General features: G+C 56.6%; 98 protein-coding genes and 21 pseudogenes (2 of these 119 running past the window's edge). 46 read left to right on the top strand and 73 right to left on the bottom strand.

Annotated features, from left to right (window positions below):
- Positions 1-302, bottom strand: the start of a protein-coding gene (locus tag RBH71_RS02670) for a class I SAM-dependent methyltransferase (protein WP_113556538.1). It extends 562 nt beyond the left edge of the window; the window shows 302 of its 864 coding nt (coding positions 1-302); the start codon lies at positions 300-302; the stop codon falls past the left edge of the window.
- Positions 299-982 (bottom strand): TetR/AcrR family transcriptional regulator, encoded by a 684-nt coding sequence (locus RBH71_RS02665; RefSeq protein ID WP_052224384.1) that lies wholly within the window; start codon positions 980-982, stop codon positions 299-301. The genes RBH71_RS02670 and RBH71_RS02665 overlap by 4 nt, the downstream gene beginning before the upstream one ends.
- Before the next feature lie 221 nt (positions 983-1203).
- On the opposite strand from RBH71_RS02665, the gene RBH71_RS02660 reads away from it, so the two are divergent.
- The 5 genes from RBH71_RS02660 to RBH71_RS02640 all read left to right on the top strand — a co-directional run bounded on the left by RBH71_RS02660 (position 1204) and on the right by RBH71_RS02640 (position 4974).
- Positions 1204-2097: an NAD(P)/FAD-dependent oxidoreductase gene (locus RBH71_RS02660; RefSeq protein ID WP_162763693.1), complete on the top strand. Its 894-nt coding sequence runs from the start codon at positions 1204-1206 to the stop codon at positions 2095-2097.
- A gap of 58 nt (positions 2098-2155) precedes the next feature.
- The gene (locus RBH71_RS02655; RefSeq protein WP_111796784.1) at positions 2156-2533 is read left to right on the top strand and encodes an antibiotic biosynthesis monooxygenase family protein; all 378 of its coding nucleotides are present in this window, start codon (positions 2156-2158) and stop codon (positions 2531-2533) included.
- Between the two features lie 38 nt (positions 2534-2571).
- Positions 2572-3045: a methyltransferase family protein gene (locus RBH71_RS02650; RefSeq protein ID WP_111802383.1), complete on the top strand. Its 474-nt coding sequence runs from the start codon at positions 2572-2574 to the stop codon at positions 3043-3045.
- 233 nt (positions 3046-3278) lie between these two features.
- Entirely contained in the window at positions 3279-4034 is a 756-nt protein-coding gene (locus RBH71_RS02645) for an alpha/beta fold hydrolase (RefSeq protein WP_323687049.1), read from the top strand.
- A gap of 124 nt (positions 4035-4158) precedes the next feature.
- The gene (locus tag RBH71_RS02640) at positions 4159-4974 is read left to right on the top strand and encodes an oxidoreductase (protein ID WP_323687048.1); all 816 of its coding nucleotides are present in this window, start codon (positions 4159-4161) and stop codon (positions 4972-4974) included.
- A gap of 541 nt (positions 4975-5515) precedes the next feature.
- Here RBH71_RS02640 and RBH71_RS02635 read toward each other — a convergent pair.
- The 10 genes from RBH71_RS02635 to RBH71_RS02590 form a co-directional block, all read right to left on the bottom strand.
- On the bottom strand, positions 5516-5941 hold the full coding sequence (locus RBH71_RS02635) for a GlcG/HbpS family heme-binding protein (protein ID WP_113556542.1): 426 nt from the start codon (positions 5939-5941) through the stop codon (positions 5516-5518).
- A gap of 4 nt (positions 5942-5945) precedes the next feature.
- Positions 5946-6941, bottom strand: coding sequence for an ROK family protein (locus tag RBH71_RS02630; RefSeq protein WP_113556543.1), 996 nt, complete (start codon positions 6939-6941; stop codon positions 5946-5948).
- 14 nt (positions 6942-6955) lie between these two features.
- Complete coding sequence (locus tag RBH71_RS02625; protein WP_111802378.1) at positions 6956-7657, bottom strand: ribulose-phosphate 3-epimerase; 702 nt, start codon at positions 7655-7657, stop codon at positions 6956-6958.
- Between the two features lie 3 nt (positions 7658-7660).
- A complete protein-coding gene (locus RBH71_RS02620) occupies positions 7661-8470 on the bottom strand; it encodes an alpha/beta fold hydrolase (protein WP_111802377.1) in 810 nt (269 codons plus the stop codon).
- The gene (locus RBH71_RS02615; RefSeq protein ID WP_111802376.1) at positions 8467-9309 is read right to left on the bottom strand and encodes a sugar phosphate isomerase/epimerase family protein; all 843 of its coding nucleotides are present in this window, start codon (positions 9307-9309) and stop codon (positions 8467-8469) included. The genes RBH71_RS02620 and RBH71_RS02615 overlap by 4 nt, the downstream gene beginning before the upstream one ends.
- Entirely contained in the window at positions 9309-10385 is a 1077-nt protein-coding gene (locus RBH71_RS02610; RefSeq protein ID WP_113556544.1) for a Gfo/Idh/MocA family protein, read from the bottom strand. Before RBH71_RS02610 ends, RBH71_RS02615 begins: the two co-directional genes overlap by 1 nt.
- Positions 10386-10408: 23 nt before the next feature.
- Positions 10409-11494 (bottom strand): ABC transporter ATP-binding protein, encoded by a 1086-nt coding sequence (locus RBH71_RS02605; RefSeq protein WP_111802374.1) that lies wholly within the window; start codon positions 11492-11494, stop codon positions 10409-10411.
- Between the two features lie 5 nt (positions 11495-11499).
- Positions 11500-12357 carry a carbohydrate ABC transporter permease gene (locus RBH71_RS02600; protein ID WP_413373852.1) on the bottom strand — a complete coding sequence of 286 codons (858 nt, stop codon included), beginning with the start codon at positions 12355-12357 and terminating at the stop codon, positions 11500-11502.
- A 37-nt stretch (positions 12358-12394) separates the two neighbouring features.
- Entirely contained in the window at positions 12395-13276 is an 882-nt protein-coding gene (locus tag RBH71_RS02595) for a carbohydrate ABC transporter permease (protein ID WP_111802372.1), read from the bottom strand.
- 105 nt (positions 13277-13381) lie between these two features.
- Positions 13382-14635, bottom strand: a complete 1254-nt coding sequence (locus RBH71_RS02590; protein WP_323687047.1) for an ABC transporter substrate-binding protein — start codon at positions 14633-14635, stop codon at positions 13382-13384.
- Positions 14636-14761: 126 nt separating this feature from the next.
- On the opposite strand from RBH71_RS02590, the gene RBH71_RS02585 reads away from it, so the two are divergent.
- From RBH71_RS02585 to RBH71_RS02575, 3 genes are read left to right on the top strand one after another with little or no spacing between them, the layout of a single operon-like run.
- Complete coding sequence (locus tag RBH71_RS02585; protein WP_111802371.1) at positions 14762-15133, top strand: CidA/LrgA family protein; 372 nt, start codon at positions 14762-14764, stop codon at positions 15131-15133.
- Positions 15126-15824, top strand: a complete 699-nt coding sequence (locus RBH71_RS02580) for an LrgB family protein (RefSeq protein WP_111802370.1) — start codon at positions 15126-15128, stop codon at positions 15822-15824. The genes RBH71_RS02585 and RBH71_RS02580 overlap by 8 nt, the downstream gene beginning before the upstream one ends.
- 23 nt (positions 15825-15847) lie before the next feature.
- Positions 15848-17062 (top strand): ROK family transcriptional regulator, encoded by a 1215-nt coding sequence (locus tag RBH71_RS02575; protein ID WP_111802369.1) that lies wholly within the window; start codon positions 15848-15850, stop codon positions 17060-17062.
- Here RBH71_RS02575 and RBH71_RS02570 read toward each other — a convergent pair whose 3' ends face one another.
- From RBH71_RS02570 to RBH71_RS02540, 7 genes and pseudogenes are all read right to left on the bottom strand, one after another.
- A complete protein-coding gene (locus RBH71_RS02570; protein ID WP_323687046.1) occupies positions 17063-17719 on the bottom strand; it encodes an HAD-IA family hydrolase in 657 nt (218 codons plus the stop codon).
- 39 nt (positions 17720-17758) lie between these two features.
- Positions 17759-18193 carry an RbsD/FucU family protein gene (locus RBH71_RS02565; RefSeq protein WP_113556545.1) on the bottom strand — a complete coding sequence of 145 codons (435 nt, stop codon included), beginning with the start codon at positions 18191-18193 and terminating at the stop codon, positions 17759-17761.
- An 85-nt stretch (positions 18194-18278) separates the two neighbouring features.
- On the bottom strand, positions 18279-19268 hold the full coding sequence (locus RBH71_RS02560; RefSeq protein ID WP_162633780.1) for an ROK family protein: 990 nt from the start codon (positions 19266-19268) through the stop codon (positions 18279-18281).
- A 303-nt stretch (positions 19269-19571) separates the two neighbouring features.
- The gene (locus tag RBH71_RS02555) at positions 19572-20342 is read right to left on the bottom strand and encodes a glucose 1-dehydrogenase (RefSeq protein ID WP_323687045.1); all 771 of its coding nucleotides are present in this window, start codon (positions 20340-20342) and stop codon (positions 19572-19574) included.
- Positions 20343-20371: 29 nt separating this feature from the next.
- Positions 20372-21132, bottom strand: a pseudogene (locus tag RBH71_RS02550) (ATP-binding cassette domain-containing protein).
- Positions 21129-22367: a sugar ABC transporter permease gene (locus RBH71_RS02545; protein WP_323687044.1), complete on the bottom strand. Its 1239-nt coding sequence runs from the start codon at positions 22365-22367 to the stop codon at positions 21129-21131. Before RBH71_RS02545 ends, RBH71_RS02550 begins: the two are co-directional and overlap by 4 nt.
- Positions 22368-22390: 23 nt before the next feature.
- Positions 22391-23428 carry a substrate-binding domain-containing protein gene (locus RBH71_RS02540; RefSeq protein ID WP_323687043.1) on the bottom strand — a complete coding sequence of 346 codons (1038 nt, stop codon included), beginning with the start codon at positions 23426-23428 and terminating at the stop codon, positions 22391-22393.
- A gap of 337 nt (positions 23429-23765) precedes the next feature.
- Between RBH71_RS02540 and RBH71_RS02535 the strand changes: the two genes are divergently transcribed.
- On the top strand, positions 23766-24116 hold the full coding sequence (locus RBH71_RS02535) for a sensor histidine kinase (RefSeq protein ID WP_323687042.1): 351 nt from the start codon (positions 23766-23768) through the stop codon (positions 24114-24116).
- Positions 24117-24351: 235 nt separating this feature from the next.
- Here RBH71_RS02535 and RBH71_RS02530 read toward each other — a convergent pair whose 3' ends face one another.
- Complete coding sequence (locus tag RBH71_RS02530) at positions 24352-25254, bottom strand: LysR family transcriptional regulator (protein WP_323687041.1); 903 nt, start codon at positions 25252-25254, stop codon at positions 24352-24354.
- Positions 25255-25392: 138 nt separating this feature from the next.
- On the opposite strand from RBH71_RS02530, the gene RBH71_RS02525 reads away from it, so the two are divergent.
- Both RBH71_RS02525 and RBH71_RS02520 read left to right on the top strand, forming a co-directional pair.
- A complete protein-coding gene (locus tag RBH71_RS02525) occupies positions 25393-25968 on the top strand; it encodes an isochorismatase family protein (protein ID WP_003526149.1) in 576 nt (191 codons plus the stop codon).
- A 67-nt stretch (positions 25969-26035) separates the two neighbouring features.
- Positions 26036-26800, top strand: coding sequence for a pirin family protein (locus tag RBH71_RS02520; protein ID WP_323687040.1), 765 nt, complete (start codon positions 26036-26038; stop codon positions 26798-26800).
- A gap of 421 nt (positions 26801-27221) precedes the next feature.
- Here RBH71_RS02520 and RBH71_RS02515 read toward each other — a convergent pair whose 3' ends face one another.
- Positions 27222-28088: an AraC family transcriptional regulator gene (locus RBH71_RS02515; RefSeq protein ID WP_323687039.1), complete on the bottom strand. Its 867-nt coding sequence runs from the start codon at positions 28086-28088 to the stop codon at positions 27222-27224.
- A 79-nt stretch (positions 28089-28167) separates the two neighbouring features.
- Between RBH71_RS02515 and RBH71_RS02510 the strand changes: the two genes are divergently transcribed.
- Positions 28168-28914 carry an SDR family oxidoreductase gene (locus RBH71_RS02510; RefSeq protein WP_111796780.1) on the top strand — a complete coding sequence of 249 codons (747 nt, stop codon included), beginning with the start codon at positions 28168-28170 and terminating at the stop codon, positions 28912-28914.
- Between the two features lie 333 nt (positions 28915-29247).
- Here the strand turns inward: RBH71_RS02510 and RBH71_RS02505 are convergent, their stop codons facing one another.
- On the bottom strand, positions 29248-30147 hold the full coding sequence (locus RBH71_RS02505; RefSeq protein ID WP_323687038.1) for an AraC family transcriptional regulator: 900 nt from the start codon (positions 30145-30147) through the stop codon (positions 29248-29250).
- 172 nt (positions 30148-30319) lie between these two features.
- On the opposite strand from RBH71_RS02505, the gene RBH71_RS02500 reads away from it, so the two are divergent.
- The 4 genes and pseudogenes from RBH71_RS02500 (at position 30320) to RBH71_RS02485 (ending at position 33157) form a co-directional block, all read left to right on the top strand.
- On the top strand, positions 30320-31078 hold the full coding sequence (locus RBH71_RS02500) for an SDR family NAD(P)-dependent oxidoreductase (RefSeq protein WP_323687037.1): 759 nt from the start codon (positions 30320-30322) through the stop codon (positions 31076-31078).
- A gap of 29 nt (positions 31079-31107) precedes the next feature.
- A pseudogene (locus RBH71_RS02495) lies at positions 31108-31783 on the top strand (glutathione S-transferase family protein).
- Positions 31784-31809: 26 nt separating this feature from the next.
- Positions 31810-32316: pseudogene (locus RBH71_RS02490) on the top strand (isochorismatase family cysteine hydrolase); the annotation flags it as partial.
- A 352-nt stretch (positions 32317-32668) separates the two neighbouring features.
- Positions 32669-33157 (top strand): hypothetical protein, encoded by a 489-nt coding sequence (locus tag RBH71_RS02485; protein WP_018327609.1) that lies wholly within the window; start codon positions 32669-32671, stop codon positions 33155-33157.
- Positions 33158-34015: 858 nt separating this feature from the next.
- Here RBH71_RS02485 and RBH71_RS02480 read toward each other — a convergent pair.
- Positions 34016-34766: pseudogene (locus RBH71_RS02480) on the bottom strand (IS6 family transposase).
- 80 nt (positions 34767-34846) lie between these two features.
- On the opposite strand from RBH71_RS02480, the pseudogene RBH71_RS02475 reads away from it, so the two are divergent.
- Positions 34847-35002: pseudogene (locus RBH71_RS02475) on the top strand (IS6 family transposase); the annotation flags it as partial.
- A 106-nt stretch (positions 35003-35108) separates the two neighbouring features.
- Here the strand turns inward: RBH71_RS02475 and RBH71_RS02470 are convergent.
- The 7 genes from RBH71_RS02470 to RBH71_RS02440 form a co-directional block, all read right to left on the bottom strand.
- On the bottom strand, positions 35109-36845 hold the full coding sequence (locus tag RBH71_RS02470; protein WP_323687036.1) for a thiamine pyrophosphate-binding protein: 1737 nt from the start codon (positions 36843-36845) through the stop codon (positions 35109-35111).
- Between the two features lie 286 nt (positions 36846-37131).
- On the bottom strand, positions 37132-38562 hold the full coding sequence (locus RBH71_RS02465) for an NAD-dependent succinate-semialdehyde dehydrogenase (protein WP_025591048.1): 1431 nt from the start codon (positions 38560-38562) through the stop codon (positions 37132-37134).
- Between the two features lie 283 nt (positions 38563-38845).
- Entirely contained in the window at positions 38846-39481 is a 636-nt protein-coding gene (locus tag RBH71_RS02460; protein ID WP_323687035.1) for an aspartate/glutamate racemase family protein, read from the bottom strand.
- 198 nt (positions 39482-39679) lie between these two features.
- Positions 39680-40462 (bottom strand): cyclase family protein, encoded by a 783-nt coding sequence (locus tag RBH71_RS02455; protein ID WP_111783348.1) that lies wholly within the window; start codon positions 40460-40462, stop codon positions 39680-39682.
- Positions 40463-40473: 11 nt separating this feature from the next.
- Entirely contained in the window at positions 40474-41718 is a 1245-nt protein-coding gene (locus RBH71_RS02450; RefSeq protein ID WP_025591041.1) for an SDR family NAD(P)-dependent oxidoreductase, read from the bottom strand.
- Positions 41718-42893, bottom strand: a complete 1176-nt coding sequence (locus tag RBH71_RS02445) for a thiolase family protein (RefSeq protein ID WP_112155682.1) — start codon at positions 42891-42893, stop codon at positions 41718-41720. The genes RBH71_RS02450 and RBH71_RS02445 overlap by 1 nt, the downstream gene beginning before the upstream one ends.
- Positions 42894-42910: 17 nt before the next feature.
- Positions 42911-43336 (bottom strand): organic hydroperoxide resistance protein, encoded by a 426-nt coding sequence (locus RBH71_RS02440; RefSeq protein WP_025591037.1) that lies wholly within the window; start codon positions 43334-43336, stop codon positions 42911-42913.
- 16 nt (positions 43337-43352) lie between these two features.
- On the opposite strand from RBH71_RS02440, the gene RBH71_RS02435 reads away from it, so the two are divergent.
- Positions 43353-44507 (top strand): quinone oxidoreductase family protein, encoded by a 1155-nt coding sequence (locus tag RBH71_RS02435; protein WP_162633035.1) that lies wholly within the window; start codon positions 43353-43355, stop codon positions 44505-44507.
- Between the two features lie 165 nt (positions 44508-44672).
- On the opposite strand, the pseudogene RBH71_RS02430 reads toward RBH71_RS02435, so the two are convergent.
- A pseudogene (locus tag RBH71_RS02430) lies at positions 44673-44807 on the bottom strand (transposase); the annotation flags it as partial.
- A gap of 90 nt (positions 44808-44897) precedes the next feature.
- Here RBH71_RS02430 and RBH71_RS02425 point away from each other — a divergent pair.
- The 3 genes and pseudogenes from RBH71_RS02425 to istB (RBH71_RS02415) form a co-directional block, all read left to right on the top strand.
- Positions 44898-45453: pseudogene (locus RBH71_RS02425) on the top strand (transposase); the annotation flags it as partial.
- A 246-nt stretch (positions 45454-45699) separates the two neighbouring features.
- Entirely contained in the window at positions 45700-46959 is a 1260-nt protein-coding gene (gene istA, locus RBH71_RS02420) for an IS21 family transposase (protein ID WP_112155688.1), read from the top strand.
- On the top strand, positions 46956-47837 hold the full coding sequence (gene istB / locus RBH71_RS02415) for an IS21-like element ISRel3 family helper ATPase IstB (protein WP_025591029.1): 882 nt from the start codon (positions 46956-46958) through the stop codon (positions 47835-47837). The genes istA and istB (RBH71_RS02415) overlap by 4 nt, the downstream gene beginning before the upstream one ends.
- 151 nt (positions 47838-47988) lie before the next feature.
- On the opposite strand, the pseudogene RBH71_RS02410 reads toward istB (RBH71_RS02415), so the two are convergent.
- From RBH71_RS02410 to RBH71_RS02395, 4 genes and pseudogenes are all read right to left on the bottom strand, one after another.
- A pseudogene (locus RBH71_RS02410) lies at positions 47989-48812 on the bottom strand (transposase); the annotation flags it as partial.
- Positions 48813-48971: 159 nt separating this feature from the next.
- Positions 48972-49757 (bottom strand): indole-3-glycerol phosphate synthase TrpC, encoded by a 786-nt coding sequence (gene trpC, locus RBH71_RS02405; protein ID WP_029658627.1) that lies wholly within the window; start codon positions 49755-49757, stop codon positions 48972-48974.
- Between the two features lie 223 nt (positions 49758-49980).
- The gene (locus RBH71_RS02400; protein WP_025591023.1) at positions 49981-50805 is read right to left on the bottom strand and encodes an ABC transporter permease; all 825 of its coding nucleotides are present in this window, start codon (positions 50803-50805) and stop codon (positions 49981-49983) included.
- Complete coding sequence (locus RBH71_RS02395; protein ID WP_025591022.1) at positions 50802-51860, bottom strand: ABC transporter ATP-binding protein; 1059 nt, start codon at positions 51858-51860, stop codon at positions 50802-50804. Before RBH71_RS02395 ends, RBH71_RS02400 begins: the two co-directional genes overlap by 4 nt.
- Before the next feature lie 65 nt (positions 51861-51925).
- On the opposite strand from RBH71_RS02395, the pseudogene RBH71_RS02390 reads away from it, so the two are divergent.
- Positions 51926-52183 (top strand): annotated as a pseudogene (locus RBH71_RS02390) (transposase); the annotation flags it as partial.
- 182 nt (positions 52184-52365) lie between these two features.
- Here RBH71_RS02390 and RBH71_RS02385 read toward each other — a convergent pair.
- A pseudogene (locus tag RBH71_RS02385) lies at positions 52366-53289 on the bottom strand (IS110 family transposase); the annotation flags it as partial.
- Between the two features lie 61 nt (positions 53290-53350).
- Between RBH71_RS02385 and RBH71_RS02380 the strand changes: the two are divergent.
- Positions 53351-54112: pseudogene (locus RBH71_RS02380) on the top strand (IS3 family transposase); the annotation flags it as partial.
- 254 nt (positions 54113-54366) lie between these two features.
- Here the strand turns inward: RBH71_RS02380 and RBH71_RS02375 are convergent.
- On the bottom strand, positions 54367-55518 hold the full coding sequence (locus tag RBH71_RS02375; protein WP_323687033.1) for an IS110 family transposase: 1152 nt from the start codon (positions 55516-55518) through the stop codon (positions 54367-54369).
- Between the two features lie 443 nt (positions 55519-55961).
- Here RBH71_RS02375 and RBH71_RS02370 point away from each other — a divergent pair, with 443 nt between their 5' ends.
- The gene (locus RBH71_RS02370; protein WP_025591017.1) at positions 55962-56903 is read left to right on the top strand and encodes an ABC transporter substrate-binding protein; all 942 of its coding nucleotides are present in this window, start codon (positions 55962-55964) and stop codon (positions 56901-56903) included.
- 125 nt (positions 56904-57028) lie between these two features.
- Here RBH71_RS02370 and RBH71_RS02365 read toward each other — a convergent pair whose 3' ends face one another.
- Positions 57029-57934: a LysR family transcriptional regulator gene (locus RBH71_RS02365; RefSeq protein WP_025591015.1), complete on the bottom strand. Its 906-nt coding sequence runs from the start codon at positions 57932-57934 to the stop codon at positions 57029-57031.
- A gap of 143 nt (positions 57935-58077) precedes the next feature.
- Here RBH71_RS02365 and RBH71_RS02360 point away from each other — a divergent pair, with 143 nt between their 5' ends.
- The 3 genes and pseudogenes from RBH71_RS02360 to RBH71_RS02350 all read left to right on the top strand — a co-directional run bounded on the left by RBH71_RS02360 (position 58078) and on the right by RBH71_RS02350 (position 60565).
- Positions 58078-58785 carry an EthD family reductase gene (locus RBH71_RS02360; RefSeq protein ID WP_025591013.1) on the top strand — a complete coding sequence of 236 codons (708 nt, stop codon included), beginning with the start codon at positions 58078-58080 and terminating at the stop codon, positions 58783-58785.
- Positions 58786-58845: 60 nt separating this feature from the next.
- Positions 58846-59150 (top strand): annotated as a pseudogene (locus RBH71_RS02355) (IS3 family transposase); the annotation flags it as partial.
- 435 nt (positions 59151-59585) lie between these two features.
- Positions 59586-60565 (top strand): annotated as a pseudogene (locus tag RBH71_RS02350) (IS110 family transposase).
- A 283-nt stretch (positions 60566-60848) separates the two neighbouring features.
- On the opposite strand, the pseudogene RBH71_RS26580 reads toward RBH71_RS02350, so the two are convergent.
- From RBH71_RS26580 to RBH71_RS02335, 4 genes and pseudogenes are all read right to left on the bottom strand, one after another.
- Positions 60849-61009: pseudogene (locus RBH71_RS26580) on the bottom strand (aminotransferase); the annotation flags it as partial.
- Positions 61010-61159: 150 nt separating this feature from the next.
- Positions 61160-61966 (bottom strand): aspartate dehydrogenase, encoded by an 807-nt coding sequence (locus RBH71_RS02345; protein ID WP_112155512.1) that lies wholly within the window; start codon positions 61964-61966, stop codon positions 61160-61162.
- A 139-nt stretch (positions 61967-62105) separates the two neighbouring features.
- A complete protein-coding gene (locus tag RBH71_RS02340) occupies positions 62106-62654 on the bottom strand; it encodes a 3-hydroxyanthranilate 3,4-dioxygenase (RefSeq protein WP_025591005.1) in 549 nt (182 codons plus the stop codon).
- Positions 62655-62673: 19 nt separating this feature from the next.
- Positions 62674-63630 carry a dihydrodipicolinate synthase family protein gene (locus RBH71_RS02335; protein ID WP_025591003.1) on the bottom strand — a complete coding sequence of 319 codons (957 nt, stop codon included), beginning with the start codon at positions 63628-63630 and terminating at the stop codon, positions 62674-62676.
- Between the two features lie 184 nt (positions 63631-63814).
- Between RBH71_RS02335 and RBH71_RS02330 the strand changes: the two genes are divergently transcribed.
- Complete coding sequence (locus RBH71_RS02330; protein WP_244434302.1) at positions 63815-64726, top strand: LysR family transcriptional regulator; 912 nt, start codon at positions 63815-63817, stop codon at positions 64724-64726.
- Between the two features lie 150 nt (positions 64727-64876).
- Here the strand turns inward: RBH71_RS02330 and RBH71_RS02325 are convergent, their stop codons facing one another.
- Positions 64877-65386: a MarR family winged helix-turn-helix transcriptional regulator gene (locus RBH71_RS02325; protein WP_025590999.1), complete on the bottom strand. Its 510-nt coding sequence runs from the start codon at positions 65384-65386 to the stop codon at positions 64877-64879.
- 196 nt (positions 65387-65582) lie between these two features.
- Here RBH71_RS02325 and RBH71_RS02320 point away from each other — a divergent pair, with 196 nt between their 5' ends.
- The 4 genes and pseudogenes from RBH71_RS02320 (at position 65583) to RBH71_RS02305 (ending at position 69341) form a co-directional block, all read left to right on the top strand.
- The gene (locus tag RBH71_RS02320; RefSeq protein WP_202961866.1) at positions 65583-67196 is read left to right on the top strand and encodes an ATP-dependent acyl-CoA ligase; all 1614 of its coding nucleotides are present in this window, start codon (positions 65583-65585) and stop codon (positions 67194-67196) included.
- A gap of 155 nt (positions 67197-67351) precedes the next feature.
- Positions 67352-68167 (top strand): annotated as a pseudogene (locus RBH71_RS02315) (methyl-accepting chemotaxis protein); the annotation flags it as partial.
- A gap of 501 nt (positions 68168-68668) precedes the next feature.
- A complete protein-coding gene (locus tag RBH71_RS02310; RefSeq protein ID WP_025590994.1) occupies positions 68669-68929 on the top strand; it encodes a type II toxin-antitoxin system prevent-host-death family antitoxin in 261 nt (86 codons plus the stop codon).
- Complete coding sequence (locus RBH71_RS02305; RefSeq protein ID WP_025590992.1) at positions 68919-69341, top strand: hypothetical protein; 423 nt, start codon at positions 68919-68921, stop codon at positions 69339-69341. Before RBH71_RS02310 ends, RBH71_RS02305 begins: the two co-directional genes overlap by 11 nt.
- A gap of 318 nt (positions 69342-69659) precedes the next feature.
- On the opposite strand, the gene RBH71_RS02300 is transcribed toward RBH71_RS02305, so the two are convergent.
- From RBH71_RS02300 to RBH71_RS02290, 3 genes are all read right to left on the bottom strand, one after another.
- Positions 69660-70316: a hypothetical protein gene (locus tag RBH71_RS02300; RefSeq protein WP_323687032.1), complete on the bottom strand. Its 657-nt coding sequence runs from the start codon at positions 70314-70316 to the stop codon at positions 69660-69662.
- Positions 70289-70753, bottom strand: a complete 465-nt coding sequence (locus RBH71_RS02295) for a hypothetical protein (protein ID WP_280113897.1) — start codon at positions 70751-70753, stop codon at positions 70289-70291. The genes RBH71_RS02300 and RBH71_RS02295 overlap by 28 nt, the downstream gene beginning before the upstream one ends.
- A 183-nt stretch (positions 70754-70936) precedes the next feature.
- Positions 70937-72091 (bottom strand): MFS transporter, encoded by a 1155-nt coding sequence (locus RBH71_RS02290; RefSeq protein WP_323687087.1) that lies wholly within the window; start codon positions 72089-72091, stop codon positions 70937-70939.
- Positions 72092-72281: 190 nt separating this feature from the next.
- Here RBH71_RS02290 and RBH71_RS02285 point away from each other — a divergent pair, with 190 nt between their 5' ends.
- Positions 72282-73187 carry a LysR family transcriptional regulator gene (locus RBH71_RS02285; protein WP_025590988.1) on the top strand — a complete coding sequence of 302 codons (906 nt, stop codon included), beginning with the start codon at positions 72282-72284 and terminating at the stop codon, positions 73185-73187.
- Between the two features lie 220 nt (positions 73188-73407).
- Positions 73408-74352 (top strand): aromatic alcohol reductase, encoded by a 945-nt coding sequence (locus RBH71_RS02280; RefSeq protein ID WP_025590986.1) that lies wholly within the window; start codon positions 73408-73410, stop codon positions 74350-74352.
- Positions 74353-74469: 117 nt separating this feature from the next.
- Here RBH71_RS02280 and RBH71_RS02275 read toward each other — a convergent pair whose 3' ends face one another.
- Positions 74470-74895, bottom strand: coding sequence for a winged helix-turn-helix transcriptional regulator (locus tag RBH71_RS02275; protein WP_025590984.1), 426 nt, complete (start codon positions 74893-74895; stop codon positions 74470-74472).
- A 153-nt stretch (positions 74896-75048) separates the two neighbouring features.
- On the opposite strand from RBH71_RS02275, the gene RBH71_RS02270 reads away from it, so the two are divergent.
- Positions 75049-75990: a lipid A biosynthesis lauroyl acyltransferase gene (locus RBH71_RS02270; protein ID WP_029658620.1), complete on the top strand. Its 942-nt coding sequence runs from the start codon at positions 75049-75051 to the stop codon at positions 75988-75990.
- A gap of 307 nt (positions 75991-76297) precedes the next feature.
- Positions 76298-76537, top strand: a pseudogene (locus RBH71_RS02265) (transposase); the annotation flags it as partial.
- Positions 76538-76559: 22 nt separating this feature from the next.
- Here the strand turns inward: RBH71_RS02265 and RBH71_RS02260 are convergent.
- Positions 76560-77779 (bottom strand): IS3 family transposase gene (locus RBH71_RS02260; RefSeq protein WP_112155509.1). Its coding sequence is split into 2 segments (ribosomal slippage): positions 76560-77440 and positions 77440-77779, totalling 1221 coding nucleotides; the frame shifts between segments, so codons are not numbered across the junction.
- A 62-nt stretch (positions 77780-77841) separates the two neighbouring features.
- On the opposite strand from RBH71_RS02260, the pseudogene RBH71_RS02255 reads away from it, so the two are divergent.
- Positions 77842-78833, top strand: a pseudogene (locus tag RBH71_RS02255) (IS3 family transposase); the annotation flags it as partial.
- 74 nt (positions 78834-78907) lie between these two features.
- Here RBH71_RS02255 and RBH71_RS02250 read toward each other — a convergent pair.
- The 6 genes from RBH71_RS02250 to RBH71_RS02225 are packed head-to-tail and all read right to left on the bottom strand — an operon-like array spanning position 78908 to position 85344.
- Positions 78908-79906 (bottom strand): acetamidase/formamidase family protein, encoded by a 999-nt coding sequence (locus RBH71_RS02250; protein ID WP_112155508.1) that lies wholly within the window; start codon positions 79904-79906, stop codon positions 78908-78910.
- Between the two features lie 14 nt (positions 79907-79920).
- Positions 79921-80616, bottom strand: a complete 696-nt coding sequence (gene urtE / locus RBH71_RS02245) for an urea ABC transporter ATP-binding subunit UrtE (protein WP_112155523.1) — start codon at positions 80614-80616, stop codon at positions 79921-79923.
- Between the two features lie 2 nt (positions 80617-80618).
- A complete protein-coding gene (urtD, locus tag RBH71_RS02240; RefSeq protein ID WP_112155507.1) occupies positions 80619-81362 on the bottom strand; it encodes an urea ABC transporter ATP-binding protein UrtD in 744 nt (247 codons plus the stop codon).
- On the bottom strand, positions 81359-82453 hold the full coding sequence (gene urtC, locus RBH71_RS02235) for an urea ABC transporter permease subunit UrtC (protein WP_323687031.1): 1095 nt from the start codon (positions 82451-82453) through the stop codon (positions 81359-81361). Before urtC ends, urtD begins: the two co-directional genes overlap by 4 nt.
- Position 82454: 1 nt before the next feature.
- Positions 82455-84089 carry an urea ABC transporter permease subunit UrtB gene (urtB, locus tag RBH71_RS02230; RefSeq protein ID WP_112155506.1) on the bottom strand — a complete coding sequence of 545 codons (1635 nt, stop codon included), beginning with the start codon at positions 84087-84089 and terminating at the stop codon, positions 82455-82457.
- 22 nt (positions 84090-84111) lie between these two features.
- Positions 84112-85344, bottom strand: coding sequence for an urea ABC transporter substrate-binding protein (locus RBH71_RS02225; RefSeq protein WP_025590972.1), 1233 nt, complete (start codon positions 85342-85344; stop codon positions 84112-84114).
- Between the two features lie 300 nt (positions 85345-85644).
- Between RBH71_RS02225 and RBH71_RS02220 the strand changes: the two genes are divergently transcribed.
- On the top strand, positions 85645-86793 hold the full coding sequence (locus tag RBH71_RS02220; protein ID WP_112155505.1) for an ROK family transcriptional regulator: 1149 nt from the start codon (positions 85645-85647) through the stop codon (positions 86791-86793).
- A gap of 118 nt (positions 86794-86911) precedes the next feature.
- On the opposite strand, the gene RBH71_RS02215 is transcribed toward RBH71_RS02220, so the two are convergent.
- From RBH71_RS02215 to RBH71_RS02195, 5 genes are all read right to left on the bottom strand, one after another.
- Positions 86912-88468 carry a UxaA family hydrolase gene (locus tag RBH71_RS02215; RefSeq protein ID WP_112155504.1) on the bottom strand — a complete coding sequence of 519 codons (1557 nt, stop codon included), beginning with the start codon at positions 88466-88468 and terminating at the stop codon, positions 86912-86914.
- 101 nt (positions 88469-88569) lie between these two features.
- A complete protein-coding gene (locus tag RBH71_RS02210) occupies positions 88570-89403 on the bottom strand; it encodes a shikimate dehydrogenase family protein (RefSeq protein WP_112155503.1) in 834 nt (277 codons plus the stop codon).
- Between the two features lie 11 nt (positions 89404-89414).
- On the bottom strand, positions 89415-90341 hold the full coding sequence (locus tag RBH71_RS02205) for a dihydrodipicolinate synthase family protein (RefSeq protein ID WP_112155502.1): 927 nt from the start codon (positions 90339-90341) through the stop codon (positions 89415-89417).
- Positions 90342-90576: 235 nt separating this feature from the next.
- Positions 90577-91365: a cyclase family protein gene (locus tag RBH71_RS02200; RefSeq protein WP_115064435.1), complete on the bottom strand. Its 789-nt coding sequence runs from the start codon at positions 91363-91365 to the stop codon at positions 90577-90579.
- Between the two features lie 112 nt (positions 91366-91477).
- Positions 91478-92140, bottom strand: coding sequence for a helix-turn-helix domain-containing protein (locus RBH71_RS02195; protein WP_112155500.1), 663 nt, complete (start codon positions 92138-92140; stop codon positions 91478-91480).
- Between the two features lie 525 nt (positions 92141-92665).
- Between RBH71_RS02195 and RBH71_RS02190 the strand changes: the two genes are divergently transcribed.
- The 7 genes and pseudogenes from RBH71_RS02190 (at position 92666) to RBH71_RS02160 (ending at position 100942) form a co-directional block, all read left to right on the top strand.
- On the top strand, positions 92666-94243 hold the full coding sequence (locus RBH71_RS02190; protein ID WP_112155499.1) for a sugar ABC transporter ATP-binding protein: 1578 nt from the start codon (positions 92666-92668) through the stop codon (positions 94241-94243).
- A complete protein-coding gene (locus tag RBH71_RS02185; protein WP_112155498.1) occupies positions 94240-95271 on the top strand; it encodes an ABC transporter permease subunit in 1032 nt (343 codons plus the stop codon). Before RBH71_RS02190 ends, RBH71_RS02185 begins: the two co-directional genes overlap by 4 nt.
- Before the next feature lie 68 nt (positions 95272-95339).
- The gene (locus RBH71_RS02180) at positions 95340-96278 is read left to right on the top strand and encodes an ABC transporter substrate-binding protein (RefSeq protein ID WP_112155497.1); all 939 of its coding nucleotides are present in this window, start codon (positions 95340-95342) and stop codon (positions 96276-96278) included.
- A 200-nt stretch (positions 96279-96478) separates the two neighbouring features.
- Entirely contained in the window at positions 96479-97507 is a 1029-nt protein-coding gene (locus RBH71_RS02175) for an ABC transporter substrate-binding protein (RefSeq protein ID WP_413373831.1), read from the top strand.
- A 58-nt stretch (positions 97508-97565) separates the two neighbouring features.
- Positions 97566-99042: pseudogene (locus RBH71_RS02170) on the top strand (ATP-binding cassette domain-containing protein).
- Complete coding sequence (locus RBH71_RS02165; RefSeq protein WP_112155521.1) at positions 99042-99980, top strand: ABC transporter permease; 939 nt, start codon at positions 99042-99044, stop codon at positions 99978-99980. The pseudogene RBH71_RS02170 and the gene RBH71_RS02165 overlap by 1 nt, the downstream one beginning before the upstream one ends.
- A complete protein-coding gene (locus RBH71_RS02160) occupies positions 99977-100942 on the top strand; it encodes an ABC transporter permease (protein ID WP_112155494.1) in 966 nt (321 codons plus the stop codon). Before RBH71_RS02165 ends, RBH71_RS02160 begins: the two co-directional genes overlap by 4 nt.
- A 287-nt stretch (positions 100943-101229) precedes the next feature.
- Here RBH71_RS02160 and istB (RBH71_RS02155) read toward each other — a convergent pair.
- The 3 genes and pseudogenes from istB (RBH71_RS02155) to RBH71_RS02145 form a co-directional block, all read right to left on the bottom strand.
- A pseudogene (gene istB, locus RBH71_RS02155) lies at positions 101230-102022 on the bottom strand (IS21-like element helper ATPase IstB).
- Positions 102012-102395: pseudogene (locus RBH71_RS02150) on the bottom strand (IS21 family transposase); the annotation flags it as partial. The pseudogenes istB (RBH71_RS02155) and RBH71_RS02150, both read right to left, overlap by 11 nt.
- A gap of 358 nt (positions 102396-102753) precedes the next feature.
- Positions 102754-103698, bottom strand: a complete 945-nt coding sequence (locus RBH71_RS02145) for an aromatic alcohol reductase (RefSeq protein ID WP_112155492.1) — start codon at positions 103696-103698, stop codon at positions 102754-102756.
- A 316-nt stretch (positions 103699-104014) separates the two neighbouring features.
- On the opposite strand from RBH71_RS02145, the gene RBH71_RS02140 reads away from it, so the two are divergent.
- A complete protein-coding gene (locus RBH71_RS02140; protein WP_323687030.1) occupies positions 104015-104908 on the top strand; it encodes a GntR family transcriptional regulator in 894 nt (297 codons plus the stop codon).
- Positions 104909-105182: 274 nt separating this feature from the next.
- On the opposite strand, the gene RBH71_RS02135 is transcribed toward RBH71_RS02140, so the two are convergent.
- The 11 genes and pseudogenes from RBH71_RS02135 to RBH71_RS02085 all read right to left on the bottom strand — a co-directional run.
- Positions 105183-106526: a 2-hydroxycarboxylate transporter family protein gene (locus tag RBH71_RS02135; RefSeq protein WP_323687029.1), complete on the bottom strand. Its 1344-nt coding sequence runs from the start codon at positions 106524-106526 to the stop codon at positions 105183-105185.
- Positions 106527-106555: 29 nt separating this feature from the next.
- Entirely contained in the window at positions 106556-107467 is a 912-nt protein-coding gene (locus RBH71_RS02130) for an amidohydrolase family protein (RefSeq protein WP_112155490.1), read from the bottom strand.
- Positions 107468-107469: 2 nt separating this feature from the next.
- On the bottom strand, positions 107470-107805 hold the full coding sequence (locus RBH71_RS02125; protein WP_323687028.1) for an AbrB family transcriptional regulator: 336 nt from the start codon (positions 107803-107805) through the stop codon (positions 107470-107472).
- Between the two features lie 85 nt (positions 107806-107890).
- Positions 107891-108415: pseudogene (locus tag RBH71_RS02120) on the bottom strand (AbrB family transcriptional regulator); the annotation flags it as partial.
- Positions 108416-108534: 119 nt separating this feature from the next.
- Complete coding sequence (locus RBH71_RS02115) at positions 108535-108837, bottom strand: antibiotic biosynthesis monooxygenase family protein (protein ID WP_323687027.1); 303 nt, start codon at positions 108835-108837, stop codon at positions 108535-108537.
- Positions 108838-108886: 49 nt separating this feature from the next.
- The gene (locus RBH71_RS02110; protein WP_112155487.1) at positions 108887-109294 is read right to left on the bottom strand and encodes a cupin domain-containing protein; all 408 of its coding nucleotides are present in this window, start codon (positions 109292-109294) and stop codon (positions 108887-108889) included.
- 8 nt (positions 109295-109302) lie between these two features.
- Positions 109303-110679: an NAD-dependent succinate-semialdehyde dehydrogenase gene (locus RBH71_RS02105; protein WP_112155486.1), complete on the bottom strand. Its 1377-nt coding sequence runs from the start codon at positions 110677-110679 to the stop codon at positions 109303-109305.
- Positions 110676-111485, bottom strand: coding sequence for a hydroxypyruvate isomerase family protein (locus tag RBH71_RS02100; RefSeq protein WP_112155519.1), 810 nt, complete (start codon positions 111483-111485; stop codon positions 110676-110678). The genes RBH71_RS02105 and RBH71_RS02100 overlap by 4 nt, the downstream gene beginning before the upstream one ends.
- An 83-nt stretch (positions 111486-111568) precedes the next feature.
- Complete coding sequence (locus tag RBH71_RS02095) at positions 111569-112651, bottom strand: isocitrate/isopropylmalate dehydrogenase family protein (RefSeq protein ID WP_112155485.1); 1083 nt, start codon at positions 112649-112651, stop codon at positions 111569-111571.
- Between the two features lie 225 nt (positions 112652-112876).
- Positions 112877-113947: an Ldh family oxidoreductase gene (locus tag RBH71_RS02090; protein WP_112155484.1), complete on the bottom strand. Its 1071-nt coding sequence runs from the start codon at positions 113945-113947 to the stop codon at positions 112877-112879.
- Positions 113948-113966: 19 nt separating this feature from the next.
- On the bottom strand, positions 113967-115343 hold the 3' portion of the coding sequence (locus RBH71_RS02085; protein ID WP_112155483.1) for a tripartite tricarboxylate transporter permease. Its footprint extends 108 nt past the window's final position; 1377 of the gene's 1485 nt are visible here — the last part of the coding sequence; the start codon falls outside the window, past its right edge — the gene reads right to left on this strand; the stop codon is at positions 113967-113969.

Here is a 115343-nt window from a genome sequence, read left to right as displayed (position 1 = left end):
ACCTGGAACATGGCCGGCGTATCCTGCGGTGTTAGCGAACGCGCTCTGCCGATCAGCGGCTCGGATATGTCCACGCCTAACACATGGCCTCCTGCGCCGACGTGCCCGGCTAGATCCAGACTGGATGCGCCCGCGCCGCAACCGACGTCCAGCACGCGTTCGCCCGTGACTGGCGTGGCGGCTTCGATCGCGGCCTGGCCGAACACCGCCATCATGGCATCGAGCCGGGCCTGATAAGCCAACCAACGCTCTCCGCTTTGGCCTTTCCAGTTGGCTACCTGAGAAACATTTCCCCCTCTCATGCCTTATCCTCGTTCTGATCCGACCTAACCAGGTTCTCCGTCCCAGTATTGTGGCCACCGTGCGCGGCGATGAACATGGTGACGGCCGACCGGCAATAGGATTCGATTTCGTTATCGTCCTCTGCTTTTGCCTCATCGAAGCGCGCGATAAGCAGGAGATCGGAGCCTTTGATAAGCGCACCGAACAAGCGGGCGGACTGGTGAGGATCGGGCACGTTTAGTACTGACTTCGCGTGTAGCCGACGCAGAAGGGTCTCGATCTGTGCCGTGACGTGCGCAGGGCCGGCTTCGTAAAAACGCTTCGCTAACGATTTTTGGTTGGTCTTGTCGGCCATGACCATGGCTTCCACACCGCGAACGTCCGGGCTCATCAGCATGCGGAGGAGGGCTGACCCAGCCGCCATGAGCTGCTCTTCGGCCGTACCTTCAACGCCCTCGAAAAGGGCCTCTGCTGTAAGCTGATGGCAGCGCGCGGTGATGGCGGCGCTGAACAGCGCCTCCTTGTTCTCGAAATGCCGATAAATGCTGAGCTTGGAAATCTTCGCACGCTGGGCGACCTTGTCCAATGTCGTCGCCTGAAAACCCAGTTCAACAAACAGTTCGCACGCCGTGTCGATAATGGTTTGGCCAAGCGCTTCGTTCGCGGGTCGGCCGCGCCGGGCCTGTTTATTTTCGGTCATGGTGAAATCCAGTCCTTGACAGTATCGTTATTCTTGAATTACGATACCATCCAGTTTCACAAATATGCAAGCCAAAATACGCCGACCTACAACACGAGGGTGCCATGCAACGACGAACACTGCTGAAGCTGGCCGCGCTTTCCACCATCGGCGTCCCTCGTGCCCAGGCCGCGGCCACGCCCAACTCAACGGACTCGATCCGCAACCCGGAGCCCATCACAATGAATGACGTCATCATCATCGGCGGCAGCTTTGCCGGCCTCGCCGCAGCCCTTCAACTCGGCCGTGCCCGCCGCAAAGTAATCGTTCTCGATACCGGCCTGCCACGCAATCGCTTCGCCGGCCGCTCGCACGGCGTGCTCGGCCACGATCACAAGCCACCGTCCGAAATCCTGGCCCAGGCGCGGCAGCAACTGGAGCGCTATCCCGCAATCAGGCTGGTCAATGCCCGCGCCGAAAACATCTCCGGTAGCATCAACAATTTCTCCGTCCTCACTGGCGATGGCGAAAGCCTTGGCGCGCGCCGCCTGATCATGAGCTATGGCGTTGTTGACCAGATGCCGGCTGTTCCAGGCTTCGCCGAAAGCTGGGGTACATCCGTCATCCCATGCCCCTACTGCGACGGCTTCGAGGTCGCCGGCCAGCATTGGGGCCTCGTCTGGTCCGGTCCACAGTCGATGAATCAGGTCAGGCTGTTTCACGATTGGACCGACACATTGACGGTCTTCGCCGATGGTCACGACATCGCACCCGAGATCAGGGCCGATCTGGCGGGCCGAAAGGTACCTGTCGTTGATGGTCGGATCACCGGGATCGCCCGTCACGGGGACCACAATGCCACTATCAAGCTCGATACCGGCCCCGATGTCGCAGTCGATATCCTGTTCGCGCATCCGCGCAACAAGCCGTCCGCAAGCCTGCATGAAACACTCGGGCTCGACACGGTCAATACGCCAACCGGCATCGCTATCAAGACCGACGAGCGCCGTGAAACCAGCATACCCGGCATCTATGCCGCCGGCGACCTCGCCAACCCCGGAATCCCCTCGGTCACCACGGCAACGTGGCAAGGAGCGATGGCGGGCATCTTCGCGCAGCAGTCGATGCTGGCTTGAGAGCCGACAGCGTCGATCACGTCAGTTTCGTTCTTCACACCAGACGGGAGTATTCCACATGGAAGTCATCAAGAAGTTCAAGCCGCTAGACGAAAGATTCCCGCTTGAGCGCCAACTCGGCATCTCGGCCGCGCCAATCGTGCTCATCAACATTTTCACGGTCGATGCCGCTGACGAAGCGGCCTTCCTGGAAAACTTTAAGGCAGCTGGCACTGTGTTCACCAAGCAACCTGGGTATATTTCTTCCCAACTGCACCGAGCGATCGGAGATAGCCCCACTTATCTAAACTACGTGGTTTGGGAATCCACCGAGACGCTCCGCGAAGCCTTCTCCCGTCCCGAATTCTTCGAGAAGGTTTCGGCCTATCCGGCATCCGTGGTAGCCACCCCGCACCTGTTTCAGAAGATCGCGGCCCCCGGCCATGGCGCGGCCTGACCCCAGCCGATTTTACAGCACAGATCGGAGGGACGAGCATGGCGGTCGAACCAGATAGCGCGGGTGTGCGCTTCCCTCCGCCACTCATTTATCTGGGAGCGCTGCTGCTGGGACTGTTGGCGGAGCGGTTCGTCAGCCTGCGCTCTTTCGGCATCGACTGGCGGTTGCTGGCCACGACGGGCGTGCTGCTTTTCGTTGCCGGCGTGGCGATGATGCTTGCGGCGGCCGGTTTGTTCCGGCGGCTTGGCACCAACGCTCCACCGACGCAGCCGACGACCCTAATCGTAACGACAGGTCCCTATCGCTGGACTCGCAATCCCATGTATCTAGCAATGGCGCTCATCTATGCCGGCCTTGCGATCGGCTTCGACGGGCCGATCGCCCTGACCTTGCTCCCGTTGGTGCTGATCATCATCCAGACGCAGGTGATCGCGCGCGAAGAGCGCTATCTCGAAGCAAAGTTTGGCGACGAATACCGCCGCTACAAGGTGGAGGTTCGCCGCTGGCTCTGACTATTCCGCCGCTCCCTTGGAGGCTTTTGACAAACCAGCGTTGGCTTCCTTGCCGCGAGATATCAATCACGGAAGGTCGCGGGCCGGTGTCAAAGACCAACTGGTCGCCTGCCCGCCCGACTGCTCCTGAAAAGGCTGACACATATGGATTTTGAACACGTCACCTTCGATCTGCCACACGGCACCTTCCACGCGTTGCAGGGGGCGACCCCGATGGCCAGCCGACGATTGTCTTGCACGGCTTCCCGGACCATCCGCCGACCGCGAAGCCCTTCCTTGCCGAGCTCGGCCGCCGGGGGCGTCACGTCGTTGCACCCTGGCTTCGCGGTTATGCGCCGTCCCCGACCGCGGGGCCGTTCGACTTTGCAGCCCTCACCAGCGACGTGCTCGCGCTGATCGACCGCTGGTCTCCGGGGCGACCCGTGGAGCTGATTGGCCACGATTGGGGCGCCCTGATCACATATGATACCTGCGTCACTGCGCCGGAGCGAATTGCTCGCGCGGTCGCGCTCTCGATCCCTCACCCGCTCACTTTCATGAGCAGACTGACGCACCCTGCTCAGTTGCGCCGGAGCTGGTACATGGGGCTTTTTCAACTGCCAGGAAGCGGCTGGATCGCCACGGCCCGCGATCTGGCGCTCATCGATCACCTCTGGCGTCAGTGGTCGCCCGGCCTCTCGCTTGATCCTGTTCTCAAGGCGGAACTACACGAGCACCTGCGGGCGAGTATGCCCGCGCCTCTAAAATACTACCGGGCGATGATGCGACCCGGCATGCTTGGGGCAACGCTCCGCATGTCCCGGCCGATAACGGTGCCCATGTTGCAGCTTCACGGTGCCAACGACGGCTGCATCCTCCCAGCGGAGGTTGATGACGGACATCGGTTCGCCGCGCAGCGCACGAGGGAGGTCGTCCCCGACGTCGGTCACTTCCTGCACATCGAGGCCCCCGAGGCGATTGTGGAACGGATTGCGGCATGGGCCAAATAGGGGCCTTTCAGCCCTGCAAAAACACTCGAACGAAGCTCCTCGACGACGGGAGCTGACCGGACTGGCGCACGGGGCACAAAAGGAACGTCCATGCCTCTGAAGAGAAAAAAAGGAAGTGATCCTCATGAATACGACTAATCCTGGCGTCGCCTTGGTGACCGGCGCGTCCTCTGGCATCGGCCTCGCCACTGCAAAATCCTTACGGATTGCGGGCTTTCGGGTGTTTGGAACCAGCCGCCGCGCCATGGCGGAGAGTTCAGACGGTGTTACTATGCTGACCTGTGACGTTACCGACGATGAGTCCGTGGCGAAATTGGCCGAGCGGGTCCTGGCTGAGGCCGGTCGCATCGATCTCCTTGTCAACAATGCCGGCAGTGGTCTGTTCGGCGCCGTAGAGGAGTCCTCGACGGTCCAGGCGCAGGCGCTGTTCGACGTGAATGTCTTCGGCGTTCTACGCATGACCAGGGCGGTGCTACCGGCCATGCGCCATCAGAGGACAGGTAGAATAATTAATGTAAGTTCAGTGCTGGGCTTGATCCCGGCTCCCTATTCCGCCCTTTATGCGTCGACCAAGCATGCCATTGAAGGCTACTCCGAATCGCTTGACCACGAGCTTCGCACCTTTGGAATTCGCGTTGTGTTGGTCGAGCCCGCGTTTACAAGGACGGCATTTGAAGAAAACCTTGCTAGGCCGGACCAATTGCTTGACGTCTATGACGCCGCGCGCGCCAGCATGAATATAATCAACAAAAAAGCGATAGAAACCGGCGACGCCCCGGACGTCGTCGCCAGGACGATTGTCGAAGCGGCGAGCGCAGTCGTTCCAAAGAGGCGCTACGCGGCGGGAAAAATGGCGCGACGGATCAGTCTCCTGCGCCGTTTCGTCCCCGAGTTCGCATTCGACAAGAGCCTGCGAAAACAGTTCGGGTTGCCGATCTGACGACGATAAACATCCTGCACATCGAGGCCCGCCGAGGCGATCGCCGAATGGATTGCGGCATGGGCCGACTGGCGGATCGCTCGTCCAGGCCAAGGTCCCGACCGTCGACAACGTCGTGCGTTTTTGGGAGTGAGGAGTTCGTGTGTTAACGCGCAAAACCAATCTAAGCGACACGTTCCTGTTGGCGCGCGCCTACGCCGGCAGATCCGCGGTGGTGAGAATAGAGGCCCATGGTAAGAAGATCGTCATCGTAACCGCATCTACTTCATCCACCGTGGGCGTCACGTCGTTGCATCCTTGCTTCGCGGTTACGCGCCTTCCCCGACCGCGGGGCCGTCCGACTTCGCGGCCCGCACCTGCGACATGGTCGCGCCCTTCGACCAACGACAGGCTGGCGTTTCTATACCGGAGCGACTTCGACCCTGTCACAGGCGTTCCAATTGGGGTCATACAGCCGGCGATCTGCTAGTGTAGCAGCGCTCCAATTCCATCAACCCATGCCTCAGCCGTGGGTAATTAACACAAGCCCGAGAGCGCGCGTTCAGGCCAACGGTTTGAGGAAGTGTTCAATCGCTGCGGCGGCGCATTCGCTGTCTTGGGCTGGTGTTCCGGAACTAACGCCGACAGCGCCGACGACCTGGCCGTCGACGAGGACCGGAATCCCGCCCGCGACAATCGACAAATGGCCGCCGATAGCAGTGTTGATACCATAGGTCGGCTTTCCAGGCTGGCTGGCCTCTCCGTAAGACTCGGTCGTGCGCTTTGCACCCGCTGCGGTAAACGCTTTGTCCTGCGCAATCAGGGTGCTCGTGATTTTTCCACCGTCCATGCGCTCGAAAGCGATCAATTGACCCGACTCGTCGGTAACAGCGATGCACATGGGAACACCGATTTCCTCGGCTTTTACCTTCGCACCGGCAATCAGCGCTCTCGCATCGTCCAAGCCCAGTCTCTTAATCGTCAGCATCCCATTATCCTTTATGTCCGCGGCGTGTGAGTTTGGAGGGTGTATCCGAACTGTCTTTATCCTGCGCGAGAAAGGCCAGCGCAGCAGAACCAATAAGACCGGAATTTTGCACCAAATCGGCACGCACGACTTCGATATCTTTGAACCCCGGCATTGCCCATTCATTGATGTACTGTTGAATTCCAGGTTGGAGCCGCTCAAATTCGTTGGACAGACCACCGCCCATGACGACAATATCTGGTGAAAAAATGTGGATGAGACTGGTGAATCCGCGACCGAGGATCTCGGCCTCCTCGTCGATTAGTTTGTTGGAGAGGTCATCACCATTGCGCGCAGCCGCAAACACATCGCGGCTGTGTATTTCACTGCCCTTCGCCCCAAGTGTCGTCTCATCGCACGCCATTGCGCGTGCGCGGGCTCTTCGCGTGAACGCCGTGCCGGAGCCGTAGGCCTCGAAGCATCCTCTATTTCCGCATGGGCATAGTTCACCGTTCGGCATCACGGACATATGTCCGATATGGGCGGCCATTCCTCTTCGGCCGCGAAGGACGCGCCCGTCGGTGATTGCGCCGCCACCGATACCGGTGCTCACTGTTACATAAATGAGATTGTCCACGCCCTTGCCGGCGCCGAACTGCCACTCCCCGATCGCTGCGGCGATACCGTCATTTTCCAGACTGACCGGAAAGGGGAAGCGCTCCTGAAGCGCCGCTCTCAGTGGGAAGTCCGCAAAGCCGGCAAGCGTTGGAATATTTCTCGCAACACCGGCAACGGTGTCGATTGGGCCCGGGGCAGATACACCAATACCAACGACATTCGAAGGATCGGACGTCGCCAGCAACGCGTCCGCGAGCCCGTGGATTTGGGAAAGAATGCGATCCGGACCGCCGTGCGCATCCGTTCGTTCTTCACGTCTTGCGATGACATTACCCCGCTCGTCGACAAGGGCGCCCCTGGCTTGCGTTCCGCCCAAGTCTATCCCGATGGCAATATGCTGCATGTCCGAACCACAATCTAGAGTTCACGAAGCCAAGTCATCCGCTCGTCCAGCGACGGAGCATTGAAGGCGAGCGAGCCGAGCACGACGGTTTCGGCGCGGGACTGAAGCAGCAGCGGAACCGTCTGTTCGCGAATGCCACCGTCGGCGGCCAGGATGATGCGCCGCCCCACTCCGGCCTTTTTGATCAGATGGCTCGCTTCGAGCAGCCGGTCGCCGGCCTTGTCGTTGAGACCCTGACCCTTCACGCCAATCGCCGTACCAAGCAGCGTCACGAAACGTACCCTCGGGATATAGCGTTTGATCCGTTCCACCGGAGTATCGACCTTCAATACCATGCCAGCAGCAATTCCGAGGCGATCGAGAAGATCCAGGCCAGCCTCTGCGACACTCGCGTTCTCGACATGGATGCTGATGAGATCGGCCCCGGCGTCGGCAAATTGGTCGATCTGGGACAAGATGATGCCATCATCCACCATCAGATGAACGTGGATAGGGCGCGAGGAGATCCTCCTCACGGCCGCGACAAGATCAGGAAAGAACAGCATCGCCGGTGCAAAATGGCCGTCCGCTACATCGATGTGAAGAATGTCGACATAGGGATCGACGCGGCCGAGGTCGTCGCCGAGGCGCACTAGGTCTGCAGACCATACCGAGAATTCGGCAATCAGACGATCGCGCGGCAGGTCATCAATCCAGCTGGGTGACGTAACTGACATCGGCTAGAACTCCTTCAGAAAATTGCGCACTGCGGCGTGGAAACCAGCGACATACTGCGTTCGGTCGCTCGTCTTGGGTGTGATTTCTGCAAAGCGCGCATCCCTGATGCGCTCGGTAAGAGATCGAGCATACGACAGTGGATGGATCAGATCTTTTTCGTTCCCGATCACCAGCGTCGGGATCGACAGACCGGCGACCTCGTCGTCGGTAACCCCTGGACCGTCGTTCGAGATCGCAGCGAGAAGCGCAGCGGTGACCTCGATCGGCTGGCGGGAAAAGAACCCGAGCAAGGATGTCAAATTGTCCGGAGCATTCGCTGCAAGACGTTGTCCAATTTCCCCAGCAATGAAGGCCTGCTTGGCAGCATCGGGAGAAAGAATACCGAGCAGACGACCGACCTCTGCATTTGGCGCCATGTTTTCGGGTGCAAAACCTGTCAGCCAGGCCGGGCGCGCGACGATGAGTGCCTGAACGAGATCAGGGCGCTTGATCGCCAGGCGTAAGGATATGGCTGCCCCCATTGATATGCCGCCGACGATCACCGGTGCCTTGAGCTCTTGCTCGATGAAGTCGGCAATATCGCTCGCGAACGTCACGATAGACATTTTGGTCAGATCGCCGGGTTCTGAAGCACCATGGCCCCGCGCCTCGACCGTTACGCGCCGGAATCCGCACTCGGGCGGAAAGGCTTCTCGGGTCTGGCCTGCATCACCGCAGAGCCCATGCAGGAAAACGACGGGCGGCCCATCGCCCTCGATATCGACGTTGAGCCGGTTTCCATCTCTCGTGACGAACGGGCGGGAAAGTCTCATTGGCTCGCCCCGGCGCTGCTCTTCAGTTTTGAAGCAAGGAACGCGGCAACACCATCGGCCTCCGCGGCGGATAGACCATGGGTTATTAAGCTACCGCCGAAGCCGATCGCGGCAAGGCGACGGAGATAATGGTTGTAGTCCAGAACGCCCTTGCCGGCCGTCGCAAAGCGTCCGTCGCTGGACCGGTCCTTGGCATGTGCCATCACGATCCGATCGGCAAGCAGATCGATTGCCGAGGAAACGATCGTCTGCTGTTCCTCCGGCGTTTCCACCTCGAACAGGTTGGCTGGATCCAGAACGATCTTGAGACGAGGGCTCTTGAGTTCGTCGATCAACTGCCGGGCTTTGGTGGCCGAATTGATGACATTGGCAAGTTCGGGTTCAATACCGAGATCGACATCGTAGCGATCGGCAATTTCGATCGCAGTGCCCATTGCTTCGAGCAGGTCACGCCAGGCTTCGGGCGTGTTGTTGTCGGGATGCTCTTTCCACTGGTCGACAGCGTCGCGCGTGCCGGTGCAAAGAGTGATGAGACGCGTCGACATCGTGGCACAACGCTCTGCCAGAATGGCCAGCCTGCGGTGACCGGCGTGCCGCACGGCGGGGTCGGGGTGGATCATGTTATAGGTGCCGGACACGGCGACGATTTCGACACCGGCTGTGGCGGCCGCATCGGCTACCGAGCGCGCCTGTTCCTCGCTGATTTCGTCCGGCATGGGTGCCAGACCCGAACACGCCATATTATACTGTGTGGAAGAAAACCCGGCTTTGGCGACGGCCTTGAGCACAACGCCCGGATCGGTGCCTTCGAAGGTTTTGGCAAAAATTCCGAGCTTCATCACACGCCACCTGTGACGTCGGCAAGCGCCACCGGCTTACCGGTGTCCACTGAGCGGGCGATGGCGACCATGGCTTGAACCGATGCGAGACCGTCATTGATATCGGCGCCTTCAATCGGTGCGTTATCTAGGATCGTGCGGGCAAAGCTTTCAACTTGACGGCGGTAGAAATGACCATCGGCGCCGAGCACGCGGTAGGTCGCGCCATCGGCTTCGCGGAAGATATCCACTTCGCTCGACTTGTAGTACCAGGGATTATAGGTCTTTCCGAGGATGCTGCCATTCTTGCCGTAGATCTGGAACCCTTCGTGCCAGTCCATCCGTACCTGAACGGTGAGATCGAGATGGCCGAGCGTCCCGGCGGCGAACTCGACATCCACGAACCAGCACCAGATACCTGCCCGTTCCGAAAGTCGCGCGTGGACCGAGACGATATCGCCGGCCAGATAGCGGGCAGTGTCAATAAGATGGCAGCCATGGGCCAGCATGTAGTAACGCCGCAGATCGGCCTTGGGATTTTGAGAGGGCTTGCGGGCATTGGCGCTGGTGACGATGAGCGGTTGGACCGCATCCGTCATTGGGTAGCGATGGGTGTTGTCGCAGTACCATGCCTTCAATGCAATCAACTCACCCATTTCATCGGCAATGAAAGACTTTGCAGCCTGCAAGCCTGCGTCAAAGCGCTTCATGTGGCCGACCTGCAATATCTTGCCGGACTTTTCGACCGCATCCTTGAGAACGAGGCACTCCTCCACTGTCACGCCAATCGGCTTCTCGCAAAGGACGTGCTTGCCGGCTTCAAGAGCCTTGATGGATGCGGGGACATGGAAGGCGTCAGCCGTCGCGATGATAACCGCGTCGAGGTCCGGATCAGCGAGCATCGTGTCGTAGTCGTTGTAGGTTTTTTGCGCACCATGGGTGATCGCCATGCGTTCGCGCAGATCGTCGGCGACATCGCAGATCGCATAAAGGTCGGCGTTGACCGCTTTTGTGCAGCTTTCGAAGTGAGCGGCCTGTGCAATCTGTCCCGCACCGAGTACGCCTATGCGAAGGCGTCGTTCTTGTTTTGCTGGCATCGAGAATTTCCTTTGATCGATAGTTAGAGCGCGGCGCCGGTGTCAGCGTCAAAAAGAACGGCTTTCGAGAGGTCGACGGCAAAGCGGGTCTTTTCCCCGACGCGGATCAGGGAGCCTGTCGGTAGTCGGGCCATGATGTCGCGCTCGCCCAATTTTGACGCCACGAAGATGTCGGGACCGGTCGGCTCCACGACCTCGACGTAGACGTCGATTGTCGGAAATGGCGCGGCCTCGTTCCCGACCAGCGTTAGCCATTCGGGCCTCAGTCCCAGAAGGACCTCCTTGCCTTGCGGAGGCTTGTCGAAAGCGGAGGCAGGAACCGGCAATGTTGCATCCGCGCCGTGGATCGAAAGGCTCTGAGAGCCGCTTGCGATCACTGCGGGAAGCAGGTTCATCGGCGGCGATCCCATGAAGGTCGCGACAAATACGTTTGCGGGACGATCGTAGATATCTTCTGGAGTTCCAAACTGCTGCAGGATGCCGTCTTTCATCACCGCAATTCGAGTCGCCATGGTCATGGCCTCGATCTGATCGTGCGTGACATAGACGATCGTGGCCCCGAGCCGCTGATGCAGTTTCTTGATCTCCGTGCGCATCTCGACGCGTAGCTTGGCGTCGAGGTTCGACAACGGTTCATCGAACAGGAAGATTTTCGGTTCACGAACAAGCGCCCGCCCCATGGCAACGCGCTGGCGCTGTCCGCCGGAGAGCTGGCCGGGGCGACGATTGAGCAAATGACGGATCTGCAGCAAATCTGCGACCTTGCCGACGCGTTCCAGCCGTTCGGGCTTCGGCATCTTGCTCATCTCCAGGGAGAACCCGATGTTCTGCTCCACGGTCATTGCCGGGTAGAGCGCATAGGACTGGAACACCATTGCAATGTCTCGTTCCTTCGGTTCGAGCCCCTGGACAGATTTGCCATCGATTGTAATCGAGCCCGACGTATGGTCGTCCAGTCCTGCGATAATCGAAAGCAAAGTCGATTTTCCGCAGCCTGAAGGACCCACAAGGACGAGGAACTCGCCATCTTCAATCGCGATATTGATGTCCTTGAGAACTGTCAGACTGCCGAAGCTTTTGTTGATATGATTGATCGCCAGATTAGCCATCGTCTTTACCCCTTCACTGCGCCGGCCATCAGACCACGAAGGAAATACCGCCCTGCTGCCACGTAGATTACTATGGTGGGGAGCGCGGCGATCATCGCGGCGGCCATGTCTTGATTGTAGGCTTTGGTGCCTGTTGATGTGTTGACCAGGTTGTTCAGCGCGACGGTGACAGGCTGACCGGAACCGGCTGCGAACGAGACCCCGAACAGGAAGTCATTCCACACACCTGTGAACTGCCAGATGATCGATACCATCACGATCGGCCATGAGATCGGCAGTAATATCCGGAGGAACACTGCCCAGAATCCTGCACCGTCGATGCGCGCCGCCTTGAAAATTTCGACTGGGACAGTCACGAAATAGTTTCTGAAGAACATGGTCGTGAAGCAAATCCCGTAGACGACGTGGACGAGAACTAGACCCGGTATCGTACCGGCGAGTTTCAGTTGACCAAGGAGCCCGGCCATCGGGATCAGCACGATTTGCAGCGGTATGAAACAGCCGAACAGAATGAGGCCGAACAGAATATTATCGCCCTTGAAGCGCCAGTTTGCGAAAATGTATCCGTTCAGCGCGCCAAAGCCGACCGAGAGCAATGTTGCTGGTATGACAATGAGGAAGGAATTGCCGAAGTAGCCCTTGAGACCCCCGCAATTGACGCCGATGCATGCTGAACCCCAGACGTGCTCCCAAGCTTCAAAGGTGATGGCTTGCGGAAAGGAGAGGATGTTTCCGGACCGGATCTCATCCATGCTTTTCAAGGATGTGAAGAGCATGGAAACGAGTGGCGCCAGGAAAACAGCGGCGAGAAGGGTCAGGCATCCGTAAATGAAGTAGCGGCCGAGTATGCGGGCCACTTTCACATTGGTTCCCCTTGCCAGAATCGCCGCGCTATCGGCATCAAGTTGCAGGCTCATCGCGCAGCTCCGAGTAAAGGTAAGGAATGATGATGCTTGCCAGGGTGACAAGCATGACGGTTGCACTGGCCGCACCGACCGCGAGCTCATTGCGTGTGAACGTCATCGAGTACATGAAGGTAGACGGAAGTTCGGTCGACACGCCCGGGCCGCCCTTGGTCAGCGCCACGACAAGATCGTAGCTCTTGATGGCAAGATGGGCTTCAATCACGAACACAGTCAGGAAAGCCGGTCGAAGTGCCGGAATGATAATGCGGGTGTACACCTTGTGTATGGGGGCTCCGTCTATCCGGGCGGCGCGCAGGATCTCGGTATCGACGCCACGCAGACCGGCCAGGAAAAGCGCCATAACGAAACCCGTTACCTGCCACACGCCGGCGATGACGATCGTGTAGATCGCGCGGTCCGGCTCGATCAGCCATTGAAATGTGAAAGACGTCCAGCCGAGCCCACGCATCATATGCTCCAGGCCGAGACCCGGATTGAGCAGCCACTGCCAGATCACGCCCGTGACGACAAAGGAGAGCGCCATCGGATAGAGAAAGACAGCACGGAAGACGCCCTCGAAGCGGATGCGCTGATCAATCAGAATGGCGATAAACAGGCCAAGACAAGTTGCCCCGATGATGTACAGACAGCCAAAGATCGCCATGTTTTCAATGGCCGTGATCCACCTAGGGTTCTCGAAAAGTCTTGCGTATTGACGCCAGCCGACGAAGGAGAAATTGGCAAACATCTTGGACCCGGTGAAGGACAAGAGCGCCGTGTAGGCGATGAAACCGTAGACGCAGACCGTGACGACCGCGATAGACGGCGACAAGACGATTGCGGGCATTACCTTGCCGAGGCGTTGTGAAAAGGACATCTGCTGGCTCGGAATCGAAAGGCGGTGTCCATGAAACGGAGGACACGCAGCCTAGCTGCAGGGTACCCCCACCGCCTCGCGACGGCAGGGGCAGGGAGGAACTTGTTACTTTGCCGCGTTGATCGAGCTGATCAGAGTGACCACGGCATCCTTCGACGACATGTCCGAATTAAAGTGCTGCGTCACGACGTCGAAGATCGCACGCTGGATCGATGCGGGCTCTGCGTGACCGTGGGCAAGGGAACCCATGAGAGTACCGCTCTTTTCCGCCGACCTCAGGTCGGCCATGGACTTCTGCGCGCAGGCATCGAACTTGTCGCCTGGGACATCGGAACGAGCCGGAACGGATCCCTTCACAAGATTGAAGGCTTCCTGGAATTCAGGAGACATGACGCTCGATGCAAGCTTGGTCTGAGCGTCGAGCTTGTCGGCGCCAACGGGGAACATTGCCAGGAAGTCCGTATTGAAAAGAAACGAGCCTTCTGTGCCAGGTGCAGTGACACAAAGAATATCGACGCCCGGGGTCAGGCCGGCTTTGACGATTTCGCCCTTGGCCCAGCCACCCATAAGCTGCATCGCAGCGTCGCCGTTGAGCACCATGCCGGTTGCAAGGTTCCAGTCGCGGCCGGAAAAGTTCGGATCGACGTAACCGCGGATCTTGCGCATCTGATCGAAGACCTTGATCATGGTATCGGAGCCAAGTGCGGTCTCGTCAAGATCGATAATAGCCTTCTTGTAGAAGTCCGGCCCTCCAAGCCCGAGAACGACGTCGTCGAAGACAGTCGCGTCCTGCCAAGGTTGTCCGCCATGCGCCAGCGGGGTAATTCCCTTTGCTTTGAGCTTGTCCGCAACGGCGTTGAACTGATCCCAGGTCTTCGGCGGCTCCAGGCCGTTGTCCTTGAAAATCTTGGCGTTGATCCACACCCAGTTCGGGCGGTGGATGTTGACGGGTACTGCCTGCCACTTGCCGTCATGGACAGCGAACTGCTTTATCTGGTCCGGAACGACCTTGTCCCAACCCTCTTTCTGGGCAACTGATGTCAGATCGCCCAGAAGGTCCTGCTCTGACCATTCGTTGACTGCCATGCCGAGCAACTGGGCAGCGGTGGGCGGATTGCCTGCGGCGACCCGTGCTTTAAGAGTCGTCGTCGCGGCTTCACCACCACCACCTGCAACCGGCATATCCTGCCAGCTGACACCTTTCTTCTGCAAATCTTCCTTTAACACGCCAACTGCTGCAGCCTCACCGCCGGCAGTCCACCAGTGCAGCACTTCGACACTTTCAGCCGCGAACGCGTGGCTGCTGACCGAAGCACCGAGGGCAGCCGTCAAGGCCATCATTTTCAAAGCTAGACGCATGTGGTCCTCCCAACCAACCGGCCCCATGCCGATTTTCAAGACAAACGACACTCCCTTCGTTTGTTTCGTTTGCAAACAAACATATTCGGATTTATGAGTCAAGCGAGTTTGTTTTGGAGTCGAACAATGTTAATCGGAATTACTCTGCTGCTTGCATTCCAGCTGATAGGCGAGGCAGCCGCCTACTTCCTGCACGGTTTAGTTCCGGGCCCGGTCATTGGAATGCTTCTGATATTCGTTGCGTTGAGCCTACGGCGCGGGCGGTCGCTGGTGGCGCAGGCGGCCCAGGTTATCTCCACGTCGAACGCACTTCTGGCTAATTTCGGCGTGCTTTTTGTTCCGGCAGGTGTGGGGATCGTGCAGCATTTCGATCTGATCGCTGAGCGAGGACTGGCGTTGTTCACGACGATTATCGCCTCTACCGTAGCGACGTTGATCGTCACGGTCTGGTGCTATCTTGCCACCAAACGCCTGATGGGGAACGCAAACAATGGATGAAGGGCTCTGGATTTATCTATCGGCGTCACCGCTCCTGTGGCTCTCGATAACGCTCCTTGTCTGGATTACCGCACTCAAGATCGTGAAAGTTCTTCCTTCCAACCCCCTCATCAACCCCGTTTTCCTCTCGGTCGTGACCATTGTCGGCCTACTGTGTGTCTTTGACATTCGTTACCAGACGTATTTTGGCGGCGCGCAGTTCATCCATTTTCTGCTGGGACCAGCGACAGTCGCGCTTGGCATACCCCTCTACGAAAAGCTCAACCTGGTCAGAGCCAATCTCATTCCGATGGTTGTGGCACTGGTCGCCGGAAGCCTGACTGCGGTGGCCAGCACGGTTTATCTGGGTCACGTTCTCGGATTCGATCAGACGGTCGTGGCTTCGCTCGCGCCAAAATCTGTCACCGCGGCCGTCTCCATGGCAATTTCGTCAGGTTTGCACGGTGATCCGGCCCTGACCGCAGCCGTTGTCATTTTGACGGGTATAACAGGCGCCGTCATCGTGACCCCGCTGATGAACGCGATGAAGATCGGCGATTACAGTGCTAGAGGTTTTGCTGTAGGGCTTGCATCGCACGGGATTGGTACGGCACGCGCCTATTCAGTGGACCCGGTTGCGGGGCTTTTTTCAGGCCTCGCCATGGGATTGAATGCAGTTGTCACTTCCTTGATTGTACACCTCTTTTTCTGACGCCTTCGACTGGGAGACCGCTAATGTCCATGCCGCGCGCCGTAAGGCACATCAACGAGGTCCGCGCGCTGGATGTCGTTTTTCGCCATGGCAGGATAAGCCGGGCGAATATCGCCAAAGAACTGGGCATGGTGCGCTCCACAGCCAGCAGCATCGTTGCCAGCCTGGCGGATGAGGGTTTGCTCATCGAGGATTCGTCTGAGGATGATAAAAGTGCAGGAACGGGTCGCCCGGGCACGTTCGTTCGCATCAATCCGAACTATGGGATGTTTATAGGCGCGGATATAGGCGTCGGCCGAATGAATGTTGTCGCTCTTGATATGGAGGCAACGGTGATCACGCAGTCCAGGTCGGACTTCAGTCTCCAGGAGGCAAGCCCGAACCTTGTTGTGCAACGGCTGGTGAACGCGGTTGAAGATATCAGGGAACGGCTTGGAAAGGACTATCGCATTCGGGGTCTGTGCCTGACCGCGCCGGGCGTAATCGATCGGAATGGTACGATATTGCGCGCTCCAATCCTTGGATGGCGCGAAGAACCGATCCTGGAGAAATTGCAGCAACAGCTGCCTGACATTCCGTTGCTGGTTGCCGAGAACGATGCCAACGCATTTGCAATTGCCGAGATCTACCAGTCCAAAGATGAGCGCAGCGATACGGAGATCTACATCTATCTCGACGCCGGCGTCGGCGGGGCGATCATGAATTCGGGTCAGCTTCTACGTGGTCAAGATGGCTATGCCGGCGAGCTTGGCCATATTATACTTGGGGACGAGGGCTTCGTTGAACTGGCCACGATTTCCGGATCGTTTGAAAGTTTTATCGGACGGGAAGCCGTCCTTGCTCGCTACCGCTTTCACGGTGGGTCAGCAGGAGATATCCAAGCCTTCATAGAGGCCGCAAAGCGGCAGGAAAAGGCAGCTCTCTCGACACTCAAGGATTGGTCATTTTATCTGGGGCGAGGAATTGCGACACTCACAAGCATCTTCAATCCCGCCCGGCTTGTGCTCGGGGGCCCCGTCGCCGCTCTATTTGATCTCTGCCGGGTAGAGACGCTGGAGAACGTGACCAGAAACCTCCTCGACGGGCATCCAATACCCGCGATCAAGCTCTCGTCGCTCGGCCTCGAGGGTCCCGCTATCGGCGGCGCATCAATGCTGCACAAACAGATGTTCTCCGTCGATGAAAACCTCGTATTTGGCCGCCCAAGAACGGAGACTATACGAGAGAAGGCTCAGTGATCAGGTACGGATCAGCCGCAAGGCCCCGTTGACGATTTTCGGCCGTATGCGCTCGTAGTTCTCGAATTGCTCGTGATCAGCCTTCATAGGTCGCTTGTGCGTCTCGCTAATGATGCAGACCTGGCACCCGGCCGCGGTCGCGGAGCTAATGCCAACCTCGGCGTCCTCGAAAACCAGACAACGCGCGGGATCGACTGAAAGACGCTCGGCGGCAAGAATGAAGCAATCGGGAGCGGGTTTTCCTTGCCGCACGTCCTCGGACGTTACGATTGTCAAGGGCATTGGCAAACCCGCAGCTTCGATCCGTCTTGTCGCGAGGGCAGCCGGCGCGGAGGTTACGATGGCCCAACGGTTGGACGGGAGGCAACGTAAGAAATGCTGTGCACCGCCAATCGCGAACACGCCTTTGATCTCGTCGATTTCCGCTTGCGTTATGGCGGCGGCCTCGGCCTCCGGATCGACACCTGGAAGGCCAAGGGAGGAAATCGTTTCGAACGCTCTTCGTCCATGAATTGTCGGCAGGAAAACCTCCGGATTTAACCCGAACTTCCACGCCCACGCTCCCCAAACACGTTCGGCTGCTGCAATCGAGTTGAGGATGGTCCCGTCCATATCGAAAAGGAAGGCGTCGAATGTGGATGCGAAGAGATTGGGCAAGGCCTGTCACCTGACTTTGGAATATCGCTCTAATACAGCTTACTCGGGTACAATGACGCCCTTGCGCAAAATGACACTTCCATAGAAGCGCCGCTCTCCCGTGACAACGACTGTATGAGCCGCACGAACTCGGTCTTTGAATTCATCCGGCTCGACTGCTGTCAGCTCAACTGGCTTGCCCTGCGTCTTCTCAAGCCCAGCGCTGTAGTCTTCGAAAACGGGCAGGATCTTGGCAGCATCGCCTTCTGCAATCATGCGCCATGCGACGTGCGGGTCCTGCTCTTCGATTGGAAAGATCTTGAGAATAGCTTCCAGCGCTCGGGGCCCAGAGACACCATCGAGACGGATGAGACGTTCGTCGCCAGCATCGCACGGGAAATTTGCGTCAACGATGGCGATATCGTGCCGATGTCCCATCGATCGAAGAGCGTAGAGAAGTTCCGGAGAGAGAATGGGATCGATTAGTTTCAGCATCTGTTTCCTCCACTAGATGTCTATTTGCGTTTGTATTATACAAATACAAATTAACTGTCAAACGTGTTTGGCGTCCCTCCTCGTATTAAACGGCAGGTAGTCCTGGAAGATCGAAAAGGCTTTCGCGCAGAAGGGCGGCAGCCCCAATGGCAGCTCCGTCACCACCGAAGCGGGCAACCGAGATCGGAGGAACATTGAACCCGTGAACGAGATTTTCAGAAAGCAGGCTCTCGACCCGCTCCGCCACCCTTGGATATAGGACGGCAAGCGGTCCACCCAAGACGATTGTTTTAGGATCGAGGATGTGAATAAGGTTCAGGAAGCCGGTCGCCAAGCCCAATGCCCATTCGTCGAGAGCCTGATTGAGAGCCAGGGATTTTTCAAGCGTCACGAGCTTGCTCAACCCCTCGGGAATGGGGACACCCTGTTCGATAAAGGGGAGAAACCGCTGATAACCGGCGAGGATTTCGAAAGTGTGCGTCGCCGCCATTCCAGGCTGCGCACCCATGACCATATGCCCGACTTCACCGCCAAGACCGTGGGCACCTTCCACCACGCGCCCCTGACGCAAATGGGCGCTGCCGATACCCTGCGCAAGCAATAGCAGCAGCACGTCGCTCAGATCGCTCTCCGGTGCATCGGCGGCTACCGCGCTCGCAAGAGCCACGGCATCATTACAAATCTGAACCTGCAATGATGATCGCATAGCATCCGACATCGCAGACACCACGTCAACATCCCGCCAACTCAACCAGGGTGCGGAGATGATCCTGCCACCGCGCACGATGCCCGGCGCAGAAATGCAGACACCGCGCACACGCGACGCCCGCACCTTCGACATGTCTATGAGTTCGTTAGGCAAGCTGGCGAGCAGCTCGATCACCCGTTTTGGGTTGTCGTATCGGTCGCCGATGGACACAATTCGCTTCGCGATCACACGCATCGAGAAGTCGATCAGAACGGCATTGATTTCGGCCGATGAAATATCGAGACCGATAAAGTAAGCGCCGGCCGGGTTCAGCGATACGAGAGCACCAGGACGCCCGGCACCATTGGCCTCAGCGCTTTCATTCAAGTCAATAACCAGGTTTTCCGCAAGTAGTTGTTTAATCGAATTGCCGACTGTCGCCCGCGTCACGTTCAATTCGCGCGCTATATCGGCGCGCGACAAAGGGACGTCTCGGCGTAGGACGCGAAGACAACGCACAGCATTCATGTGTCTCAGGACACTATTCGTCGTCACGGTTCCTCCCAGAGACAACATTGGTTGGTCAGGAGCTGTTATCAGGTATTGGCAACGCACTCGAATCGTTGCCGAAAGTACACTTTGACGCAGTAGCAGATGCCCGCGTGCAAGCAAAGGTTCGGATGAACGGCGTCATGCGACCGACCATCCCCCGTCGACCAAAAGATTGGCGCCGGTGACAAGAGATGCAGCCGGGGATGCAAGGTAGACGACAGCACCGACGACGTCATCCGTATCACCGATACGCCCGAGCGGTATATGGCCTACCGTGCGAGCGTAGAAATCCGGATCGGCGAGGACCGGACGGGTCGAATCGCTCCAAATGAAGGTGGGAGAGACCGTATTGACCGTGATACCGTATTGCGCCCATTCGGCGGCCAGGCAACGAGTCAAATGATTGATCGCTGCCTTGCTCATGCAATAAAGGGATTCGCCGCGAAGCGTCACCGTGCCGGCCTGCGAACTGATGTTGATGATACGGCCACTTTTCTGTTCTATCATGTGGCGGGCGACGGTTTGTGTGACAAGGAACGTGCCCTTGATGTTGACATCGAGGATCTGGTGGAGATCCTTTTCCTCAACGAGTTCCGCAAGATTGCCTGGTGCGACGCCGACATTGTTCACCAGCACATCGATTTTTCCGAATGCTGCAACCGCTTCGGCAACTGCTTCGGCGATCTGGCTACTGTCTGCGATGTCCATCGTAACCGCGAGAACACGTCCACCCGTCGTTCTCAATTCGGCCACAAGGTCTGCAACCGCCTCCACGTTGCGGACGCCGATGACGACATCGGCCCCGGCCGCCGCGCAGGCGAGAGCACAGGCGCGACCGATACCGCGGGCTGCGCCAGTGACCAGCGCCACTTTCCCATCGAGACTGAAGTTCGGTGCTTTTACTGTCATGTTTCTGTCCATTCCAGGGTTGGCTTGCATTATGCCGTCGCACCGGCCAGACGGGCGGGCTTGCGGCCGAGGATAATCATTTCGAGGGCATCGTCCTGTGTCAGATCGCATGTCGGGTACGAGCCGACAACGCGGCCGGACTTCATTACGGTGATCCTGTCCGACAACTCAAAGACATCGTGCATATCGTGGCTGATCAAAAAGATGCCCAGCCCCTGCCTCTTGAGTTCCTCGATCAAGAGGCCGACATTTTTCGTCTCCTCCGGTCCCAGAGCGGCTGTCGGCTCGTCCATAATGAGGATCGAGCATTGAAATGAAGGGCGCGCGCGATGGCAACTGCTTGACGCTGCCCGCCGGACATAGACCTGACCGACAACGTCAGGGAGGGGATCCTCAACCGCATCCGGTCGATCGTCTGTCGGGCGCCATGCTCCATTGCTTCCGTATCCAGAAAGCCGAAACGATCCGTCTGTTCACGCCCGAGGAAAAGGTTGGAAATTGCGTCGAGGTTATCGGCGAGAGCAAGTGTCTGATGAATCGTCTCGATTCCCAGTTCCTGGGCGTCGTGGGGCGACCGGATGTCGACCGATTTGCCATCGATCAGGATCTCGCCGCTGTCTGCAGGGAAAACCCCTGATAGCATTTTGATGAAGGTCGATTTGCCAGCGCCATTGTGGCCAAGCAGGGCGACGACTTCACCAGGCATGAGCGACACACTGACATTTTCCACCGCGTGAACGCCGCCAAAGGCCTTGTTGACGTTGCGGGCTTCGAGCAACGGGGTTGTCATGATGGCCTCCTTTCGCGCCACATCGTATCAATCCACACAGCAAGCACGAGGACTCCGGCGAGCACCATGCTCTGCAGGGGGCTTGCGATGCCCATCAGAACCATTGCGCTCTGAAGACTTTGCATGATCAGGGCGCCGATGCAGCCTCCGAGGATTGTGCCGGCACCACCGGCAAGCGACGTCCCACCGATTACGGCAGCAGCGATAACGTAAAGTTCCATCATCGTTCCGGCTCCGCTTGCAGCTGCATTCAGCCGGGCCGTCAGCACGATAGAGGCCAGGCCGGACAGGAACCCCATCAACACGAAGACTTTCAGGACAACGCGCTGGGTGTTGATACCCGTCAGACGGGCGCTGAGCGGATCGCCACCGACAGCAAACACATGGCGTCCAAACCTGTGTTTTTTGGCGATGATCGTCATCAGCGTCGTAACGGCAATCAAAATGAGAACAGGCACGGCCAATCCCATCGACTCTGTCGTTCCCGGCCGTTTGTAGCTGTTCATGACTGCGACGAGACCGAATGCGCAGACGCACCAGACAGCCGCCGAGACAATGTCGAATGCCGTCAACGGATTCTGAACGCCGAGAGCTTTCTTGCGCTGATATCTGCGCACAAGATTGAAGACGATATAGAGGGTGACGACGACGGCTGCGGCCCAGCTCAAAGCGGCTCCGAGAACGCCGTTCTGTCCACCGCCGAGATTCTGGAATGTCGCGCTCAGTGGGGCGATCGTGGTGCCGTCGTTCAACTCATAAGCTGCATTGCGCAGGAAAAGCAGTCCACCGAGCGTCACCACAAATGACGGTATCCGCGCATAGGCGACAAGTGCGCCTTGGAGCAAACCGATGACCATGCCCCCCGCCAGCATGACAAGGCATGAGATCCACCAGGCGTTCATGCTGTCGGGAAGCCAGTTGCTTTGTACGAGACCACCGAGAACCCCGAGAAAGCCGACCTGAGATCCGACCGAGAGGTCGATATGACGCGTAACGATCACGAGGATCATGCCCGATGCCATGATCGCCACGACGGAAACCTGGAGCGAGAGATTGAACATGTTTCGAGGCGACAGGAATACGCCATTGGTAAGGGCGTTTGCGCAAAGCCAGATCAGGGCGAGGACGATCACCATCGCCACGAGGCGAGTGTCGCGGCCACCGCCCCCGACCGCTTGTAGCAGTCGGGGGAGAAGCTTCGTTGAACTGGACACAGGTTGGAGAATAGAGGTCATGACAAAACTCCAGCTGGAACTGCCTATTCGCAGGCTTTTGGCGGGTTTTTCGTCGCGCCTTTGCAAAGCACGTCTTTCGAGATCCAACCGGCCTTCACGACGAGGTCGAGATTGTCACGCGTGATGGCGATGGGATCGAGGATGATCGCGGGCTGCGATGCGCCGGTGGACGTCTTGCCAGGCTTTGCCCCTGTCACAGCATCGATTTTTGTGCCCTTGATGATTTCGACGGCCGCGCTTGCGGCGGCCAGTCCAAGCGCGTTCGCATCCTTCCAGACGGTCATCGTCTGCTCGCCCTTAGCGATGCGATTGAGGACGTTTTTGTCGCCATCCTGCCCGGAAATGGCAACCTTGCCCAGGAGATCCTGGCTGGCGAGGGCGGCTGCAACGCCGTTCGCGATGCTGTCGTTCATGGCGAGCACCGCATCGACCTTATTGTCGCTTGCAGTCAACACCTGTTCCATGAGCGACTGCGCGACGTCGGGCTTCCACTGCTCGACATTTTGCTGGGCAACGATCTTGATGTCGCCTCTGTCGATCGCCGGCTGGATCGCCTGCATCTGGCCGCTCTTGAAAACCTGCTGGATCGTCTGAGCAGGATCCCCGTCCATCGAGACATAATTGCCCTTAGGCACCGCCTTTAGCAGGCCCTCGCCCATGACGCGACCGACGGCGACGTTGTCGAAGCTTGTGTAGAGGACATCGCCGGTGTCGATCGGCGCGTCGTAGGCGATCACGGCAATGTTGCTGCGCTTGGCCTCATCGATAACAGGAATGATTGCCTTGGCATCCTGGGCGACGACGACGAGCACTTTCACGCCGCGAGCAATCAAGCTCTCGATGTCGGCGGCTTGCTTCTGTGGGTCGCCCTGAGCGTCTATCCCGACATACGAAACACCAGCCTTGTCGAGGACGGACTTCATTGCGGCTTCATCGATTTTCCAACGTTCGTCCTGGAAATAGCGCCAACTCACACCCACAGTGTCCTCAGCGGCGGCCACATCCGTCAGCAGCGCCACAGCGGTGACGGCGCCGGCGAGCATATGCGAAAACTTCGGCATTCTGTTCCTCCCTTTGAAAAAAGCCGCGGTCTCCCGCCGCGAGCTGTAACGCGACCTCCCGCCGCGCTATTTGTATTTGTTTAAAGCAGATACATATTAGAGTCAATCATGCCTTATCTTGGCATTATCTGCAGCCTCATCGTCGCCGCTCAATCGAATTGCTCGCGACGCAAAGCGAGCGTCGGACATCGTTGGGCGAGCGAGCGCGCTTGCATCAAAGGACACCACCGACCGCGCTTATGTGTAGCCTGCGGTCCTGATCGAGGAAGCGGCCACACCTGTTTCGCGGCAGGTTGCTTCGCTCGGCGCAAACTTAGGTATTCACGTTGCCCAAAACTTGCCCTCTCTCAGGGCAGATCGCGTTCAGATTCAACAGGTGCTGGTAAATCTGATGATCAATGCCGCCCAAGGCACGGAGGGCCAAGATTGGCCAGCCGAAATCAGGGTGTCGGCAACGGCTACGCCTGAGGGCTTCACTTTTGCGGTGGAGGACACCGGCGGAGGAATTCCACTTGATAGGTTTGGCCAGTTGTTTGATGCATTTTACACAACAAAGGCAACCGGCATGGGCATCGGCTTGCCGGTTTCAAAGACAATTGCCGATGCACACGGCGGAACAATCAGCGCAGGATCTGGCTTTGATGGGGGCGCGAAATTCGTCATTATCATTCCATCGCCAAACGACTGACTCGCAGGTGACGCGCGTGCAAATCGCGTAGTCTTCTATCGAGACTTCCGACACTATCGGCGTCATCGGTGAGATCGCTTTCGTCAACAACCTTTCGGCGCTGAACGCGGACGTAGAAGCGGCTCCTGCGGGTGGAGATGGCTGCTTTTCGGATTTCAAAGCAGCAGAGGCGCCTCGGGCGCAGACTTCTGTTTCGCCCCTAGCTCGGTTGTCCGATGGGGAAAGTACTCGACGATCACGATGGTGCGAGATTCGTGGCCGCCGGTTTTTCCGCCGCGAAACGCTGCACGAAGAAGTCGATCAGCACCCTGACCTTCCGGGACACGTGCGATCCTGGCGGACGCACGATGTAAACGCCGATCTCCGGCAGGCCGTAGTCCAACATAATCGGCACAAGGGTCCCTGCGGCAACATAGCTTTCCGCGATCACAACCGGCAGTGCAGCGATGCCCAGTCCGGCTGCCGCCCCTTCAGCAATGCCAAGGGCACTATCCGCCTTGAACCTTCCCTGCGCATTGATGACGATGGTTCGGCTGCCATCGGACACCTTCCAGCTCTCGGTGCCCTGCAGGATCGCCTGATGTTCAAGCAGATCGGAAGGCTTTCGTGGGACGCCATGGTTCCGGAGGTATTCGGGGTTGGCAAACAATCCAGCCGCGAATGCACCGATCTTCCTCGCCGTCAGGTTCGAGTCCTGCAGATAACCGACACGTATCCCGCAATCAAAGCCTTCCGCCACCAGATCGACGTAACGGTCGCTGTAGTGCGCATGGAGCTGCAAGAGCGGATGCTGGCGGGCCAGTTCGGCGAGCGCTGGCGCAAAATGCCGCGGACCGAAGGATGACGGAACGGCGACGCGCAGCCGTCCCCGAAGCTCCCCGGTTGGCGCCATCTCCTCGCGCGCAACCTCCATTTCCAGGCACATGCGCGCGGCATGCTCGCGAAACGACGCTCCAGCCTCCGTCAGCGACGCACCTCGTGTGGTCCGGGCGAGGAGCTGGACGCCCAGCTCGCTCTCGAGACGAACGAGGCGACGGCTGACGATGGATTTCGGCAATCCGAGACGTCGCGCCGCAACCGTGATCCCGCCGCCATCGGCAACCTCAACGAAAGTCTGCATATCTTCGAAGCTGACCATTATTGCGTTCCATTTTCCGTTCCACAGAGTGGCTCATCCTAGAGCTACCGTGCCGTCTATCGCAACGCTAAATTCCACTCATCGAGCGGACCTAAATCCAACCCGACAGCCGCCGACAACGCAAAAAGGAATACGACAATGCATAAGGACGTCTTTACTCCCGAGAATTCCGCCATGCTGCTGATCGACCATCAGATCGGCACGATGGCCTGGACCCACTCACACGACATCAACCTGGTCAAGCAGAACGCACTCAAGCTTGCCCGGATCGCCAAAGCCGCCAACATCCCGACCATCCTGACGTCCAGCATGGAAGAACAAATCCAGGGGCCGCTGATTCCGGAACTCAAGGAAATCCTGCCCGAGGCGTTCGAAGCCCGCATCAAGCGCCCGGGTATCGTCAACGCCATGCACCACGACGGCTTCAACCAGGCCGTCAAGGCGATCGGCCGCAAGAAGCTGTTCGTCGCAGGCGTGACCACGGAAATCTGCGTCACCTTTCCGGTCCTCCAGATGCTTGACGAAGGTTACGAGGTGCAGGTCTCGGCGGACGCATCCGCTTCTTACACCAAATACGGCGACGATATCGCCCTGAGGCGCATGGAAAAGGCAGGCGCAATTATCACCACTGTCGACCAGATCATCTCGGAACTCGCCGTCGACTGGACGAGCCCGCTCGGCCAGAAGCTCGTCGGCATCCTGAACTACCACTGACAACGCAAGTCGCTGCGTTCGGCGCGGGCGATTGTCGCCCGCGCCCGAGATCGAAGGAAACAGTCCAATGACCATCACCAAAATCCCTGCAGGACTCATGCGCGGCAATATCGGCCAGGGCTTCGGCGTCGAGATCATGTATCCGGGGCTGTCACTGACAACCGACGACAGCGGGATCGGTCCCATCGGCAGGATTGACCGCGCCCAGGTTCAGCCGGGTCATCTCATAGGCATGCATCCGCACAAGGACGACGAAATACTGACCTACATGCGCGGCGGCGAGATGCTGCACCGAGACACCGTCGGAAACGAGGAAAAGCTCGACAAGACACGTTTCATGATGATGAACGCCGGCCATCACTTCCAGCATGAAGAGCTTATGCTTGGGGAAACACCCGTCCGGGCCCTACAGATTTTCCTGCGGCCTAACGCTCCAGATCTTGAGCCAATGGTGCAGTTTCATGATTTCGTCGATGAAAACAGCGAAAACGACTGGAGACTGATTGCCGGAGCGCGGAGGGCACCGCTGACGGTGCGATCCGATGTCTCGGTTTTTGATGCACGTCTCACCGCGAAAACCGAGCTACGACTGCCAACCGCGGCAGATTCCGAGATGGCTTACCTTGTTTACGTTTTCGACGGCGAAATCGACTTGGGCAATGTCACGCTATCGACGGGCGAGAGCGCGTTCACGCGCTCATTCGACCACCATCCCAGAGCAGTAGCCGATTCTGATGTCGTCCTTTTCGCCTTCGCGCCTGACGGTAAGGTTTTTCGCGGCGGTATGTTCAGCGGAAATCAGAAGCGTAAAGCCCAGGATCTCGTCTCTTAGTTACAGACCGAGAATATTCAAACGCAAACCTCCGGTGGCGCACCAAACAGTCTCGAGCATTCCCGGCTGAACTGAGGGGCGCTTTCATATCCAACTCTAATTGCGGCAGTATTGACGCAATGCGTTCCGTCAGCATCACGTAGAGCCGCAAGGTTCTCTGATAATGCAGCGGGCTCGTGCGCCGTTCATTCGCCGAAAACGGTGATGAAATGTCGAGCTCGCATCGCCGTTTGAGCTTACAGCTTTTCTTTTTTCAGGGGCAGGCCAAAACAAGCGGGACAAGGTCCAGTTGCCGTTCCAACCGCGAGCGTAAAGCAAATCGGCCGCCTATAGGGGATGTGAACCAACGCCCCCCTATTCCGATCTTCGATTGGCAACAAGTTCTCTTCCGAACCTGCCCGGGGAGCAGCCAAGCCTTTTACTAAACGCTGTGCTGAAGGCGCTGGCGGATCTCGTAACCGATTTCGTCTGCGATCCTGTCGAGCGACTTACCGCCGCTCAATAGAGCATCCTTGGCAATGGCGATGCGCCAACGCGCTAGATATTCAATCGGAGCGCAACCAACAAGCTCGTTGAACCGCGCGGCGAAACCCGATCTCGACATGCCAGCTATTCCCGCAAGATCGGCTACTGTCCACCGCGCCCGAGCATCTTCGTGGATGGCACGCAGAACACGGGCCATGGCGGGATCACGCAGCCCATTCAACATACCCGCCGAAGCTGCGTTGTTTCCGATAATGTCCCACCTCAATGCCTCTATCAGCAGCGTCTCCAGCAAGCGCTGGATAATCAGTTCTTTGCCGGGATAGTCGGCAGCGCACTCCTCAGATAGCAGTTCGATCACGCAACCAAATCGCGTCCCGTGCCCCGCCGAAGCGGGAATATGAATTGCATCGGGCAGCAACGCGAGAAGCAGCGGTGCGTTTACACTCTCAATTGAGAAACTCCCGCCCAGCGCCACAAAATCAGGCTCCCCCCCTTGCTCGCCGTGGCGGACAGCGTGAGCCAAAGGTTCAGCCGAAATGCATGGGACACCCGGTTCGCTGCATAACGAGAACGCCGGCGTCGTCGGCAAAAGAAGAAAGTCGCCTTCGGCAATCCGAAGCGGGTTCCGGTCGCCTACCGTGACCCATGCTTCTCCGGCGAGGACGACCGTAAACCCGGGCGCGTCATACGGCTTATAGCGAACGCCCCATTGGCCGCGCCCGGAGATGGGCTTCGCTATCGCGGCGGTCGGCCGCAAGAGAGCGACGATGTCACTTAGAGGATCCATTTTTAGACGATCCATAATTATTCTTGGACGACAAACCATAGATCGTCCTCGCACGACTGTCTATTCCTATCTGACCGCAACCAAGGAGACTAACATGACAGAGACCATTCTTATCACCGGCACATCATCGGGCTATGGCAAGGCCACCGCTGTACACTTCCTGTCTCGTGGGTGGAAAGTCGTTGCGACCATGAGACGCCCTGACCCATCGCTGTTTACCGAAAGCGACCGTCTGCAAGTGCTACCGCTCGATGTCACGAGCCCCGACAGCATCGCCAGCCTTCTCGAATCAGCCGGTCCAATCGACGTGTTGGTGAACAATGCCGGGCTTGGCGGTGTCGGTGCATTCGAGGCAATGCCAATGTCCCTCATCCGACAGCTTTTCGAAACCAACACGATTGGCGTCATGGCGATGTGCCAGGCTGTCATCCCGCAGATGCGCGAGCGCCGGTCCGGAACCATCGTCAATGTCACGTCGAGCGTTACTTTGGGAGAATTCCCGCTCGCGGCAGCCTATACCGCCACCAAACAGGCCATCGAAGGCTTCTCGGCTTCGCTCGCGCATGAGCTTGACTATTTCAGGGTGCGCGTGAAGCTCGTCGAGCCAGGTTATGCGCCGACTACCCGGTTCGGGGCGAATGCCATCGTTCCTGTCTCGGAACTCCTTCCCGGCGGATATGCAGACTTCGCTCGGCCGATCCTTGAGGCATTCGGGAATCCTTCTCTGACTACCACGGAAAGCGATGTTGCAGAAGCAATCTGGCAAGCCGTTCACGATACCGGCAATCGGCTTCGCTTCCCTGCCGGAGCGGACGCTGTCGCGCTTGCTCAAGCGAGCTGACGGACATGGCGGCAAGGGCGGCAGTGTGGATTCGCGAAGTTTCTGCTGCGACACTTTCCTCTCGACCAGTTGTTGGTGAGGCTGCCTATTGCAGCAATTCAATTTGCAGGCGTTCTCGCGGACTCGATACTGTCCAGGTTTCGGGAGGCAGGCGAATGGGGACCAAATGACTAAGCCGCAAAGCTGCTCCCTACCGCATTGAAGGGAAATGAACCACGGACGTGTGCGCCAATAGCACAAGCATCTGAAAAGACTACCTATTACGCGGTTGAAAGGATCGCGCCCGCTCAGGTGGCAGCTTCGTCCAACGGCATTCAGTCAGCGAGAGCTATTTCAACTGATCATTTGATTGTCAATTGAGTGTCTGAGCTTGCGTACGTCGCGGACAGGCGGCGCCCCGAACTGCCGCAGATATTCGCGGCTGAATTGCGAGGCGCTTTCATAGCCCACCGCATAGGCGACGTCGGAGGCACTCCGGTCACCGGCGAGGAGCAACTGGCGTGCCTCCTGAAGGCGTAGCTGCTTCTGATACTGGATCGGGCTCAATCCGGTCAGTGCTACGAAGTGGCGATGCAGGCTTGCGCGGCTCATGCCAGCAGCTTCACACAGAGCCTCGATCCGCAGGCGCCTGTTGCCATGGTCGCGGATCCATTCGACTGCGCGGCGTATGCCGCCGATTGCGCCTTCCGGGCGGGCGATGTGGCGCAACAGTCGCCCGCGCGGGCCCTGCAGGAGACGATAAAGCAATTCGCGTTCCGCCAACGGCGCGAGCGCCGGGATGTCCGCAGGCGTGTCGAGCAACGCCAGCAGTCGCAGCAGCGTGTCGCGCAGCGGAGGCGTCATCGGATTGATCGCGAGACCGCTGTCAGGCGTGCCCGCATCGCGCACCGCCGGCATCGTCGATGCGACCTCGGCGAGAAGTGCCGCATCTAGGACCAACGAAATCGACACATAAGGACTGCCGTCGTCAGCATCATGGATCTGCCCGCTCAAAGGCAGATCGAGTGCGCTCACCAGATATTGAGACGCGTCGTAGCGCAGCAGGTCGTCATGGATGACCACCTCTTTCGATCCCTGCAGAATAAAGCAGATCATCGAGCGGTAGAGACACGGCGAGGTTCCTGAGGTTGCTTGTCCTACGCCGATTTCCAGGCGCGGGATTGGCGTGAGGGTCATTCCGATCCGCCCGTGGCGGAGCGCGATGTCGCGAAGGGGATGTAGGTTGTCGATCATGGCAAAGACTATGGCACCATTTCTCCCATCTGCAAAGACCTTGAGACAATCAGGCAAGCAATTGAGAGCATTAGGCGGGGCGTCGGGCCCTTCAATCGCCTATTTGACTGACAGCGAATGTGGCGCCCAAGCGGCGTGTCATCCGATAATCAAAACCTCAAGGAATGTAGCCATGTCTCAGAAGATCGCACTCATTACCGGCGCCAGCCGCGGCCTCGGTCGCAGCATGGCGCTGCACCTCGCCCGTCGCGGCGTCGGCATCGTCGGCACCTATCGCCAGGGCGCCGGGGAAGCCCAGACGCTGGTCGAAGAGATCGAAGCCATGGGCGGAAAGGCGGCGATGCTCGAGCTCGACGTCACCAAGGTAACAAGCTTCCCGGCCTTCGTCGCATCCTTCTCCGAGACGCTCGCGAGCCGCTTCGGCAGCGACCGGTTCAACTATCTGGTCAACAACGCCGGTGCGGTCGTCCACGTGCAGGTCGCTGACGCAAGCGAGGAACAGTTCGATATGATGATCGACATGCACCTTCGCGGACCGGTGTTCCTGACGCAGGCATTGCTACCGATCATCGCTGATGGCGGACGCATCCTTAATGTCTCTACGGGCTTCACGCGCACGTCGATGGCCACCTTCGGCCTTTATGCGGCAGCCAAGGCGGGGCTCGAGACGCTGACCCGGTTCATGGCGCTGGAACTCGGCGCGCGGCAGATCCGCGTCAACGCCATCGCGCCCGGTGCCATCGCCACCGATTTCGGCGGTGGTAGGGTTCGCGATAACGAACAGGCTCATGCCTTCGTCGCGAGCAAGATCGCGCTCGGCCGCGTCGGTCAGCCCGACGACATCGGCGGCGCGGTCGCAACGATCCTGTCAGACGATTTCGGCTGGGCTAACGGCACGACGTTCGACGTATCTGGCGGCCAGTCGCTCTGATCTCCATTCCTGAACATCGAGACACCATCATGACCGAGCAAAACCTCACTCTCATCAGCCACCCACTGTGCCCATTCGTCCAGCGCGCCGCTATAGTCCTCCTCGAAAAGGGGGTGGCGTTCGACCGGGTCAACGTCGACCTGTCGGCAAAGCCCGACTGGTTTCTGGCCCTGTCGCCGACGGGCAAGGTGCCGGTGCTGAAGGTGCGCCAGCCGAACGGTGAGCAGGCAATCCTCTTCGAAAGCGTGGCGATCTGCGAATATCTGAACGAGACGCAAGGCGGCGCTGCGATGTATCCCGACGATGCATTGCTGCGTGCCCGGCATCGCGCCTGGATCGAATTCGCCACCCAGACCTTTGCCGAGGGCTGGCAGTTCCTCCACGCCAGAGACATGGCGACCGCCGACGCCCGGCGGGCCGCCTTCCGTGATCAGCTGAGCAAGATCGAGGCCGAACTGGGGCGAAGGACCGTATTTTGCCGGGGCGGACTTTGGTCTGGTCGATGCGGTCTACGCACCGCTGTTCCGCTATTTCGGGATAATCGATCGGCAAGTGGCGGACCCGATCTTTGCTGGCCTGCCACGTGTGACGGCGTGGCACGCGGCACTTGCCGAGCGATCCAGCGTCAAGGACGCCGTGATCGACACCTATCCCGACCTGTTTCGCGACCACCTGCGCCAGCAAGGCGCGATGATCGCAGCTTAACAACCAGAATTCCAAGGAGTGATATCATGACCGACGCATCCAAGAGCGCGCTGATCCTGATCGAATATGTCAACGACTGGCTCTCCCCGACCGGCGGCATTTATCCGGTGTTTCAGGACCGGGAGCAGGTCGACACCGCTATCGCCAATTCGAAGATCATCCTCGAAGAGGCCCGCCGTCGCGGCATGCACGTGATCCACGCAGCGCTGAAGTTCGAGCCAACCTTCAAGGTGCTGGGCGAGGCCAAGTACGGCCTGCGCAAGATCACGCGCGACCATGGCGCGTTCCTGGGCGAGCAGGCCGATTTCTTCCCCGGCTTCGAGCCGGCAGAAGGCGAGCATGTCGTTCGCGAGCGCGCTGGCGGCAGCAGCGTCTTCGTCGGAACCACGCTCGATGGCTACCTGCGCAACAATGGCATCTTCGATATCTACCTCGCCGGCTTCTCGCTGCGCCAGTGCGTCGAGTCTTCGATGCGCAATGCCCATGACCTCGGCTACCACACCAACGTCATCTACGACGCGTCAGCCGGGTATCGGAGTGGTCTGATCGGATCCTTACTTGCCAGCCGTCTGGGCGGGGTTCGGACCGATACGCTTGCCGTGGCTGACGCGCTCGGCAGCCTTGTGCACGTGGGTATGAGTGCACTTCGTTCTCAGGCACCAGAGTTACATGACAATCTTGCCACGGTGATTGCTAGCCGGAGGCGCCATTTAGAGTTTGCCGGCCCCACTGCGGTTTCGGCCAGTGGCATCCTGAACGACGAGATTATGAACCTGAAGGGAGCAATCAAGGGTGCGGCGCCAAACCTATCGCCCGAGAACGTCGATCAGCTCGTGTTTGGAACCGTCTCAGAATGGATAATGCAATGCCCATTGGATTTCCCAGATGTCCCGTGAAAGCCCTTTCTTAGACATCCTTAATACATCCAAGTTCACGTTCACCGTCCGCCCAGAGCCTGTCGCCGGCGACTTGCGGATGGCCTGGGGGATGGCGATACTACTCCTAAGTGTATTTTACAGTCGAGGGAAAAAGGCGAGTTTTCAGAAACTCCAATTTCTCGCTCATAATGTGCGACTCGAGGAGGGTCGAGAGGAGGCACTAGGATTGATCGCGGGACGGTATCGACCACTCGACGTATCCGTAAGGGTCGAGCCTTGGCTGAACCGCGCGGTAGCGCTGAGCCATTCGATGGGCCTCGTTAGCGTTAACAAAGGTTCGGTGGTTGTTCTGACGGACGAAGGTCGCAAAGCAGCTGAGGCAGTCGCCAAAGATAGCGGCGTGCTTGACGCCGAGAAAGCCTTCCTTTCCGAGGTGGCGCCCAAACTAACTGATGGATTTATGAAAACGGTCTGGCGTCCGGAGAACCTTGTATGACTTTTAAACTGAGACGCCTCAGGCTTCGTGCGCTCACAGAGCGGGGCTGGTACGGAGTTGAACTCGGTTTCACCGACGGGCTAAATGTTCTTTGGGCCGACAACACCATGGGTAAATCAACCTGCCTTCAAGGGATGATTTACGTTCTTGGTTTGGAACGAATGCTGAGCCCTCGCCGAGAGATCCCTCTTCCACACGCGATGACAAGCCATCTTGTGACAGATACCGCATCGAACTTTCCGGTGAGAGCCTGCGCAAACATCGAAGCCTGTCAACCGAGGATGCAACTCAGGCTTGACCAGCCCGATATTCGCCGACAATGATCAACTCAGACCCAGAGACGCTCTAAATCGTCCGGCTTCGCCTCGGAATCGCGTCCGGTAAAACGCTGGAATAAGCGTCCGGTTAAAGATCGGAATTCCTGTCCGGTTTCATTGGAATACACAAGGTACCGCTAGAACCCGTGCGCGATTACGCCTGAAGAGGCCGTCTAGGCGCATCGAAAATCGCGCTTACGTTTGTCTCCATTCGCTGCCGTAATTCCATCGGTGTCCACCCTTTCAGTCGGTGGACACCCTTTGCACCAATCCCTTCAGCCAGTGAAGGTGCGTGGAAATGAGCGCTTACTGTAAAAGCGTTGGCAAATCGAAATTTCCTTTCAGGAATTGCGAACCCCGCGTCCGCTTAGGGCCGGAAGCCGACCAACTGAGTTCAATGAAAGCTGTTGAAGGGATCAGAACCAGGGCCCCCTCGGGAAAGGCCGCCGCCGGGCGAACCCGGCGGCGGAAAAGAAGCTTACCAACGGGCTTGTCGCAAAATTGGGTTCGGCCCACAGTTTGCCCTTGAATGGAGTGCCGTTCACGCTTTGTTAACCTTTTGAAGTCCAAAGAGGCGCGCGAGCAGGTCGTTCTGATCGTTGACGGTCCAGTCGCCGGAAAAGCCGAAGCCCTTCTTCAGCCAAAGCATGGCTTCGAACCCCGAGATCGTTCGACGCGCCGTCCTGAAAGATCGGAAGCCGCCGATCTTCGGCATGTTCTTCTTCACGCGAAAATGGTCGCTCTCAATGCCCTGCTGGAGATGCTTGGTTACATAGTGAACCGGATTCGGACGAAGGTGCCCGTCATCGACGGCCGCCTTGATCGTTGAAGGGAAAGTATTGGCGCCGTCGGTGCCGATCTTTTCCGGCGAGAGAAGCGGCTCGTCCTTGAGCATCTTGCGGAAGAAGCGCTTGGCGGCATCAAGGTCGCGCTTCGCGGTGAGCAGGAAGTCGATGGGATTTCCGTGCTTGTCGATAGCGCGGTATAGATAGCGCCACTTGCCACGGATTTTGACGTAGGTCTCGTCGATACGGGCCGAACCACAATGCGGGCGCCGAAACTGCCGCAGCCGCTTCTCGATGACAGGCGCATAGGCAAGGACCCAACGGTTGATCGTGCTGTGGTCCACTTCGACCGCGCTCCCGAAACATCTCCTCAAGGTCACGGTAGCTCAGCGGATAGCGAAGATACCAGGCGACCGCCTGCACGATCAACCACGCCTCGAAATGTCGCCCTTTGAAATCATCCTTCGACTGGCGCTTCAGCTTCTCGGCAATGGCATTCAGAATCATCGGCAGCTCCTTCACATGGGAGCGGCAATTTCCCCGCCGATGGTCAACAGCTCGTTAACTGAGAAAATTTGCGACAGGCCCGTTTCAAGTCAAAGCAACATCTGCAACGTTTCGTTTCCATCCATGAGCCGATTGCCAACCTCTTCCACATCCCGCGCCACGATATCCCCTCCAAGCATCATCGCGAACTGCGCGCGGTGGCGATGAACCTGTGGGCGAAGATCGCTCGGGCATGAACGGTGTATGCGGCGGGCGTCACGCTCTTGATTCTCGGCAGTTAACTTTACGATGCCTCCCAGAGGCATTCATCAGCCTCTGGGAGCATAGATATTCGACTGATAATCAGTGTTCCTTCATGGCCTCCTCGAGCCACCATGAACTTTTGCCAATCACCTTGGCGTCGACGACAAGCGGCCGTACCAGACCTTGCGAGACAGCGTCGGCTACCAGTTCAAGATCCGCAGGTGTCCGAACGGTAATACCATCCGCACCATAGCCTTTTGCAATCGAGGCTATATCGACATCGGGGAACGTAACCGTATCCACAGGATAACCGTGCGGTCCGAAATGGTAGACCTCTGCGCCATAGGCATTGTCATTATAGACGACAATCAGCATGCCCAGTTTCAGACGCACGGCCGTTTCGAGCTCTGAAATCCCCATCAGGAACCCACCATCACCGCATCCCGCAATGGGAAAGTGATCGGGCTTGGCAAGTGCCGCGCCGATAGCAGTTGCCAACCCAAGTCCCACGCACTGGAATGCCTGAGTGAATGAGAAGCAGTTTTCATCGGGGACGCTCAAGTACATGCTTGGATAGCCGAGGAAGTTGCCTGAATCAACGCCAACCACGCGTTTTTTCGGCGCTATGTCATCCAGTCGGATAGACAAGGTACGCGGATCAACCTTGGTCGATGTGCTTTCATCCGAATAGGATACATCGCGCCAAAGAATAGAACTCTTGATGCGCTCACCAATCTCCGTCGAGCGGTATCCCTCTGACCTATAAGCATCTTTCTTCAGCAGATCTATCGAAGCATAGGCGGTGACAGCAACGTCTCCGACCACACCCAGCGAGACTGGCCGGTTTTTTGCGAGCTCACGAGCTTCAAGATCAACCTGAACAAGTGCTGCCTCTCTATTGATGATGCTGCCGTGTCTGGTTGTCCACTTATTGAGCGTTGTTCCCCAGCCCACAACGAGGTCCGCGTTCTGTATGAGTTCCACGGTCAATGGTGACGAGAACCCGCCGGATACGCCAATCGACCAGGGATAATCGCGGAAAAGTCCCTTCGCGACGGCCCCTTCGGCAACCAATGCTCCGACAAGATCAGCGAGTTGCTGAAGCGCATCACGCGCTGCAGCCCCGCGAGAGCCGCGGCCGGCAATGAAGACAGGACGACGCGCTTTTTTCAGCATTTCTACCAATTCAGCCACAGCTTCGGGAGCCGCGCCGGCATTTGCCAGACTTGGTACCGGCTTTACAGCCTGAAGCGCCCCCGCCGGGCAGATCTCGTCCTGTACGTCCAATGGGACATTGAAGAGAACCGTCCGACGATCTCGAAGCGCGAGAGCATAGGCATTTCGCAGATCCGTCAGCGCAGTCAGTCCAGAGCGTGCGCGCAGTGAAACCGCACCAACGGAACGAGCGAGGCTGTCCTGATCAATGTAGAAATTGGACGCGGGATCCAGCACTTCTCCGCTCAAAATCAGAAGCGGAGTGCGGCTTTTCGCCGCTTCACCAATACCGGTGATCGCGTTCGTGAGGCCGCAGCCCTGATGAACCGATACGATGCCAACTTCACCGCTCATCCTCGCGTAGGAATCGGCCATCGTTGCTGCACCGCCCTCATGCCGGGCCGCAACAAATTCGGCACCGCCGCCCACCAGTCCGTTCGTCAGGTGGAAATTGCCACTTCCAACGACCCCAAAGACCCGACGCACGCCAAGTTGTGTAAGTGCAATTCCAATTGCTTCACCAATTTTCATTGTGAGCGTCCTCTCGTTCGCTTCTGCTTTCAAGTCCGAGTTCTGATCATCGACAATCGTTGCAGTCGGGTTTGCGTCACTGATGCCCAAGCCCAACGCTGCACGGGAGCAATGACGGACACAACCAGGAAACGATCTCTAAAATCCTGTTCGCTTATAGTCTTTCGACCTTACCGGATTTTGATTTATATGAATAATCATATTACTGAATAAGTCCAGTTCACCTGACTATGAATGTTGACCCACATGCCAACATCGCCAAGATTAGAAGAAATAGTAGCTTCCCGACAGCGGAAGTGTTGGGAGCTTCAGGGTTGGGGTCCTGGTCGCGACTACCCAGCACCCCAACAATCAGATCAGGCGACTGCAGGAGCAGCTACTCAACAAGATGAGACACGTTCTTCACAGTCATGTAGTGCAGAATCCCCTCAGCGCCGCCTTCACGACCCAGACCGCTGTCTTTTACACCGCCGAACGGCGTTTCTGCACGAGAAGCCTCTAGGGTATTGATGGAGACGTTGCCGGCTTCAATTCCGCTCATCAAACGCTCGACGTTCGCGGCAGAGCGAGTAAAGCCATATGCAGCAAGCCCAATCGGCAACGAGTTTGCCTTCGCGATTGCCTCATCGATCGATCGCACCGGATTGATAATGGCGAGCGGTCCGAAAGGTTCTTCATGCATTGCGTCTGCATCGTCCGGCACTTCTGCCAGCGCCGTAGGCGGGAAGAAATAGCCTTGGTTTTGAAGGCGAGAGCCCCCGCACAACAATCTGGCCCCCTTTGACGTCGCATTGCCAACGAGGTTCTGCAGTGCCTCAAGACGGCGATCATTCGCGACCGGCCCCATCTGTGTGGACTCATTCAGTCCATCACCGACGATGATCGATCTCGCCTTGTCGCAAAACGCTTCAACGAAGCGATGATAGAGATCCTCGTGAACAAAGAAGCGGGTCGGAGACGTGCAAACCTGTCCAGAATTGCGATATTTGCGGCTTGCGCACTTGACGCCAGCCGCGAAGGGATCCGCATCCTCGCAAACCACAACAGGAGCATGGCCACCCAGCTCCATCAGGGCAGGCTTCATATGACGCCCGGCGAGAGAGGTCAGGTGCTTTCCGACGCTGGTAGAGCCTGTGAAGGCCACCATTCGTACCTGTTCCGCAGGAATAAGGAAATCGGAGATGTGGGAGGGGTTACCGAATACGAGATTGAGCACGCCCGGTGGCAGCCCGGCCTCTTCGAATGCCTTTGCAATGTGGACGACGCCCGTAGGCGTTTCTTCCGATGCCTTCATGATAATTGAACAGCCCGCAGCAATGGCACCGGCAATCTTGCGCGCCGGCTGACTCATCGGAAAATTCCAGGGAGAGAATGCCGCCACGGTACCAATCGGCTCATGGAGAACGATGTAGCGGATTCCGGGCGCGCTCGGAATAACACGACCGTAGCATCGAACTGCTTCGCCAGCATCCCACTCAAAAAATTCCGCGCCCCGCCCAACCTCAAGCCGGGCCTCCTTGATTGGCTTCCCGTTCTCCAGCGCGATCGAACGCGCAATCTCTTCAGTCCGCGCACGAAGCAGCGCCGCTGCTTTCATGATGATCTCGCTGCGACGCCACGGAGAGGTCTTGCTCCAAACCCGAAAGCCTTCGGCGGCGGCCGCAACAGCCTCTTCAAGATCGTTTGTGCTGGCGACCGCCACGGAACCAATGACGGTTTCGTTCGCCGGATTCACGATAGGGAAGGTCGCTCCGGTTGCCTTCCACGCACCGCCAATAAACAGTTTAACATCGGAATTTGTTGTCATTGTCGCTGATTTCTCCGATTAGGGTTTAAAAGGTCTCCTAACCTCTTATGCATTGGATGCCCTTCTTCGTGAGCGATAACAATCTAGATTAATGCGATAAATATATAACCATATCTAATATATAGCCTTATACTAGGCGCGTAATACTTCCTAAGTTGACTGGGCGGAACAGTCCGCCCAACCGGTCTCTTTTCGCATGAGAACAGAACATGCCGACCCGTTAAGAGACCAGTCTTTCCGTTGCCGTGACCATGGTTTGCAAACGTCGGGAGGTATCTTGCGGCTATCTCTGAGCAAGTTTTGGACGATGTTTGCGTCCATTTGCCATGAGGTCGCGGAAATCCTCGACGGCCTGCGTTTCAGCCTTCGCGAAAGAGGCTCCACGACTTGGCTCAAGGCCGTTTAACCTTTTTAATCTGACATGCATTTCTGCACTCTTCAGCGCTACAGCTGCACAGTTCACGACTGGAGCCTTGCCGACATGAAGGCCGTATTCGCCTCCCAATAGCAGCCCCGGCAGAACGCCTGCAGGCACAACGACGTCAGCACCTGACTGGACCATCGGCTCTGCGATTGTACAAAAAGCATCAATCATTCGAGCCTTCGCTTCCAGATCGCCTGCGAAGGCCGAAGAAAAGTCTGACGGAACTGCGTTCAGCCCGCCAATATGAGTGACACGCTGGCGCAAGCCGTAAAGATCGCTTTGCTCCTGGAACCAGACCCGGTAGACTTCATCGATGGAGATGAGAGCAATATTTCGCCCAAGTTGGGCGGCGAAGTGCATTGTCACCTCGCCAGTGCCGATGACCGGCACAGAAACCGCGGACCGAAGTTCATAGAGGCCTGGATCTTGAAAATGACCCATAACGATAGCGTCATAGCCAGCCTCTTCCGCCGAGATACCGTTGTCAATCGCCAAGGCAGCGCAACGAAACTCGGATAGCCGACCAAACGCCCTGTCGGGGGGCTCATACCGAACACCTCTACAGTCGTACCGGAATCGGCGATTCCGTTGAGATAGGAGTTCAGCCTCTCAAGATATTCTTTGCTCGAGGTCTCATCGATGAAGCTTTGCCAGAAGATGCGCATGGATTTGTTCCGGTTTGTTGTCGTTTGATCAATTGGCAGGAACGAGAGCAAGCACTCTCAGCGGACTGCCCGAACCGTTCTGGATTTTGAGGGGAGCCGAGATTATGACAGCTCCGGTCGGTGGAAGAAGATCGAGGTTGCAAAGGCACTGAAGGCCGTATCTCCCACCTCCATGCAAGAAATGGTGGGCCGGATAAGGTGGATCAAAATGCCCTGCCTGCCCCGCATCTGTCCCAATCGTCTCGGTACCGAAACCGAGCATGCCTCGTTCGCTCACAAGCCACTGAACCACATCAGCATCAGGGCCGGGCGTGTGTGCGCCATCTTCTCTCAGATTGGCGTATTGCGCGCCCACGCGTTTGGACCAATCTGTGCGCATGAAGACCCAGCTGCCGGGCGTGATTTTCCCATATCTGTCTTCCCAATCCAGAACGGTCGACCGAGACATCAGGAAGTCACTATCCGCTGCAGCTTCGGTCGAGCAATCGATGACGCACACTGGCGCGATCATGTCCCGCACAGGCAGTGTATCGACAGAATTGAGAGGAAGATCCTTGCCCGTATACCAATGAATCGGTGCGTCGAAATGAGTTCCGGTATGTTCACTGAATGTTATGTTGTTCCAGTACCACGCCGGACCAGCCGCATCATATTTGGAAATACACTCAATGCGCACCGGAGATGCTTGTCCAAACTCCGAGGGCAGTATGATGGTTGGAAAGTCAGGCGATAGTGTCTGTGTAAGATCGATGATCTGGGTTTTGCCCGAAGCCAATTCCTCAGCGAGCAGTGAAAGAGCATTTTTCGTCATTCCTTGTTCCCTTATTTATGTGCAAAGAGCTCGCGTTCCACCGCCTTGGCGTTGCGCTCTATGCGCTGAGAAATATCCTTGGCGAATTCGCCTACGTGTACCTCTTCCAAACCTTGCTGAAGCGCTTGCACGACTGCGTTAGCCACAGCCTCAAAGCCAAGCTTCGGCTGTGGAACCGTCTGATACCAATCGTTCTCGGTAGGGCCGCCAATGATGTTGATCACGCGGATGCCACTCTGCATCAATTCGCCTCTGATGTGCTGCGCGAGCGCAAAGGCAGCCGCTTGGGCGACCGAGTAAGAGGGTAGATCAGGAACCGGTGCCTGCCCAAAGACCGAAAGGAGGTTGACCCAGGCGACCGCATTACCGGCACCATCGGCCCCACGCGACTTCATGGCAGGTACGACTGCTCTCGACAGACGCATCGGCCCGAAAACCATGGCCTCCATCGCTTCCCGCATATTGGTGAGTTCATTCGGGGCGAGCAGACCGCCCGGTCGAATATGTTCGGATGTGTTGACCACAATCTCGATCTTGCCACCGTAGTCACGTACCATATTCGCAACTGACTTCTCATCGCTCATATCGAGCGGTAGAAGAACAACTTTATCGGCCTCCGCCAGTTTCACCAGGTCGGGATGCGGCCTCCAAATATCGCTGACCCCCACAAAAACGGTTTCAGCCTGAGCCGCTATCAGTCTTCTCACCAGTGACGTCGTGACGGGATTACGGCCATCGGTAATCAAGATGCGACGCTTCTCGGGACTGGCTGTCATTTCCTTCCACTCTCTATCGCTTGCGAGATCGACCCTGCCGGCGGGTGCGGCGTACAACACGGCCTGACCAGCCTTATCCAGCTTGAGAAAGAGAGCGACGCCCATTTCCTCAACGCACAGTGAATGCAGGTGACAAAGCACTATCGGTCCGCAATCAAGCTTGACCAGACCGATTGGCCATGGAGCCCGTTCACGGAAGAAATTATCCGCAGGCTTGAGAATGCTGGTGTTGGAAAGCAAGGTGCCGGTCGGCACTACATCCACGAAATCGAAATCGCTGGATAAGCATTCGCGGCATGCTTCGGGTGCTGGATAAGCAAACGTACTGCATTTGCTGCAACGATGCAGTGCGAAGCGACCTTGCGCGGCCGCCCTGGTAAGGTCATGTGCCTTGCGGCTTCTCTGTGCAGGCGGGAGCAGCGCGACCGGCATCCGTTCCAGCGGATTGTTGCGCCTGTGTTTTGATCCAAAATCGCTCATCAATGGTCTCCAGCAATGATCGCGGCCGCCGACGATAGCCCGCGATCGTAGTTGATCATGCCAAATCCAGCCGCCAGTGCCAGACGGGCACCGCCGACCTGGCGCCCTGCTGCGACACCCATGACCTGCCTGATCGATTCCACGACTCCAAGATGACCTCCAGCAGCTCCGGCCTGACCAACTGACAGCTGCCCCCCTGATGTATTGTGCGGAAAAGAACCGTTGATTGTGAAATCATGGTGGTCGACGAAGGAAGGACCTTCGCCTTTGGCGCAAAAGCCCAGATCCTCGAACTGCATCATTGAGATCACAGGATAGTCGTCATAAGTCTGGACGAGATCTATCTGCGAAGGGACCATACCCGCCATAGAATACAGTTCCTTCACATCGACCACCCAACCGCCGCGCTCCTGAACAGTATCTCCGGTCGCTGCGTTATGTCGTTCGATTGCCGCCAGCAAGCGAGCAAAGGGCAGACCTTGGGCGCGAGCCGTCTCTTCGCGCATCACCAGGAAGGCCTCGGCCCCGGCGCAAGGCATCACACAATCGAAGAGGTGGATTGGCGGCGTGATCGCTGGCGCAGACATATAGGCATCCAGTGTCAGCGGCTTTTTCATCAGAGCATTTGGATTTTTTAACGCATTGTCCCGCTGAGAGACGGCTAGTTTCCCGAAATGCTCACGCGTTGCCCCATATTTTCGCATATAACTCGATGCAATGAGGGCGAAGCTCGCATTGGGGCCACCAGTTCCGTAGGGATACACGGCGTCCTGAGAAAACCGCGAAAAGTTTTCCAGAGATCGCCGAAACGAGTGAATGTGATTTGTATCGGCCCCAACGCAGGCAACGATATCTGCATCGCCGTACTGGACAGCGCGGGCGGCTTTTTTCAGCGAGACAATGGCGGAAGCGCCACCCATCGGAACAAATTCAATGTAGCGGGGGCTGAGGCCAAAGTGCTGCGTCAGCCCTATCGCTGTATCGGGTGCGGTTGAGAAACTGGAGAGAGAAAATCCGTCGAAATGGCGGTGTGAAATGCCTGAAGTTGCGACAAGTTCAGAAAGTGCTCTGCCAATCCACCAAGCTGTACTTTCGATCGAGTATCGCGCGTACGGAACTGTGACGGGTGCCGCGAGGACAACACCATCATATGCAGATCGCACTTCCTTGACCATTACGGGATTCCAATGCTCTAGATGATGGTGAACTGAACGTCGATGTTCCCGCGCGTTGCGTTCGAGTAAGGGCAGCGCTCATGTGCACCCGCGACAATCTCTTGCGCCGCGGAAGGCTCAATGCCAGGCAGTTCCACAATCAGTTCGACGGTCAGGATGTAGCCGGTATCAATCGGACCAATGCCAACCACCGCTGATACAGACGTGTCGTCCGAGAGCGGAATTTTGCGGGTGCGGGAGACCAGCTTTACCGCGCCGAGAAAGCAAGCTGCATAACCTGCGGCAAAAAGCTGTTCCGGGTTGCTTCCGGCTCCGCCTGGACCACCCAGACCCGTTGGCACGCTGAGAGGCATGCGGAATGAGCCATCCTCACTCTCCGCGCGACCGTCGCGACCGCCGATAGCCTTAACCTTTGCCTCATAAAGAATCTTCGAAGGTTTCATAATTACCCCTTGAACCTTGATCAAACGATGCCCGATCGGACCCCAAAATGGCAAGCATGACAATTCATATTTTCTGTATGAATTTATATCCGGAAACCCATCAATCCCGAAGGGGATGCGGTTTAGCTTAAAGGATAAAGCTAAATCAGCAGTCGTTAAGGGCTATGAAATGCGCAACGGTTTGAGCACAAACGGAATGATGACGGCCTTGCGCCTCCACAGCTTTGGGGATATCCCGACATTGGACCGGATACCGATCCCGGCCATTAAGAGCGGCGAAACCCTTGTCAAAGTGGAGGCCGCAGCAATCGGTCACCTAGATTTGACCATAATGAGTGGAAACTTCAATATTCGACCTTCGCTGCCTTATGTCGGAGGTACCGATGGTGCAGGGATTGTCATTAAGTCAGACCGCTTCCGTAAAGGTGATCGTGTTGCCTTGAGAGGCGGAGGGCTTGGGATGCTCAGGAGCGGCACCTGGGCAGAGTATGTAGCAGTGCCAGACGAGGCTGTTCGCGAGGTTCCAGCACAGCTTCCGGCTGAGCTTGCAGCGACGATCTACAGCCCGCTTACGACGTCCCAGATCACACTTCATGACATTGCACGTCTTGGCAACTGGCAGTTCGGGCCGCGAAGCCCAGCCGAAGAAATTGTGATTGTCACGGGCGCTTCCGGCGCAGTTGGTTCGGTTGTCGTTCAACTTGCGATGAGAGCCGGTGCCCATGTCATCGCGATCGTTTCGAAGGATGCGAATGTGGCGTTGGTTCCTCCGGCTACAGAGGTGATCTCTTTATCAAACACCAGGCGGATCGAGGAGTTGGCCAAAAGCTGTTCAGCGACACTGTTGGTCGATACAGTCGCAGGAGAGCGCTTGGCAGAGCGTATAAGCTGGATAAAGACCGGCGGCAGGGCAGCGCTTTTGGGCTATACCGCCGGGAAGCAACTGCTGCTTGATCTGCCTAACTGGTTCCTGAGCAGCGTGGCACTCTTGCCTGTATCAATGCTTTTTCACGAAACGAAAGCAAAGCAGGTGATCGATGCGCTGACAACTTTGGTGACAGATGGCGCAATCCGATTGCCTGTGGAACGATATTGTTTCGGGGACGCACACCTTGGCTTCGAACGTCTCGCAAACGGACTAAATCATGGTAAAGTTGTGATCGCGCCCTAAACTGTACGTTTTTGATGAAGCAGGTTTTTGCATCGAAGTTTGGCTACGGCGCATAAGTCCGTTGGCGGGTATGCTCGGAACGCCCAAAAAAGGTGGACCGTTTATAGCAGGAGTTTTCCGCGAAAACTTCGGGGCCGGGACAAGGAGCGCAAGCATGAAGGGCAAGTCCCTGACCCACTTGCGCAACACACTCTCCTGGACATCCAGATGGCGGGATGCCTGCGCAACGCCGACCCCACGCTCTCGAACCAATCTCACAGCCTCAAGCTTGTACTCACGGCTGAACTTCCTTCGGAGCATTCATACGCTCCCAGTTTCATTGGAAACACCTTAACTCGGTGTCCAAGAAACCGGCAGCAGGGCATTTCTCTGCGACAGCGGCCAAAGAGGCTAAATGTGTTTCGGATGGTTGTCGCCGAAGCCCGCAGCCTGATCCGCCAACGCAACGAGATCGAAGCACAGGCCGATGATTTGCTGCGAAACAGCCGTGATTATCAGATCCTGCGGCAGATTCCTGGGATCGGTCCGATCAATGCGCTAACGATCATTGCGGAGGCTGGGGACCTGCGCTGCTTTCATCATCACCGTCAGTTTCTCAAATTCTGCGGGCTGGATCTGTCGACACAGCAATCGGGCCAGTATCGCGGCCAGACCCGACTTTCCAAATTCGGCAACGCGCGGCTGCGACGAACCCTGTGGATTGCTGGGCAAGTTGCCATCCGCCAGCGTGAGAACGGCTTCCGACATAAATTCGAACGCTACATCGCGAGAGATCGTGACAATCCCGATCTCCGCCGCAAGGCAATAACCGCTATTACCGCCAAGATGGCGCGTGTCGTACACGCCGTCGTCAAAAGCGGTTCAGATTACCGGCCCTTCGTTGAAGGGCGGGGACCAGGTGGAAGAACTTCTGTCAGTTAGAGCCGTGAGGGCATCCTTCGAATGACCGTGTAGACAATGCTTGGGTCTTCCACCTGGAACAGAAGCTCGTGTTAAGGACGGTGAGGGCCAAAATGATGGACCCTGTGTTTGCTATGGACGATACCTTTGTCAGTACCGGAGCAATACTCCCCAATAGTGCCGTTTGAATCTTCCCCAGGTGCTGCGTCCGCTGGTTTTCCGGGGCGCGCCCCGGAAGACCAGCGGCGCGTCATCGTCAATACTCCTTCCGATGGTCGGAAGGGGGATATTGGTGATCAAGCTGAGGGAGACGATCATGATCCTGGATCTGCATCAGCAGGGCCTGACAGTGTCAGCTATTTCCAGAGAAACTGGCATCGATCGCAAGACGGTGCGCAAATACATAGAGCGGGGCCTCGAGGTCCCGGCTTATGGACCGAGAAAGCCTCGCGCGACGGTTATCGATCCGTTCGCTTCATACCTGCGGGAGCGGGTGAAGACCTATCCCGGCCTCACTGGCAGTCGATTACTCCGAGAACTCCGGGATCGAGGTTATGCCGGCGGTTACACCGCCGTCACGGACTTTCTTCGTGACGTGCGACCTCCTGTAAATCCAGGTTTCGAAGTTCGCTTCGAGACGCCGCCAGGCGAACAGGCCCAAGTTGATTTCGCCCAGTTCCATGTCGTTTTCACCGACGAACCAACGACACCAAGGATCGTCTGGTTGTTCTCGATGGTGTTGGGGCACAGCCGCCTCATCTGGGCACGCTTCGTCATGCATCAGAACCTGCCGACCGTACTACGTTGCCACATCGCCGCTTTCGAGGCGATTGGTGGTGCGCCGCGGGAGGTGCTCTACGACCGGATGAAGACTGCCGTTATCGGCGAAGGTCAGACGGAGGGCATCATCTACAACCGTGCTCTCATCGACCTGGCCCGCCATTATGGATTCCATCCTAAGGCGTGCAAAGCCTACCGAGCCAAGACAAAAGGCAAGGTCGAGCGGCCGTTTCGGTATATCCGCGAAGACTTCTTCCTTGCTCGTTCGTTCCGCAATCTCGACGACATGAACGCCCAGCTCCGGCACTGGCTCGACACCGTTGCCAATCCAAGGAAGCACGCGACGACCCAGCGTGTCGTCAACGAAGCCTTCTCCGAGGAGCGGCCGTATCTGCGGCCGCTACCCTTGGCACCGTTCAAATCCGTTCTGAAGCTGGAGCGCCGTGTATCGCGGGAAGGCATGGTCAGCGTCGGCGGCAACACCTACAGCGTTCCAGATGCCACACGCAGTCGCGTGGTTGAGGTCCACTCTCTCGCCGACGAAGTCCGCATCTTCGAGAACGGCACACTGATCGCCGCTCATCTTGTGCTGGAGGGCCGCAAACAGCGCCGAGTCCATCCCGACCATCGACGATCGACGATGTCGCAACACAGGCAAAGGACACGCGACGAATCCCTTGTAGTCAAGCCTGCCGGCGACACCGTGCTGCAGCGGTCGCTCGCCTTCTATGACGCCGTCGGTAAAGTCCTGGCACGGGAGAGCCGCCCATGAGCGCGGCCCTCGATTCCATTCCATCCATGATCGACCGTATTCGCCATGATCTCGTCGGTCTGAAGATGCCGCGCGCATTGGAAGCACTCGACCATGTCGTGCGCCGCCTCGAGCACGGTGAGCTATCTGCCCTCGAGGCTATCGATATCCTGCTGTCAGAGGAACTGACCCTGCGCGAGAACAGCCGGATCAAGACCGCCTTAAGAATGGGCAGGTTGGCGACGATCAAAACCCTTGCCGGTTTCGACTTCACTTTCCAACCTTCCCTCGACCGAGATCGCATATTCACCCTGGCGCAGCTTGGCTTCGTCGATCGACACGAGGCCGTTCATTTCCTCGGTCCACCTGGAACCGGCAAGAGTCATCTTGCCACGGCGCTCGGCGTCGAAGCCGTCAAAGCTGGAAAGAGCGTGTACTTCACGAACCTTGCTGACCTCATCGGTTCGCTGGCCCGTTCCGAACGGGAAGGTCGGCTTCAGGAGCGCATTCGCTTCTTCTGTAGGCCAAGCCTGCTCATCGTCGATGAGATTGGATATTTACCGGTCGTCCAGGGTGGCGGCAATCTGTTCTTCCAACTCGTGAACGCCCGATATGAGCGAGGTGCGATGATCCTGACATCAAACCGCGGCTTCGCTGAATGGGGCGACGTCTTCGGCGATCCAGTTGTCGCCACCGCACTTCTCGACAGACTGCTTCATCACGCCGTCGTCGTGCAAATAGAGGGATCCAGTTACCGATTGCGCCAGCATGCCGAACTGATGCCAGAGCATGTGCGCTCCAAAGCCCTCATTGCTCCGCCGGCATTCACTCCACCTCAAAAGCCGCGCGGACGGCCGCCGAAAAATCCTCAGTTCTCCCTGGCATCCACGTCGGCATAAGTGGGGAATTTTACTTCGGCACTTCTGGGGAAAATTCACGCGGTATTGACAACCTTTTCCCTTGCCAGTGGAAGCCGCCTGGTTCGACGATGTGACTTGACGAGCGTCATGCAGCGTGAGCATGCTGACGAACAAAGAAACTTTTCCTGCCAAGCCCATTTTCTTCCGCACTTAGGACGTTGTCCGAGACGATCATTCCGGGTTTGCCGCGCCGTTCGATCAGTTTCGTCAGTTCGCGAGCAACACGACGGCCGGAGATCGACGTGTCCGGGATGGCCGCCAGGCATTTGCGCGTGACGTCGTCGACAATGTTAAGCACGCGGAAGCGCCTGGCGCAGGCGAACTGATCATGGACGAAATCCACTGACCATCGCGCATTGGCCTTCGCCTCCACCCGGATCGGCGCACCACCGCACGTCGCCGCGCCGTCCGTTTACGAACGGAAAGACCCTCCTCGCGATACAGCCGATTGACGCGATTGACGCCTGGTGGCTCTCAATCACGCTGAAGCAAAATGAACAGCCGTCGGTAGCCGACGTCGCCACTCGTTGGCGAGATCGCGCAGCTTCGTCCGCAGTGCGACCTCCGGCGGTCGGCAAGATCGGTAGCGGACCATCTTGCGGTCAGCGAATATGATCTGGCAGGCCCGCTGTTCCGAAAGAGCCATGACGGCCTTCAGGTGCGCGACGGCATCACGCTTGGCGGCAGGCCCTACCATTTTTTGAAAGAGCTCGCGAAGCGCGGCAACATCCAGCATTTGCTCGGCCAGCAGCTTCTTCAGCTTGGCGTTCTCCTCCTCAAGCACCTTTAGCCGCTTCGCCTCGGAGACCTCCATGCCCCGTATGTGGCTTTCCAGTTATAAAAAGTCGCCTCGGAAATCCCATGCTTGGGCACAGGTCAGCCGCTTTCGCGCCAGCCTCCTGCTCACGCAGCACCCCCGATAATCTGCTCTTCCGTAAATCTCTGCTTCTTCATGCGTCCGTCCTCAATGGGCCGGACTCTAACCAATTCTGGAGGAAATTAACCGTGGCAGGTCAGAGGGCAAGGTCAATTCAATCATCCGAAACATACACCGCCATCTAAACTCACGCCGTAGGAGAGCTTCAGCGCCTAAGATATACCAACAGTGGGAAATTACCGCCCCATCAACATTTTTTTGGTCGCCGTATGTACATCAGGCTGTCTGACCAAGCTTTCACCTACCAAAAAAGCGTTTGCGCCCGACTTCATGAGCGTAATGCAATCGTCATGACTATGGATACCACTTTCGCTTACAAGCATTCGATCGGCGGGAACCGAGGGACCAAGGCGCACGGTTGTGTCGAGGGAAACTTCAAATGTTGCTAGATCACGGTTGTTGATGCCGATGATTGCCGGTTCAATTTTCAATGCTCGCGTAAGATCTCCCTCGTTATGTACTTCGATAAGCACGTCCATGCCGAGATACTGCGAGATTTCATGCATTTTTAACATCTCTTGATCAGTCAAAATGCAGGCGATAAGTAGAATGCAATCCGCATTCCAATCTCGCGCCTGATACACTTGGTACGGGTCAACAATAAAATCTTTGCATAACACTGGCAAAGAACACGATGAGCGGGCAGCTGCGAGATAATCTGGCGAGCCACAGAAGCTTGGTATGTCTGTCAGCACAGAGATGCAAGTTGCACCCCCAGCTTCATATGCCTTTGCTAACTCGGACGGATTGAAATCGTGACGGATAATTCCTTTAGACGGACTGGCCTTTTTAATCTCGGCAATCAATCCTATCTCGCCTATCTCTTTTTTTATTTGCAGAGCGCGACAAAAATCACGCGGATTCTCTCTATCCTTCGCGCGAGCTTTTAGCTCAGACAGGGAAACGTTCATCCTGGCCTTTTTGACTTCTGCTCGCTTGTAGTCAACAATGCGGTCCAACATATCAGTAATTTCTCGTACAGATCGTGTAAATGCTCCGAAAGCCAAATGAAAAGGCTTTAGTTTATGCCGTTATCTTAGCGCATTGCCATTAGCTCGATGAATTCTATCAGAGGTTGAAAGGCTTCTTCTGACCGCCAGCACGATGAAAACCAGTGGACGGTGTCAAGCTACCCCAGAATGGAAGGTATACAGCCCCGCTTCAATATTGAAGCAGGGCAGCACATCACATTGAAATATTGTATTTTTTCAACACTCTTCGCACGACGAACTGTAAGACGCGGTCAAAGAGGAAGCCGAGCAAGCCCAGCGTCAAAATGCCGGCGAACACCCATTCGGTTCTACCGAAGTTGCGCGCGTTCCATATGAGTGCACCAAGTCCTTCCTGTGCCGCTACAATTTCGGCAGAAACAATGGTCAGGAAGGAGTTACCCATCGCGATCCTTGCACCAGTCACCATATACGGGACGGTTGAAGGGACAATCACGGTCAACAAAGCTTGCAGGGGGTTGGCACCCAGTGACTGAGAGGCTTTGATACGCAGATCTGGAACTGCAAGCGTACCGGCAAGCGTGTTCAAGGTGACGATGAAGACTGTGGTATAAAAGATAAGCGCGACTTTCGATGCCTCACCGGGGCCGAGCCAGATGACAGCCAACGTCACGAACGCGATCGGAGGGACAAAGCGGAAAAATTCGATGTAGGGATCCAGAAGACGACGGATAAGTGGGAAATATCCCATACCCATCCCCAATGGTATTCCAATCGTAACGCCGGCCAGCCATCCCGTGAAAATTCTCAGACTCGAGGCTATGACGGACGTAACCAGCGTTCCGTCTTCATACAACTCGTAAAAGCCATGAAACGTTGTCATTGGCGAGGGAAGAAACAACGGTGATACCTGAGTACTGGCTAACTGCCAGATTGTCAGACCACCGAGGATGGAGCAAAGTGTCAGCATGATGCCGGAGATGCGCTTTTTGACGTACTGCCAGTTTTCAGTACCCAAGACTTCCTTGTTGGAACCTTGTTTGATTGAATTCGATGTCATACTGCTTGTCCCTCAGAGATGAGGCCCTGCGCAATCAAAGTCCGATTGACTTCAACCGCAATGTCGTTCCTGAGAACGCGCATGAGTTCGACCGCTCGCGGATGATCGAGATCGCGCGGCGTCGGCAAATCCACTTCCATAACTGTCTTTATTTTTGCGCTCGGTCCCGCTGTCATTGTCACGATTTTGTCAGCGAGAATAATGGCCTCGCTGATATCGTGTGTAACAAACACGATCGTAGCACCTGTCTTTCGAGATATCTTGGCAAGTTCTCCTTGAAGAACCTCACGGGTCTGGGCATCAAGAGCCCCGAACGGTTCGTCCATCAGAATAACCGACGGCTCATTGGCAAGCACACGCGCGATTTGTGTGCGCTGTCGCATTCCTCCTGAAAGCTCGCCGGGATATTTGTCCGCTGCGTGGCTCAGGCCCACCATCTTTATGTACTCGTCGGCGATTTCGCTGCGCTTGGCTTTATCGATCCCGCGAATACGCGCGCCATACTCCACATTTTCCCGAACGGTGAGCCAGGGAAACAGTGCCTCTGAGCTTTGGAAAACCACTCCTCTATCGGTCCCGGGGCGCGTGACGCTGGTTCTCCCAACCAGCACATCTCCCGCGACAGACGCAAATCCTGCGATAGCATTGAGGAGAGTAGACTTGCCGCAACCCGAAGGCCCCAACAAACATAGAAACTCACCAGGCTCGATAGACAAGTTGATATTGCTCGCGATTTCAAAGTCCCCAATTTGGATGGAGACATTGTTGAGTGTTACGGCGATTCCGGACTGCATAGCGATCCCTTCGTTCCCCTGTTGTTTACTTTTAGCAGGCACGGCTGCGCGCAGCGTTGCCGCCACTTGCCTAAAGACCCTAGTTAAGGCTGATGAAGGGCGAGCTGCTTTTTCAAATCCTTCTGCATCAGCAAACGGCGGTTTGAAAAAGAGCAAGTTTTCGTTTAAGTCACAAGAACGCTCATGATATAAATCTATAATAGTTACGCATATATCAGACGTAATGATCGCCCAAAGATTGAAATCTGCTCTGATCCCCAAAAACTGGACCGTTCATAACTGGAGTTTTCCGCGTTAACTTCTCGGCTGGGAAAAGGAGCGGAACTATGAAGGCAGCGAAGTTCTCGGACGCGCAGAAGGCGTTTATTTTGAAGCAAGGCGACGACGGCGTGCCTGTGGCGGAGATTTGCCGCAAGGCGGGGATCAGCCAGGCGACCTATTTCAATTGGCGCAAAAAGTATGCGGGTCTGCTGCCCGATGAGATGCGTCGATTAAAGGCTCTGGAAGATGAGAATTCCAGGCTCAAGAAGATCGTGGCAGACCTGACGCTGGACCGGGAGATGCTGCAGGACGTAATCCGCCGAAACGTATGGTCCGCCCTGTCATTGCAAGGATTTTAGGTTCCGGCGATAGCAGTTTGCGTAAATGTATCCGGCCTCTCGCGAGTGGACTGCTGTTGCAGCCAGGCCCTGATGAGATCCGCACATTCTGTTTCCAAATAGCTTCTTCGGGCACGAAGCCCGCTTTCGTCCAGGATTTACGGAGTGTCGATCCAGACGCCAAGACGATCCTTGCCGCGATCTAGATGCAGCATGCATGACCGTGCTCCATGAATGATCAAACGACGAAGATAATTGTTGCCGCGTTTGCTGATACCCAGGAGGTCCTGCTTCCCTCCGGTGGAATATTGTCGAGGCACCAGGCCCAGCCAGGCCGCAACGTCCCGGGCTTTGGAAAAGCGTGCGGGATCACCGATCGCGGAAAGAATGGCGGTTGCGCCAAGCGGCCCGATCCCCGGAATTGTCATAAGGCGTCTTGCACGCTCGTCGGTATCGGCGATCTTCTCAATGTCGTCGGAGACCTGTTTGATCCGGGCTTCGAGCCGGCGGAAATCATCATGCAGATCTCGTAGAACAGATCGCGCCATAGGTGTCAGATCATTGTCAAGGTCATCCATAACCCGGCAAATGTCGACATTGAATACGCCAGCTCCCTGTCGCATCGCGACACCATGCTCGAGGCAATAGGCGCGCATTTGGCAAATCAGGTTCGTCCGGGCCGATACCAGTCGGCTACGAACCCGGTGCAGCATTTGAAGGTCAACCTGATCCGCTTGCTTGACACCAACAAAACGCATTGTCGGTCGCGTTGCAGCCTCGACGATTGCCGCGGCATCGATGATGTCATTCTTGTTCGACTTCACATAGGGCTTCACGAATTGCGCAGGGATAATGCGGACGGAATGACCCATCGTCTACAGTTTGCGCGCGAGCCATTGCGATCCCGGACAGGCTTCCATTCCAACAAGCGTCCGGTGAGCCCGTTCGAAAAACTGCAACAAAGTCTCACGTCGGAACTTGACGCGCTGAACGATCGCGCCCGAGCAATCAAGGCCCACGACATGGAAGAGGTTCTTTCCAATATCTACTCCAAAGACGGCGCACTCCTGTGGTTGGTTACGATTCATAATCAGGGCCCTCCTTTGCCCATCCCCACTATGCTCTCGGGAGACAGGGCGGACCATCCCATTAGCTCTGAGGCCTGTCCGGAAGCGCAAGCTGATCGACGGAATGTTGGTGGATTGGGGCATTTCGATCCGAAGGGCCTGCAAGGTTCTGAAGTTCGATACGTCGACCTACCACTACAAGTCCCGCCGTACCGGACAGGCCCCACTCGAACGGCGCATCAAGGAGATTTGCGAGACACGCGTGCGGTATGGCTACCGCCGCGTTCATGTGCATTTGCGCCGAGATGGCTGGAAGATCAATATGAAGAAGACACGCAGGATTTACAGCGAGTTAGGGCTTCAACTGCGTAACAAGCATCCCAAGCGCCGGGTGGAGGCAAAGCTCAGAGACGATCGCCAGGAGGCTGTCGGGCCGAACGACGTCTGGGCGATGGACTTTGTCCACGACCAGCTCGCGACCGGTAAGAAGCTGCGCATCCTGACCGTGGTCGACACGCACTCACACTACTGCCCGGCCGCCGACGCTCGCTTCACCTATAGCGGCGAAGATGTCGCCCAGACCTTGGAAAACATCTGCCGGAAGACCGGTTATCCGAAGACGATAAGGGTGGACAATGGCAGTGAGTTCATCTCCCGTGACCTCGACCTCTGGGCCTATGCCAACAACGTCACCCTGGACTTCTCGCGGCCCGGCAAACCAACTGACAACGGCTTCATCGAGGCCTTCAACAGTAAGCTGAGATCGGAGTGCCTGAACGCCCGTTGGTTCCTGACCCTTGCGGATTCGCGCGAAAAGTTGGACACGTGGCGTCGATACTTGTATGAAGTGGATTTTGTCAATCCATCGTCATTCCCCCCAATCTTGCTCTCCATCGATTGTTTGCAGTCGCTTGGTAATCTGGCACGCTGGTGCCTCTACTTGTATCCGGCTGAGGCGATCGCCCCCGACCATAATCCCGATTCATGGTGGCCAAGCGTCTGCTTCGAAGCGCGGTACCAAACTACAACTCGGCGTGTAATTTCCATCTCGACGCACGGTAGCCACGCTTCCCTCTCAACTGCCCGTCGGCGGTTGAACCTTTATTTGGCGGCGACAGATAGAGTAGCCCCTTCGGGCACCACACCGTCTTCGATGAACCGCCAGAATGCTATTGCAAGTTTGCGAGCCAATGCCACCACTCCGACCTTTCCGGACCGGCTTCCTTGCCCCGAGAAGCGGGAGCGGTACCATCGCGCCAGCTGGCTTTGTGGTTGATACTTGAGCCAACACCAGGCCAGTTCGATCAGCATCACGCGTGCTTGCTTGTTGCCCGCTTTGCTGATGCCTTGATCTCGATGCACCTCTCCACTCGCATAAGGGCTGGGGGCCAACCCGAGATAGGATGCTAGATGCTTCCGATTTTTGAAGGTTCGATGAAACACTTCGGCTACCAGGTGCGCAGCACCGACTTCACCAACGCCATCAAGTTGCTTTAAAACCCTGATCTTCGAACTGCTATTGATATCTTCTTCAGAAGCGCAAGCCTGAATACACTCTTTCTCCAGAGCCTTGAGTTGCGAATGCACGAGGTCCAGCCGTTCGAACTGGCGGCAAAGCTCATGGAAAATGAAACGGCCCAGCTCCCTGCCGTCACCAGTTCGGATATTCGAGAGTGCTTCCTTCCAGCGCCCTCCCCAAAGACCGGGAACTGAGCGAATACCGTGAAGTATCAACAAGGCGCGAATCCGATTGACGTGGCGTGTGCGCTCCTTCTTCAATTGGGTACGTTCTCGGGATAGGCGCTTGGCGTCCTCTTCATCGACACTGGGTAGCCGCACTGGGCGGCAAACCGACCTATCTCCGAGCAGATAAGCCTTCAGGGTAAAGACCATCGCTTCAACATCGATGCGGTCTGTCTTCACACGTCGGCCTCGGCGGGAAACCAAAAAACTCGACGGGTCCAAAACGGTAGTATCGATACCGCTGTTGAGAAGAAAGCGGGCAAGCCAAAAGCCATCATAGCCCGCCTCAAAACATACCCGCAGCGGCCCTGCCGAAAATCCTGACGGAGAGCGATTTCCTGTCATGCTTCGAATTCTTAAAAGAGCGGATAGAAGAGCCTCCGCGTTACCGCCGGCAACCGTAACCGTCTGCACCTTGTCCAAGCCAGGCAGAAGGTAGCCGATCAGCCAAGTTCGCTGGCTGAGTTCAAGGGCGAAATAGCAATCGGTGACACCTGCAGCGCTGATCATCCTCCTTGGAAAAGCGGAGGCAAATTAGCACGCTCCGCGGCGAGCTTGCATAGGATCTACAACGAGGAACGTCCTCACTCGGCGCGGATATAACGTCCCGATCGCCCTACATAATCCCGGCGGCGCAACCAGCTAGCCATCGGGATCAGAGCCGGAAAACTACAGCTTCCGGCGGTCCAAGGTTTGGTCCCAGAGCAAATCTTCCATAGGCCTGCGCCAAGGCGGGGGTACGTTGTGCCCAGGGCCATATCCGATTTATTCCGAGTTATAAATTTTTCATATCCATTAATAAGCTATGCGTAGTTGTCAAAACTCCTGAAGTTGTGCGCAGATACCGCGTCTGGCGCTGAGGCACTGGGTACCGGAGGCGCTAGATGAGGCGCACTGCGCTCCTCCAGCTCGTGATTGACGCGACGTTTAAGCTAATAAAAGAGGGGTGCAAAATGTCCATTATTACACTGCTACAGGGACTGAAACGCCAACTGGCGCTAACTGCAGTGGGCGCGGTCACCGTGGCTGCTCCAGTGCTTGCAGAGCCTATTAAAGTTGGCGTCGGGGTGGATCCCGGCTATGTCTCATTCTTTGTGGCTAATCAGGAAAAGCTATTCGAAAAGAACGGAGTGGAGGTCAAATTTACAACCTTCGCTTCCGGCCCGGAGGCTCTGGATGCTATCATAGCTGGGACTGTCGACGTGGCGGCGGCCGCGGAAGTTAGCACCATCATCAGAATGGGTCGCGGCGATATAAGTGCGGTTGGCGTCGTCAACCAATCCGGTCAGTTCCTCAAAATGGCCGGTAAGGGCGACATCAATGATCCCACAGCCATCAAATCATTGGGCGTCGTCCCCGGCGGCGCGATGGAATACCTTGCAAATCTGACAATTAAAAAATACGGCCTTGATACGTCGAAGTTGAAGATCGTGAAGGCCGGTCCACCGGAAATGTCTGCTCTTCTTCTAAGAGGCGACATTGACGCATTCTGGCTTTTCGAACCCTTTCCATCTGTTGCCGTAAAGCAAGGCGGCAAGATCTTGGCCAGAAGCGGAGACGTCGGTTATGTCTACAACTTCTGGGTTTCGGCAAACGGCGAATGGATAAATGCCAACCAGCCAAAACTCAAGGCGATCACAACCGCACTTGCCGAGGCATGCGAAATCGCCAGGAATGACCCGCAGCGCGCTGCTGAGTCAGTGCGAAAACAAGCAAAAATCCCTCTTGAGCAGACCCTCGAGTTCCTGAAGCAGATCGAATGCAAGATGCGGGACTTCACAGACGCAGACTTCCAGAGCTATGACTCGGTTGCCAATTTTCTTGTCGACGCCAAGATCACCCCTGCCTTGGTTGACTATAAGCCCAAGGTAATTCGCGGCTTCTACAAGCCATAATTTAATAACGCGGAGGGGTGGATATTATTGAATGTCCCCCCCTTTTCATCTTTCCCGATTATCAATTTTAAAGTTTATATCGAGTTCGACATATAGTCGCGATATGACTCAGGAATTCATTTGCACTAGTTTGCGGAGACCATGTCACGCGCGACCTTTCGGATAATAGGCTGAAATGCCAGAACCGATGGTGAGACTGATCGACCGGTCGCATGTATGAGCGAAATTTCCCGACCCAGGCACGGATCGGTCAATGGTCTGACAGAGATATCGCGATTACGGACATGCGTTGAGGCGCAGGCTGGCAGAACCGCCAAACCGAGGTTTGCTTCAACGAACGCGAGCGCGGTGGCGATCTGAGAAACCTCAAAGGTCGGCTCCATGGCTATCTGGCATTGCTCGAACCCATTCTCGACAAGGTGCCGGATTCCGCTTTGCCGGGTCAATGTGATCAGGGGTCGGCCCGCCAATTGAGCCCATGTATAACCGGCGCTTTCGGCGTCATCCCCCATGCGAGCGGAAAACACCATCAGATTGTCTTTCGCTAAGGTAACCCTTTCTATCCCCACTTCATCCGGGATAAATGTCCCCAGGCCACAGTCGGCTCGACCTGAAACGACCTGCTCGACGATTTCATGGGTCGGCACATCTATGATCGCTATCTTGATATTCGGGTAGCATACCTGAAATTCCGAAATCGCTTTTGGCAGGATAGCGGCCGCGAGCAAAGGTGGAGAGGCTATCATCAGCCTGCCTCTTTGCCTTTCGGAGGTGGCGTGAGCATTGCTGACTGCACGCTCCAGATCCTCCATGATAAGACGAGCGGAACTCTGGAATTCCTGCCCGCCCAATGTCAACTCAACCTTTCGGGTGGTGCGATCGAAGAGCCTGAGGCCAAGTTCATTTTCGAGCTCCCGAACATTTTGTGAAAGCGCAGGCTGGGCCAACTTCAGACGCTCCGCGGCTTTTGTAAAGCTGCCTAATTCAGCGACGGCCAGGAACACCTGGATTTGGCGCAATGTGACATTCATCGTGAGAACCACTTTTAGCGAGGATTTATAAATGCATATGCATAATATGAATTGTCATGTAAAAGTCACTAACTTAAACTCCTTCAATGCTATGAGCCCGTTCAACCGCATGGCGGCGCGGGCGGCGATTGAAAGGTGTGTCAATGCGTTTTGCGCTTCTGATCTTTGCAGGAAACGATACCGGTTCAAACGTATCAGGCACGCATTGCTTGAACGATCTGCGCCAATTGATCGCGCATTGCCCTGATACGACTTCGGCCAACATCTACATCCCTGGTCAGGCAAAAGATAAGTTCGGGCGGGATGAGCATCTGCCGGTTCTGGGAATCCAGATCTATTTCGAGGAGCTATCCCAGTTAGAGCAGGCAACAGCGCCAGGCGGTTATCTGCAGCAGTTGCAGGAAATAGAGATCCTGTCCGGGCATAAAGGGACGTGGATCACGCAGCAAGCCATGTATGTGCGTCACTATAAGGTGGACGCGCCGGATCTAAAGGCAGAAGAAAACGGACTCTACTGCTCATACGTCGTCCATTATCCTGGGCCAGCCGTCGATCAGGATCAGTGGATGCATCACTATATTAGCCATCATCCACCAATCATGCGGACTTTCCCAGGCATCAGAAGCATCGAAATCATGACCAGAGTCGACTGGATCAGTTTCCTTCCTTGGCAACGCGTCAACTACATGCAACGAAATCGCGTTATGTTTGACAACCAGCAGGCCCTGACTGAGGCACTACACTCGCCCACCAGAGATGCAATGAGAGCAGACTTTGAGAAGTTCCCGCAATTCCACGGTGGTAACCATCACTATCCGATGCTAACCACCATTGTAGGCGCCAAGTCATAGGATAGAGCAGCGCGGTCAGACCGTCATCTTTTACCATGGCTCTAATAAAATCTGAGTTACGAGGAGATCAAGACGGTCATCGACGACATGCCGACCTACGGATATCGCCGGGTTCACGCGATCCTGCGCCGTAAAGCCCGCAACGAAGACCGTCCATGGCCGAATGCCAAGCGCGTCTATCGAGTGATGAAGGTTCACGGGATGCTCCTTCAGCGCCACACCGGCGCAATTGACACCCGTCGCCATGACGGCCGCGTCGCCGTGAGCAATCCAATCTGCGTTGGTGTTCAGACGGGTTCGAAATCGGCTGTGAAAACAAAGAGAAGGTCCGCGTTGCCTTCGCTCTCGATTGCTGTGATCGTGAACTGCCCCCCATTTCGACCGGACAGTCGGCATAAGCAGAAAGGCTCTAGCACATGCTTGAGGACATGTGTGGACGCCTCCGGGTGCGTAAGAAGAATCTTTGGGTTTTGGCGTCGAAGTTTGGTGCGGACATGTGTTCGGCTTCTTTTGCGGCGAAGCACCGCCGCCCGCCAGATGGATTACGCGAGCTCGGTCCACTTCAGGCTTACGTGCTGCCAGCACTTATCCTCAATCTGGTTCTCCGAGCCCCGTTCAAACTCTTCGGCCATGCGATCCTTAGACCTTCATTGCTGCACAGGTATTCACTCGGCTGGCTGCATGTAGGACCCTCCGTGCTTTAGAATTGCCCAGGCGACGCGAGCCATCTTGTTCGCTAGCGCTACGATCGCCAGCATCGGTGGCTTTCTGTGCATAATGCTGGCGAGCCAAGCGCTTGGATTGATCTTCCCACGCCTCACCCAAGAGACGACGGCACTGGCCCCCATGATCAGCAGGCGTCTGATGGATCTGTCGCCTTTCGAAAAAAGCTATCACGCGCAAAACTTGCCTTTCATAGCCGAGCATCCGACTTGCCTTGTTGCAATGGAGGCCTGCGCCGGAGCCCATCACTGGGGTCGGGAAATTGGAAAGCTGGGCCACGATGTGCGCCTTATTGCCCCTCAGTACGTCAAGCCTTTTGTAAAGCGTCAGAAAAATGATGCCGCCGACGCTGAATCTCATCGAGATTGCCGCTAAACACCGCCAGCAGAGTCAAGCCATGGCGTTCAAAACTCGCGACCTTTTGATGGCTCAGAGAACGCAAACTATAAATGCCCTTCGCGGACACTTTGCGGAATACGGAATTGTCGTCCCAACAGGCCCGCAAAACATTCGCCAACTTGCCGCAGTTTTACACGAACCGGAGCCAAATTTGCCGGAGGCAGTTGTCGAGCTCGGTCGAGAACTGAAGCACCTTCAGATGCTCAATGAACGCATTCAAACACTGGACGAGGTCGTGAGAAAGGCCGCACACACGGATGAAACGGCACGACGGCTTATGAAGGTTCCGGGGATAGGGCCGATAACTGCCGCAGCAATGGTCGCTCTTTCTCCAGATACATCAACCTTCTCCAAGGGCAGGGATTTTGCGGCCTGGCTTGGACTCACGCCGAAACAGAATTCTACAGGGGGTAAAACACGTCTTGGAAAGACGTCAAAGATGGGACAACGTGATCTTAGGCGACTCTTGATTATCGGCGCGATGGCAGTTGTTCGACACACTGCCAAACAGGTCAGTGAAAAAGAGTCGTGGCTTGGACGAATGCTAGCGCGCAAACCAAAGATGCTAGTGGCAGTGGCGTTGGCAAACAAAATTGCTCGTGTCGCTTGGGCGTTGATGGCTCGCGGCGGGGTATATGAATCTCCAGCTACCGTCTGACTGCGGCGGCTAGAGTGTCGGCATGCGGGTGATCTAAGCGGAGGTTTATGGGCGAAAGTTGAGAGTGACGGGATCGGAAACCCAGTTAAAAACCACGTGCCCCGAGCACGCCTGTCCGATGTGGACCGAATCCCCGCACGAACCATAATGGCCAGCATCTAAAGCGATGCACTTCAATAGGCCGGACACACGACGGAACTCAACCGCATGCTCATGACCGAAGAAAAAATCACTTGCATTGCGAGAGGTGTCCACACACGGTTTTTAAGGGGCAACTCCACTCTCCGATCTGTGCCTCTCTGTGGAGGTATTCAGTGACTGCGGCCCCAACAGGTGTGGGCATCAGCGCAGCACCCGGGTTATTGAGATGGATGCGATGGCTACACCTGGCGTGTCAGCACGTATCTGCTCGATCTCTGCCGCGCTAAGGGATCTTTTCCTAATGTCGTTTAGAGATTTTAGAACTAGAAAATAGGCAACAGCAAACCAATGCAACTCGAAGCTCACAGCTACCTCGAACGGATCGGCACAACCATGCTGACAGCGGCAAACAGTATCGTTGCTCGGGTACAAAAGGGAGGCGATGTTCAAACCTCAGATCACGAGGCCTGGAAGTCTGTTTTCAATCATTCTTACGATGTTTAGAGCGGTCATCGTGGATGATTTGGGATTGGCCGGTAGAGGTCTGTTGGATACATTGATGCTCAAATTCCCAAAGCTGCCTTCCACATAGATCACATGACTGTTTAGAGCTGCTTTGGCATCCGCAACCAGCGACACTTGTGTCTTTTCGATGCCTACTCCAGCAAGAGAGCTAAGGATCGCGACATTTGCATTTTGAGGAAACCTGGAAGCAGCCTGACTAGCGCTTCCAACAAAGATGCTCGTTGCCTCCTTCAATTCATGTAAATTGCAAAGTCGCTCGGCTTCGGTACCGATCCACGCACCGGGCGGCTTGGTAATCCTGTGCTCCACACGATCAAGGCTCAGTCTCGATGCGGCTGAAAGCGCATCGAGACCGGCCAGCGCCCCGGGAGGGAGGATTAGTTGCCGTCCATTGTTGCGCGCAAGCGTGGTCAACTCTGTCAACAAACCCTCGTTGACGAAGGCCGAGGTTGAGGACACTGCGAAATCCATGTTTGCGCAGAGAGCTGCCCGCCCGAAGGATGCCACGCTTTCTCGACCCGCAGCTTCGACCACGAGTCGAGCACCAGTGGAAACGAGTTCTTCAGGGCTGGATATGAGCTTGGCACCCTGTGGCAGATCGGGACGAGCTTTGGCAGTGTCCCTCACCGCCACGGCGACGATCTTTGCACCGGAGCGTCTTTGCTCAAGCATATTGGCGACCGTCTGGCTGATGGCTCCCCATCCGACGAGACATACTGTTTCTGTTTGAGTCATTCTGCACCGTGCAATTCAAATCTGACGCGATATTCATTCGGAAGTTGGCCAACTCAAAATCAAGGTTGACCAGGAAGGGGCAGGCAGCGATTTCAACTGCGTTGACACCCCTCCCCTTGGCCCGTCATGGCGGTGACGATCAGAGCTTGACCCAACCCTCTGGCGGGGTTTTGCCAGGATGAATCGTTCCGCAATGCTTGCAGGTTCGCAATTCCTCGCTGGCGTAGAATTTGCTGTAGATCGGAGGAAGATCATCAACGATCGACTCGAGATCTACCTCCGCCCGATGGACCAAGTTTGAGCATTCAAAGCAGTACCATTCGACTGCGTCCAAAACACCTTCAGGCCGCGCTGGTTCTACCACCAGGCCGATCGAGCCTTCCTGAGGGCGTTGCGGCGAGTGCCGCACATGCGGAGGCAACAGGAAGATATCACCTTCCCGGATCGGAACATCGTAGAATTCCCCGGTCTTGGTGTCATGAAGCTTGAGCAGCATGTCACCTTTGAGCTGATAGAAGAATTCCTCAACAGGATCATCATGGTAGTCCGTACGGCGATTTGGTCCACCAACGATCGTCACCATAAGATCCGCGTCTTTCCAGATCTGCTGGTTACCGACTGGAGGCTGCAGCAAATGCTGATGTTCTGCGATCCATTTCTGCAGGTTGAAAGCGCTCAGTTTAGCCATCGTTATATCCTCTCGTATCTCAGGACTTGGCAAGGTCACATGATTCAAAAGCTTCGCGGATGATCCGCTTCTCAGCATCATTCAGTTCCAGAAGCGGGGCACGCACTGGTCCGCCGACCTGTCCAAGCAGTTCTTGCCAATACTTTTGATGGGCGTGCGGCTTTTCTGCAGGACGAGAATTGCGGAACGCATTTCGTACGTTTTGGAGACTTTCACTCACGCTGCGGGCGCGCCCAGCCTCGCCGGCAAAAGCCAGATCAGTATATTCGCGCATTCGTCGATCGTTTTTGGTTTGATAGGTATAAGGCGGCGACGAGCAGAGATAGAGCTGCCAGCCAAGCTCCAGAACGTTTTCGAGCCACTCTTCCTCAGACGCGGTAGATACCAGAATGCGGTCACTCGCCAATCGGGTCAGCTCTTTGTACATGTCCCTCGGGACGGAATATTTGATAGCAACAACTGTCTCGATATCGGCAAGACGGTTGCAAAGTTCAGGACTCATCAGATAGCCGCTATCCGGATGAGACCACAATGCCATTCCGATATCGACCTTGGCGGCAATCGTCTCATAGTACCGCAGCAAAGTTTCGTCCTGAGCTTTAAAGAAGTTCAGAACGGGAGCATGAACGACGATATAGTCGGCTCCGCACGCCTGCGCATGCTTTGCAAGATCGATGACGACATCGAGATTTTGATCTGAGCAAGACATGATCGTCTGTGCACGACCGTCGCACGCTTCAACCGACAAGTCGAAGAGGCGCTTACGCTCTTCAACGGACATGGAAAAGAATTCGCCTTGCTTGCCTGCAATGAAGAAGCCATCGATTGAAAGATCGGTAATCCATGTTTCCATGTTTCTCTGGAATCCGTTTTCATCAATCGAGCCATCGGCGCGGAAAGGGGTATTGGCTGCAGCCCAAATGCCTCGCATTGTCTCGCGCGAGTAGGACTTGGCGCTCTTACGGTCGTATTTCATTGTTTCTCCTCTAGAAGCCCCATTCCTTTGCCTTTTGTGGCAGTACGGAGGATGCCGGCGGCGTTACGTGGCCCAGCACTCAAGATGGCCAGTCAAATGATGCGTCTTGATTGCCATTAAGGCGGAGATTGTGTTATTTAGGAACTGGGCGTTTAAGCATATATTTATGTTTGTTCGAGTATGAATGACGATGGTCAATATCCGGCAAATTCGAAGCTTCCAGGCCGTCGTTGAGCTCGGTAACTTCTCTCGTGCGGCAGAACGTCTTGGCACTAGCCAAGCAAGCGTGTCCCATGCAATCAACGATCTGGAGACACTTCTGGGCGCGCGCTTATTCGATCGCACCACACGACGTGTCGAACTTACGGAAGCAGGTCAGATCTTTGCGGCAGGTGCGCTGGCAGGATTGGCGGAAATGGACCGCTCAATCGAGGCGGTTCGCGACCTGAGCAAGCTGCGCGCTGGACTGGTGCGCATAGCCGCACCGTCACTTCTGGCGGCGACCGTGCTTCCTCGTCTGACAATGAAGATGGCGAGCGTCTATCCTAATCTCAAGCTCAGCATCGAAGATCTTGGCGTTGATCTGATCGTAAACAAAGTCAGGAATGGCTTGTGCGATCTGGGCGTCGGCACGTTCAATTCCGATGAGGAGAACATAGACAGCCAACATATCCTCTCTGACCGGCTTCTCCTCTTCACATGGCAGGAGCATGAATTCAGATCGAGAGAGGAAGTGGGCTGGACGGATCTGCAAAACCAGCGGATCATCACGCTCACTCGAGAAAGCAAAATCCGGCTATTAACCGAGATCGGCTTTGAATCAGCCAACCTTGCCCTGAGGCCTTATATGGAGGTCCATCAGATTCACACTGCTCTTTCGCTGGTCGAAAATCAGATAGGGGTTGCCGTTCTTCCGACCTATGCTTTTTCGGCGCTTAACAATCGACGCATCATCGCGCGTCCACTAACAGATCCTGCCATTACCCGGCAGGTCAGCATTATTACCGCCCGCGAACGTGCAGCCTCACCTGCAGCGGCTGCGGTTCGTCCACTGCTTCGGAGTGTCTTGCGTGAAATGGTTCCTGAAGTTCTTTAGCAAGAATGCCTTCGCTTCAGATCAAACAGCCCATGCCCAGAGCCAGGCCCAGGATTGAGCATCTGCAACATGTAAGTCTGCAAACTCAACGCCGGATCCCCTCCCCTCAGCCAAGAAAGCGAGCCGTCTCTACCTGAGACGACCCTGCATTCAAGTCCCTGAGCCAGCGTTGGATTGCCCTTTGGGCGTGCGAACAACTGTTGCACCCAAGTTCGCGAGGATTTTATCCAGCGTCAGAAACAGGTTGTCGATCTCTAACAGGGTTAATCCCTCAATCATATCATGCGCATGCAGTGAAGCAGTCGGAGCCAGAGTGTGATAGATCTGGCGTCCGTGGTCGGTCAGCTCGACTTGCACAACTCGCGTGTCGATCTCCGAAATCCGACGCCGGACCAAGGAATCGCGCTCCATCTGGTCGATGAGCCGGCTGAGTGCAGACTGCGGTATGAGGGTAAGCTTGATCAGTTCGCTGATGTTTCGGGGCCCTTTGTTCATGATCACCATCAGAACACGCCACCTTTGTACCGTCACACCATATGGTCTTAATCGCTCCAGGAAGCGACTGTTCAAACTGGCAGTCACCAGGTGGAGCAGATAAGGCAGATACTGCTCGAGTTCAGAAATGTCAGCGCCGTGGGGCAACGGGCTATCGTTGCTCATGTCGCGTTCCCTTCTCGTTGGTCACAAGATCAATCTAATTCAATATGCCGGGTGGTCTGCTAGCTTCATGCACAACGCGTGCAAAAATGCAATAACCAGACTCGACACAGTTATATGATTTGTCATATAAACACTTTGGAAATCTTTCAAGCCACACGCGCCGGCGCTTTGTCGGCGTCCAGAAGACCAACAGGGAATGACGATGACTGTAGAGTTTGATCCAAAAACTGCGTTCTCAGCTGCAGAACGAACTTTGCCGAGCCTTCTGGAGCAGCAAAGCAGAACGTTCTCGGATCAAACCCTGTTCTCTTGCCTTGGAGAAAGCTGGACATTCGACGGTACACGCAAACAGGCAGCCGGTTATGCCGGTGCGTTGATGGAAACGGGTATTCGCAAGGGAGACCGGGTTGCCCTCATCTGCTCCAACAGGCCGGAATTCATGTCGGTTTTCCTGGGATGCGGATGGATGGGCAGTGTTGCGGTCCCTATCAACACGGCCTCACGTGGCTTTCAGTTGCAACATATCCTGTCAAACTCAAACGCGGCACTTCTTGTCATTGAAGAACAGTTTTTGAAGGCGCTGGATGGAATCGATTTCGACGCGCTCCAGGTCAGGACGATCTGGGTAATCGATCAAAAAGATAAGACTGCGTGGCCTCAACTTTCCGTTGACGTCAGAGATTTTCCTGCGCCTACCGTTCAGGTCGAACCCGCAAAGATTGCCCCAAGCGACCCATTGACCATCCTTTACACCTCGGGAACGACCGGACTCTCGAAGGGAGTAGTTTGCCCGCACGGCCAATTTTTCTGGTGGGGCACTTACACGGGCAAGCAACTGGGTGTCGAAAAGGGCGATGTGCTTCATACGCCTCTGCCGTTGTTTCATACCAACGCAATCAATTCATTTTTCCAGGCATTGATATATGGAGCAACCCAAGTCGTAGAGCCGAAGTTCTCCGTTTCCGGCTTTTGGGATGTGATGAGAGCTTCCGGGGCAACTGTCACTTACCTGCTGGGCGCCATGGTTCCCATGCTGCTGTCCAGACCTGAATCGCAAGCGGAAAGAGATCATGCGATACGAACGGCTCTGGCGCCGGGCGTTCCGCAACACGCGTCCGAAGAATTCGAACGCAGAACTGGCATTGTTCTTCTAGAAGGATACGGTACCACAGAGAGTAATGCGGTTATTGCTTCAACAAGCACGCATCGCCGTCACGGTTGGGCTGGTCGCCTTGTAGAAGGCTTCGAGGCTATCATCGTCGACGAACACGACAACCCTCTACCCGATGGCGAAGCCGGGGAATTCCTGATCCGCGCGACAGAACCTTTCGCTATGTCCTTGGGCTATTTCGGCATGCCCGACAAGACGGTCGAAGTTTGGCGCAATCTCTGGCTACACACCGGGGATCGCATGGTACGCAGTCCAGACGGATATTATCGTTTCGTAGATCGCATGAAAGACGCTATCCGGCGACGGGGTGAAAACATATCCTCGTTCGAGGTTGAGCAGGTTCTGATTGCTCACCCGTCTGTGGCGATCGCAGCTGTGTTTCCTGTTGCATCCGAACTGGCGGAAGATGAAGTCATGGCAGCTATCGTGCTGCGCGGGGGTCATCAACCTACCAAAGAAGAGATCATCGAATTCTGCCAAGGAAGAATGTCTTATTTCTCGATCCCTCGCTTCATTGAATATGTGGATGACATGCCGCGAACTGAGAACGGGAAAATTCAGAAATTCAAGTTGCGTGAGCGAGGTCGTACCGAAACAACATGGGACAGAGAGGCAGCAGGTGTCGTGCTTAGACGTTAATGAGTGGTGCTTTTGACTGGCTCGGCAGACCTTTAGGGCCAGGAAAAGCCTTATTGCAGTGGACTGCGGCTAGCGCCGTAGTCCACTGATCTGTTTCTTCCTTGTTCTCAGACCACACATATTCACATACATCTGTACCGGGAAATATACTCGGCACCCTGGAACAGACAGCTGCGGCTCTGGAAGAGATCACCTCGAACGTTACGTCAACATCCCGCCGCACAGGCGAGGCGCGCACGGTAGTCCGCAATGCACGTGACCAAGCAGAAAGGTCAGGTGCCGTGGTACGTAACGCGGTGACGGCGATGGAGCGCATCGAGCAGGCCTCCAGTCAAATCTCCAACATCATCAGTGTGATCGACGAGATTGCGTTCCAGACCAATCTGCTAGCCTTGAATGCAGGGGTCGAAGCTGCACGTGCGGGTGAGGCTGGCAAGGGCTTTGCTGTCGTTGCCCAGGAAGTGCGCGAGCTTGCACAGCATTCCGCCAATGCCGCCAAAGAGATCAAAGGCCTAATTGCCAACTCTACCGCCGCTGTCTCTGAAGGGGTGAAGCTAGTCAGCGAAACCGGTCAGGGGCTGACGGCGATCGAACAACTCGTTCTGACCGTCAATACCCATATGGGTGCCATCGCGACGGCAGCGCATGAACAATCGAACGGGCTTGCGGAAGTCAACACTGCGGTCAACCATATGGATCAGGCCACGCAACAAACCGCTGCCATGGTCGAGGAGATGAATGCCGCGGGTGCGGGGCTAGCGGGCGAAAGCCAGAAGCTGCATGAACTGATCTCCTGCTTCCAGCTCGGTTATGGCGCGGGATCAAATTCTCAGACCGCTGCCTTGCGGCAGACCGCTGCAACGGTGCGAGCGGCCGCATCATCAAGGCCCACACCATCGCGCAGCTCTGCGCCAGCACCGCGCAGTGTAGGCAACACCGCCCTCGCGACCGAGAACTGGGAGGAGTGCTGATCCCAGTAGCGTAAACCGGGAGGCACCAGAAAGCTTCCCCTTTGCGTTACGCCTAGACGCTTTTTACAGATGTTCAGGGCCGAAAGCTTTTGGTATGCTTCTTACAGTTCGCTCTTTGGCGCATTGGATCACGCGCTCAAAGTCGCCCCAGTCCAGAAACGCTTTCACTGGTTCTGAAGAAGTACAACGTCGTCTCCGCCAATGCCGTTGCGACGACACCTTCAACCCTTTCCGCCAATCAAACCTGTCCATAGGAAGCAAAGCATCAGACTTCAAATGAAGGAGAACCTTCAGGATGTTGTATACACGAACCTGAGGCACCTTGAAGGGATCTGAACCGTCGCCCCAGGATTTGGTAGTCTCGTTTTCGTAGAGCAAATTTAAGCTCACATTTGCCATTCAAACAAATGCGATAGTCACTCCAGCAACGTTCTCAGAAGCAAAATATCTTGATAATCTGGAAAATTCAGATATTATGGATATTCATTTTGGAGATTTTCTATGCGCCAGTACACGACGGGTGACCTCAACAAACAGGTTGGCGATGTCACAGATGCTGCGAGCCGTGAGCCGGTAGTTCTCACCAAACACCGGAAGCCACGCTTCGTACTGATGAGCTATGAGCATTATGAACGCCTGCGCAGCGGTGGCGACCCCCGCAAGCCTCATCGGGCTGCAGACATGCCCGATGAGCATGTAGAGCTGTTTAGTGCGGAAGTCGATCGGTTAGCGCGTGGTGAAGGGTACGGCGATGAGCCGTGAGTTCTTTCCCGGTCAGATAATCAGCTATCCGTATCTATGGAGCTGGCAGGATGAGCGTGGTGAGACTGAAGGACGCAAGTCGCGTCCGACCTGCGTCGTCGTTGCGGTTCGTAGTACCAAAGACAGCCTAACCCATCTAGCTCTTCTCGCAGTGACAACGCAACCGCCACAGACCGACCGCGCCGCTTTAGAAATACCTGATACGGAGGCACGTCGAGCCGGCCTGAGCGACCTGAAGCGCTGTTGGGTGATAGTTGATGAATACAATTACGATGTGGCTGAGCATTCTTGGTATATCGAGCCGGACCAGAAGACGCTCGGTCGTTTCAGCAAGGCGTTCATGATGAAGATTGCGGCCGCCTTTGGCGAAGCTTCCAGAAATTCAGGGCGCCGGATAAAGAGAATGGATTGAATCGCTAACTTTGATTTTCGCGAGTTCACTACCCGCCACCCTCCCGGCTAAAGATGGAGCGGCCAGGCTCAACATTGGCGGCTTCGCGCTTGAAAGGGATCGAACTCTGGACCCGGCAATTGAATGCAAAACCTTGCACTAGGGCGATGGATTTGCCAAAGACCCAAATTGGTACTTTGCATCGCCCGCTTGCGAGACGGGTAGTGGCTACGGCCTTGGCCTCGCGTGATTAGCGACGGTGGTGACCGTCTGGGAGTTCCTGGACGGTCTAGCGTTATGGTGAAGCTAGGCCAGCGCCAAATTCAAAGAGCGCCGTTGCTATTGGACCGGTAGCGCGTGAGCCAATGTGCATAGGGCGCTGGAAGCGCCCAGGCTGGCTTCTCTTCTCCAAGCACAATCGCGAGCTGATATGGGTAATGCGGATTTGCCAGCATGGCACGCGCCCATCATAACCACGTCAACCTCGTTCTCGGCTATGGCCTTCTCGGCGTCCGCAGGTGCATCGAGAAGCCAAGCAGAACCGACAGCAATGCCGGTTTCCGAACGAATACGTGAAGCGAATGGAACTAGGAATGCTGGCGCCCACGGCACTTTACCGACGGACGCGGAGAAGCCTATGCTCGTGCTGAAAAGATCGAGACCGCCGTCTTTGAACTGCTTCACCAGATCAATCGACTGGCTCAACATTTCCTCATCATGGCCGTCGAACACAACAATTCCGAAGCGTGCGGTCAGCGGCAGGTTCTCTGGCCAAACGTCTCGAACGGCAGCAAGTGTCTCGATCAGGAAACGGTTTCTTCCGGCCTGATCACCACCATAGGCGTCAGTTCGCTGGTTGGCGTAGGCCGAGAAAAAGCTGGAGGCGAGGTACCCGTGCGCGAAGTGAAGTTCAAGCCACTCGAACCCGGCCTCCAATGCGCGTCGTGCAGAGGCAATGAAATCACTCTTTACGCGGTCGATGTCGGAAAGCGACATCTCTTTAGGCACCTTCGAAAGGCCGCCGCCAAAGGCAATGGAAGATGGTGCAATGGTCTCCCATCCACGCGGATCGCCTGTTGGGATATGATCGTCGCCTTCCCAGGGAAGATTGGCACTTGCCTTGCGGCCTGCCCGATCTGGATGCCTGGCACAGCACCTGCAGCCTTGATCAAAGCTGCGACTTTCGCCATGCCTTCGGTCTGCTCATCTTTCCAAAGTCCGGTACAGCCCGGCGTGATACGCCCCTCTGGTGAGACTGCAGTCGCCTCAACGATAACGAGACCTGATCCGCCGCGTCCCAGGCTGCTGTAATGCGTAAAATGCCAATCGTTAACGATGCCATCCTGCGCCTGGTACTGACACATCGAAGCGACGGCGATACGGTTACGAAGGCTGACGTCCTTCAGTTGAAACGTAGAAAATAATGCTGACATTGTATTCGACCTTGCGTTATGCGTGGGAAGCGCCCCACGGAAAGTTTAGCAGGAAGACCACCGAGCTCTTCGCTCAGCCTTTATCCGCCCACTCCTTGGTTGAGACGGTTACCACTGTCCTGTGCCTTTCTATCATTGCTACGTGGCTTGTGTTTGAGGCGAGCCAATCGGCGCGATCGCCGATCAGGATGACAATATCGTTCTGTTCCGACTGGCTCGCCATCCCAAAACCAGCGAGGCAGCGCCCACGACGGCGAAGAATATAACGATAACTGACCAACCCCCTGTCATGTCATGGAGCATTCCCACCGCGAAAGGGCCGACGAGACCGCCGACGACGTAACCAACGCTTTGAACGACGCTGGAGAGCCTTGCTGCGACTTGCGGGGTTCCGGCGCGAAGTACGATGAGCGTAAGAGCGATCGCGAAGCCACCGCCCTGGCCGATCCCAACCAAGAGGGCAACGCCACTGAGCGACCATGTGGGGGCCAGCAAGAGGCCCATGGCACCCACCGTTCCGAGAATAATCATCGCAGCGGTGATGAGGCGTTGGTCGCGCAACTTTCCCGCAATAATCGGGACGAGAAGTCCGCTCGGCATCTGGGCCAGAAAGTAGATCGACATGATAAAGCCGCTGCTCTTTGAATCCAGTCCTCGGGATAACAACATCGAAGGACCCCAGCTGATAAGGGCATACGCCAGAGACGCAAAAAGCGCGAAGAAACCCATGAGCTGCCAAGACACGGGGTCATGCATGATACGAACCTTTGCCTGAACGACCGATCGCCCGCCTTTTTCGCCGAGTGCCATCCGCCCCAGAACGATCAGGGCAGTCGGGACAAGCGGTACCATCCAGAAAGAAAGGCCCGCCTCCCAACGCCCGCCCAGGGCCTGGCTAATGGGCACTGCCAATGCCGTCGATGCCGCCGCGCCAAGGCCCAACATCATTGCAAAAAGGCCCATCATCGGACCCACCTTCGAAGGAAAGTCTCTCTTGATGAGAACCGGCGTCAAGATGCCCAGAAGCGAGATGCCTGCTCCTATCAGGATGGTTCCCATATAGAGTGGCACCAGCCCGAACGAGCGCAGGATGGTGCCTGCCAGAGCGGCGACCACAGCCATCACAAGAACGAACTCGAGCCCGAAGCGCCTCGACAAAGGAGCTGCCAGCGGTCCAAACACCCCGAGGCAGATGACAGGCACGGTCATAAGGACGCTCACCCAGAAGTTTGACAGAGAAAGGTCCGCCTGGATGTCTCGGAGCAATGGAGCGACGCTGGTAAGCAACGAACGTAGATTAAAGGCCGAGAAAAGGACGAGCAGGATACTCAGCCACATACGGACCAGAGGTGCTCTCGATCCCTCGAAAAAGGTCGATGATGACCGCTCCGGCGCAATATTTTTATCAACGGATGACATTCAAGAAGCCTCATGGGTTACGTCGCATCCGCATACTCGACTAGTATAATTGACTCCAACGAATATATTGAATAGCTCTCATCTTTATTAGAGATTAATCGGGACGCGTATGGAAATTCGTCAGATCGAACTGTTTGTCGCAGCCGCCGAAGAACAACACTTTACGAAGGCCGCCGAGAGGTGCGGGATCGTACAGTCCGGTCTCTCATCGGCAATCAGGTCCCTTGAGGAGGAGATGGGTGCTTCTCTGTTCATCAGAAACACCCGCCGGGTGGAGCTCAGTCCCGCCGGGCAGGTCTTCCTTCCAGAAGCCCGCCGCGTACTTGCGGCCATGCGGGCTGCGAAGCGATCTATTGGTGAAGTTCAGACTGGGGCATCGGGCCGCATCGTCGTATCTATGGTTCAAAGTCTTGCTCCAAGCCTCGACATCCCGCGGCTATTGCATGAATTTCGGACGGCCCACCCTAACGTCGAGATCAGCGTGCGCGAAACGCGGCCAAGCGAGCTGGCCCTCGAATTGCGTCGAGGATCGATCGACGTCGCCTTCATGCCATCCTACAGCGTGAACCACAGCGGTTTCGATGTACTGTCTGTCGTGTCGTCGCAAATGACGATTGTCGGCGCGGCAGACCATCGCCTGGTGAGCGAACGGGATATTCCGTTCGAGGCGATAAGCGCAGAACCATTCGTCGATCTATCGACACGCTGGGGCCTGCGCCAGATCGCCGATCAGATATTCGCAAGCCAGGGAACCCACCGAACGACGACGTTCGAAGTCGACGAATTTTCACTGCTCCTGCAGTTTGTCGAACGTGGGTTCGGTCTGGCGATGGTACCTCGCGCATTGATCGCAAATCATCGGCTGGCTGCGCTCGATGTCACCCTTCAGAACAGAAATTTTCCGGTCTGGGAACTCGGCATGTATTCCGCCCAGCAGAGAGATGGACTTCCCGCAAACCCGGTCGCACAGATGTTTCGAGACGCTGTGCGGAGGTCCGTGACCAAGGTTGCGTAATCGGCTGCGCCGGATCGCGACCATAATCTTTACAGCATATCCCTCTAAGGTGGCGCCCCGCATTCGGGGAATGTCACCGCGTCGTCGCACCTGCGCGGGGCTGAGACCAAACGCGTGATCGCCCTGCGGTCAGCCGCAGTATCATCCGTGTACCTTCTTTCCTTCGTGATCGTGAGTTGCCAAATAGCGGCAACACAGAGTTTTTGAAGGATTGAAATCGATGAACACAACAGTCTCCCAAACGAAGTCGCGCAACATTCTCGTGCTCGGTGCCGGCGAACTCGGCATGCCCGTCCTGCGCAATCTGGCTCTTCGCGCCAAGACCATCGAGGGCGCCAGGATCAGCGTTCTTCTCCGCGCCAGTGCCGTTCAATCAGATGTGCCTGCAAAGCAGCGCGACATCGCCGAAATCCGCGACCTCGGCATCGAGATCATCGAAGGCGATTTGGTGAAGAGCTCAGTCGATGAACTGGCATCTCTGTTTTGGAATTACGATACCGTGATCGGTTGCACAGGGTATGCGGCCGGGATCAATACGCCGATGAAGCTTGCCAAGGCGGCGTTGCAGTCGGGAATTCCCCGCTATTTCCCCTGGCAATTCGGCGTCGACTTTGAGGCGATCGGTCGAGGCGGCCCGCAGGACATTTTCGACGCTCAGCTTGATGTGCGGGAACTGTTGCGCTCCCAAAGCAAGACCGAATGGGTCATCATCTCCACCGGGATGTTCATGAGCTATCTCTTCGAACCGGAATTCGGTGTCGTTGACCTGCAGAATGACATAGTCAATGCTCTCGGCAGCTACGATACGGCTGTCACTGTGACGACGCCTGACGACATTGGCGCTCTGACCGCTGAAATCGTCTTTTACGAGCCGACCATCGCAAACGAGATCGTCTTCCTTGCCGGCGATACCGTCACCTACGGTGAACTCGCCGACAAACTTGAAGTAGGATTGAGCCGCCCTTTCAGCCGGTCCGAATGGACGGTCCCGGTCCTGATGGAAGAACTGGCAAACGACCCCCAGAACATGATGCGCAAGTACCGTGCAGCCTTCGGTATCGGGCGTGGCATGGCGTGGGACAAAGCCAACACGTTCAACGTGCGCAAAGGCATCAAAGTGACGACCGTGTCGGATTGGATTGGGGCGAACCTTAGCGGAAAGTGACAGTGCCTGCCGGTATCGTGGAAAAAGAAAATAGTTGCTCCGCGAGTGCTCCCTCATCACGCTGTCATCCAACGTAAGATGGCATGCTGGCATGTTTTCCTCCTGGTGCATTTGTGCTCAAAATGTCTGCCAGGAAGGCTTTTCTGGCGGACGGGCATCGTAATCCTCGCGCGCCTTGCGAAACTCGTCAGAATTCTCCACGACCCATGTCCACAGCGGAACCATGCGGATGAGAAGACCCATCCCGAGTTCGGTCAGTTCGTACTCAACCCGGGGCGGCATCTCTACGAGATCATGGCGCGTGACGAGACCGTCTCTCTCGAGCTGGCGGAGCGTTCGCGTCAGCATCCGCTGTGTCACGCCGTGCATTCGTTTTCCGATGTCTGCGTGCCGGAGCCTGCCATAGACACCGAGGGTGTGAATGACGCCGAGCGACCACCTGCTTCCTGCATGAGTGAGAACCTCGCGTCTCACACCGTCTTCGTCCTCGCGAAGCCCATCGCAAACCGCCTGAGAATAGGTAAGCATCTCTTCTCTGATCATTATACTTGTCTCCTGCCGTTCTGCCTTTTCTCTTAACAGCCTTCCGATGGCATTTCACCTGTCGCTACAGGCTGGAGAATAAGCTCAGAGAATGCGCTGGAGTTTTTCGTAAGGACTTGACCGATGAGACCGATAATCGGAACGCATGAACGAATGAGCAAAAGCGTAAGAAGACACTTGAGGCAGCTCGTCTTTCGGCTAGACGACCTTCGCCAATGGATCAATGCCACGATAGCATTCGGGTTCCTGAATCTACTGAAGCTTTTCCCTGCCGATCCAGCGATAAGATTTGCCGATCGTTTTGCACGCGTAATCGGGCCCCTGACCCCACGCCACAAGCTCGTACTTCATAATCTTGGTATAGCCTATCCGGAAAAGCCGAAAAGAGAACGACGGGAGCTTGCGACAGCGAGTTGGGGACATATAGGCAGGTTAGCTGCCGAGTATGTATTTTTGGACCAACTGTTCGATTACGATCCTGAGCGATCTGAGCCAGGGCGGATCGAGGTGTCTGGGATTGACGAGTTTACAAAACTACACAACCATAAGCGCCCATTCATAGTCTTCACCGCTCACACGGGCAATTTCGAACTGTTGGCTGTCGTTGGGGCCACGTTCGGTCTCAACGTGACTTCTTTGTTTCGTCCTCCAAACAATCCATATGTTGCCGACAGACTTATCAATTTTCGAAAGGAGAGGATGGGAAATCTTGTTCCTTCCCATGCAGGGTCGTCTTTCGCGCTCGCTCGCCAACTAGAGCGTGGGGGTGGCGTTGGAATCCTGGTCGATCAGAAGTTTCGTAAAGGCCTACCGACCCAATTCTTCGGCAAGGACGTTCAAACAAACCCGCTACTGGCAAAGCTGGTGCGTCAATTCGATTGCGATGTCCTTCCGGCTCGCTGCATTCGTCTGCCAAACAATCGGTTTCGGTTGGAGCTTGAGCCAAAAATTACTATCCCGCGCGATCCGCAGGGCACGGTAGATATCCAGCAAACCGCCCAGCTTCTAAATGAAAAGGTGGAACTCTGGGTCAGGGAATATCCAGATCAGTGGCTTTGGTACCATGATCGTTGGGACCGCAGACGAAAAAACTAGGTCCTAGTGTCGTGAGCCTGCGGTACCCGAGCTGGAATACCTTCCTGAGCCAAAGCAGGCATCTGCATCAGTGGTTCACCGATGGAAGAAAGTGATCGCTATGGAGGCGAATTGCTGCGACCCCAATTCCACGCAGAACTGATCTGGCTCAGTTCTGCGTGGAAAACACTATCGAACTGGTTGTGCGCAGATTGTAGTTGGAAGATTGGTCTTGCCAAAACACAAGCATCCCCGTGAACTGCCCCCCATTTCGACCGGACAGTCGGCATAAGCAGAAAGGCTCAAGCACAGGCTTGAGGACAGGCTTATGTCTAACGAGTATCGACACGTTGAATTGCTGACGGGTGATGTTCGCCGCAGGCGGTGGACAACTGAGCAGAAGCTGACAATCATTGAGCAGAGTTTCGAACCTGGCGAGACGGTGTCTTCCACCGCTCGCCGTCATGGCGTTGCGCCCAATCTGCTTTACCGGTGGCGCAGGCTCTTGAGTGAGGGAGGTGCTGCAGCCGTGGATTCTGACGAGCCGGTTGTCGGCAATTCTGGAGTTGCCCCTTAAAAACCGGACAGGATCAGGTTTCTGTTTGACGGTTTAAGAACTCACGAGGCGAGCAATAGCCCAAGGCCTTGTGCGGGTGAAGGGTATTGTAGTGTTCGAACCATGAGGGCAGTTGCGCGATAACGGTCATGGCGTCCGGCAAGGGGTTCACCGAGACGTAATCACGCTTGAAGGTTTTGACGAAGGCTTCGGCCATTCCGTTGGACTGGGGGCTGCGAACGGGCGTTGAACACGGCTCCATGCCGATATCGATGAGCAGCGATTTGGTTTCCTTTGCGATGAAGCAGGAGCCGTTGTCCGTCAGCCACTCGATTGGCTTTGGAAGGGTGTTGACGAGGCCGAAGCGGTTCTCAACAGCCGTGATGACAAGGTCCTGGACGTCCTCGCTCTTGATGCCCTCGGTTGTCGCGACATGGGCGATGGCCTCGCGATCACAGCAATCGAGAGCGAAGGCAACGCGCACCTTCTCCTTGTTGTCGCAGCCGATTTCGAAGCCGTCTGAACACCAACGCAGATTGGATTGCTCGACAGCGACGCAGCCATTGTGGCGACGGGTGTCGATTGCACCGGTGTGGCGCTGAAGAAGCATGCCGTGAACCTTCATCACCCGGTAGACGCGTTTGGCATTTGGCCATGGACGGTTTTCGCTGCAGGCTTTACGGCGCAGGATCGCGTGAACCCGGCGATATCCGTAGGTCGGCATGTCATCGATGATCGTCTTGATCGCATCCACCAGTTCCTGATCAGCGAGCGGCGGCCGCCCTCGGGCTCTGGAAGGACGTTGCTTCACACGTGCCGATATGTTGGAGCGGGCGACACCCAAGGTCTCGCACACCGCCGTCATCGCGAACCGTCCTTCGGCAACGAGAGCGAGCGCAACAGGTGTTTTTTTGACCCTGATGCTATCTCAAGAGCTTCTTTGAGGATTTCGCCTTCCATCGTCTTTTTGCCGAGGAGGCGCTGCAGCTCTTTCACCTGGTTCTGAAGCGCCCTGTATTCGGATGCAGGGACGACCTCTTCCTGCGATGCGGTGGCCGTTAGCGCCCCCTGCGTTGCCAGCTTGCGCCACGCGAACAACTGGTTCGGCTGAATGCCATGCCGTCGAGCAACGATGCTGACCGTGACGTCAGGCTCGTAGGTCTCCTGGACTATTGCGAGCTTCTCCGCTGTCGACCAGCGACGGCGGCGCTCAGGGCCGGACAGCACTTCTATCTTAGGTATGTGACTGGTCATAATGGGCACTTTACTCCTAACACTTAACAAGTGGGAGATCGTGTCCGGGGATTTAGGGGGCCACTACAAATTCGGAAGTGAAGAAGCTGGAGGATCGTGTCCGCGAGCTGGAGCGCATGCTCGGCCGCAAGACGATGGAGGTCGAAATACTCCGCGAAGCCTTATCCAAAGCAGACTCAAAAAAACGGACATCGCGGCCGATCTTGTTGCCGAAGGACGGTTCCCGATGAAGGCCGTCGCCGACACGCTGGGCGTATCCCGTTCCAACCTCGTCGAGCGGCTGAAAGGCAGATCAAAGCCGCGCGGAGCCTACCACAAGGCCGAGGATGCAGAACTTCTCCCCGCCATTCGCAGGCTGGTGGATCAAAGGCCAACCTATGGCTATCGGCGGATCGCCGCGCTCCTCAATCGCGAGAGGCGAGCCGCCGATAAGCCTGTCGTCAACGCCAAGCGGGTTCATCGCATCATGGGCAACCACGCCATGCTGCTGGAGAAGCATACGGCCGTTCGCAAGGGCCGCCTCCACGACGGCAAGGTGATGGTGATGCGCTCGAATCTGCGCTGGTGCTCGGACGGTCTGGAGTTCACTTGCTGGAATGGCGAGGTCATCCGTCTCGCCTTCATCATCGACGCCTTCGACCGGGAGATCATCGCCTGGACGGCGGTCGCCAACGCGGGCATCTCCGGCTCTGACGTGCGCGACATGATGCTGGAGGCGGTCGAGAAGCGGTTCGCAGCCACCCGAGCCCCACAAGCCATCGAGCATCTCTCGGACAATGGTTCTGCTTACACCGCGAGGGACACAAGGCTCTTTGCCCAGGCGCTCAATCTGACGCCTTGCTTCACGCCGGTGGCCAGTCCGCAGTCGAACGGCATGTCAGAAGCCTTCGTCAAAACCCTGAAGCGGGACTATATCCGCATCGCAGCACTACCGGACGCAGAAACAGCGCTCCGGCTCATCGACGGATGGATCGAGGACTACAACGAAATCCATCCCCATTCCGCGCTCAAGATGGCTTCCCCTCGGCAGTTCATCAGGGCTAAATCAAACTAGCCGACATGTCCGGTGAAACGGGGTGCACTCCACCCCGCAAACCGCTCCCGGTTGGCAACTCTAAATTTTCGAGATCAAAGTGAGTACTTTTCGCGAGTTGCCAGTGCGTTTACCAGGTGCCTCTTGTCAAGGATTGCATGTACGCCTTTGTTGATGTCAACAAGCTGAGTTACATGCAGATCAGCTACCAGTGAACATAGCATGTATGCTTGGTTCCGATCCAGATTCGTACGTTCGCATATCAGCCTTATCATCTCACGCACCGATTGCCGGGCTGCTTCATCAAGGTCGCTATTGAAACCCATCGAGATGAGTTTGTCTGGGGTCTCGGCGAATGGCTGAGCCAGTTTCATGTCCTTGCGCACGGTAAGGCGAAAGACTCCGTTGAGTGCTGTCTCCAGCGCTGTGATACAAACCTCACCGTGTCCCTGGCATCCATGTCCGTCACCGGCGCTGAACAATGCGCCTTCGTTGAAGACAGGGAAATAAACGGTGCTTCCTGGCCGGAGATCTTTATTGTCCATATTGCCGCCAAACGCCCGTGGTTCCGGGGTGCCGATTCGGCCCCATTCCTTTGGTGGCGCAACACCCATGATGCCGAAGAAGGGATCAAGGGCAATCTCCAGTCCCCACGGCAATTTCGCCATCTGCCGATCGCGATCGATCGAAACGTGCATGCGCTCGTAGTTGGTGAATTCCTCCGGCAATGTTCCCAGAAGGGGCAGGATGGCGCAGAAGCCCCAGTCTTGGCGGGGTGTGGCTTCCAGAATATCAACCTGTAAGACGTCCCCGGGCATTGCGCCTTCCACGAAAATCGGTCCTGTGAGCACGTGGGGACCGACAGGGCCAGCCACAACTTTTCCGTCGCCGCCGCCTGGTACCAGATTGTCCAGCGCAATCCGGTGATCCGGCGTAACCAGCGTGGAATTAGGGGGAACATCCTCTTCAAAGCAGGCAGGTAGCGTATGCAGCATCACTTCCGCTCCGGAAGGAACGGTCAACACTGGCTTGGTCTCCGCATCGAAATAGCCCCAGTAAAGGTTCTCAGGAGAGGCTTTTACTTCAAACATCATGTATCGCTTTCTATTTAGATTGAAAGATGTCGTTTCACAGCTTCATCGTTTATGTCCGATGCGGCGCCATGCAGCACAACTTCACCTCGGGAAAGGACCACGACTTGGTCCGAGATGGAGCGGGCGAAATCGAAATATTGTTCAACAAGCAAGATCGAGAGGCGACCGCGCAATTGCGCGATCACGTCTTCGATGCGGCTGACAATCGAGGGCTGAACACCCTCGGTTGGCTCATCGAGGATCAGCAGCTCGGGCCGCGTTACAAGCGCGCGTGCTATACTTAACTGCTGCTGTTGCCCCCCGGAGAGATCCCCGCCTCGGCGCTTCCACATCTCTCCGATGACAGGGAAGAGCGCGACGGCTTCCGCGATTACCCCCTCGGGTTCCTCGACCTTCGCCGCCGCCGCCGCGATTTCGAGATTTTGTCCCACGGTGAGATTTGCGAAAATCTCGCGCCCCTGGGGGACGTATCCGAATCCTTCTCTTACGCGACGAAATGGCGGCAAGATCGTAACATCTTGATCGTTCCAGGAAATTTTGCCCGAGGTCGCTGGGAGAACTCCCATCAGGCAACGCAGGAGCGTCGTTTTACCGGCGCCATTGCGTCCCATGACAGCGGTGCAGCCCTTCGTCGCAGTCTGAAATGAAATATTCTTCAGCGCATGGCTGCTGCCGTAGTGCAGATTTAGCTTCTCTATGGTCAGTCCCATGATCATCGCCCCAAGTAGACTTCAACGACACGTGGATCCGATTTGACCGCATCCATTCGCCCCTCGACCAGAAGCTGACCTCCATCCAGAACGATAACCCTGTCTGCAACTTTTTCGACGAACTCCATATCGTGCTCGATGACGACAATGGCGCGATCGGCGCTTTTCAGCTTTGCGATCAAGTCCGCCGTTCGCTCCGTTTCACTGTCGCTCATCCCCGCCACGGGTTCGTCCAGAAGAAGAACTCGCGGCTCCTGCATCAGCAGCATGCCGATCTCCAACCATTGTTTCTGGCCATGGCTGAGCGTGCCGGCGATTTGATCGTGCTGGTCCGCCATCCCGATCGTTTCAAACGTCTGTTCGATCAATGCTACTTGCTGCGCGGTTGGCAGAGAAAACAACTCCATAATCGATCTGCGCTTTGAGACGTTCAACGCCAGCATGAGGTTCTGCATCAAGGTCAACGCCTCGAAAATGCTCGGTTTCTGGAACTTCCGGCCAATGCCGGCAAGAACGATCTCGGGTTCTTGAAGTTTCGTCAGCTCAATCCGCCGATCCAGCGTGATGCAACCATTTGAAACGGAGCTTTTCCCCGTTATGGCATCGAGCAGTGTCGTTTTTCCTGCGCCGTTTGGGCCAATGATCGCGCAAACGGTTCCGTAATCGACATGAAATGTTAGATTGTTGATTGCCCGAAATGTCCCGAAGGTCACGGTAACGCCATCAACCTGAAGTGCCTCGGTCATCGCGCCATCTTTCTTACTTTCGTTGCAAACATCCCCGGCAGATCGCTCAGGCCATTCGAAAGCATCACCACAACAAAAAGCACGAGTGCGGAGAGAATGAACGGCCAGAGATCGGGTGCAACAGCCGTCAGAATGAACTTCAGAGTGCTGATGACGATCGCTCCCAACAGCGCGCCAGAAAGCGAACCACGCCCGCCGATCGCCACCCATACGGCGATTTCCAGCGAAAGATCGGGCGCCAAAACCCTCGGGTTAACGATCCCGACCTGAGGCACATAAAGAACTCCGGCAAGCGTTGCTACGATTGCCGACAGCGTCCAGATGCCGAGTTTGATCCAGAGCGTTTCGCGACCAAGAAATCGCAGGCGAGCCTCGTCGTCCCGGATGGCAACAAGCATTTGACCGAAACGGGACGTCACTAATCTTGCCATTGCGAATAGCAGCAAGGCCGTGCAAAGCACGGATATTGCAGCAAGAAATGCGACGGTACGGCGTTCAGCAAGAGGCCATGAAAGCAGAGTGCTAAATCCGGTCATGCCGTTGTTTCCACCGAAACCGGTATCGTTGCGAAACATCAGCAGCATGGCGATGTAAACGAAAGCCTGGGTGATGATGGAGAAATAGACCCCGACCACCCGCGCCCGAAAGGCACTGTAGCCAATTACAAAGGCCACGAGCGCACTGACGCAAATGGCGACAAGCAGCGCGTATGGCGCAAATTCGAAGCCTGCGTAATAGAATGGCAGGTCGCTCCATCCCATAAATACCATGAAGTCCGGCTGTGCGCCTGTTGAGAGATAACCGACTTTCACCATGTGCATGGCAACGACATAGCCGCCGATGGCAAAGAACAGTCCATGACCAAGACTGAGAATTCCCGCGTATCCCCAGATGATATCGAGCGATATGGCAAGCATGCCGAACGTCGCTATCTGGCCGACGAGATTGAGGACGTAGCTTGACGGTCCGGCGCCCGTGACGCCGCACGCCAATATAACCAGGCCGATACAAACCAGAAGCATTGCAATGACATCATTGGTTCGGCGTTCGGCTGCAATTTTTTGGCGATAGGAGAACAGGATGTCTCGCATATTAACGCCTCCCCTTCTGGGCAATCATGCCTTCTGGACGAAACTGAATAAAAACAACGATGATCAAAAGAGCGATGACCTTTGCTGCGACCGCTCCGTAAACGGGTTCTATGATTACGTTGATCATCCCTATGCTCAGGGCCGCAACCGCGGTGCCGACGAGACTGCCGACGCCGCCAAGGACCACGATCATGAAGGCATCCACGATAAACCCTGTGCCCATGCCGGGGTTAACGGTGTAGATTGGAGACAGCGCGAGACCCGCGAGACCGGCCAGCCCGGCACCCAGGCCAAAGGCGACCATATCCACGAACCGCACCGAAACGCCGATACAACTCGCCATGGTGCGATTTTCTGTAACCGCACGAATAAACATACCGAGCCGGGTAAAACGCAGGACGACGAGAGCGGCACACAATACGATGAACGCGAATGCTATTGCGAAAAGGCGGTTCCAGGTCACGAAAAAGTCAGCGAATATGTGAACGCCGCCGCTCAAAAAGACGGGGGTGACAAATTCCAGATTCTGCGTTCCAAACAGCACCCGCACAAGATTGATGAGCAGCAGGCTAATCGCCCAGGTGGCCAGCAACGTCGTCAACGGACGCTTATATAAATGGCGGATGACAGTTACTTCCATCGCGACGCCGACGCCGCCGGTAACCAGGAAAGCAAATGGTATTGCTATCAACAGATAATAGCCCACCAACCCCGGCGCCAGCAGCTTCAAGGCCTCCTGCACCAGAAATGTGACATAGGCCCCGATCATGATCAGTTCGCCTTGAGCGAGATTGATGACCCCCATCAACCCGAAAATGACAGCGAGACCCATCGCAGCCATGAAGAGGATGCTGGCATAGCTCAATCCGCTGAAAGCCAATTGGGAAATCTGGCCAATCTCGAGCCACAACCTTATCTGCGAGATTGCTGAAGCAAGGGCTTTTTGGATTTCGGCGTTTTCAGTCGTCAGATTTTTCTGCGCCTCTAAAAGCAAGCTCAAGTTGTGACTTGACGGAGAGGCCGCTAAAGTCGCTATGGCCGTCAGCTTTTTTGCCGGATCGCCGTCTTGCAGCGCTCCTGAAGCGACAAGATCTCTCAGCTTTTCCGCCAGCGCACTATTGGTCGCAAGATTTGCAGCGCGCTCAATGAGCGTGATTGGAACCATCTGGACCCGCTTGCCCAGTTCCTCGGCATCTCTCATCGCGCCAGGGCCGCCGGTATCGACAAGCAAGCGAAGCAGGGCTAAACCTGCGTCCACTTTTCCCCGCATTCTAAGGTTGACCAAGGCGCCCGTTTTTATTTCAGGCGCGTGCGATGCTGGCGCCAGTGAAATAGCCGAAAGCATCTCCTTCGACGTGATCACCACCGCTTCGGGCCCTTCGCAAATCAGGGCTCGTCGGCTGATCGCATCCAGAATTGTCAGACCCCAGGCGGGTTCGACATCGTTGGCCTCGACGGCGAGAAGGAGATCGGAAACACCATTTAGTTGTTCTGCTGCCGCTGATGAGCATAGCCGTGCGACTATATTCTGTTTCGTTGTTTCTTCTGCTTTGGCCGCCCCTAGGGCAATGACCAAAAACAGCATCGAGAGCAAGCCCCGCCACAAAGTGGCGGGACCGGTCGTCCAAAATGACATTTTAAGATTTCCCATGACGAGATCACATATACGGACTGAATGGCACGGGCTTCGGGGTGTCTTTTGACTGCCAAAGGATATCGAACCCTTGGGTTTCATTTACCGAACCGATGAACACGCCCCGCGAAACGTAGTTGTTTTCGGCGGTCATCTTGATGTCGTAACCCGAAGGGCAATTGAAGCTCAGCCCATCAAATGCGGCACGAACGGCATCAGGATCGGACTGGCCAGCCTTTTCCACGGCCTTTGCCCACAGGTGGACGCCGTCATAGGCGGAAACCATTGGATCGATAACCGTCGTTGGTGAATATGGAAGACTTCCGCTTTTAACGTAGTTCCCCCAGTTCGCCTTGAAAGCTGTATTGGCAGGCGCTTCGGCGTTTTGCAGATAGGCCCAGCAATTGAGGTGCCCGACAAGCGTCGTCGTATCAAGCCCCTCTAGATCCGCCTCAAGCATATCCAGGCCGAGAACGGGAATGTCCGTCGCCTTGATCCCCTGATTGATGATTTCCTTTAAAAAGTCAGGAATGGAAGAACCGACAACCGTCAGAATGATGATGGGCTGGCCGCCAGGCTGGTTGATAAATTGGCGGATGTCATTGACGATCGTCTGAAAATTCGAAAACCCGACAGGAACATAGGTTTCTTTCCACGAGCTTTCGTCGAAGCCCTTTGATGCCCAATAGCCCTTGCAAATCTTGTTGATCGTCCGCGGCCACACGTAGTCCGAACCGAGCATGAAGAACCGCTTTGCCTCGCCGCCCTCGGGACCCATGAGATATTCGAGTGCCGGCAAAACCGAACTCGCGGGAGGCGAGTTCAGGTAAACAACGTTCTTGGAATTTTCTTCACCCTCGAAATGCAATGGATAGAACAGCAAACCGTTGTTCTGCTCCACGACCGGGAGCACGGATTTGCGGGAAACGGAAGTCCAGCAACCGAACAACGCAGAGCATTGATCCTGTAGCAATAGTTGGCGACCCAGCTGCGCATAAAGTGGCCAGTCAGAAGCAGGATCGGTCGCCAGTACCTGTACCTGCTTGCCCAGAACGCCACCCTTCGCGTTCAATTCGTCCGCCGCCATTTTGACGACGGCATTCAGGCGACCTTCGATATTTGCCATCGTTCCAGACGAGGAAAACAAGCATCCGAGCTTTAGCGTTTCGGCGGCTCGAGCACGGTTGGCTATCAGGGCGGGGGTGGCAAGAGCGACGCCTGCAGCGGCAGTATTTATAAGGAAACTTCGACGATCCATCCTATTGCTCCGATTTTAACGGCGACCCACTCGCCCAACATCTCCATCGTTGCAAAGCCCATGCCAATTTATTTGCGCATCGCAAATAAATATCATGCGTATGAATTGATTGAATAATTTATTATCGACGTCGGTTTGGAAGGACCATCGGGCGAACGCCGAAAATCCCTCTGCCCACTAAACGAGCAGCGAGTGCACACATACGCAGCAGATAGAGATCTTGCTTATTTGTTGGTCCGTATTGAATTTTCGGCATGGATCAAGCAAACGTAGCCCGAATGTACTCTTAAAAGTCGCAACATGCTGGTCCCTGCCTCTCGACTTAAATTGTTAAAAAAGGCTGCTGTCCTGGCCGCAGTTCGCCATAAGCCGGGGGTGTCCCGGCGCGAACTTGCACGCCAGCTCGAAAGCACCGACTCCAACCTCTCGCGCATCACGCGTGAGTTGATCGCCGACGGCTTTCTTCTCGAACGTGCGACATCGCCGAAGGCAGTCCGCGGTCGGCCCAATGTCGGGCTGTATTTGAACGGCACCAACATTTTTCTTCTGTGCATCGTGCTTTCAAAATACGAACAAAAAATCTCGATCATTAATCTTTTGGGTCAACGCATCGTGGAGGACATCGTCTCCGGGGAATTGGATAACCTCGCCGTAAATCTCCTCAAGAAGTGCTCGGAGATTACAGATCGCCTAGCAAGCCAACCCAATCTTGGTTATCGGAAATTATGTGGCATTGAGCTCGTTTCATCCCCCGATCTGAACATCCCGGGAGAACTAGATATTGAAGCGTGGCTTAGTGTACTGGCGAGCGAGATCGAGACTCGTTTTTTCGCTCCCGTTAGCAGAGCAGCGATCGCGGACGCGCTGCATATTGCGGAAACCCGGCAAGAGGCGATCATCCCAAAATCGCCGAGCATCATGGTCCATGCTGGGTTTTCGATAGATGTCAGCTTGATTGTCGTTACCGAGAATTCATCACGCAGCACGTTCGAAGGACGGCTCGATAAGTTAAAAACGATCTACGATCCCGTTAGTAACTGCTGGCAACCATTGGATACGGTTGCTTCTGCTGGCGCTGTTCTAAAGCGGCTCGGGCACTTGGATCAAATGGACGGTAGCGGCCAGGATGGTCTGCGTCTTGGCGTTCCTCATGCAATCAGGCAGGCAAATGCCCGAGATCGGCGGGCAACTCTCATCTTCCGGGACGCAGGAGAAGCTGTTGGAGCGGCGATTGCAGGCCTACTGGCGATCCTTTCACCGGCGCATGTCATTCTGGCCGGCCCACTTTCTGCTGCGGCACCTTTCATTGAGGGGATAACCTCTGCCCTCTCGGAAAATGAAGGTGCCAGTCAGTGTTCTGTTACGATTGATATATCAAAGCTTAGCGATTTGCGTGCGGCTGAGCTGGCTGGCCTAGAAGCCTTGGTTTTTTCATCGCCTTGGCTTTGAGAAGCGGGCGCCCACCAGATCTTCTGTTAGTTTCCCGTATCGTACTGCGATGAGGCGAGAACTCTAGCTAAAATAAATTCCATTCTGTCGAATGGGTGCTGTTTCAGGACCGTGCGCCTCACGTAACCGCCCCAATCTGCCACGGGACAAATTCGTTGTCTCCGTAATCATAGTCCTCGCTCGCCGTATGTTCCCCAGAAGCGACGGCTATGATGCGTTCAAAAATCCGCTCGCCGGCTTCGTGAATGCTGTCTGTACCGTCGATGATGCCGCCGCAATTGATATCCATGTCTTCGCTCATGCGATGATACATTTCGCTGTTGGTCGCGACCTTGATGCAGGGAGCCGGTTTGAAGCCCGATACGGATCCCCGCCCGGTCGTAAAAACAATCAGGTTGCAGCCGCCGGCGACTTGTCCTGTTACGGCAACGGGATCGTAGCCGGGAGTATCCATGAACACGAAGCCCGGTTCGGTGATCAGTTCACCGTACTCGTAGACTTCCTGCAATGGCATGGAGCCTCCCTTAGCAACTGCACCGAGCGATTTTTCCAGAATGGTCGTCAGTCCGCCTTCTTTGTTGCCGTGAGAAGGGTTGTTATTGAGTTCCGCGCCGTTCTTTTCCGTATAGTCCCGCCACCAGTCAATACGCTTCATCAGCTTCTCCGCGACAGCTGGGGTTGCGGCGCGGCGCGTAAGGAGGTGTTCCGCGCCATAAATTTCGGGAGTCTCGCTAAGGACAGCCGTTCCTCCATGCTTCACAAGGAGGTCCGCTGCATATCCCAGAGCTGGGTTGGCGGTTATGCCGGAGTAGCCATCGGATCCGCCGCATTGGAGGGCGAGTTTTAGTCCCGAGAGAGGGACGGAGGTACGCTCGACATCGTTTATGTCAGGTGCCATTTCATCGATGATGCGGATGGCCTCCTCAATGGTTTTGCGCGTTCCGCCCATTTGCTGGATCGTCATGGTGCGGAGCCGGGTCCCCTCGTCCAGCTCGAAAGCCTCGACGAGATGACTGATCTGGTTCGTCTCGCATCCCAGCCCGATGATCAGTATCGCACCAAAATTGGGATTACGCGCATAGCCGTTCATGACGCGGCGCAGATAAACGAAACCTTCCGTATCCATGGGAATGGCGCAGCCCGTTCCGTGGGTCAGCGCTACGACACCGTCGATATTCGGATAACCGCCAAAACCCTTTGTTTTGTAGTGCTCCGCGATGGCCCTGGCGACCGTGGCCGAACAATTCACCGAGGTGATGATGCCGATGTAATTGCGTGTGCCGACGAGACCGTTGGGTCTGACATAGCCGCGAAACGTGCGCCGCTCTTCCGAAGGCAGAAGTGGTGTAGGGCCGCCGTCCCTGGCGAATTCGTGCGAAACGTGGCTCTCCAGCATGGCGAGATTCTTGAGATGAACGTGTTCGCCCGCCCGGATGTCGGTTTTCGCCGTGCCGATGACCTGACCGTATTTCAGGACCGGTTCGCCGTCGGGAATTTCACGTACCGCAATTTTGTGTCCGCTCGGGATGGCATCCAGCGTCGTCAGACCCGCCAACGTCTCTCCAGCCTCGATCAGCCTGGTCGCGACGATCACGTTGTCGGCTTCGTTGAGACGGATGGTCGACAGGCCTGAATTGTGATCACGCCTAAATTCCGATTTGGTTGTTACGGCCATTTGTATCTCCAGAGAGAGGCTGGTGTCAGCGTCAGCCTTCAGGCGTTAGCGTTCTTGGCCCCAGTGAGAAACCAGGCCGCGTCGTATTGGTGAGAAGACGCTCACAATCCCATGAAATCGGCCATGAGTTGAAGCTGGCAACTCAACATATGCTTTCCGAAATGGATGGTGCAGCCTGCGTTTCCCGCGGCTTTCAGGAGCGGCGTTATCTCGGGCTCCATAATCACCTCCGCGACTGTCATGCCGGATGTCAGTGTGCTCACATCCAGAGGAAGGGGATCGTCGGATTTCATGCCGAGCGTGGTTCCGTTTATCACGATATCGTGGCTGGAAGCGTCCGGCGTTCCCAGCGCGACCACGACATCGGGATACATGGACAGAAGCCTCTCACGCAGGTCGACGATCTTCTCGGTGCTGCGGTTCGACAGCGTAATACGTGACGCCCTCGCTTCCGCCATGGCAAAGGCAACGGCACTTGCAGCACCACCCGCGCCGACGAGATAGACCGACTTGCCCCGGATATCCTTTCCCTGGCTGCGAAGCCCTTCAACGAAACCGACCCCATCGAGCTGACCACCGACAAGCCGCCCGTCCGACTCCCGGCGCAGGATGTTGGCGGCGCCCACAGCCCGTGCGTGGGGTGTCAGCTCATCGCAAAGCGCCAGAATCGCCTGCTTATGAGGCACCGTCACGATCGCCCCATCAAAGCTGCGCAGTTTCCGCAGTGACCGAACCAGTTCCGGCAGATCGTCAGGAGTGACGTTCATGGGAACCATGACCGCATCCTTACGGCGTTCCCGCGCGATCCGGTTGATACCGGGCGGTGCTTTGACGTGCTCGATCGGGTGAGCCAAAATGCCCAGAACCCGCGTCCTTCCAGTTATTTCACTTGCATCCGCCGCCTCAAGCGACACAGCAACGACATTCGTTGACATATCGATACCTCTCAGCGTCCCCAGCGTAACGCGACGGGATTGACGGCACGCGCCAGCTCGAGAAGACCTTCACGGCTCGCCGGATGCAGCGGCTTCAGGGGGTGACGAACATGATCCGACGCGATCACGCCGCCCTCCATCATCACGGCTTTCGCCGCCCGCAGGCCGCACTGCCTGTTCTCGTAATTGATCAGGGGCAATATCTTCTCATAGCCGGCCATTGCCGCATACCGATTACCTTTCGCATGGCTTTCGATGATCGGCTTTATAAGGTCCGGAATCATCGCACTCGCCATGACGCCGGTTGCCCCGGCATCGAGGTCGGCCATCAGGGTGATGGCTTCCTCACCATCGAAAGGCCCCTCGATCGCATCACCGCCGACTTCGATGAGCTTGCGCAGCTTGGCTGCCGTGCCGGGCACCTCGATCTTGAAGTATCGCACAAGCGGATGAGCCCGGGCGATGCGGACCAGCAGATCGACCGAAAGATCAACGCCGCTCAACGGCGCGTCCTGGATCATGACGGGAATTCCGCCCGCATCTGCCACACGGGTGAAATGCTCGTAAATGGCGCTTTCATCTACCTTGATGGCACCCGCACCATGATAAGGCGGCATCATCATCAGAAGTTTCGCCCCATGGCTGGATGCATGGGCTGCCCGCCCGGCGGCGATGCGCGTGCTGAAATGGCTGCAGGTCACCATGACGGGAACCCTGTCGCCGACATGCTCCAGACACACTTCCGTCAGTTGCGTCCGCTCTTCGTCGGAAAGTAGGAACTGTTCAGAGTAATTTGCCAGGATGCATATTCCGTCGACCCCCTGATCGATCATGCAGTCCAGGACACGCCGCTGGCCATCTAGGTCCATATCCCCATTGGCATGGAAAGGCGTCGGCGCGACGGGAAACAAGCCTGAATAGGGCTGAACAGTTGTCATAAGAATACTCCCGGTATCGAGACGGGCAGAACCTACCCAGGTCTCGGTTCAGATGGCCCCACCGGTTCGGTGGGGCCGAATTTCGACTGATCCGGACACAGAGTTTCCAAAAGGAAATAGAACGGTTCCAGATAGAGATCGTGGCAAGGTACCGCCACATGGTTGACGGCACAGGCGGGCGCTTCGCCGGAACGCATGTTCCGGCGCTCAAAGTCAGCCAGTTTCGTTGTGTTTCCTAGCCAATCAAACCGATCGCGCGCCCCATGCCGCCCGTGGCGCCCTTGAACTTGTGGGGCAGAAAAATGAACACGGCGCCGCGGGTCGGCAGTTTACCCAGATTCGTCAGATTTTCCGTTGCGTACATGCCACGTCCGAGCGCGGCCCAATGCGGCGTGTTGTCGTCCTGCATCGCGCCAATGCCGCGCCCGTCGACGCCGATATGGCGAACGCCGCGATCAAAGAGAAACTCGATTGCTTCAGCCGAGGGTGCCGGATGAGAACGGTCATATTCGAAGCCTTCCGGCAGCGGCTTATAGTATTTGTCGGACCAGTCTGCGCGGAAAAGAACGATCTCGCCGGGCTGGAAACCACCGTGCCGCTCTTCCCATTCCTCCAAGAATTCACGGGAGATCCAGGGGCTCTCCGCCAGATGCGTATGGGTTCCCTTCGGGGCTGCCTCAACCAATGAGCGGACATCGACGACGACGGCGGGACCAATGAGCTGCTTGAGGTCGAGCTGCTCAATCGTGACCGTGCCGAATTCGGTGGCGTGTGGCAGGCCGCTTTCAAGAGACGGCGTAAAATGCGAGGGGGCGTCGATATGCGTTCCCGTATGGTCGTCATGAATCTGGACATATTCCAGAAAGACACCGCGCGGATCGGTATAGGTGTTGAAAAGATACTGATTCATCCGCTGCCCTTCGGGCGGGGAACAGGGCATGTCCGGACCCGTCGTAACCGACAGATCGACGATGGTGGCACCCTGGAGAAGCTGCCACAGCTTGTTTGTCGAATTCGTGCTCATCATTGTTTCCTAGATCGCCCGTTGTGCAGATGACGAAACAATGCGGCCGATAAAAAAAGTTGTCAACGGTTTCACAGAAGAAAATCTGAAAAACTTTCCACCATGAAACAAATCACGCGGACTTCGCCGTCAACCTCTGCTTCAGCAACTCGCGAAGCGTCTGAGCGAGGTTCGGCGTGGCACTTGAGCACATTACGAGCAACTGGGCGGGCTTCCCCTTCGCGGCGATATAGGCATGCCCCATGGTGCTGTCGAAATAGACGCTGTCACCGGCATCCAGCGATATTTCTTCGTAAAGCGACGTATAGAGCGTGATTGTCCCATCGAGAACATAGAGAAATTCTTCTCCCACATGGGTCCAGAGACCGTCCACGCGCTGGAGGGAATCGGCCTTCACGTCGATTACCATCGGCACGATGCGCTTGTGCGCTATGTCCGTGCAAAGATAGACATATTTGTAATTGTCGTCCTCCATCACCACACCGTCGTGCTGACGGCTTACGCTGCGGCGCCCCATCAGTTGCCGCGGCTCCTCGCCGGAAGAACCAGGTGCGAGAAGGTCGCCGATCTCGATATCCAGGCCGTCACAGAGTTGTATTATCGTCTGATAAGACGGAGAGATAAGGTCGTTTTCGATTTTCGAAAGCGTGGACTTGGAGAGCCCCGTCTTGTCCGCAACATCCGCAAGCGTCCAGCCGTGATGACCTCTCCTTTCGCGGAGAACCTGCCCGATCATCGCAGGCGGCTTGCGGGTGCTGCTGTTCATTTCCATCATCGATCGTCCGTGTTGGTTGCTTGCCCTGCGCTGAAGCGCGTCAATCTACAATTGCGATCCGTTACCATGACTCAAATATTTCATAAAGGAAATTGGAAAAACTCCACAAACCCGCGATGCCACGCGCATCAGGGCACAAAACGCTGTTCGCTGGCGTTTGTGACGCGTACCAAATGTGCGTCCTACCAAGTCACCGCGGAAAGTTCTTCCGCCATAAGCGGCTGGGAAAATTCAGCTTTTCAGATAAAGTCCGTCAAAAACCATCGTCGAGCAGTTTGCGCGGTTTTCTCGCCTTGACTAAATGTTTCCTTTATGAAACTGTATGAAAAAATGAAAGCCGCAGGGCAAGGGTGAACACAGGTAGCGACGCTTGCGCGGAAACGCGGGAAGTGGACGAAAGCCGAAGACAGCGCTGGGAGTTTTCCGAAAGGAAACCTGTACGACGACGGTCCTCTTTAAAAAGGGGAGCGACGCGCGGTCGTGCTCGCCTTCAGAAGGACGATCCGGATACAAGGGACTATACGGATGCCGCACGAATTAGAAAAACCGGAAAAGCCGATGGCAATCCCGCTGCTTCGGATGCGCGGCATAAAGAAGCAGTTCGGCCCTGCCTTCGCCCTGAACGGGGTCGATCTCGATATTTATCCGGGTGAGGTTCACGCTCTCATGGGCGAGAATGGTGCCGGCAAATCGACCTTGATGAAAATTCTTTCCGGTGCACATTCCTGCACGGCGGGGACAATCGAGGTCAACGGCGGCCCTGCCCTCATTTCCGGCCCCACCGACGCCAAGAGGCTCGGCATATCCATCATCTATCAGGAGCTGGCGCTAGCACCCAATCTGACGGTCGCGCAGAACATGGTGCTTGGGCAGGAAAAAGCCCGGTTCGGGTTTGTCGATCGCAATGCGACAATAACGGCCTGCCGTAAGGCTCTTGACGAGCTGGACGTAGACTTTTCACCAACCGACAAGGTCGCCTCCCTCTCGCTAGCCCAGCGTCAGCAGGTGGAAATCGCACGCGCGCTGCTGTCAGACTGTCGTATCCTTGTCATGGACGAGCCGACGACGTCCCTTTCCTCCCGAGAATGCGAGCGTCTTTTTGCCATCGTCCGGAAGCTGCGGGCGCAGGGTCTGGCGATCATCTACATCAGTCATCGAATGGACGAAGTCTACGACCTCGCCGACCGCGTGACGGTTTTGCGCGACGGACGATACGTCGGCTCCGTCACGCGCGCTGACCTGTCAGAGGAACGGCTGGTCCAGATGATGGTCGGCCGGGACCTCTCGAGTTTCTATCAGAAGGACAGGAATGCCGGCTATGCGCCCGGCGCCACGCTTCTGTCGGTGCGCAACCTGCGGGACGGCGCGAAGGTCAAGGACGTCAGCTTCGATCTACGGCGCGGCGAAGTTCTCGGTCTCGCCGGCATTGTCGGCGCGGGGAGAACGGAGTTCGCCCGCCTTGTCTACGGTGCATCACGTGTGACCGGTGGAACGATGTTGCTCGATGGGGAGCCAATCGAAATTCGAAGCCCGCTCGACGCGCTTCAGGCGGGCATCGCCTATCTCACGGAAGACCGAAAGCATGACGGCCTGTTTCTCGATATGAGCGTCTCCGCGAATGTCAATATCGCAGCCATCGGAGACGACAGCAAAGCCTGCGCGTTTCTGGACAGAACCAAGGAGAAAAGCCGCACCGCTGGCGCGATAAGGGAGATGAAAATTGCCCTGTCCGGCCCTCAGATCAATGTCGGCGCGCTGTCGGGAGGCAACCAGCAGAAAGTGCTTTTGGCGCGACTGCTGCAAACCCGGCCGAAACTGATCATTCTCGACGAGCCGACGCGAGGCGTCGATATCGGCGCCAAATCGGAAATCTACCGGATCATCGAGACACTCGCCCACAACGGAACCGGTGTGCTGGTCATTTCGAGCGACCTGCCGGAACTCGTCGGCATCACCGATCGCGTCGTCGTCATGCGTGACGGCCGCATCGAAGGCGAAGTCGGAGGCTCTACCGGCACGCCCATCACCTCGGAAAAAATCATCGCCATCGCAACCGGCACCGCGGGACGCGACGGCCATCCCCTTCGGGAGGCAAGACCATGACCACCACACTTTCCACCGAACAACCGCTGGTTCGGCGCAAACGTGCAATTCGCACGTCCTTCCATGCGCTTGGCATGTTCCCGATCCTCGTCCTGATCAGCCTGGCTTTCCAGTTCATGAGCGGTTACACCGAAACCGGAAGCCTGCTCGATGCCTGGACATCGGGGCGCTTTCTCACGATGCAGAACCTGTCCATCGTGATGCAGCAGGCCTCCATCAACACCGTCCTTGCAGCCGGCATGACATTCGTCATCCTGACCGGCGGCATCGATTTGTCGGTGGGCTCGATCCTCGCGGCATCCGCCATGGTTGCCGTCATGGTTTCGCTCGTGCCGGGATGGGGAATGTTCGGCATAGCGGCGGGCATTCTGCTCGGCTTGTTTTTGGGCGCCGTGAACGGCGGGCTGGTTGCTTTCGGAAAACTGCCGCCGTTCATCGTGACGCTCGGCTCCCTGACTGCCGTGCGCGGCCTTGCCCGCGTGCTCGGTGATGACAAGACGGTCTTCAATGCCGACCTTCCGTTCGCGGCCATCAGCGGCAACGCCTTCCTGGGCATTTCGTGGCTGACGGTGATGGCGTTCGCCGTAATCGTGATCTCCTGGATCATCCTCCGCTTCACCACGCTCGGCGTGCGGATCTATGCGGTGGGTGGCAACGAAGCCGCGGCGAAGCTTGCGGGAATCAAGGTCTGGCAAATCCTGATGTTCGTCTACTGCGCTTCCGGCCTTCTGGCGGGTCTAGGCGGGGTCATGTCGTCCACGCGCCTTCTCGCTGCAAACGGTCTGCAACTCGGACAATCCTACGAACTGGATGCGATCGCGGCCGTCATCCTGGGCGGAACCAGCTTCGTGGGCGGCGTCGGAACGATCTGGGGCACGCTGATCGGTGCGCTGATTATCGCCGTCCTTTCCAACGGGCTCATCCTGACCGGCGTCTCGGACGTCTGGCAGTTTATCATCAAAGGGCTCGTCATCATCTGCGCAGTTGCGCTCGACCGTTATCGCCTAATGAGTTCGGGAAGAACCTGACAGACGGAGGAAGCTTCCGGCTGGGGCTTACCAACAATCAATCCAATCGTAAAAACAGGAGACTAACGATGAAAAGTGCATGGTTTGCCGCTCTATCGATGCTCGCAGTCACGGCTTCCACGGCCTCCGCCAAGGACCTGAATGCTATCGGCATCTCGCTTGCCTCCCTTGGAAATCCCTTCTTCGTGGCCCTTGCAAAGGGCGCAGAAAGCGAAGCGAAGAAGATCAATCCCAATGTCAAAGTCACGACCCTCGGCTTTGAACAGGATCTCAACAAGCAGATCGACCAGATCGACAATTTCATTGCATCCGGCGTCGACATGATCCTCCTCAATCCGGGCGACCCCAAGGCTCTCGCGCCCGCCATCAAGAAGGCTCGTGACGCCGGCATCATCGTCGTTGCCGTCGATACCGCAGCTGACGGCGCCGATCTGACTGTCACGACGAACAACGTGCAGGCTGGCGAAATCGCATGTCAGTTCATCGTCGACAAGCTCAGCGGCAAGGGCGACGTCATCATCCAGAACGGCCCTCAGAACTCGGCCATCATGGACCGTGTCGTCGGCTGCAAGAAGGTGTTCGCGGCCAATCCCGATATCAAAATCCTCTCCGATGACCAGAACGGAAAGAGTTCCCGCGATGGTGGGCTGGAAGTCATGCAGTCGCAACTGACGCGTTTTCCCAAGATCGATGCTGTCTTTGCCGTGGCGGATCCGCAGGCGATCGGCAGCAACCTTGCTATGAAACAGCTTAACCGCTCCGGCATCATCATCACCTCCGTGGACGGTGCGCCGGATCTTGAAGCCGAACTCAAGAATGATGCAAGCCAGGGCATCCAGGCCACGTCCGCGCAGGACCCCTACAAGATGGCTGCTACTGCCGTCGAACTCGGGAACAAGGTGCTCAATGGCGAAACGCCGGAGAACGCGGTCGTCCTTCTCAATGCGGAACTTGTGACCCGTGACAATGTGGCCGAGCACAAGGGCTGGGAAGCCGTGCGCGATTAGTCGACCCATACCCAAGCCGGGCGTCATAACGGCGCCCGGCCGTATCTGCTGAGGCACGATCTGGAGACGCGCAGACAAGCACGAGTTCTCCAAGCAGGGCCGCCTTTATCATACCGAGCCGCATTTACAGTGGCTGGTGCATGGATCGGGCCTGGGCCCGACGACCTACCTAAAAGCCGTCAACATTAACATCAAGGGGAATGACTATGTCCAAATACCACGCGGCATTGTTTGCCATGACCGTATCTATGTTGGCGCTCAGCCCAGCGCATGCCGATACGTCATCCAAGAAAATCGCATTCTCGAACAATTACGCCGGCAACACCTGGCGTCAGGCCATGCTGGCCAGTTGGAACGACGTCACGCCCAAGGCCGTTGCCGACGGTATCGTTGCGGCCGCTGACGTCTTCACAACGGCTGAAAACCAGGCAACTGAACAAGCGGCACAGATCCAGAACCTCGTCCTACAAGGATATGACGCCATCGTCATCAATGCGGCCTCGCCGACAGCTCTTAACGGAGCGATAAAGGAAGCCTGCGACGCAGGCGTCGTCGTCGTGACATTCGATGGTATCGCCACGGAACCGTGCGCATGGCGTGTAACGGTCGATTTCAAGGAAATCGGCTACCGCCAGGTCAAGTTCCTGAACGACGTCCACCCGGAGGGCGGAAACCTGCTCGAAGTCCGCGGCCTTCCGGGCACCTCGATCGACAGCCAGTACCATGAGGGCATCCTTGCCGGCGTCAAGGATTTCCCCAAGTTCAAGGTCGTCAGAGAAGTTCAGGGCGATTGGTCTCCAACTGTCGCACAGAAGGCAGTGGCTAGCGTGCTGCCGAGCCTGCCTGAGATTGTAGGCGTCGTGACGCAGGGAGAGGTCGGCTTCGGGACAGCGGAAGCCTTCAAGGCGGCAGGCCGGCCAATTCCGACCGTATTCTTCGGCAACAGCCAGGCGGAACTGGCCTGGTGGAAGGAAAATATCGACAAGAATGGTTACAAATCCCTGTCGGGCTCCATTCCGCCGGGCATGAGCAGCATGGCTTTCTGGGTGGCCCAGCAGATTCTCGACGGCAAGAAAGATATTCCGAAGGACCTGACCGTACCCTTCCTTGGGATCGACGCTGCAGGGCTGGACACCGCCCTCGCATCCACGCCGGAAGGCGGCGTGGCGAACATCAACTACACGCAGGACATTGCGATCGAGGCAATCGCTGCAGCATCCAACCAGTAATGGCAGACGGCCGGCCCTTTCAACGGGGCCGGCTGTCCCGAACGCGGAGGATTCAAAGTTGACCTTAACGGCAGAAGCGCCCTTCGTTCGACTCGAAAACATCACCAAGAACTACGGCGCGGTCCGCGCCCTTGGCGGCGTGGATCTGACTTTCAATTCAGGCGAATGCGTCGGCCTGGTGGGCCATAACGGGGCCGGAAAATCGACGCTCATGCAGATCCTTGCCGGCAATGTTCGACCCGATGGCGGAGAGCTTTCGGTTCTGGGCCAGAACGAGATCATATCCTACGGGGTCCAGCGCGCGCTCGCGCTCGGCGTCCGTTGCGTTTTTCAGGAATTATCGCTCTGCCCGAACCTGACGGTAGTCGAAAATACCCGTATCCGTCACCCGTCGATCACCGGTTTCGGATGGCGCAAACGTGCGTCACGCCTGATTAGAACCTTTCTCGACGACATCTTTCCGGGCAATAGGATAGCCGTGGACGATCTTGTGGCCGACCTGACACTGGGACAGCGTCAGATGGTCGAAATCGCGACGGTCTTTGCGAAAACGCCGTCTCCTCTTCGTCTCGTTATTCTGGACGAGCCGACCTCTTCGCTCGACCAGGCCATTGCGGGCCAGCTCCTCGATTATGTGCGCCGTTTCGTCGCCGAGGGCGGGTGCGTCATCCTCATCTCACACATTCTCGGGGAAATTCTTACGACCTGCGACCGGATCGTGGTCATGGGCGATGGGCGCGTCATGGAGGAGCGGCCAGCCGCCCGATTCAGCAAGCATTCGCTGGTCGAGGCCATGGGGCATGTGAACCATGAACCACAGGCTCACGGACCGGAAACCGTTGTTAAAGCAAGAACGGCCCCGGTCGTCGCCGAGATACAGCCTTCCAGACGCGGTAGCATGAAGCTCGAGGCGCGCAAGGGCGAAATCATCGGGCTCGGCGGCCTCGCCGGTCAAGGTCAGACGACATTGCTCGTTCTGCTTCAACGATCTGCCGGAAGACATTTCGTTTTTGCCCGGTGCAGCGGGCCGGTCGCCTTCGTTGCCGGTGATCGGCAGACGGACGGCGTCTTTCCCCCTGTGGTCGATCGGCCAGAACGTCACGATCCGCTCGCTTGGCACCATGCGACGCTTCGGCCTGATAGACCCGAAGAAGGAGCGGGAGATGGAACGGCGCTGGAAAGAAAGGATGGCGATCAGGACGCCGGACATGGCCAACAACATCTATACGCTTTCTGGCGGCAACCAGCAGAAAGCACTGTTTGCACGCGCACTGGCATCCGATGCCGAAATCATCTTGATGGATGACCCGATGCGGGGCGTCGATATCGGCACCAAACAGGAGGTGTACGACATCATGCGTAGCGAGGCAGCGAAGGGACGCACCTTTGTCTGGTACACGACGGAGTTCGAGGAACTGACCAGCTGCGACTACGTCTATGTTCTGCGTGACGGCGCGATCGTTTCCGAAATGCCTCGTTCGGAGATGACGGAGGCCAAGGTGCTTCAATCTTCATTCGCGGAGGTGGCGCAATGATGCCCAATCTAATGACGCCCCGTGCTCTGCGTTCGCTTCTGCCGGCGATATCATTCACTGTCCTTCTTATCGGGATCTTTTATGTTCAGCCCCGGACGATGAGCTTCCTCGGCCTGAACCTGATGCTCAATCTCGCTCTTCCCATCGCACTGGCGACAATCGCGCAGATGTTCATCATCACCGTGAACGACATCGATCTGTCTCTCGGTGGTTTCGTTTCTTTCACGGCCTCTATCGGGGCAACCCTTCTCGGTGAAAATCCCGTCTTGGGTGTGCTCGCCCTTCTGGCATGCATCGGCGTCTATGCTCTGCTCGGCGCTATTATCCACATCCGGAATCTGCCTTCTATCGTCGTGACGCTGGGAATGAGCTTCGTGTGGCTGGGGGCAGCCATTCTCGTACTGCCGACGCCGGGCGGCCAGGCACCGGGTTGGCTGCGTGCGATCGTCTCCGTCAAGACGACTTTCATCCCCTTCGTAATCGTCGCAAGCGCCGTCATTGCTGTAGGTGTCCATTTCTTCCTCATGCGCTCATCAACCGGCGTGATCCTGCGCGGCGCTGGAGGAAATCCACAGGCCGTGGCACGCGCCGGCTGGTCGCTTTTGCGTGCCAAGGTCACGCTCTACGCCCTGGCCGGCGTCTTTGGCGTTCTTTCCGGCCTGACACTCGTTGGGCTTACGACATCGGCCGACGCCAATATCGCTCTGCGCTACACGCTTCTCTCCATTGCCGGCGTGATCCTCGGCGGCGGCGAATTCGCCGGCGGGCGTGTTTCGCCCGTGGGCGCCGTTTTGGGCGCCCTCACGCTCACACTCGCCAGTTCGCTGCTGTCATTCCTCAGAATTTCCGGGGACTGGCAGATCGGCGCTCAGGGTGCAATCCTGATCCTCGTCCTTGCGCTGCGTGCCCTTGTCAACCGAATGGAGAGACGCGCATGATCTCGACCGTCTCAAGACTGGGAAAATTCGCCGGAAAAGCGCCGTGGGGATTCTCTTTTCTTGGAGCCGCCGCCGTTTTCCTGGCAACGATTATTTTCACCGAAGGAGCCGGAGCCGGACAGATCGTCACAACCGCCCTCACCTTCGGCACCATGTACGTCATCGTGGCGCTGGGGCAGATGTACGTCATCACCGCCGGACCTGGTAACGTGGACCTGTCGATACCATCGACCATCGCCTTGGCCGGGGCCGTTTCCATGAAGATCATGGACGGAAACGACGCTCTTATTCTGTGGGGCCTGATGGCCGCTGTCGGGGTCGGCATAGCGGTTGGATGTTTCAATTTCGCGCTGATAAGGCTGTTGTCGATCCCGCCCATCATCGCCACGTTGTCCGCGAGCTTTCTCGTGCAATCCGCGTCGATTGCCTACGGGCGAGGTCTTCGCATCCGGCCCCCTGGTGCATTTGCCGAATTCACCACAGGACGGATCTGGGGTATCCCGACGCTGGCGATCGTCGTTATTTTTTTAACCATCATTGGCGCCGCCGTCCTCCACAGAACGGTTTACGGCCGATCGGTCACTGCCATCGGCCAGAACCAGAGGGCTGCGGAATTGGCCGGCATCAGGGTGGATCGTGTTCGGTGGAGGACCTATGTCATCTGTGCGTCCCTTGCTGCGCTGTGCGGCGCTGTCCTTGCCGGCTTCTCCGGCGGCACTTCGCTCAACATGGGCGAGGAATACCTTCTCGCCTCCATAGCTGTCGTCGTTATCGGCGGATCGTCCGTTGCCGGCGGGCAGTCGAACGTCGCAGGATTGTGGGGTGCGTCTCTCTTCATGTATCTGCTTGTGACCATGCTCAACACGTTCGGCGCCGGAGCGGGGATACGCATGATCATGACCGGCCTCATAATTATCACTATCATCACCATCGCGGGCGGCTCCAAACCCTCCCGAACCTGAGTGTTGATCATGAGCGGCCTTGAGGGAATAATTCTATGAAACGAAAAGAATATCTGAACTTTGCTTAGATTCGCGGCGTAAACAAAACGAGCGGCAACTTCGAGTGAATAGCCCCTAGATTTGTAGACGCCTTCTTTCCTTATTTTGAGGTAGGAACAGTATCATGAGCAGATCGAATTTCAGCGAAGATTTTAAGCGCGACGCCGTGCGTCAGATCACGGAGCGAGGCTACCCGGTTGCGGAGTTTTTTCACCGAGAAGTGAGCCACCCCTAAGTATGGTTTCTGATCAGGCTTTGGTCAAGTGATTGGCCTTTTCTCCTCTCTTCTGTGCTGCTGCGGCCGAGCTTGCCTTGGGCGGAAGCTGTCGTTTCCCGTTTCCAGGATGTGGCAACGATGGGTCAGGCGGTCCTGCAAAGCGGTGGTCATCTTGGCATCGCCGAAGACGGTAGCCCATTCGCTGAAGCTGAGGTTGGTGGTGATGACGACGCTGGTGCGCTCGTAAAGCTTGCTCAGCAAGTGGAAGAGCAGCGCTCCACCCGAGGCACTGAACGGAAGGTATCCGAGTTCATCGAGGATCAGCAGATCGAGACGGACCAGCGCCTCGGCGATCTGGCCTGCCTTGCCTCTTGCTTTCTCCTGCTCGAGCGCATTGACCAATTTGATGGTCGAGAAGAAGCGGACCTTTCGGAGTGATGCTCGATAGCCTGGACGCCGAGGGCGGTCGCGACGCGTGTTTTGCCGGTGCCCGGCCCCCCGACGAGGACAATGTTCTGCGCTCCGTCGATGAACTCGCATCGATGCAGTTGGCGCACTGTTGCCTCGTTGATCTCGCTGGCAGCGAAGTCGTAGCCGGAGATGTCCTTGTGGGCAGGGAAGTGCGCAGCCTTCATATGATAGGCAATCGAGCGAACCTCGCGCTCGGCCATCTCGGCTTTCAGCAACTGGAACAGGATCGGCACGGCCGCATCGAAGGCTGGTGCTCCTTGCTCGATCAGGTCGGTGACCGCTTGGGCCATGCCATACATCTTCAGGCTACGCAGCATGATGACGACGGCGGCGCTGGCAGGATCATGACGCATGCCGACCTCCCACGATCCGGACACGCAGACCATCGTAACGTTCGACGTTTGCCTTGGGTTCTCGAGCCAAGGTCAGCGCCTGCGGCGTGTCGATGTCGGGGCCGTCGGTCGTTTTGCCATCGATCAGACGATGCAGCAGGTTCAGCACATGCGTTTTGGTTGGCACGCCTTGATCCAAAGCCAGCTCCACAGCCCTGACGACAACCTGTTCGTCGTGATGAAGCACCAGAGCGAGGATATCGGCCATCTCACGATCGCCACCGGGACGGCGAAGCATCTGGTCCTGCAACTGTCGAAAGGCCAGCGGCAATTCCATGAAGGGAGCACCATTGCGCAGGGCACCAGGCTTGCGTTGGATAACGGCAAGGCAATGCCCGCCAGTCCCTACGTCAACTCGAAAGAGACGACCTGGTCACGCGCTACGATCTCGTGGAGATGCAACCGCGGCAGAATACGAGTTGACAGAATTGGGGATGGGTCTTCTCATTCGTATGATACCGCTGTGGACGGGAGTCGTCGAGAATTCGGAGCAGTTTCAATAATCCCGTGAGGACTTTGATTCCCATCCACCAGAGAAACCGTCCTGGGCAGACGGGTTGGTAGCCCTGACACAGACGCCCTCCGTCAGTAATGGCCATTGTCAAAGAGCAGCCTCTGCTGAAGTTGGCGATTGCGACGTAGCGTGACGGAGGAGAGCAAGCCATCGCACTCCCCGCCGCACCTTAACCTCTTTAATTAGACGTCAGGTTCGTGTTGATCCAATCGGAAACATCCGTGACCTTGATGCCTTCTCGTACGTTGAACGTGCCGGCCTTGTCCCATGCCATGCCTCGCCCGATACCGAAGGCAGCTCGGTATTTGCGCATCATGTTCTGCGGATCGTTTGCCAGTTCTGCCATAAGGACCGGAACCGTCCATTCGGACCGGCTGAAGGGCCTTTTCAAACCCGCTTCCAGCTTGTCAGCGAGCTGACCATAGGTGACCGTGTCCCCCGCTAGGAATACGATTTCGTTGGCGATAGTCGGCTCATAGAACACGATTTCAGCGGTGAGCACGCCGATATCGTCAGGCGTGGTTACCGTAACAGCGTTGTTGTAGCTGCCAAGAGCTCTGACCGTGCTCTTTTCGAGATCGACGACACCAAATTCTGGCTCGAACAGATAGCTCATGAACATGCCGGTGGAGATGATCACCCATTCGGTCTTGTTTTGCGAGCGCAGCAGTTCACGCACATCAAGCTGCGCATCGAAGATGTCCTGCGGACCACCTCGACCGATTGCTTCGAAATCAACACCGAACTGCCACGGGAAATAGCGCGGGATCCCTGACTGCAAAGCAGCCTTTGCCAGTTTCATCGGCGTGTCGATGCCAGCCGCATAGCCTGTGCAGCCAATGACGGTGTCATAAAGCGAGAACAGAGAAGCCAATTCGTCAATTGAACTTTTGACCAGATCCCCTACGACGATCTCGATCCCCAAGTCCCGGATTTCAGCAATATCGCGCTGCTTGGCGGGCGAAGCAGAATCTACGGCGCTAGCCCGCAACAGAACGCTGATCTTGGCGTCGTCGATGTCCTTTGCGCGACGCGCCAGATTGCGCAAGACCGGCATCCCGAGTTCTCCAGCACCCAGCACAAGGATATTCCGTGACTTCACGTTCGAAACTGTCTGATTCATCGTTTTTTCCTTCAAGAATTTAGTGTCGCCACTACTTGGCAAGAGCGGAGCATGAAGAAAAGAAGGTACACGGATGATACTGCGGTAAAACTGAGGGCGGGCAGAGAGGACCCTGATCCGCGGAGGGATCAATTCCTCTCGCGGGATAACGCGCTCGCTGCGCTGGACTGTCGATGAGATAACTCGACAACCTCTGACGTGCCCATCGCGGATACGTGTCGCGCTGACAATTGCGCCCAGTTGTGGAATAATGTTCGCAGGCTGCATATTTTGGCGTATAGGCGGCGCCGGCTGTTGCGGTAGCGGAGGTCCCTTTTTGAATACTACACCCTTGATCAGTCAATTGGCGGCAAAAATCGTCGAATATGTGAGGACACAGGATGATCCTCACGGTATGCGCCTGATTGAGCGCAAGTTAGCGGAACACCTGAAGGTCTCCCGTTCGCCAGTCCGTAGCGCGCTAAAGGTCCTTGAGGATCAGGGGTTCGTACAGACCGCACCCACAGGCGGGTTTCTCGTATCATGGAAGGGCGGCGAAATTCGTCTACCTCAGCTTGATGATCCTGTGCAGGAAGATGGGGAGGTTTACTCTAAAATCGCAGTTGATCGTTTAGAGGGGAGACTTCCTGACAGAGTGACGGAGAAGGAACTGTGTCGTCTATACGACCTCACCAAGGGGCAACTCGCCAAGATCCTTCGGAAAATCCATAGCGAGGGTTGGATCGAACGCCTCCCCGGTCACGGCTGGGAGTTCCTCCCAATGCTGACATCGATGCAGGCATACAAGGATAGCTACCGCTTTCGTCTCACAATCGAGCCTGCAGCCATACTGGAGCCTACCTTCAAGTTGAACCGTGCCGCCCTTGAAGCGTGCCGAGCTCAGCAGCAGCAATTAATCGACGGCGACATCTGGAACGTATCTAATCCCGACCTTTTCGACCTAAACAGCCAGTTGCACGAAGCAATCATTGAGTGCAGTGGAAACCTTTTCTTTATCGAGTCCCTCCGCCGCATTGATCGAATTCGAAGGCTTATCGAATACAAGAGGTCACTAGATAGAAAATACGCGATCGTGCGCAGCCAAGAACATGTGCAGCTTGTCGATCTACTTCTGGAAGACAAGCGGCAGCTTGCCGCCGCCTACATGTCACAGCATCTCTCATCAGTGAGCATGATGAAGGTCGCAACACGACCGCACGATGAATTCTGACGACTTTACCGATGGCAGATCTGCGATCTGGCTATTACATTTATGTCCGATTGTAGGTCGCGGCCTACCGCTTTTGCTCTTACACCATTGAAAGAGCGACTTTGGTATGCCTTCCAGCGAAACAGGTCCGCCGGTAGCGGAAACCATTTGCCCACCAAAGCGCTGAAGTCTGTTGGATGCCTCAGATATCCGGTTTCAGACCCGTGCAGAGAGGATTGAGTTGTCGACCGCGCGGGAATCCGTATCCCGCGCGGTAGAAAGGCGCCTATCTGGGCTACCAAAGAGCGGTCATGAGTATGAGCGTCAAGGCAACCGTTATCCCTCCGCCAATGCGCGTTGCAATCTGTGCAAAGGGCATGAGCATCATGCGATTTGATGCCGACAGGATAGCAATGTCTCCTGCGCCGCCCATTCCGCTATGGGTACTGCTGACGATTGCCGACTCAATCGGGTATAGATTGACGAACCGGGCTGTGACAAATCCTGATGCCGTCATTGCGACAACTGTCGACACGATAGTTATCAGATTGGCCGGTGCAAAGCCTTCAACCAGCTTCTCCCACGGCGTTAAGACAATGCCGAACGCAAAGAGCATAGGATACGCGATGGCGGTCAGGCAGAACTTGTAGACAGTATACGAGCCGGTCTGCAGCCGCGGAGTGATGCCATGGAAAAGCTTGAGCGCAACGGCAAGGGCTAGCATCACGACTGGCGCGGGAAACGAGAAAAGCTGTTGGGCAAGTACGCCGGTAAGATACAGTGTTACTGCGATCATCCCGGCGGCGGCAATGTTCTGAACATTCCCATCAGGTTTAACGGTCTCTACAGCGAGTTCTTCGTCATCTGTGGGCTGAAGTTTGCCATTGCCGGTCAAAGCCGGAAATCTCCGGCCGAGCGAGCTCAAGGCCCCGGCGCAAATGATGGCTGTGAGATTGCCGACGAGGATTGCCGGCATTACACGCGCGAGAACTTCGCCCTGCTCCATACCGGTTATTCCGTGATAGCCGACGGCGAGAGGGATTGCTCCCTCGCCCACTCCGCCTGCCATAATCGGGGCAACGATAAAGAAGAAAGTGTCCCAAGTGCCAAGGCCCAAAAGCGTGCCGACGGTGACACCGACGAGCGCCGCCACATTCGACCCGACGAAAAGAGGGACGAAAATCTTCATGAAGCCCTTGATGAGTGTGGAGCGGTCCATACTTAGTATCGAGCCAACTATGACCGCCGCAATGAACACGTACAGGATCCCCGTCGACTTGAAGAAGCTCTCAACGACAGTGCTCATTTGTGGGGGAATCCAGCCGCGATAGGCGAGATACGATGGCACGAATGTGACGACAACCGCCGCGCCACCGATATTTTTGATAATCGGCAAGCGCTTGCCCAGTTCGCCAAGTGTGAATGCGAAGGCGGCCATGATGCCGATGACGGTAGCAATGTCGCTCTTGATCGTTCCTAGCCAAGTAAAGGCTGCAAGCAGCGCGATCAGCAAGACGTAGATCGGCAAAGGAATGATCCCTAGGTCGAAATCCATCCATTTCTGCCAGACGTTCGTTGAGGCTTTCGGTGCTCGTGTCACGCTGGATTGCGCGTCGGAATGCGATGCAATGTGGGTCATGGCTCTCCTCCCAGGAGGCTGGGTTATGGTCAGGGGTGATTGAAGAAGTCGAAGATCTCGGTAGGGTTCTCGGACAGAATGCGCGCAAGGCGCGTCTCGTCTCCGATCCAACTGCGCAATCGACGAAAGTCAGCATCGTCGTTGACTTGTCTAAACGGCTCGATTTCGGAAGCGCTGCGCTTGGCGCGGTCTGCTCCTCCACCAGTATGCGGCCAGTCCGAAGCCCAGAGCATACGCTCGGGCGCGGCGTTGATCATCGCTTGTGCTGCGGGCCTGAGGTCCTCGTAGTCGACCAATTGACTGCCGGTCCGGCAAGGCGCTGACAGTTTAATCCAGACCCGCCCTCTTCCAAGAGCACTCAGCAGCTTCTTGAAGGCCTCGTCATTGCGATCCATTCCGCATTTGAACCCTGCGAAGTGATCGAGGATAAGCGGTACGTTTTCCCCCTCAAGCCGCTCGATGGCAGCAACCGCGGTATGGGTATCCACATATAGCTGAACTGCCATTCCAACTTCCTTGGCCCGCTTCGCGGTTTCGGCTATGACGAGAAGCTTGTCGCGTGGAGCTGCTGTTTTTGCGGCTTCGAAATTAACTCTGATCGCTCGCACGCCGACATTCCAAAGATCAGCCAGTTGATCCAGGGTCACGGTTTCGTAGTCGACGACCGCCACCCCGCGGGCCCTGTCTGGTCCAAAGTGTCGAAGCGCCGAGACGAGGCAACGGTTGTCGCTGCCATAGACACTCGGCTGAACCAGAACACACCGGTCCATTCCCATCCGCCGCATCAACTGCTCGAGTTGTCCGCAATTCGCCTCACCAGGAGTGTAGGAACGTCCAGGATGGTAAGGGTGGTTTTTCGGATCGAAAACATGGACATGTGCGTCGCAGGCACCCGCAAAAAGACCTGTCCCGAGAGAGCGGGGCGAAGTTTGAGCATTCATGGCTATTCTCCTGTCTCAGTCCGCGCTTTTGCAAACCTGCGCGCGATAGTCGGCGCACCAAGGATGACGAAGACAATTCGGACGAGGTGATGGGCGACGACGAAACCGAGATCGGCGCCGGCGATAATTGTCAGCATTGACATTTCGGCCTGCCCTCCCGGCGCAAAGGCCAAAAACGCCTCAACCGGGGGCGCAAGCCCCATGAGCGTGACGAATTCGGTGACTATTGCTGCAAGCAGAGCAAGGATGAAGACGAAAACAACAGCACCTGAAACAGTGCTGCGGAGTTCTTGAAGGGTAATGCCGACGTAACTGACCCCGATGCCTGTACCGATCAAAAAGCTGGGCTGCCAGCAGAGCTTCTTTGGGCGGGCGAGCGTGCAACAAACCGGTCAGAGAAAGAAGTGCCGCGACAAGCAAAGGGCCGATAATAGCGGCGCCGAACAGCTTGATGGCTTCTCCGCCCTTCCAACCGACGACCGCTGCGATCGCCATCAGAACCATCTCGATGACAGGGAGTTCCCTCGCCGGCGCGCCGACGGGATTATCGAGGGACACTCCATAGGCCTGGACCAGGAGTATCGGCGCGATCACCATAATCACCAGCAACCGTGTAACGTGTACGAGAGACAACTGGCGGACGTTGGCGCCAGCTTCCATGCCGAATACGGTCATGTCGGCGGCACCACCGGGCATTGCCGAATAAAATGCAGTAATCGGATCGAACCTGCAGTACCGTTGGAAAAACGGCATGCCAACTGCTGCAATGGCGATCACATAAACAGGCACAATCGCAATCGACAGCGCCATGTCTGGCAGCCGACCGACCAAGGCCGGTGTAATTGACGCGCCGACCGCCAAGCCGATTACCGATCGAGCTCCGACGGAAACTTGCCCAAAGGAACGCAGCCTGGCTCCCGCCAGAGCCGCAATCAGGCACGCTGCCATGGGCCCGAACAAAAACGGCAGCGGAAGACCCACTGTGCAAAAGACGCAAACACCGCCGGCAGAAGCCAGCAACGTCAATGACTGATGTTCGAAGTTGGAGCCCATTGTCCCGCGATCGGTCAGCCGAGGTCAACTGCAGCAGAGTGCGTCACGACCGGAGGCGAGGCAAAGAACGGCGAAGCCAATTCTCGCCAGCGCTGGAAACCCTCCGCCTTGCGGAAGGTCACCATGTGGTCGTCCACCGAGCGCCAGGACACCAGCAAGCGGTAAACGTCCGGCGTTTCAATAACGCGGTGAAGCTTCAGATCCAGGCAACCATCAGCAGCGAGGAAATGAGGTTTGGCTTGCGCCACGGCGGCTTCGAAGCCAGCCGGGTCGGTCACAGTGATCTCGGCGACCTCTATAACGTGTGGTGATGTCATTGTATTCTCCCTGGGCGTTTGGCGGGGCTCGCTGCCCGGCCAGCCTCGACTACTGCTTCGCGTGGCCGTGTTCGGCGTCGATGGTTTTCGTTTCGCCGCTGGCGATCATCGTGCGGGTGGCGTCAACCGTTGCGTAGGTCCAGAAAATCCGCATGGGTTTGTCCGACGCATTGATGAAGCGATGCGGGACGTTGGCCGGGATCCAGGTCGTATCATTGGTGTTGAGGTGGTGCTGGACGCCATCGATCTCGGCGATTGCTTCACCCTCGATTACCATGACGCTCTCCTCGCAATTGTGCATGTGGAGGCCAATCGCAGCACCCGGATCAAAGGCGGTGATGCCGTTGATCATGCTGGTCGATCCGCATCGCCGCGTCACGAGGGGAGTGGTGCGAGCACCACCGCCACGATCATTGGTTTTTAGTTCTGTAGGACGAAGAATTGCTGGTTCTGACATGACAGACCTCACTTTGCGGGACCGATCCAGACGGTCTTGATGTTGACGAATTCGCGGATGCCGTAGACACCAAGCTCGCGTCCGTACCCGGACCGCTTGATCCCGCCGAATGGGTAGCGGGGATCGGATGCCGTCATGCCGTTGATGAAGACTGCACCTGCTTCGATTTGCCGCGACATTTCTTTTGCCTTGGCGATGTCAGAGGTCCACAGCGCTGCACCGAGACCGAATTCGGTGTCATTTGCGACGGCGACGGCTTCCTCAGCGTCTTTAACGCGGATGATTGCAGCGACAGGACCGAAGGTTTCCTCGCAGAACGCCACCATTCCCGGTTTCACGTGGTCGAGAACGGTCGGCGGGTAATAGAAGCCGTCACCTTCGACAGGCTCGCCACCAAGCTTCAGGACAGCACCTTCTGCCAGCGACCGCTTGACCTGAGAGTGGAGCGTGTCGCGGAGGTTCGCTCGTGCCATGGGGCCGATCTTTGTATCGCGCTCCATTGGATCGCCAATCTTGAGCGCCGTGGCCTTTTCAACGAAAAGCTCCACGAAGCGGTCGGCAATCGATGCTTCCACGATGAAACGCTTTGCGTTGACGCAGGACTGACCAACATTGATGTAACGCGCCTTCACGGCCGTCTCTGCAGCGGCATCGATGTCGGCGTCGGCAAGAACGATGAAAGGGTCGGAACCGCCCAATTCAAGAACCTGCTTTTTCAGAGCCTTGCCGGCCTGAGACGCGACAATCGCCCCGACTTCGGTCGATCCGGTCAGCGTGACGGCCGCAATACGATCATCGGCGATGAGACCGGCGACTTTGGAAACGTCGATCAACAGGCTGGCCGTAAGGCCGGCCGGTACACCGGCCTTCTCCATGACCTCCTGGACTGCCATCGCTGACTCGGGAACATTGTTGGCATGCTTGAGGATAGCGCCATTGCCGGCTGCCAGTGCTGGTGCCGCGAAACGGAAATACTGCCAGAACGGATAGTTCCACGGCATGATCGCGAGGACGACACCGAGGGGATCGAAAGCGACGACACTTTCGGTCGCATTCGATGGGACCAGCTCGTCGCTCAAATACGATGCAGCATGTTCAGCATAGAAGTCGCAGTTGTAAGCGCACTTTTCGACTTCGCCTTCCGCCTCGACGAGCGGCTTGCCCATCTCCCGGACAATCATCTCGGCGTATCTGCTTTTGCCTTCGCGCAATACCGCGGCGACCTTTGTCAGAACTTTCGCGCGTTCAGCGACCGGCTTGCGGGCCCACTCTTTCTGTGCCTTGACGGCGGCCGTCAGTGCCGCATCGACACTCGCGTCATCCTGTAGCGAGAAGCTTTTGATTTCCTTGCCGTCAGCAGGGTTGATGGATGTGATTGTCGTCATGAATTCGCTCCTGAGTGATGAGTGGCAAAGTGATTTGATGCGACGAGGTGCTTCCACGACGACAAGAAACGCAGGCTTTGCTCGGTAGATTCGGTAGGCACATATTCGAAGCCGACAGCACCGCCGTATCCAGCGCCCTCGAGGGCGCGAAGAACGGCCACGAAGTCGATCGTCCCGGATCCCGGCTGGTTTCTCCCGGGATAGTCGGCGATGTGGACATGGCCGACGCGGGTTGCATTTTCCTCGACCCAACGCGCCGGATCTTCGCCCAATTTCATTGCGTGATACGTGTCGAACAAAAGCGCTGGGCGTCCCTGGAAGCAGTCTTGCAAGGCGATCGCTTCGTTCAACGTCGCGACGTAGTAGCCGGGTGCAGTAATCGCTTCGATCAGCACCCTCGCAGCGGTCCCGCCACAAGCTTCAAGCGCCCAACCCAGGTTCGCTTGGTACGTTTCTCCAGCGTCGAGCCCGCCGCCTGTTGGAACACCAGCCATTGGATGCACGAACCGGGCTTTGATCGCCTCTGCATAGTCCAAAGCTCTGAGGAAGCCCTGCCTGAACTCTGCCTCGCGCCCGCGAAGAGCCGCCAAGCCTTTTTCGCTTCGCGAAGGGTCACCCAACCCGCTGGATAACTGGCAGAATTCAAGGCCGAGATCATCGAGGCGTTCCCGCATTTCCTTCGCAGGAATTGCAAACGGCTCGGGATGCTCGATCGCCGTGAATCCGTCTCGTGCTGCGGCGGCGATGCGGTCAACCAGCGGCAGTTCGGTATAAAGATACCCGATATGTGCAGAGAAACGGTTCACGTGCTTGTCCTCCAAGCCTCTCCCGGGGGAGGCAAGCCGGCCAACGAGCTGACCGGATTGCCGCCTTGGAGGGACTTTAAATGCTAGGCTGCGGGCTTGCGAACCAGCTGTTGCAGAACCTCGCATACGCGGCTTGTGAACGCGTTGGTTCCGAGTGGACCGCCGAGGTCTCGCGTGCGGCTGCCCGGATCGTCCAACGTCTTTTCGATTGCGTCCTCGATCGAACGTGCAGCGGCAGCGAACTCCGGCCGATCGTGCCTGGTTGCGAGCCAGTCGAGGAGCATTGCTGCTGAAAGGATCAGCGAGGTCGGGTTAGCCTTGTCCTGACCTTGGATATCGGGTGCGGAGCCGTGCTGTGCCTGGGCAACACAGATGCCTTCGCCCTGGTTGATGGAGCCACCAAGACCGAGGCTACCGCAAAGCTCGGAGGCTTCGTCGGAGAGAATGTCGCCGAACATGTTGGTGGTGACGATGACATCGAAACGGTCGGGCTGACGTATTAGCAGCGCTGCGGTCGCGTCGACGATCAGCTCTTCGAGTTCCACATCGGGAAACTCTTGGGCGACCTTGCGCACTTCACGAAGGAACAGGCCATCTGACAGCTTGACGACATTTGCCTTGTGCACGGCCGTCACCTTCTTGCGGCGCCCTTTGGCGAGCTCAAAGGCGGCGCGAGCGACCCGGTTGGACGCGCGTGCCGTGATCTTGCGCACCGACAGGGCCATGTCCGGGTCTGGCATGAATTCGCCGGAGCCTGCAAACATGTTTCGGTCGCTGTAGAAACCTTCCGTATTTTCGCGCACGATGATCAGGTCCATCGGCTTGCGCAGAACGGTCAGTTCTGGACGAGAACGGCAAGGGCGGACATTGGCGAAAAGCTCGAACTTGACGCGCAGCTCGCCCGACGGATTGATGCCACCCTTGTCGCGCGTGGGATAGTCATAGTGGGAAACCGGGCCAAGTATGACGCCGTCGACTTCAGGGATTCGCTGCATCACCGCTTCCGGCAATGTCGTGCCCTGCTCTTTAAGAGACTTGAGGCCGATATCTGCCTCCTCAATTGCGAGCCCGAGACCAAACCGTTCGTCCGCTTCGCGCAAAACGCGCAGCGTCGCATCAGTGATTTCGGGGCCGATACCGTCACCGGGAAGTACAAGAAGGCGCACGTGGATTCCTCGCTATTCGAGGAGGCTGTTGGGTGCAAGGTGATGAAGCCTTGGATCCCAAACCAAACCTCCTCCGTTTGGTATTTTGGATGCCTGAAATGCCAATAACGGAAACACAGGTATTATGCAAACCCAAAATACCACAATCTCAGAAATTGGGCCTCAAGCGGTGAAGTTGATTTTCCTTGCGAATGATCTCGACTGGCGAGTTCTTTGAGCCAAATCTCAAGCAGCGGTGGTCGAACCGGACGGAAACTTGGTCCCTGATCGATCGCCTTCAGCGGTCAAATCTGAGATCACGTTGTCGGTGATCGGGATGCCGTTCCGCAGACGTTCTGCTTCTCTTCGAGCCTCGGGTTCTCCCGGCATCAGTACCTCATCGACACCGACTGCTCGGGGCATCGTTTTCACGCGGTCATAGTATCGGTCCATGCGTGCATCATAGTCGCTGAGGCTCATGAAGAGGTCTGGTTTGATCGCAAAGAAAAGGTGACCGACATTCTGCGGCTCAGAATGATCGAAGTATAGGCTCTTGACGTCGCCAGCGAAGTTGGCGCCGGTTAGCACGCCCGACATCAGATCCATGAGTGTCGCAAGTACCGAACCCTTGACGCCGCCGAACGGCAGGCAGACGCCCTCAAAGGCCTTGGCTGCGTCCGTAGTTGGATTGCCGTCAACGTCGAGTGCCAAGCCTTCCGCGATCGGTTCCCCACGCATCGCTGCAAGTCGGATCTTTCCGCGCGCTATGACCGTCATGGCCATATCCATGACATAGGGCGGATGCTTCCCGGCAGGCACGCCAGCTGCAACCGGGCTTGCGCCTAAAAACGCGCTGCGACCGCCCCACATGGCGATTGCCGGAGAAGAGTTCGTAAAAATCATCGAGATGTAGCCGGCCTCGATGGCCTGCAGCGCATAAAGTGCGCCCATACCGAAGTGGGTGCTGCGATGGACGCCGACGAGACCTATCCCCGAATTCTTCGCCAGCCGGATCGCTTCTGTCATGGCAATATGTGACGGGATAAAACCCATGGCGTTGTCGCCATCGACGTGCGAGACGGCGCCGGCGACCTCATCAATCTTGATGTTCGGGCGCGCATTGACGAGGCCTGCCCTCAGACGTTCCATATACATCGGGATTCGCGACACCCCGTGGGAGTCGATGCCCCGAAGGTTCGCATGCACGAGGTCGGTGGCAATCGTTTTTGCATGGGCGTCAGACATGCCGGTGCTTCTGAAAACATCCGCCGCGAAGGTCGTTAGTTCGTCTACACGATAGTATTTCAATTCAGACATGCGATCGCTCCATGACGCGTCAGACGTTCTCTGCTGCGGCCTGATTGCGGTTGGCCTTCAAGCGCATAAGTGCCGGTACGACGACGAGAACAAGGGCAATGACGAGAAGTGCCAGTGAAATGGGTTGGGTAAAGAAGACGCTGACGTCGCCCTGGCTGATCGTGAGAGCTCGTCGGAATTGCTGCTCGGCCAAGGGACCAAGGATCAGGCCGACGACACAGGGTGCAACGGGTACATCGTAAACGCGCATACCGAATCCGATGATGCCAATTACCCACAGGATCCCGACATCGACGATGTTGTTATTCAAGGTATATGCGCCCATCGTCGCAAACAGCAGGATGCCCGAATAAAGCCAGGGCTTGGGAATGCGTAGGAGTTTCACCCACACACCGACAAGCGGTAGATTGAGAAGCAACAGCATGACGTTGCCGATATAGAGACTTGCGATCAGTCCCCACACCAGTTCTGGATTGTTGTCGAACAGCAGCGGACCGGGTTGAATGCCATACTGCTGGAATGCGGCAAGCATGATTGCGGCGGTTGCCGATGTCGGCAATCCGAGAGCGAGAAGTGGAGCAAGCACCCCGGCTGCAGAAGCGTTGTTTGCAGCTTCGGGTCCAGCGACGGCTTCAATTGCGCCATGGCCGAACTCCTCAGGGTTTTTCGACAGACGCTTTTCCGTCAAATAGGATAGGAACGTCGGAATTTCACTGCCGCCAGCAGGAAGTGCGCCTATCGGAAAGCCGAGCGCTGTACCACGAAGCCATGGCTTCCAGGACCGGCGCCAATCTTCCTTGCTATAGATTTCCTCGGTCTCGAAACGATGCCTCGCAACGGTGAACAAGGTCTCGCCCACAGCAAAAAGTCCGACGGCTACAACGACAACATCGATGCCGTCGAGGAGCTCGGGAATTCCGAGCGTGAAGCGTGCCTGGCCGGTCTGCAAGTCAATCCCGACGAGGCCCAGCGCCAGTCCGAACAACAAGCTTGCAAGCCCTCGCGAAAGAGACGAGCCAAGAACTGCGGTTACGGTCGTCAGGGCGAGCACCATCAACGCAAAATACTCGGCTGGCCCGAACAGCAGCGCAATCTTTACCATCAAGGGAGCGACGAACGTGAGCGCAATCGTCGCGATCGTACCTGCCACGAATGAGCCGATCGCAGCGGTCGCGAGAGCCTGGGCTCCCCTACCCTTCCTAGCCATCGCGTGACCATCAAGCGCGGTAACGATCGACGCTGACTCACCAGGTGTATTCAGAAGGATAGACGTCGTCGACCCACCGTACATTGCACCGTAGTAGATCCCGGCGAACATGATAAAAGCGCTAGTCGGTTCGAGACTGTAGGTAACAGGTAGGAGCAAAGCGACTGTGAGCGCTGGCCCGATGCCAGG

Source organism: Rhizobium sp. AN68, from assembly GCF_030758035.1.
GTDB classification, from domain to species: Bacteria; Pseudomonadota; Alphaproteobacteria; order Rhizobiales; family Rhizobiaceae; genus Agrobacterium; species Agrobacterium tumefaciens.
This window is presented reverse-complemented; position numbering and strand designations above follow the sequence as displayed.

Bases quoted from the DNA above. Each gene is read 5' to 3' on its own strand.
- urtD (WP_112155507.1), bottom strand. From the start codon at position 81,362: ATGACCGAGGCACTTCAGGTTGATGGCGTTACCGTGACCTTCGGGACA.
- RBH71_RS02650 (WP_111802383.1), top strand. From the start codon at position 2,572: ATGGCGGTCGAACCAGATAGCGCGGGTGTGCGCTTCCCTCCGCCACTC.
- RBH71_RS02110 (WP_112155487.1), bottom strand. From the start codon at position 109,294: ATGTCAGAACCAGCAATTCTTCGTCCTACAGAACTAAAAACCAATGAT.
- RBH71_RS02205 (WP_112155502.1), bottom strand. From the start codon at position 90,341: ATGACAACTGTTCAGCCCTATTCAGGCTTGTTTCCCGTCGCGCCGACG.
- RBH71_RS02215 (WP_112155504.1), bottom strand. From the start codon at position 88,468: ATGGCCGTAACAACCAAATCGGAATTTAGGCGTGATCACAATTCAGGC.
- RBH71_RS02345 (WP_112155512.1), bottom strand. From the start codon at position 61,966: ATGACTCAAACAGAAACAGTATGTCTCGTCGGATGGGGAGCCATCAGC.
- RBH71_RS02300 (WP_323687032.1), bottom strand. From the start codon at position 70,316: ATGTCGCTTTCCGACATCGACCGCGTAAAGAGTGATTTCATTGCCTCT.
- RBH71_RS02445 (WP_112155682.1), bottom strand. From the start codon at position 42,893: ATGGTCAAGGAAGTGCGATCTGCATATGATGGTGTTGTCCTCGCGGCA.
- RBH71_RS02220 (WP_112155505.1), top strand. From the start codon at position 85,645: ATGCTGGTCCCTGCCTCTCGACTTAAATTGTTAAAAAAGGCTGCTGTC.
- RBH71_RS02185 (WP_112155498.1), top strand. From the start codon at position 94,240: ATGACCACCACACTTTCCACCGAACAACCGCTGGTTCGGCGCAAACGT.
- RBH71_RS02290 (WP_323687087.1), bottom strand. From the start codon at position 72,091: ATGTGGCTGAGTATCCTGCTCGTCCTTTTCTCGGCCTTTAATCTACGT.
- RBH71_RS02340 (WP_025591005.1), bottom strand. From the start codon at position 62,654: ATGGCTAAACTGAGCGCTTTCAACCTGCAGAAATGGATCGCAGAACAT.
- RBH71_RS02465 (WP_025591048.1), bottom strand. From the start codon at position 38,562: ATGACAACAAATTCCGATGTTAAACTGTTTATTGGCGGTGCGTGGAAG.
- istB (WP_025591029.1), top strand. From the start codon at position 46,956: ATGAGCGCGGCCCTCGATTCCATTCCATCCATGATCGACCGTATTCGC.
- RBH71_RS02655 (WP_111796784.1), top strand. From the start codon at position 2,156: ATGGAAGTCATCAAGAAGTTCAAGCCGCTAGACGAAAGATTCCCGCTT.
- RBH71_RS02525 (WP_003526149.1), top strand. From the start codon at position 25,393: ATGCATAAGGACGTCTTTACTCCCGAGAATTCCGCCATGCTGCTGATC.
- RBH71_RS02515 (WP_323687039.1), bottom strand. From the start codon at position 28,088: ATGGATCGTCTAAAAATGGATCCTCTAAGTGACATCGTCGCTCTCTTG.
- RBH71_RS02295 (WP_280113897.1), bottom strand. From the start codon at position 70,753: ATGTCAGCATTATTTTCTACGTTTCAACTGAAGGACGTCAGCCTTCGT.
- RBH71_RS02510 (WP_111796780.1), top strand. From the start codon at position 28,168: ATGACAGAGACCATTCTTATCACCGGCACATCATCGGGCTATGGCAAG.
- RBH71_RS02135 (WP_323687029.1), bottom strand. From the start codon at position 106,526: ATGACCCACATTGCATCGCATTCCGACGCGCAATCCAGCGTGACACGA.
- RBH71_RS02270 (WP_029658620.1), top strand. From the start codon at position 75,049: ATGAGCAAAAGCGTAAGAAGACACTTGAGGCAGCTCGTCTTTCGGCTA.
- RBH71_RS02530 (WP_323687041.1), bottom strand. From the start codon at position 25,254: ATGGTCAGCTTCGAAGATATGCAGACTTTCGTTGAGGTTGCCGATGGC.
- RBH71_RS02190 (WP_112155499.1), top strand. From the start codon at position 92,666: ATGCCGCACGAATTAGAAAAACCGGAAAAGCCGATGGCAATCCCGCTG.
- RBH71_RS02555 (WP_323687045.1), bottom strand. From the start codon at position 20,342: ATGACAGTAAAAGCACCGAACTTCAGTCTCGATGGGAAAGTGGCGCTG.
- RBH71_RS02320 (WP_202961866.1), top strand. From the start codon at position 65,583: ATGACGATGACTGTAGAGTTTGATCCAAAAACTGCGTTCTCAGCTGCA.
- RBH71_RS02575 (WP_111802369.1), top strand. From the start codon at position 15,848: ATGTCCATGCCGCGCGCCGTAAGGCACATCAACGAGGTCCGCGCGCTG.
- urtB (WP_112155506.1), bottom strand. From the start codon at position 84,089: ATGTCATTTTGGACGACCGGTCCCGCCACTTTGTGGCGGGGCTTGCTC.
- RBH71_RS02175 (WP_413373831.1), top strand. From the start codon at position 96,479: ATGACTATGTCCAAATACCACGCGGCATTGTTTGCCATGACCGTATCT.
- RBH71_RS02195 (WP_112155500.1), bottom strand. From the start codon at position 92,140: ATGATGGAAATGAACAGCAGCACCCGCAAGCCGCCTGCGATGATCGGG.
- RBH71_RS02130 (WP_112155490.1), bottom strand. From the start codon at position 107,467: ATGAATGCTCAAACTTCGCCCCGCTCTCTCGGGACAGGTCTTTTTGCG.
- RBH71_RS02370 (WP_025591017.1), top strand. From the start codon at position 55,962: ATGTCCATTATTACACTGCTACAGGGACTGAAACGCCAACTGGCGCTA.
- RBH71_RS02165 (WP_112155521.1), top strand. From the start codon at position 99,042: ATGCCCAATCTAATGACGCCCCGTGCTCTGCGTTCGCTTCTGCCGGCG.
- RBH71_RS02610 (WP_113556544.1), bottom strand. From the start codon at position 10,385: ATGCCAGCAAAACAAGAACGACGCCTTCGCATAGGCGTACTCGGTGCG.
- RBH71_RS02180 (WP_112155497.1), top strand. From the start codon at position 95,340: ATGAAAAGTGCATGGTTTGCCGCTCTATCGATGCTCGCAGTCACGGCT.
- RBH71_RS02635 (WP_113556542.1), bottom strand. From the start codon at position 5,941: ATGCTGACGATTAAGAGACTGGGCTTGGACGATGCGAGAGCGCTGATT.
- RBH71_RS02310 (WP_025590994.1), top strand. From the start codon at position 68,669: ATGCGCCAGTACACGACGGGTGACCTCAACAAACAGGTTGGCGATGTC.
- RBH71_RS02640 (WP_323687048.1), top strand. From the start codon at position 4,159: ATGAATACGACTAATCCTGGCGTCGCCTTGGTGACCGGCGCGTCCTCT.
- RBH71_RS02275 (WP_025590984.1), bottom strand. From the start codon at position 74,895: ATGATCAGAGAAGAGATGCTTACCTATTCTCAGGCGGTTTGCGATGGG.
- RBH71_RS02440 (WP_025591037.1), bottom strand. From the start codon at position 43,336: ATGAAACCTTCGAAGATTCTTTATGAGGCAAAGGTTAAGGCTATCGGC.
- RBH71_RS02540 (WP_323687043.1), bottom strand. From the start codon at position 23,428: ATGCCGAAGTTTTCGCATATGCTCGCCGGCGCCGTCACCGCTGTGGCG.
- RBH71_RS02285 (WP_025590988.1), top strand. From the start codon at position 72,282: ATGGAAATTCGTCAGATCGAACTGTTTGTCGCAGCCGCCGAAGAACAA.
- RBH71_RS02455 (WP_111783348.1), bottom strand. From the start codon at position 40,462: ATGACGAAAAATGCTCTTTCACTGCTCGCTGAGGAATTGGCTTCGGGC.
- RBH71_RS02630 (WP_113556543.1), bottom strand. From the start codon at position 6,941: ATGCAGCATATTGCCATCGGGATAGACTTGGGCGGAACGCAAGCCAGG.
- RBH71_RS02225 (WP_025590972.1), bottom strand. From the start codon at position 85,344: ATGGATCGTCGAAGTTTCCTTATAAATACTGCCGCTGCAGGCGTCGCT.
- RBH71_RS02520 (WP_323687040.1), top strand. From the start codon at position 26,036: ATGACCATCACCAAAATCCCTGCAGGACTCATGCGCGGCAATATCGGC.
- RBH71_RS02400 (WP_025591023.1), bottom strand. From the start codon at position 50,805: ATGACATCGAATTCAATCAAACAAGGTTCCAACAAGGAAGTCTTGGGT.
- RBH71_RS02605 (WP_111802374.1), bottom strand. From the start codon at position 11,494: ATGGCTAATCTGGCGATCAATCATATCAACAAAAGCTTCGGCAGTCTG.
- urtC (WP_323687031.1), bottom strand. From the start codon at position 82,453: ATGCGAGACATCCTGTTCTCCTATCGCCAAAAAATTGCAGCCGAACGC.
- RBH71_RS02335 (WP_025591003.1), bottom strand. From the start codon at position 63,630: ATGAAATACGACCGTAAGAGCGCCAAGTCCTACTCGCGCGAGACAATG.
- RBH71_RS02620 (WP_111802377.1), bottom strand. From the start codon at position 8,470: ATGAGACTTTCCCGCCCGTTCGTCACGAGAGATGGAAACCGGCTCAAC.
- RBH71_RS02665 (WP_052224384.1), bottom strand. From the start codon at position 982: ATGACCGAAAATAAACAGGCCCGGCGCGGCCGACCCGCGAACGAAGCG.
- RBH71_RS02660 (WP_162763693.1), top strand. From the start codon at position 1,204: ATGAATGACGTCATCATCATCGGCGGCAGCTTTGCCGGCCTCGCCGCA.
- RBH71_RS02450 (WP_025591041.1), bottom strand. From the start codon at position 41,718: ATGAGCGATTTTGGATCAAAACACAGGCGCAACAATCCGCTGGAACGG.
- RBH71_RS02325 (WP_025590999.1), bottom strand. From the start codon at position 65,386: ATGAGCAACGATAGCCCGTTGCCCCACGGCGCTGACATTTCTGAACTC.
- RBH71_RS02105 (WP_112155486.1), bottom strand. From the start codon at position 110,679: ATGACGACAATCACATCCATCAACCCTGCTGACGGCAAGGAAATCAAA.
- RBH71_RS02625 (WP_111802378.1), bottom strand. From the start codon at position 7,657: ATGTCAGTTACGTCACCCAGCTGGATTGATGACCTGCCGCGCGATCGT.
- RBH71_RS02115 (WP_323687027.1), bottom strand. From the start codon at position 108,837: ATGACATCACCACACGTTATAGAGGTCGCCGAGATCACTGTGACCGAC.
- RBH71_RS02580 (WP_111802370.1), top strand. From the start codon at position 15,126: ATGGATGAAGGGCTCTGGATTTATCTATCGGCGTCACCGCTCCTGTGG.
- RBH71_RS02590 (WP_323687047.1), bottom strand. From the start codon at position 14,635: ATGCGTCTAGCTTTGAAAATGATGGCCTTGACGGCTGCCCTCGGTGCT.
- RBH71_RS02330 (WP_244434302.1), top strand. From the start codon at position 63,815: ATGACGATGGTCAATATCCGGCAAATTCGAAGCTTCCAGGCCGTCGTT.
- RBH71_RS02585 (WP_111802371.1), top strand. From the start codon at position 14,762: ATGTTAATCGGAATTACTCTGCTGCTTGCATTCCAGCTGATAGGCGAG.
- RBH71_RS02145 (WP_112155492.1), bottom strand. From the start codon at position 103,698: ATGAATCAGACAGTTTCGAACGTGAAGTCACGGAATATCCTTGTGCTG.
- RBH71_RS02375 (WP_323687033.1), bottom strand. From the start codon at position 55,518: ATGATCAGCGCTGCAGGTGTCACCGATTGCTATTTCGCCCTTGAACTC.
- RBH71_RS02595 (WP_111802372.1), bottom strand. From the start codon at position 13,276: ATGTCCTTTTCACAACGCCTCGGCAAGGTAATGCCCGCAATCGTCTTG.
- RBH71_RS02545 (WP_323687044.1), bottom strand. From the start codon at position 22,367: ATGACCTCTATTCTCCAACCTGTGTCCAGTTCAACGAAGCTTCTCCCC.
- RBH71_RS02500 (WP_323687037.1), top strand. From the start codon at position 30,320: ATGTCTCAGAAGATCGCACTCATTACCGGCGCCAGCCGCGGCCTCGGT.
- RBH71_RS02615 (WP_111802376.1), bottom strand. From the start codon at position 9,309: ATGAAGCTCGGAATTTTTGCCAAAACCTTCGAAGGCACCGATCCGGGC.
- RBH71_RS02280 (WP_025590986.1), top strand. From the start codon at position 73,408: ATGAACACAACAGTCTCCCAAACGAAGTCGCGCAACATTCTCGTGCTC.
- RBH71_RS02505 (WP_323687038.1), bottom strand. From the start codon at position 30,147: ATGATCGACAACCTACATCCCCTTCGCGACATCGCGCTCCGCCACGGG.
- RBH71_RS02365 (WP_025591015.1), bottom strand. From the start codon at position 57,934: ATGAATGTCACATTGCGCCAAATCCAGGTGTTCCTGGCCGTCGCTGAA.
- RBH71_RS02250 (WP_112155508.1), bottom strand. From the start codon at position 79,906: ATGATGTTTGAAGTAAAAGCCTCTCCTGAGAACCTTTACTGGGGCTAT.
- RBH71_RS02565 (WP_113556545.1), bottom strand. From the start codon at position 18,193: ATGCTGAAACTAATCGATCCCATTCTCTCTCCGGAACTTCTCTACGCT.
- trpC (WP_029658627.1), bottom strand. From the start codon at position 49,757: ATGTTGGACCGCATTGTTGACTACAAGCGAGCAGAAGTCAAAAAGGCC.
- RBH71_RS02090 (WP_112155484.1), bottom strand. From the start codon at position 113,947: ATGTCTGAATTGAAATACTATCGTGTAGACGAACTAACGACCTTCGCG.
- RBH71_RS02360 (WP_025591013.1), top strand. From the start codon at position 58,078: ATGCGTTTTGCGCTTCTGATCTTTGCAGGAAACGATACCGGTTCAAAC.
- RBH71_RS02160 (WP_112155494.1), top strand. From the start codon at position 99,977: ATGATCTCGACCGTCTCAAGACTGGGAAAATTCGCCGGAAAAGCGCCG.
- RBH71_RS02305 (WP_025590992.1), top strand. From the start codon at position 68,919: ATGAGCCGTGAGTTCTTTCCCGGTCAGATAATCAGCTATCCGTATCTA.
- RBH71_RS02200 (WP_115064435.1), bottom strand. From the start codon at position 91,365: ATGAGCACGAATTCGACAAACAAGCTGTGGCAGCTTCTCCAGGGTGCC.
- RBH71_RS02485 (WP_018327609.1), top strand. From the start codon at position 32,669: ATGTCCCGTGAAAGCCCTTTCTTAGACATCCTTAATACATCCAAGTTC.
- RBH71_RS02210 (WP_112155503.1), bottom strand. From the start codon at position 89,403: ATGTCAACGAATGTCGTTGCTGTGTCGCTTGAGGCGGCGGATGCAAGT.
- urtE (WP_112155523.1), bottom strand. From the start codon at position 80,616: ATGGGACTGACCATAGAGAAGCTAAATCTGCACTACGGCAGCAGCCAT.